At 43.6% G+C, this 81,229-nt stretch carries 71 protein-coding genes, 1 rRNA gene and 1 pseudogene; 18 read left to right on the plus strand and 55 right to left on the minus strand.

All coding sequences use genetic code 11. The features are described 5' to 3' along the window. Window positions 1-110: pseudogene (locus FTV25_RS09190) on the plus strand (IS5/IS1182 family transposase); the annotation flags it as partial. Window positions 111-281: 171 nt separating this feature from the next. Here the strand turns inward: FTV25_RS09190 and FTV25_RS09195 are convergent. Further along, entirely contained in the window at window positions 282-845 is a 564-nt protein-coding gene (locus FTV25_RS09195; RefSeq protein WP_180003017.1) for a hypothetical protein, read from the minus strand. A 449-nt stretch (window positions 846-1,294) separates the two neighbouring features. Here FTV25_RS09195 and FTV25_RS09200 point away from each other — a divergent pair, with 449 nt between their 5' ends. The 3 genes from FTV25_RS09200 to rluB are packed head-to-tail and all read left to right on the plus strand — an operon-like array spanning window position 1,295 to window position 3,762. Beyond that, a complete protein-coding gene (locus tag FTV25_RS09200; RefSeq protein WP_180003027.1) occupies window positions 1,295-2,089 on the plus strand; it encodes a ScpA family protein in 795 nt (264 codons plus the stop codon). Further along, complete coding sequence (gene scpB, locus FTV25_RS09205; protein ID WP_005234269.1) at window positions 2,086-2,676, plus strand: SMC-Scp complex subunit ScpB; 591 nt, start codon at window positions 2,086-2,088, stop codon at window positions 2,674-2,676. Before FTV25_RS09200 ends, scpB begins: the two co-directional genes overlap by 4 nt. Window positions 2,677-2,718: 42 nt before the next feature. Continuing rightward, window positions 2,719-3,762 carry a 23S rRNA pseudouridine(2605) synthase RluB gene (gene rluB, locus FTV25_RS09210; protein ID WP_004783318.1) on the plus strand — a complete coding sequence of 348 codons (1,044 nt, stop codon included), beginning with the start codon at window positions 2,719-2,721 and terminating at the stop codon, window positions 3,760-3,762. 200 nt (window positions 3,763-3,962) lie between these two features. Here the strand turns inward: rluB and FTV25_RS09215 are convergent, their stop codons facing one another. From FTV25_RS09215 to FTV25_RS09240, 6 genes are read right to left on the minus strand one after another with little or no spacing between them, the layout of a single operon-like run. After that, complete coding sequence (locus tag FTV25_RS09215; RefSeq protein ID WP_180003030.1) at window positions 3,963-5,690, minus strand: ABC transporter ATP-binding protein; 1,728 nt, start codon at window positions 5,688-5,690, stop codon at window positions 3,963-3,965. Between the two features lie 10 nt (window positions 5,691-5,700). Next, on the minus strand, window positions 5,701-6,849 hold the full coding sequence (locus FTV25_RS09220) for an ABC transporter permease (protein ID WP_180003032.1): 1,149 nt from the start codon (window positions 6,847-6,849) through the stop codon (window positions 5,701-5,703). Between the two features lie 7 nt (window positions 6,850-6,856). After that, on the minus strand, window positions 6,857-7,795 hold the full coding sequence (locus FTV25_RS09225) for an ABC transporter permease (protein WP_180003035.1): 939 nt from the start codon (window positions 7,793-7,795) through the stop codon (window positions 6,857-6,859). Between the two features lie 17 nt (window positions 7,796-7,812). After that, window positions 7,813-9,816, minus strand: a complete 2,004-nt coding sequence (locus FTV25_RS09230; protein ID WP_159123537.1) for a M3 family metallopeptidase — start codon at window positions 9,814-9,816, stop codon at window positions 7,813-7,815. A 19-nt stretch (window positions 9,817-9,835) separates the two neighbouring features. Further along, a complete protein-coding gene (locus FTV25_RS09235; protein ID WP_180003037.1) occupies window positions 9,836-11,638 on the minus strand; it encodes an ABC transporter substrate-binding protein in 1,803 nt (600 codons plus the stop codon). A gap of 22 nt (window positions 11,639-11,660) precedes the next feature. Next, window positions 11,661-13,418, minus strand: coding sequence for an ABC transporter substrate-binding protein (locus FTV25_RS09240; protein ID WP_180003039.1), 1,758 nt, complete (start codon window positions 13,416-13,418; stop codon window positions 11,661-11,663). A 741-nt stretch (window positions 13,419-14,159) separates the two neighbouring features. On the opposite strand from FTV25_RS09240, the gene FTV25_RS09245 reads away from it, so the two are divergent. From FTV25_RS09245 to FTV25_RS09265, 5 genes are all read left to right on the plus strand, one after another. After that, complete coding sequence (locus FTV25_RS09245; RefSeq protein ID WP_180003041.1) at window positions 14,160-16,826, plus strand: TonB-dependent receptor; 2,667 nt, start codon at window positions 14,160-14,162, stop codon at window positions 16,824-16,826. A 149-nt stretch (window positions 16,827-16,975) separates the two neighbouring features. Beyond that, window positions 16,976-17,677, plus strand: coding sequence for an energy transducer TonB (locus tag FTV25_RS09250; RefSeq protein WP_086044090.1), 702 nt, complete (start codon window positions 16,976-16,978; stop codon window positions 17,675-17,677). Window positions 17,678-17,713: 36 nt separating this feature from the next. Then, window positions 17,714-18,613 carry a MotA/TolQ/ExbB proton channel family protein gene (locus tag FTV25_RS09255; RefSeq protein WP_171065881.1) on the plus strand — a complete coding sequence of 300 codons (900 nt, stop codon included), beginning with the start codon at window positions 17,714-17,716 and terminating at the stop codon, window positions 18,611-18,613. Between the two features lie 16 nt (window positions 18,614-18,629). Then, window positions 18,630-19,055, plus strand: a complete 426-nt coding sequence (locus FTV25_RS09260) for a biopolymer transporter ExbD (RefSeq protein ID WP_180003043.1) — start codon at window positions 18,630-18,632, stop codon at window positions 19,053-19,055. Between the two features lie 20 nt (window positions 19,056-19,075). Beyond that, a complete protein-coding gene (locus FTV25_RS09265) occupies window positions 19,076-19,495 on the plus strand; it encodes a biopolymer transporter ExbD (protein ID WP_004783336.1) in 420 nt (139 codons plus the stop codon). 53 nt (window positions 19,496-19,548) lie between these two features. Here the strand turns inward: FTV25_RS09265 and bfr are convergent, their stop codons facing one another. Further along, window positions 19,549-20,013, minus strand: a complete 465-nt coding sequence (gene bfr / locus FTV25_RS09270; RefSeq protein ID WP_004783337.1) for a bacterioferritin — start codon at window positions 20,011-20,013, stop codon at window positions 19,549-19,551. A 338-nt stretch (window positions 20,014-20,351) separates the two neighbouring features. Here bfr and FTV25_RS09275 point away from each other — a divergent pair, with 338 nt between their 5' ends. Next, window positions 20,352-21,419 (plus strand): aldehyde reductase, encoded by a 1,068-nt coding sequence (locus FTV25_RS09275; RefSeq protein ID WP_034170652.1) that lies wholly within the window; start codon window positions 20,352-20,354, stop codon window positions 21,417-21,419. Between the two features lie 120 nt (window positions 21,420-21,539). On the opposite strand, the gene rlmF is transcribed toward FTV25_RS09275, so the two are convergent. From rlmF to FTV25_RS09305, 6 genes are all read right to left on the minus strand, one after another. After that, window positions 21,540-22,514, minus strand: coding sequence for a 23S rRNA (adenine(1618)-N(6))-methyltransferase RlmF (gene rlmF / locus FTV25_RS09280; protein ID WP_180003044.1), 975 nt, complete (start codon window positions 22,512-22,514; stop codon window positions 21,540-21,542). Window positions 22,515-22,736: 222 nt separating this feature from the next. Then, window positions 22,737-24,776, minus strand: a complete 2,040-nt coding sequence (ligA, locus tag FTV25_RS09285) for an NAD-dependent DNA ligase LigA (RefSeq protein WP_180003046.1) — start codon at window positions 24,774-24,776, stop codon at window positions 22,737-22,739. Window positions 24,777-24,872: 96 nt separating this feature from the next. Beyond that, window positions 24,873-25,868 (minus strand): cell division protein ZipA C-terminal FtsZ-binding domain-containing protein, encoded by a 996-nt coding sequence (locus tag FTV25_RS09290; protein WP_166136706.1) that lies wholly within the window; start codon window positions 25,866-25,868, stop codon window positions 24,873-24,875. Window position 25,869: 1 nt separating this feature from the next. After that, window positions 25,870-29,322, minus strand: coding sequence for a chromosome segregation protein SMC (gene smc / locus FTV25_RS09295; protein ID WP_180003103.1), 3,453 nt, complete (start codon window positions 29,320-29,322; stop codon window positions 25,870-25,872). Between the two features lie 11 nt (window positions 29,323-29,333). Continuing rightward, on the minus strand, window positions 29,334-30,029 hold the full coding sequence (locus FTV25_RS09300) for a GntR family transcriptional regulator (RefSeq protein ID WP_004783346.1): 696 nt from the start codon (window positions 30,027-30,029) through the stop codon (window positions 29,334-29,336). Window positions 30,030-30,223: 194 nt separating this feature from the next. Further along, window positions 30,224-31,027, minus strand: coding sequence for a sulfite exporter TauE/SafE family protein (locus tag FTV25_RS09305; RefSeq protein WP_004783347.1), 804 nt, complete (start codon window positions 31,025-31,027; stop codon window positions 30,224-30,226). Between the two features lie 27 nt (window positions 31,028-31,054). On the opposite strand from FTV25_RS09305, the gene FTV25_RS09310 reads away from it, so the two are divergent. Further along, window positions 31,055-31,810, plus strand: a complete 756-nt coding sequence (locus FTV25_RS09310; RefSeq protein ID WP_180003048.1) for a biotin--[acetyl-CoA-carboxylase] ligase — start codon at window positions 31,055-31,057, stop codon at window positions 31,808-31,810. 14 nt (window positions 31,811-31,824) lie between these two features. Next, window positions 31,825-32,565: a type III pantothenate kinase gene (locus FTV25_RS09315; protein ID WP_179992864.1), complete on the plus strand. Its 741-nt coding sequence runs from the start codon at window positions 31,825-31,827 to the stop codon at window positions 32,563-32,565. On the opposite strand, the gene FTV25_RS09320 is transcribed toward FTV25_RS09315, so the two are convergent. The 3 genes from FTV25_RS09320 to ffh form a co-directional block, all read right to left on the minus strand. Beyond that, window positions 32,519-33,124 (minus strand): alpha/beta hydrolase, encoded by a 606-nt coding sequence (locus FTV25_RS09320; protein ID WP_180003050.1) that lies wholly within the window; start codon window positions 33,122-33,124, stop codon window positions 32,519-32,521. The genes FTV25_RS09315 and FTV25_RS09320 overlap by 47 nt on opposite strands. 133 nt (window positions 33,125-33,257) lie before the next feature. After that, window positions 33,258-33,833, minus strand: a complete 576-nt coding sequence (locus FTV25_RS09325) for an alpha/beta hydrolase (protein ID WP_159123528.1) — start codon at window positions 33,831-33,833, stop codon at window positions 33,258-33,260. Between the two features lie 159 nt (window positions 33,834-33,992). Beyond that, on the minus strand, window positions 33,993-35,399 hold the full coding sequence (gene ffh / locus FTV25_RS09330; RefSeq protein WP_004783356.1) for a signal recognition particle protein: 1,407 nt from the start codon (window positions 35,397-35,399) through the stop codon (window positions 33,993-33,995). A 138-nt stretch (window positions 35,400-35,537) separates the two neighbouring features. Here ffh and FTV25_RS09335 point away from each other — a divergent pair, with 138 nt between their 5' ends. Further along, window positions 35,538-36,347, plus strand: a complete 810-nt coding sequence (locus FTV25_RS09335) for an inner membrane protein YpjD (RefSeq protein WP_004783358.1) — start codon at window positions 35,538-35,540, stop codon at window positions 36,345-36,347. A gap of 55 nt (window positions 36,348-36,402) precedes the next feature. Here the strand turns inward: FTV25_RS09335 and FTV25_RS09340 are convergent, their stop codons facing one another. The 11 genes from FTV25_RS09340 to paaA form a co-directional block, all read right to left on the minus strand. Then, window positions 36,403-37,182: a class I SAM-dependent methyltransferase gene (locus FTV25_RS09340; RefSeq protein WP_180003052.1), complete on the minus strand. Its 780-nt coding sequence runs from the start codon at window positions 37,180-37,182 to the stop codon at window positions 36,403-36,405. A gap of 141 nt (window positions 37,183-37,323) precedes the next feature. Next, window positions 37,324-37,923, minus strand: a complete 600-nt coding sequence (locus FTV25_RS09345; protein WP_179993128.1) for a gamma carbonic anhydrase family protein — start codon at window positions 37,921-37,923, stop codon at window positions 37,324-37,326. A gap of 42 nt (window positions 37,924-37,965) precedes the next feature. Beyond that, window positions 37,966-38,907: a phenylacetic acid degradation operon negative regulatory protein PaaX gene (paaX, locus tag FTV25_RS09350; protein WP_034701554.1), complete on the minus strand. Its 942-nt coding sequence runs from the start codon at window positions 38,905-38,907 to the stop codon at window positions 37,966-37,968. Between the two features lie 60 nt (window positions 38,908-38,967). After that, window positions 38,968-40,260 (minus strand): phenylacetate--CoA ligase PaaK, encoded by a 1,293-nt coding sequence (gene paaK, locus FTV25_RS09355; protein ID WP_180003054.1) that lies wholly within the window; start codon window positions 40,258-40,260, stop codon window positions 38,968-38,970. Between the two features lie 58 nt (window positions 40,261-40,318). Next, entirely contained in the window at window positions 40,319-41,530 is a 1,212-nt protein-coding gene (gene pcaF / locus FTV25_RS09360; protein WP_180003056.1) for a 3-oxoadipyl-CoA thiolase, read from the minus strand. A 441-nt stretch (window positions 41,531-41,971) separates the two neighbouring features. Beyond that, entirely contained in the window at window positions 41,972-42,763 is a 792-nt protein-coding gene (gene paaG / locus FTV25_RS09365) for a 2-(1,2-epoxy-1,2-dihydrophenyl)acetyl-CoA isomerase PaaG (protein ID WP_180003058.1), read from the minus strand. A gap of 64 nt (window positions 42,764-42,827) precedes the next feature. Next, window positions 42,828-43,886 (minus strand): 1,2-phenylacetyl-CoA epoxidase subunit PaaE, encoded by a 1,059-nt coding sequence (gene paaE, locus FTV25_RS09370; protein WP_180003060.1) that lies wholly within the window; start codon window positions 43,884-43,886, stop codon window positions 42,828-42,830. A gap of 65 nt (window positions 43,887-43,951) precedes the next feature. Further along, the gene (gene paaD, locus FTV25_RS09375) at window positions 43,952-44,452 is read right to left on the minus strand and encodes a 1,2-phenylacetyl-CoA epoxidase subunit PaaD (protein ID WP_180003062.1); all 501 of its coding nucleotides are present in this window, start codon (window positions 44,450-44,452) and stop codon (window positions 43,952-43,954) included. 28 nt (window positions 44,453-44,480) lie between these two features. Further along, on the minus strand, window positions 44,481-45,236 hold the full coding sequence (paaC, locus tag FTV25_RS09380) for a 1,2-phenylacetyl-CoA epoxidase subunit PaaC (RefSeq protein ID WP_004783372.1): 756 nt from the start codon (window positions 45,234-45,236) through the stop codon (window positions 44,481-44,483). Between the two features lie 16 nt (window positions 45,237-45,252). After that, window positions 45,253-45,540 (minus strand): 1,2-phenylacetyl-CoA epoxidase subunit PaaB, encoded by a 288-nt coding sequence (paaB, locus tag FTV25_RS09385; RefSeq protein WP_004783374.1) that lies wholly within the window; start codon window positions 45,538-45,540, stop codon window positions 45,253-45,255. 28 nt (window positions 45,541-45,568) lie between these two features. Then, entirely contained in the window at window positions 45,569-46,513 is a 945-nt protein-coding gene (paaA, locus tag FTV25_RS09390) for a 1,2-phenylacetyl-CoA epoxidase subunit PaaA (protein ID WP_180003064.1), read from the minus strand. A gap of 262 nt (window positions 46,514-46,775) precedes the next feature. On the opposite strand from paaA, the gene paaZ reads away from it, so the two are divergent. The 3 genes from paaZ to FTV25_RS09405 all read left to right on the plus strand — a co-directional run bounded on the left by paaZ (window position 46,776) and on the right by FTV25_RS09405 (window position 51,667). Continuing rightward, window positions 46,776-48,887, plus strand: a complete 2,112-nt coding sequence (gene paaZ, locus FTV25_RS09395) for a phenylacetic acid degradation bifunctional protein PaaZ (RefSeq protein ID WP_180003066.1) — start codon at window positions 46,776-46,778, stop codon at window positions 48,885-48,887. A gap of 206 nt (window positions 48,888-49,093) precedes the next feature. Next, window positions 49,094-50,533 (plus strand): MFS transporter, encoded by a 1,440-nt coding sequence (locus FTV25_RS09400; protein WP_004783378.1) that lies wholly within the window; start codon window positions 49,094-49,096, stop codon window positions 50,531-50,533. 198 nt (window positions 50,534-50,731) lie between these two features. Further along, a complete protein-coding gene (locus FTV25_RS09405) occupies window positions 50,732-51,667 on the plus strand; it encodes a tRNA-dihydrouridine synthase (RefSeq protein WP_180003069.1) in 936 nt (311 codons plus the stop codon). 19 nt (window positions 51,668-51,686) lie between these two features. Here the strand turns inward: FTV25_RS09405 and FTV25_RS09410 are convergent, their stop codons facing one another. The 13 genes from FTV25_RS09410 to FTV25_RS09470 form a co-directional block, all read right to left on the minus strand. After that, window positions 51,687-52,361 (minus strand): nuclease-related domain-containing protein, encoded by a 675-nt coding sequence (locus FTV25_RS09410; protein ID WP_180003071.1) that lies wholly within the window; start codon window positions 52,359-52,361, stop codon window positions 51,687-51,689. 33 nt (window positions 52,362-52,394) lie between these two features. Then, a complete protein-coding gene (locus FTV25_RS09415) occupies window positions 52,395-52,877 on the minus strand; it encodes a methylated-DNA--[protein]-cysteine S-methyltransferase (protein ID WP_034170626.1) in 483 nt (160 codons plus the stop codon). Window positions 52,878-52,946: 69 nt separating this feature from the next. Continuing rightward, complete coding sequence (gene sugE / locus FTV25_RS09420) at window positions 52,947-53,264, minus strand: quaternary ammonium compound efflux SMR transporter SugE (protein WP_034170625.1); 318 nt, start codon at window positions 53,262-53,264, stop codon at window positions 52,947-52,949. Between the two features lie 627 nt (window positions 53,265-53,891). Beyond that, complete coding sequence (gene rpe / locus FTV25_RS09425) at window positions 53,892-54,578, minus strand: ribulose-phosphate 3-epimerase (RefSeq protein WP_034170624.1); 687 nt, start codon at window positions 54,576-54,578, stop codon at window positions 53,892-53,894. A gap of 235 nt (window positions 54,579-54,813) precedes the next feature. Beyond that, a complete protein-coding gene (locus tag FTV25_RS09430) occupies window positions 54,814-55,953 on the minus strand; it encodes a M48 family metallopeptidase (RefSeq protein ID WP_180003073.1) in 1,140 nt (379 codons plus the stop codon). 11 nt (window positions 55,954-55,964) lie between these two features. After that, on the minus strand, window positions 55,965-57,011 hold the full coding sequence (locus tag FTV25_RS09435; protein WP_257218933.1) for a YjgN family protein: 1,047 nt from the start codon (window positions 57,009-57,011) through the stop codon (window positions 55,965-55,967). Window positions 57,012-57,171: 160 nt separating this feature from the next. After that, window positions 57,172-58,008 carry an S-formylglutathione hydrolase gene (fghA, locus tag FTV25_RS09440; RefSeq protein ID WP_180003077.1) on the minus strand — a complete coding sequence of 279 codons (837 nt, stop codon included), beginning with the start codon at window positions 58,006-58,008 and terminating at the stop codon, window positions 57,172-57,174. 39 nt (window positions 58,009-58,047) lie between these two features. Next, the gene (locus tag FTV25_RS09445; protein WP_180003079.1) at window positions 58,048-59,448 is read right to left on the minus strand and encodes a C13 family peptidase; all 1,401 of its coding nucleotides are present in this window, start codon (window positions 59,446-59,448) and stop codon (window positions 58,048-58,050) included. Between the two features lie 124 nt (window positions 59,449-59,572). Next, window positions 59,573-60,391 (minus strand): class I SAM-dependent methyltransferase, encoded by an 819-nt coding sequence (locus FTV25_RS09450; protein WP_180003082.1) that lies wholly within the window; start codon window positions 60,389-60,391, stop codon window positions 59,573-59,575. Beyond that, window positions 60,385-61,209: an undecaprenyl-diphosphate phosphatase gene (locus FTV25_RS09455; RefSeq protein WP_180003084.1), complete on the minus strand. Its 825-nt coding sequence runs from the start codon at window positions 61,207-61,209 to the stop codon at window positions 60,385-60,387. The genes FTV25_RS09450 and FTV25_RS09455 overlap by 7 nt, the downstream gene beginning before the upstream one ends. A gap of 16 nt (window positions 61,210-61,225) precedes the next feature. Then, a complete protein-coding gene (gene tsaB, locus FTV25_RS09460; RefSeq protein WP_034705728.1) occupies window positions 61,226-61,891 on the minus strand; it encodes a tRNA (adenosine(37)-N6)-threonylcarbamoyltransferase complex dimerization subunit type 1 TsaB in 666 nt (221 codons plus the stop codon). Window positions 61,892-62,031: 140 nt separating this feature from the next. Next, window positions 62,032-62,562 carry a gamma carbonic anhydrase family protein gene (locus tag FTV25_RS09465; protein ID WP_180003086.1) on the minus strand — a complete coding sequence of 177 codons (531 nt, stop codon included), beginning with the start codon at window positions 62,560-62,562 and terminating at the stop codon, window positions 62,032-62,034. Window positions 62,563-62,576: 14 nt separating this feature from the next. Beyond that, the gene (locus FTV25_RS09470) at window positions 62,577-63,191 is read right to left on the minus strand and encodes a CoA pyrophosphatase (protein WP_180003088.1); all 615 of its coding nucleotides are present in this window, start codon (window positions 63,189-63,191) and stop codon (window positions 62,577-62,579) included. A 123-nt stretch (window positions 63,192-63,314) separates the two neighbouring features. Here FTV25_RS09470 and FTV25_RS09475 point away from each other — a divergent pair, with 123 nt between their 5' ends. Further along, entirely contained in the window at window positions 63,315-63,863 is a 549-nt protein-coding gene (locus tag FTV25_RS09475; protein ID WP_166136775.1) for an NUDIX hydrolase, read from the plus strand. A 45-nt stretch (window positions 63,864-63,908) separates the two neighbouring features. Here the strand turns inward: FTV25_RS09475 and FTV25_RS09480 are convergent, their stop codons facing one another. The 6 genes from FTV25_RS09480 to FTV25_RS09505 form a co-directional block, all read right to left on the minus strand. Next, window positions 63,909-65,834: a hypothetical protein gene (locus FTV25_RS09480; RefSeq protein ID WP_180003090.1), complete on the minus strand. Its 1,926-nt coding sequence runs from the start codon at window positions 65,832-65,834 to the stop codon at window positions 63,909-63,911. A 21-nt stretch (window positions 65,835-65,855) separates the two neighbouring features. After that, entirely contained in the window at window positions 65,856-67,085 is a 1,230-nt protein-coding gene (filE, locus tag FTV25_RS09485) for a putative pilus assembly protein FilE (protein WP_180003092.1), read from the minus strand. Between the two features lie 7 nt (window positions 67,086-67,092). Then, window positions 67,093-68,757 carry an OmpP1/FadL family transporter gene (locus tag FTV25_RS09490; RefSeq protein ID WP_005234148.1) on the minus strand — a complete coding sequence of 555 codons (1,665 nt, stop codon included), beginning with the start codon at window positions 68,755-68,757 and terminating at the stop codon, window positions 67,093-67,095. A 12-nt stretch (window positions 68,758-68,769) separates the two neighbouring features. Further along, window positions 68,770-70,023 carry a hypothetical protein gene (locus tag FTV25_RS09495; protein WP_171505611.1) on the minus strand — a complete coding sequence of 418 codons (1,254 nt, stop codon included), beginning with the start codon at window positions 70,021-70,023 and terminating at the stop codon, window positions 68,770-68,772. A 38-nt stretch (window positions 70,024-70,061) separates the two neighbouring features. After that, entirely contained in the window at window positions 70,062-70,895 is an 834-nt protein-coding gene (locus FTV25_RS09500) for a C39 family peptidase (protein WP_180003094.1), read from the minus strand. A gap of 191 nt (window positions 70,896-71,086) precedes the next feature. After that, the gene (locus tag FTV25_RS09505) at window positions 71,087-72,154 is read right to left on the minus strand and encodes a DUF6160 family protein (protein WP_180003096.1); all 1,068 of its coding nucleotides are present in this window, start codon (window positions 72,152-72,154) and stop codon (window positions 71,087-71,089) included. 261 nt (window positions 72,155-72,415) lie between these two features. On the opposite strand from FTV25_RS09505, the gene FTV25_RS09510 reads away from it, so the two are divergent. Then, window positions 72,416-73,747, plus strand: a complete 1,332-nt coding sequence (locus FTV25_RS09510) for an anthranilate synthase component I family protein (RefSeq protein WP_180003098.1) — start codon at window positions 72,416-72,418, stop codon at window positions 73,745-73,747. Between the two features lie 99 nt (window positions 73,748-73,846). Here FTV25_RS09510 and hisC read toward each other — a convergent pair whose 3' ends face one another. From hisC to rrf, 8 genes are all read right to left on the minus strand, one after another. Further along, window positions 73,847-74,938, minus strand: coding sequence for a histidinol-phosphate transaminase (gene hisC, locus FTV25_RS09515; RefSeq protein ID WP_180003100.1), 1,092 nt, complete (start codon window positions 74,936-74,938; stop codon window positions 73,847-73,849). A gap of 118 nt (window positions 74,939-75,056) precedes the next feature. Continuing rightward, entirely contained in the window at window positions 75,057-76,358 is a 1,302-nt protein-coding gene (gene hisD / locus FTV25_RS09520) for a histidinol dehydrogenase (RefSeq protein WP_159124269.1), read from the minus strand. 187 nt (window positions 76,359-76,545) lie between these two features. After that, window positions 76,546-77,247: an ATP phosphoribosyltransferase gene (hisG, locus tag FTV25_RS09525; protein WP_005234128.1), complete on the minus strand. Its 702-nt coding sequence runs from the start codon at window positions 77,245-77,247 to the stop codon at window positions 76,546-76,548. Continuing rightward, the gene (gene murA / locus FTV25_RS09530) at window positions 77,247-78,503 is read right to left on the minus strand and encodes a UDP-N-acetylglucosamine 1-carboxyvinyltransferase (RefSeq protein WP_159124271.1); all 1,257 of its coding nucleotides are present in this window, start codon (window positions 78,501-78,503) and stop codon (window positions 77,247-77,249) included. The genes hisG and murA overlap by 1 nt, the downstream gene beginning before the upstream one ends. A gap of 7 nt (window positions 78,504-78,510) precedes the next feature. Then, window positions 78,511-78,762, minus strand: coding sequence for a BolA family iron metabolism protein IbaG (gene ibaG, locus FTV25_RS09535; protein ID WP_004783413.1), 252 nt, complete (start codon window positions 78,760-78,762; stop codon window positions 78,511-78,513). 135 nt (window positions 78,763-78,897) lie between these two features. Continuing rightward, entirely contained in the window at window positions 78,898-79,230 is a 333-nt protein-coding gene (gene hpf, locus FTV25_RS09540; RefSeq protein ID WP_004783414.1) for a ribosome hibernation-promoting factor, HPF/YfiA family, read from the minus strand. A gap of 185 nt (window positions 79,231-79,415) precedes the next feature. Further along, window positions 79,416-80,861: an RNA polymerase factor sigma-54 gene (locus tag FTV25_RS09545; protein WP_125279334.1), complete on the minus strand. Its 1,446-nt coding sequence runs from the start codon at window positions 80,859-80,861 to the stop codon at window positions 79,416-79,418. A 266-nt stretch (window positions 80,862-81,127) separates the two neighbouring features. Further along, window positions 81,128-81,229 (minus strand): 5S ribosomal RNA (rrf, locus tag FTV25_RS09550); the annotation flags it as partial.

An 81,229-nucleotide genomic window follows, 5' to 3' on the forward strand; every position in this document is an offset into this window, starting at 1 on the left:
TGAAAACCTTCAAAATCCTTGCTGAGCGTTATCGAAATAGAGGTAAAAGGCTTGGTTTGAGATTCAATTTAATCGCTGGAATCTACAACTTGGAACTGAGCAAAAAATGATTTATGAAAGAGGTCTATTGAATACTCATACTTTCTTGAGATCGCGATGGCAAGAAAACTTCTACAAGTTTATTCAACAAGCAATGTTTGTCTGGCAACTACCTGCCAACGTATCATCGAATATGTATTGCGAGAGCAGAATTAAAATAACCTTATCACGCATGCCAAGATTTAATAGCTCGCTGCACGCTCCTGAGCAGATGTACTGACCGCTGGTGCAACCGAAGGAACTTGATTATTCAAACTTGGCATTGGGGGTAACGGATCACCTTCTTTATAATGTTTTAACTGCAAGAAGTTTGGACATTCCGACAGTTTTTGCTGATGAGTTGCAAGTTCAGCACCAAACCTGTTTTTGACTGAAACATGAAAAGTGATTTGATCCTCTTCAAGCACATTCAATAACGCAGTCCGGGCTGTGGATTCCATAGTCCTAAAAGAATCAATAGAATTACAGCTCATGGTTTTGACCATTGCAGTAACACCGTCGGGTAAATCTTTGCCCGTATAAAGCGTATTACGCATATAGAAACGAATATGAGGATACTGGTCCAGTACGCTAAAATCCAGTTTCATGGCCTGCATCACTGGTTTGGCCTGCTCGACAAAGCTGGAAAAGCCGCCAGACTTCAGATTGGTACGCATTTCATTTTCAAGCTGCATGAGCTGATATTGAGGATAGCCCCAGAATACCCCTAAGCCGATGACGCCGATTAACACAAGTATGATTGGCATTTTTATAATTAACCTGATCTATGATTGTTATTTATCAATATTTTTTTGGCTATATTAGTTTATTTTTTAGGCGATAGATAACTGTTTTTTCTTATTTTTATCACATATTTCCTGATGAGCTTTAACTCAGTCACTATTTAATAGGTGTTGAGAATCTTTTAAAAATTTTCTATATGAAGTTACAGTTTCTTAAGCCACCCAGACTATATTGTATTTAATTTTAGCTAATATGCTGTTTAATATCAGACTTGTACATTTTACCCAATTAAAAAAATAAAATTTCTCCTAAAATAAATATGGTTTTTTTGCTTTTGAATGCATATCTATTTTATTTAACGACAATTTTCCAGTACAATGCCAACTACTAAATTATGTGCTTTTTCTCCTGACAAGAGCTCGGGGAATAAGCCATTTCATGCCTTTGAAAATTCGCGTGGCTTATAATTGTAATGACTCAAATGCCCCATAACGCTATGGAATCTGTTCCAAACATCCGGGTTCTGGATGAATGGCAAAATACGATTCCAGAGGATCTGTATATTCCTCCAGCAGCGTTTGAAATTCTGTTAGAACATTTTGAAGGCCCTCTCGACTTTTTAATCTACCTGATCCAGAAAAATGGTTTTGACCTGTTGCAGGTTGATATCGCGCCGATTGCCTCCCAATATCTGTCCTATATGGATGCGATGAAATCCCTGAATATTGAACTAACCGCGGATTATATGGTGATGGCTGCTTTACTGGCCGATCTCAAATCCCGTTTATTGCTGCCTAAACCGAAAAGCGTGGCTGCGGTTGAACAGGATCCGAAACAGGATCTGATTGAGCGTCTGGAAAATTATTTACGGATTAAGCAAGCTGCGGAACGTCTGGGTCAGATGACGATTCTGGAACGTGATACCTTTCAGACCAATGTTCACTTAGGCGAGTTTATCCAGCCGAATGAAGGTCATAGTGCTGATCTGCTACGTGATGCCTTGCTTTGTGTCTTTAACCGCCCTGAACCTGTCATTCATCAAGTGCAACAGGAGCCTGTTTTACTAGAAGAGCGGATTGCCTATATTGAAAGCCGTCTGGAATCTGGTGAAGTCTTATCTTTTGATAAATTACTCAAGCCAAGTCAGGGACGCATGGGTGTAGTCGTGACCTTTATGGCCGTGTTGGAACTCACCCGCCAGCAAAAAATTCAAATTATTGCCTCAGGTGTTGAGGCACCGCTCGCAATTCAAGGAGCACACGCATGAACACAGAACATAATATCTCCTTGTCTGCGGAAGATAATCTGCATGAAATTCTGATGCAGCTGGAAGCCATTATTTTTGCCAGTGACTCCCCAGTTTCCTTAGCTCGACTGAAAGAAGCATTTCAGGATCGCTATAGCAAGCAGGAGCTGCGCCAGTATTTACAACAGCTTTCCATGCTGATGCATGGCCGTTCTATTGAACTGGTTGAAACTGTGCAAGGTTACCGTTTTCAAGTGCGTGTAAAATATCGTAATATTATTGCACAGACCTGGCCCGAGCGACCGACACGCCTGTCACCTTCATTACTGGAGATGCTTGCGGTGATTGCTTATCATCAGCCAGTGACCCGAGCTGATATTGAACAAATTCGTGGTGTCACGAATAACAGTCAGATTTTGCGTACGCTGTTTGACTGGAACTGGATTAAAGAATCCGGCTTTCGTGAACTCCCTGGAAGACCTGCGTTGTTAGTGACAACGCCACAATTTTTAAATGCGTTTGGCTTAAATTCTTTAGGCCAATTGCCTCCCCTGCAGGATGCCAAGGAAGCTTTTATGGCGCTCGATGCGAATGCACCGAAGTCATAAATAGGTGAACTGTTGAATAATTATTTCTAAGGTTATGCTGTCATGAGTGAAAAGTTGCAAAAGGTGCTTGCACGTGTTGGTTTGGGTTCTCGCCGTTATATGGAAGAAGTCATTGCCGCAGGTCGTGTGAGTGTGAATGGGCAGATTGCCCAAGTGGGTGAACGAATCGAACCAGGTGATGAGCTTCGCATCGATGGTCGTAAAGTGCAGTTCCAGATCGAAGACGAAATCCGTCGTCGTGTCCTGATTTACTATAAGCCAGAAGGCGAAATCTGTTCACGTAATGATCCTGAACAGCGTCCAACAGTATTTGACAACCTGCCATCAATTCAAGGCGATCGCTGGGTAATGGTCGGCCGTCTGGATATTAACTCGACCGGTCTGTTACTGTTCACAAATGACGGTGAACTAGCGAATCGTTTAATGCACCCATCCAATGAAATCGAACGTGAATATGCGGTTCGTGTCATGGGTGAAGTGACTCCTCAACTAAAAAACAACATGCTGAAAGGCGTGGTGCTAGATGATGGTCCTGCGAAGTTTGAATCATTCTCTGAACTGGGTGGTGACGGGATCAACCGTTGGTATCAAGTTGTCGTGAAAGAAGGTCGTAACCGTGAGGTTCGTCGTATCTTTGAATCACAAGGCCTGAAAGTCAGCCGTTTATTACGTACCCGTTACGGTACCGTGATTCTGCCACGTGAACTTCGTACAGGTCGCTGGATTGAACTGGATAAACAGGATATCGATAACCTGACCAAATCAGTTGAGCTGAAACCGCGTCAAGGTACCGGCTTATTCGGCATGGCGAAACGTCGTAATGAGCGTATGCAGGAAAAACCAATGGCAGCGCGCCGTGGTGGTTACTTGCGTCAGCAACGCCGTGATACCGATGAGCAGCAGCCGCAATACAACAACCGTGAACGTCGCGATGATCAAGGCTTTGGTCGTCGTGAAAACCAGAATGGCACCCAGTTTGCACGTCGTGACAACCGTGAAGACAACCAGTTTGGCCGCCGCGAAAACCGTGAAGGTAATGCACCACGCGGTTTATATGGTGCGAATAAAGGCTTTAAAAAGTTCTAGGCTTTGAATAAGATAGAGTCACTTCGGTGGCTCTTTTTTTTGCAAGAACAATAATAATGACCTAATTTTATCTATCCCTAGTCTTCTCAATAGAACCCGATATAAAAGGCGGGTATCTCCCTTCTATTTCCTAAAAGTGAATTCTTGTCATAAAAAAATGCCCAGCAATGTGGACATTTTTTATTTCGTACTTTAGCAAGTTACTGCGGAATACCCTGAGGAATCGCACTTAACAGACGCTTGGTATAGTCGTGTTGCGGAGACTGATACAGATCATCTGAGTTGGCAATTTCCACCAGATCACCATGATTTAGCACCATGATCTGATCAGAAATATATTTCACCACTGACAAATCATGCGAAATAAAGATGTAACTCAGACCAAATTCATCCTGTAAATCCTGCAATAAGTTCAGTACCTGCGCCTGTACGGATACATCCAGTGCGGACACTGATTCATCACAGATCAAAATCTCAGGCTTTAAGGTCAGACAGCGTGCAATTGCAATCCGCTGACGCTGGCCACCTGAAAACTCATGTGGATAGCGATAGAAGGCCTGAGCCGGTAAGCTGACCCTTTCTAATAAATCAAGTGCCATCTGTTTACGTTCTGCATCATCCTTGCCAATATGATGAATCTGCATCGGCTCCATCAGGATTTGTCCCACGGTAAAACGCGGATTCAAAGAAGCATAAGGGTTCTGGAAAATGATCTGGATTTTACGCTGATAGGCCGTAAACTCTTTTTCAGTCATCGACAAGATATCTTTACCCTGAAACAACGCCTTGCCGCCTGTAGCTTGTTGCAGTCGCATCAGGAGCAAACCAATCGTGGTTTTACCAGAACCTGACTCCCCAACCAGCCCTAAGGTTTTGCCTTTAGCCAGCTGAAAAGACACGCCTTTCACAGCCTGAAATTCATCTTTTCCAAATAGGCCTTTACGGCTATAGAAGGATTTTTTCAGATCGCGTACATCCAGAATAATCTCTTCATTACCTTTTAGGCCACGAGAACGCTCCTGTTGTAGCGGAGTGTTCGTATGCAGGTCATGCGCCAGACTATCCTGTTTCATAAAGTCACTAATCACCGGCAAACGCAAAGGACGGTGCGACAGCTGTGGACGGCAATGCAACAAGGCTTGGGTATAAATATCCTGAGGATTGTTCAGGACTTCTGTCACCGAACCTTGCTCACGAATCTCGCCATAACGCATTACAATGACCTGATCCGCAATTTCACCAACTACCGCCAGGTCATGACTGATGAATAACATCGACATTTGACGGCGCTGACGCAAGGATTCAAGCAGGTCCAGAATCTGTTTCTGGATAGTCACATCTAATGCCGTCGTTGGTTCATCAGCAATCAAGAGTTTCGGTTCACAGGCAATAGCCATGGCAATCATCACCCGTTGCTGCTGTCCACCAGACAACTGGCTTGGATAAGCATCAATCTTGGTTTCCGGTGAAGGAATACCGACTTCCTGCAAAAGTTCCAGTGTTCTTTGACGGGCCTGCTTTTTATTCATGCCCAAATGCAGGCGTAGAATTTCAGAAATCTGCATGCCTACGGTAAACACCGGATTTAATGAGGACATCGGCTCCTGGAAGATCATGGCAATTTCTTTGCCACAGATCTGACGCATTTCACTCGACTTGAGTTTCAATAAGTCCCGACCTTCAAACAGGATCTGACTGTCTTCAGCGACCTTCGAGTTCTCAGGTGCTAATAGTCCCATCACTGCTAATGAAGTCACAGATTTACCACTTCCGGATTCACCGACTAACGCCACTGTAGTATTGGCCGGAATTTCAAATGAAATTCCTTTGACCGTTTCCACATACTGTTTATTTTCACCTTTAAAACTGACACGTAAGTTATCTACGCGAAGTAACGCGGGTGCTGTGCTTGGATTCATTTCAGACATCGCTGCGCTCCTATTTCAGTTTTGGATCTAATGCATCACGTAATGCATCAGTAAACATTGAGAAAGCTGTCACCAGTACCGCCATCGCCACCGATGCCGCAGTCAATTGCCACCATTTGCCTAAAATCAGCTCGCTTTGTGCTTCATTCAGCATACTTCCCCATGACACTACCCCAATCGGTACGCCAAAGCCCAGGAAGCTCAGAATCACTTCGGACTTAATAAAGGCCACTGCAAGAATGGACATTTGTACCAACGCAATATGGCTGACGTTCGGGAAAATATGCACGAAGATACGGCGTATATTGCTTACCCCAATGGCTTTCGCTGCCAGTACATATTCACGTGCAGTATGCTTCATATATTCCGCACGAACCAGGCGGAATACCCCGGTCCAGCCGGTCAGACCCAAAATCAGGATAATCGATAAAATCCCTTTTTGTTGCAGTACTGCTGCAATCGCTAACACCAGCAACAGATAAGGAATAGAAGTAAAGATATTGTAGAACCAGTTCAGCACATCATCGACCCAGCCACCGAAATAACCAGCAATCGCCCCCAGTACCGTACCAATCACCACCGCAACCAGCGCAGCAATCAGGCCAACCAAGATCGAAGTTTCTGCACCTTTAATGGTTTTCAGTAGTACATCCTGCCCCCATTTATCTGCACCAAAGAACAGACTTTGCTTTAATTCACTGCTCTGATCCAGTAACTGACCCCCTAATTCCTGATCAATGGCTTTCATATCTTCAGCCAGTGGATCGACTACACCATAATAATCAATCACACCTGCGCTCTGTTCAGCAGCAATTTCTGCTTCCAGTTCTGCAATCACATCTTTTAAAGGATCAACTGGATTAACTGGTACTACGGCAGATTCAGTACTTTGATCTTCACCTGCCGCTCCAGGCATAGACGGTGTATAGATAAAACTTGGGGGTGCATAACTCACCGCCACTTCCTTATTCCAGTCCTTGGCAATCACACCTGTCATGGAAAGCAGCAACATCAGCAGATAAAATAGCACCACAAATAGGGAGAACATCGCAATGCGGTCACGTTTCAGACGACGCAACGCCAGCTGCCATAATCCGGTTGAAGCAGACTCAGGCACTGCTGAAGCATGTTGCTCTTTTTTAAATATCGCACTCAGCATAATTCACCTACTTCAACTGTACACGTGGATCGACCCATTTATAGATCAGATCGGCAATCAGGTTAAATAACATGGTCGCAGCCGCAACATAGACCGTAATCGCTTTAATTACCGGAAAGTCAGAACGTTCAACTGCGATAATCACTTCACGGCCAATGCCTGGAATACCAAAGAAACGTTCAATCAGGAAAGCACCGATCAGTAAAGCCGGAAGTCCCGCCATGACATCGGTAATGATTGGAATTGATGCATTACGCAATACATGCACGCCCAGAATGCGGCTTTCGCCCAGACCTTTAGCACGTGCGGTACGGACATAGTCCTGATTGACTTCATCCAAGACAAAACTACGGTAGAGACGTAAAGTCGGTGCAATACTCACCACCAGCATGATTAATAATGGCAATAGTGCATATTTGAATAAGTTTTCAGTAAAGTTATCGCTCCAGCCCTGTACCGGGAACCAGCTCAGTTCATAAGCCAAGACGTACTGGAATACGATGATATAGACCAGAATACTGATCGACATACCGATGGTACACAGCATCATGATCATGCGGTCAGTCAGTGAACCGCGCACTGAAGCTACCCCAAGTGCCAAAATGATTGAAACAATCGTTTGCAGAATCGTCAGTGGAATCAGAATGGTCAGTGATGGCCCCAAACGCGTGGTAATAATCTGTGATACCGACTCACCGGTACTCCAGCTCACGCCATAATCAAAGGTCAAAATCTGCTGGATGAAAATCCACAGTTGTACGTAATAAGGCTGATCGACCCCGAGCTGCTGGCGGATATTTTCAATCTGCTCAGCATTGGCCATTTTACCGGCCAAGATATAGGCCGGATCTCCTCCGACCCAGTTAAATAACAGGAATATCAGCAGAATCACCCCCAGCATGGTGGGGATCATTTGCCAAATCCTTCGAATAATATATGCCAGCATCGCTTTCCTTCCTTGACTTAATGTCCTGAAATTTCATTAAAGAAAGCTTTGCTGTCCGGATCACGGCCCAGAAAATCCTTAACCATCTGATCGCCCGGCTTTTGTCCGCCTTGTGCTAGTACAGTCTCGCGATAGTGCATGCCGACTTTTGGATCCATCAGATGGTCACCATAAGCAGACAACATATCGAGTGCCAGCACTTCAGACCACATATAGCTGTAATAACCCGCCTGATAGCCACCCATCAAATGTCCGAACTGACCCGGGAATTGCTGACCTGGAACAGAGCCCAACGCAGTTTTACTTTCCATATCCTGCCAGAGTTTTAATGGATCAATACTTTTCGCATCTTTACCGTGCAGGGCCATGTCGTACTGAGCATATAAAGTCTGACGGGCATAATGCAGGCCGCGACCATAATTTTTCACATTCTTTAAGCGCTCGGTCATGGCTTCATCGACACGAGGACAAGCAGGTTCACAGTAATCCGCTACTTTAGATAAAGTCTCGAAACGGCGCGCCCACTCTTCATACATTTGCGAAGGTGCTTCAACAAAGTCACGCTCTACCGATGTACCTGACTGCTCGGTATAACGGGTCTTCGATAATATTCCGTGTAGCGCATGACCCATTTCATGTACAAAAGTCTCCAGCTCATTACTGTTCAGACCTTTACGGTTGAAGTTGGTCACCAAAACAGAGACCGGACGGCGATGATTTAAACGGCTGCCACCATAAACGCCCCAGACTGCAGCATGGCCATATTTGCCTTCACGTGGATATTTATCGACATAAAGTCCGCCCATAAACTCACCGGTGGCTTTGTCATGCACGGCATAGTATTCAACTTCATCGTGCCAGGCTTTGACTTTTACCGGCTTGAATTCAATCCCATATAAATCGGAAGATATGGCAAATAACCATTTTTGCGCCGCTTCAGTCGGGAAATAATCACGCAGTTTTTCCTGATCCACCTTATATTTGGCCTGACGCAGTTTTTCACTCCAGTAGCCTTGGCTCCAGCGCTCAATCTCTGCTTTTTCCAGCGGAATTTTTAAGGTTTCTGCCTTGAACTGACGTAATTCTTCAACATCCTGCTTTTCTAATGGCGCAACTTTGGCATAGACCTCATCCAGAAAACTATTGACTGCTTCTGGGGTTTTGGCCATGCGATCTTTTAAGGCAACATAAGCATAGCTGTCTTTATCGAATAGCTGGGCCAGTTCATAACGCAGATCAATAGCCTTTTTCATGTATTCGAGGTTTTTCTCAGTCCCTCGGCGGGTATAGGCAGTCTGATAACGTTTACGAGCTTCATCACTCTCTGCCAGCTCCATAAATGGCTGATATTCCGGATAGTCGAAGCCGAGCAGATAATTGCCCTTTTCATTTTTCTTTAAACCGGCGATATAGCTCTCAGGTAAACCTTTCAGCTCTGCAACAGTGAATTCAACTTTTTCAGGGTTATCACGTACATTCTTGGAATAGTCCTGCCCCAGTTTGGTACTTTCTTCAATAATTTCCTTCAGACGCTTCTGTTTCTCTGCGCTGAGTTGTACCCCCGTTTTTTCAAACTGATTCAGAATATCTTTCAGGAATTTTTCATCGACCGGATCTGTGGCTTTCAGTTTCTTGAACTGGGCATACAGTTTTGGACTCTGATACATGGAAGTCAGGTATTTACTGATTTTCAGCTCACAGTCATCTGCTGCCTGACGCAAGGCCGGATCAGGATCGACATTACTATATAAACCGATAGGTGAAACAAAATCACCAATCGATGCCTGCAATGTATCCCAAGCTGCCAGATAAGGACGGGCTTCAGCCTTATTTTTGATTTTCTGGCTTTCAAATTTCTGGATATCTTTTTGCATTTTATCCAGATTGGCATCGCACAATGCCGGAATTTCTGCAGCCTTGAATAAAGGCAAAAGCTGGGTTTGGGTCTCTGCCATGACGGTTTGAGATCCCCCGATCATCGCCAGACAGAGTGTGGTAAATTTCAAGTGTTTTAATGTCATCATCATCTCCAGCTTTTTCTTACTTTTTAGTATCAATATCGATATACATCCATTCTGTGGACAGAATCGGATGGGACTTGTGCCCAATAACATGAGGTTGCGCTAATGCATTACGGTAAGTGCTATACAGCATCATGGTGGGCATATTGACCTCCAGAATACGGGTCATTTTGCGATAAACCAGATCCCGTTCAGGACCCGGTGGCATGCTTTGACTTTGTTCATATAAACGGTCATATTCCGCATGCTTGAAGCAGGCATTATTGGTGACATTGACGTTTTTGCCATAGAACAGCTGCATGAAGTTATCTGCATCAGGATAGTCGGCAATCCATGCAGAGCTTTTAAACATGGTTTTACATTGCTTTTCCAGCTTAATGCCTTCAGCAAATGGCATGGCCTTACTGGCCAGTTTGATATGAATATTATCTAGGGTCTTTTTCCAGAATTCGCCCTGTTGCTGACCACGACTGGTATTGGCCGTAATCAGTTCAATCACCAGAGGTTTGCCTTCAGGAGTTCTCCGCCAGCCATCCGCACCGATCTTATAGTTATAGCGATCCAGCAACATGTTGGCTGCCTTGACCGAATATGGTGTACTGGTTTTATAAGCGGGTGAATAGCCTGCAACTCCTGGCGGAATAGGCATGTGCAGTTTTGCACCATCTCCTTTAAGGAGTACGCTAATCATATTTTCAACAGAAAAAGCCATTGCCATCGCACGACGTAAGGCAATTTTTTCTGGCGTAAAGCCACCTACTACCGGATCTTGCATATTCCAGTAATGGTAGTTAATCGATGGCTCCAACATGCGTGACAGCTTGATGCCTTGCTTGACCAGCTCAGGTTTTAACTTGTCACCATCCAATGCCTGCACGACCAGATCGCCGTCGATTTCCACCAGATCCAGTTCATTTTTCTTGAATGACAACATCCGTGATTGGGCTTCTTCAATGACACGCACATCAATGGTGCCGATTTGAGGCATTTTTTTGCCCTGCATCGCACTGACAATCGCCTGGTCTTCTGCACTATTGGCTTTATAATTCCAGACAAAACCACGGTAAGCCGGATTTGGCTTTAAGATAATGCGTGATCCCGGTGTCCAGCGACTAAGTACATAAGGCCCTGTACCGACCGGCTTACTCATCACCCAGCCAGCTTTGTCTTTATACTTTTCAATGACTTCGCGTGCAACTGCGGCAGCTGGACCGTGGGCCAGCAACATCGGAAAGTTCTGATCCGGATTATTCAGCTTGAGTACCAAGGTATAGCGATCTGGAGTCTGAATACCTTCAAATGGATTTTCATAGACTTTGCCATTTTTTTTCGCCATGGCTGTCCATGCTTCCAGCCCTTTGATCCGACCATCCAGCAACCAGCTATTTGGTGAATTAAGTTTTGGATCTAAGAGACGCTTTAGAGAATAGGCATAGTCGTAGGCGGTTAATTCACGTTTTTTACCGCCAAAGACCGGATCATCCGCAAAGTAAATGCCCTTTTTAACTTTAATGGTATAAGTCAAACCGTCTGCACTGACTTGAGGCATATCTACCGCAGTCAATGGCACCAGTTTCGCTGGGGAGGCCAGATAATCATAGGTATATAAGGTTTCGAAAATCGCCGAGTTAATCTTGGCCGAATAACGGTCATGGATATAACCGGGATCGAAACCGGTTTCAGCCGCGGGAAAGACCGTTTTTAAGACTTTATTCGGATTGGCGGGATTGGCAGCCCATGTGGGTGCAGCACCTGCCATCATTAAACTGGCCACTAAAACCCCACTGGCCAGCTTTTTTAAAGCATTTGTATTCACATTCATACTGGTTCTTAATCTTCTCAAGTTATTTTTTAACAGGTTCAATATCCAGATATTGCCAAACTGCCCTGGTCACCGGATGTGCCTTAAAGCCCTGTACCTGTGGGTGAATCAGCCAGTTGCGTACCCGGGTATTGTGCAAAATCCACGGATTATCTGCCTCCATCTGGCGGTTCATCTGCTCATAATATGGAGTACGTTGCTGAGGCGGCAGTTTCATCGCAGTTTGATACAGCGCGTCATAGGCTTTAGAGGTATAGCAGCTCAGGTTACCTTGCTGGGCATTTGGGCCATACAGCAACTGGGCAAAGTTTTCCCCTTCCGGATAATCTGCAATCCAGGCACCACCCCACATCATGTGTTTGCACTGGGTGGCTTCTTTTAAATTGTCGGCAAAGTTACTGACTTTAAATTCAACTTTTACTCCAATTGCATCCAGGTTCTTTTTCCATAGCTCCGCAGAAATAACGGAAGAGCTTGAACTGGTCGAGTTCATTTTCAAAACCAATGGTTTGCCATCAGGCAAGGTGCGGTAACCGTCGGCGCCTTTCTTGTAGCCAAAACGATCGAGCAGTTTATTGGCGAGTAATGGGTTATAGGCAATACTGCTTCTATAATTCGGGTTATATCCGCCCACGCCTTCAGGAAGAATCATTTCAGCTTTAACAGCATGCCCCTTATATAGCTGCTGGATGGCTTCTTTCTGGTTATAGGACAAGGCAATGGCACGGCGTAGTGCAATTTTTTCCAGTGAGTTCCCACCAATCACCGGATCACGCATATTCATGATGGTATAGGTGATTTCCGGTTCTTTATTCGGATAATGCAGGATGCCTTTTTTCTTGTATTCACTTTTCAGCTGCTTATTTTCCAGTGCCTGTTCAGCACCGCTCGCAGTCAGTTTGTCATAGTCTAATTGTCCAGATTTTAAAGCCAGCCAGCGCGACTGTTCTTCTTCAATAATGCTGATCTTGACCTTGCCGATTTGCGGCATCTGCTTGCCTTGCATGGCTTTGACAATCCGTTGATCCCACTCTGAACCATCCCCCTTAAAGTTCCAGACAAAACCGCGATAATTTGGATTAGCCGTCAGCTCAATACGGCTACGCGGCACATATTTGTGTAATTGGTATGCCCCTGTTCCGACTGGGTGCTGACCTACCCGATCGCCATAATGTTCGATGACTTCGCGTGCAGTGCCAGCAAAAGCGACATAGGCCAGAATGTAAGGAAAGTTCAGGTCTGAACGGGTCAGGGTAATTTGTAAGGTATATTTATCTAGGGCTTTTAAACCGGCAATCGGAGCATCATAGTTAAATTTGCCCGTTTTTTTGGCTTGTTGGATAACTTGATCCGCGCCAAGAATTTTGCCTTCGATAAAGGAAAAAGAAGGCGAATGATTTTTCGGATCCATCACCCTTTGCATGGAATAAATATAATCCCGAGCAACCAGTTCACGCTTCTTGCCCTGAAAGGCCGGATCCGGACTGAAATAAATTCCTGGCTTGATTTTAAAAGTATAAACTTTGCCATCCTGTTTAACCACGGGTAAAGACTCGGCGGTATTCGGAGCCAAAATTGCAGGCCGGGCCAGATAGTCATAACGCAACAAAGGCTCGAAAATGGCCTCAGCCACGCTACCACTATAAAAATTATAGGTTTTGACCATGTCGAAACCATCATCAGGTGCTTCGAAAGCCAGGTTTAAAACTTTATCCGGATGTGCAGATGATTTTGCTAAAGCCATCCCCCCTGATGTTACTGTCAGTGCTAAAACTGTCATCCTTAAAATTACTGATTTCAAATTCACACCTATTTTTGTTTATTTAAACCATTAAAATGATTAAGGTTTTTTAAAAGCATTTAATCTCTTCTGATTTGCTTCATGTTTTTTTATTTTTCAACATTCCGCCTATCTTATGAATCTAGCGTTTGAAAGCTAATTTCATGCCACTCTATACTTTAAGTAACAATTAAGTTCTTTTTACAACAAAAAATATATTTTTATTAATCATTTAAAATAATAATAATTTAGGCAATTACTTAGATACTATCTGCAGTATTTACTGCATTAATCCTACAATGACTTTCACTTTATTGCACAAAAATAATTCGCTAGTGGGTCATTTTATAGCACGTTTAAATTCAGCCATTCATAATCCAAAAAAATAAATCTATATTTTTTAATAACTAAGAATATGTCTAAAAATTAAACAACCACCCCTCATAACTCATATTCTACCTACATTAAAGAATCTAGAAATATCGATTAGTTCACATATTTTTCAATTAATGTTTGGAGTTAATCAATAAATACTGATTTGCAATATCATTTTTTCTTATTACTTCCAATACAGCTCATCTGTTTTCTCTGACGCACAAGTTCTCTCTTTCTAAGACCTTATAAATTAAGCATTTCTTAATATATTGAATATTTTTAGAAGAATTCTGACTAAGTTGGCACTTGCTTTGCTTAAAAAAAATACAGCATTATCTTCACACAACAAGAAAGGTGAACTTTACGATGAAAATAAACAAACTAGTCGGATCTATGGGGGCTCCAACAGTTAGCAAGACAATACTCAAGTTAAGTACGCTTACCTTAAGTATGATGTGCTTGTCTTTGGCACATGCAGCCGATGAACCAGAAAACTCTGCCGCTCAACCTACCAAGGTTCAAAAAGTGACAGTGACAGGTTCATCTATTAAAGGAGTAGCTGCACAAAGTGCATCTCCTATTACTGTGCTTAAAGTCGAAGATCTGGTGAATCAGGGGGTCACCACGGTTGAAGAAGCAATTAATAAAGTAAGTGCTAACCAAGCTGGTTTTGCTGTTTCTCAAAATATTGGTAAAAGTAATACTTCAGGCTCTTCTGCCAACCTGCGTGGGATTGGTACTGATAAGACCTTAGTTTTATTAAATGGGCGTCGTTTGGCTAACAGCCCATTTAGTACTTCTGAAGTTAACCTGAATATTATTCCGCTCGCGATGGTTGAGCGAATCGAGATTCTGCGTGATGGTGCTTCTGCAGTATATGGTGCAGATGCAATTGCCGGCGTAATTAACTTTATTATCAAAAAGGAATACCAAGGTTTCGGTATTTCTGGTGGACTGCAAGCACCTGAAGAAAAGAATGGCGACAAATATGATGTCTCTATTTTCGGTGGTTATGGTGATCTGGATGAACAAGGTTTCAACGTTTACGGTGTAGTCGATTATCGTACTTCTGACATGATCATGGCCAAAGATCGTAAAGTCAGCCGTCGTGGTGGTTTAATTCCAGAGTTAAACATGGCGATCGGTTCAAGTGCCGGCTTCCCTGCCAACCTTTTAGATTCAGGTGTAGGTGTAGTTAACCCTTATATCAATCAAAACTGTAATAATGCACCAAATATGTTTGTATCTGGTACACGTTGCTTGTTAAACACTCAAGCACTCATTGGTATTACTCCAGAAGAAGAAACTTTTTCAGCTCTAGGTAAAGGTACCTTCAAATTAACCGATTCATTAAATGCGGTTGCTGAATATATTTATACTGAAAGTAAAGTAAAAACCTCGATAGCACCTGATGTATGGGGAGGTAGTCTTTCTATTCCAAATACCAGCAAATATTATCCAGGCAACGGCATTACACCAGACATCGCTGGTCTGGTAGATCCAAGAGCAGCACTTTATTTACGTTCACAATCAGGTAACCGTGTTTCTCAATCAGAAAATGAATCAAACCGCTTTTTTGCAGGGATTGAAGGTGAAGTCTACGGTTGGGATGTAAATGGTGGCGTTACTTATGCCAAAAGTGAAGCAACTGATAATTTTGTCAGTGGTTACCTGAATCAAAGTTTGGTTCAAGCCGCACTTAATGATGGCACCTTAAACCCATTTGGTCCTCAGGCCGCTGCAGATGCTGGGAAATGGTCTACTTTTGATGTGGCAGGCCCAACAAATATGGCAAGTCTGGATTCTACCACTATAGATTTCACTGTCAGCCGTCCAATCTATGAACTACCTGCAGGTGAAGTTGGATTTGCCTTGGGTGGTAGCTACACCACTCAGGACTGGGAAGCCAAGGTGAATGCCGATCTTGTTCGCCAGGTTCCAGGTTCTGGTATTGATCCAAATAAACCGTCAAGTTCAGGTGACCGTGATATTACTGCGGTGTTTACTGAATTACATGTACCGATCTTGCCGACTCTAGAAGCTCAACTTGCGGCACGTTATGATGACTATAGTGACTTTGGTGATACTTTCAATCCAAAAGTATCCCTACGTTGGGAACCGGTTAAAGAGTTAATGTTCCGTAGTTCTTATAGTACTGGATTCCGCGCCCCAAGTATGTGGGAAATCAACTCTTTACAAAGTGAAACCAATACTAGCACTAACTTCAATAACCCACGTTTTTGTGATGCTAACGGTCAACCGACCAGCACCCAATTTGCAGACCAATGTGGTATGCAGTTCAAGCGTAAACAAGGTGGTAACCCAGACTTACAGCCAGAAGAATCAACCTCTTTTACAGCCGGATTCGTATATGAACCAATCAAGAATCTGGTATTCACCGCTGATTACTACAATATTGATATTGAAGGTTTAGTCAGCTCAGTTACTCCTAATGACATTTTTAATGACCTTGATCGCTATGGCAATCTGATCGTTTACGCTCCAGATGGTCGTATCCAGTATTTAAATACAACTCTACAAAATATGGGTGGATTAAAAACTGAAGGGATTGACCTCAGCCTGAACTACTTAAGCCCAATGACAGCAACAGGCCGTTTTGGTTTTGGGATTGATGGTACCTATGTCATCAAAATGGATGAGCAAGAAGAACCAAACGGTGAATGGGAAGGGCTCGTCGGCATCTATGATGATCCTGCAGTCGTCCGCTGGAGACATATTGCCAATATCAACTGGTCTTATGAAGACTGGAAAATGAGACTAGAACAACAATATATCCGTGGTTATGAAGACTTTTCTCAAGAACGTGATGTAAGTGCCTATACGCTTTATAACTTTGCAGGCACCTATAGCGGATTCAAGAATTTAGAGCTAACTGCAGGTATTCGCAACATGTTTGATGCAGAACCACCTGCTTCTGATGCAACTAACAATGCTCAATATGGCTATGACCCTCGTCACGGTGATCCAATGGGCCGTACCTACTTCCTACGTGGTACCTATAAATTCTTTTAATTAATTACTTCGCAAACACTGCTGCCAAGCGGTGTTTGCGGTTTTCCCCGTTTAATTTTAGCCAAACAAAAAATAATGCTGCCTGTAACTAAAAACAATTTTCTCATCAGTGCACTATTTCCTGTTTGTCTTAAATTCTAGGAGTCATGATGGGCACAAAGTTTGAAGACTTAGAAAAAAACTCCGCCAAAAAACTGACTGGTATTGGGGTCGTTGTTTTTTTGCATATCCTGGTTGGCCTAGTACTCATGGCTGGTATGGCAAAAGACATTATTAAACCGACAGAACAGCCGGTTGAACTAATGATTATTCAAGATATTAAGCCGCCTGAACCTGAGCCACCAAAAGAAACTCCACCTGAACCACCAAAAATCGTGGAAAAAGTGGCACAAGTGCCTGAGGTGAAACCGGTTGAAAAAGTAGTTCCTGTACAGAAAACACTTCCAACGCCAACCCAACCGACAACTGTTGCAGTACCTACTCCCGTTGCAGCGAGTCCTTCACCAAGTCCGGTAGCAGCACCGGCTCCAGTAGTCGCAGCCGCTCCAGCCCCAGCTCCTCCACCCGCTGGCGTAACTCGTGGTGTTTCACAAGGTGAAGCAGGATGTAAACGCCCAGACTATCCACGTGATGCACTGATGAATGAAGAGCAAGGTGAAGTCCTGATCTCTGTATATGTAAATACCTCCGGCAAAGTCCAGGATGCGAAGGTGAAAAAGTCGAGCGGTAGTCGTGCGCTGGATCGTGCAGCATCCAAGGCCTTCAGTTTATGTACTTTCAAGCCGGCAATGAAAAATGGCGAACCGCAAGAATCTTGGTATGACATTCCCTATGAATTTGTCCTTGACTAACAGATACAACAGATAAAGAAAAAAATCAGGAGATCCATGATGAAAAAATCACTAAAACCTTTAAAAAACATGACTGCTGCCGGTGTAATTGCCATGAGCACTTTATTACCTCTGCAAACAATTTTTGCAGAACAGTCCGCTACACCAAATACCAGTGCTGTCACTGAAACAGCGGTAACAACACCTGCAACAGCGGCCACACCAACCCCGCCCCCACTGCCTGATGAAGCTAGTGATGAAAAAGCTGGATACAATCCTTATGGCCTAGAAGCCATGTGGAAAGAAGGTGATATTGTTTCGAAAATCACTTTGTTTATTCTGGTTGTCATGTCGATCGGCACCTGGTACATCATGATCAGCAAATGCCTACAACAAGGCAAGATTCGCAAACAGGCTAAGCAAGCTGAAAATACTTTCTGGGAATCTTCTTCTCTGGATAATGCCACCGAGAACCTGGATGAAGCCAGCGTCTACCGTTTTATTGCGGAAAAAGGGATTAAGTCAACCAAAAATCATGGCGGTACATTACTTGAGCGTATTGACTTCAATACCTGGGTCACCATTTCAATTTCACGTGCAATCGACAAAATCCAGAACCATCTGAGTGGCGGTCTGGCCTTCCTTGCGACAGTCGGTTCTACCGCACCTTTCGTTGGACTTTTCGGTACGGTTTGGGGGATTTACCATGCACTGACTGCCATTGGTGTTTCAGGGCAAGCATCCATTGATAAAGTTGCCGGCCCGGTTGGTGAAGCACTAATCATGACTGCAATCGGTCTTGCGGTCGCGGTTCCTGCAGTACTTGGCTACAACTGGTTGACTCGCCGTAATAAAGCAGTGATGGAAGAAGTGCGTACTTTTGGTTCTGATTTACACGCAGTATTACTCAGCGGTGAAATTACAACCAATAATCCTGTTAATCGTGACGTGAAGTAAGAGTGAGACATCAGCCATGGGAATGATGGTCAATTCAAACGACAGTGATGATGAGGTAATTGGAACCATTAATACCACACCTTTGGTTGATATTATGCTGGTTCTGCTCATTATCTTCCTGATTACTGTACCGGTTGCCATTCATACCGTACCAGTCGATCTGCCAGAAGAAAGAAATGTACCGTATGAAACCAAGCCAGAAAATGTTCAGTTGGCTGTCAATAAAACTGGCGATATTTTCTGGAACGAAATTTATATCGCAGATAAAACAGTTTTACTGAGTCGTTTACAGGCAGAAGCCCAGAAACGTCCGCAGCCTGAAGTGCATATTCGCGGTGATCAAAGAACAGCTTTTGAAGCGATTGATCAGGTCATCAGTACTACCCAGCAAGCAGGTATTGGCAAGATTGCATTTGTCACGACCCCGCCCGCTTCACCTTAAGATTGAGGGAGAATCCAGTTATGGGAATGAATGTTGGCTCAAATCAGGATGATGATGTAATGCTGGACGTCAACATGACACCATTGATTGATGTCATGCTGGTCTTGCTGATTATGTTTATTATCACTATTCCATTGCCGAATAATTCGATTAATATCAACCTGCCGAATGGTACACCACCACCGACTGAGGAAAAACCGCCAGAGATTGTGAATTTGCGTCTCGATGCTCAAGGCCAGATCTTCTGGAATGATCAGCCGGTGGCCAATGCTCAAGCGCTGGAAGCCTTATTCAAGACCGTGGCGCAAAAAGCCGATCAGGATCAGATTAAAATCAAGGCTGATCGTGCAACTGAATACAAGCATATCGCGATGGTGATGGCTGCGGCTCAGCGTCTGGAAGTGAAAAAAATCGGAATTGTCAGTAACAACAATTCTTAAGTCTATAGAATCAAAAAACCCAGCATCTGCTGGGTTTTTTATTATTCAATATCTTACATTTGTGACTGGATATAGTTTTGTAGACCAATCAGCTCGATCAAACGTAACTGTTTTTCTAACCAGTAAGTATGATCTTCTTCCGTATCCGACATTTGCTGGCGCAGCATGTCACGGGTCACATAATCGCCCTTCTCTTCACAAAGTTTGACCCCTTGAGCCAGCTTTTCACGGACATGATACTCAAGCTTCAGGTCAGCTTTCAGGCAGGTCACCACATCTTCACCAACTTCGATGTCATCACGCTGCATATTCGGCGTACCTTCCAGGAACAGGACACGACGGATCAGGGCATCTGCATGCTGTGCTTCTTCCTGCATTTCATGATCGATGCGTTCAAAGATTTTAGTCAGACCCCAATCTTCATACATACGAGAGTGAATCAGGTATTGGTCACGAGCAGCCAGTTCGCCACCGATCAGCATATTTAAATAATCTACGACTTCTGGATTACCGCGCATTTGAATTACTCCCTGCTTTTATCATCTTATTATGGAGAAAAGATGTTTGTTTTGCAAAAGCAAAATTATGGTAAATATCTGATTTTTATATAATTAAAATGAGAAGCACTTGCATTTACGCTCTCTGTTCGGACAAATCCCATTTATAAAACAACATCTTGCATTTTTCATTCCGTTTTTATTCAATCCAGCAAGCTGGAATATTCAAACGTTAATTTTTGTAAATATTAATAAGCACTTATCTTGTTGCTTATTTTTATCTTGGACTCACCTGTTTGGCCTGGTTCATGCATAATTGTGCCTACGATGAAAGAAGTTAAAACAACAACGGTTTAAATATGACATTACAACATAGCACAGCACCTGTTCTGGTCACCGGCGCATCTGGCTATATCGCCAGTTGGGTGATCCAGAAACTTTTAAAACAAGGTTATACCGTACATGCCACTGTACGCGATCTGAATAAAACTCAGAGTTATACACACCTTGAACAAATTGCAGACAGCAGCCCGGGGACCTTAAAGCTGTTTGAAGCCAACCTGCTCAAGCCCGGTTCTTTTGATGCGGCCATGGAAGGTTGTGAAATTGTCTTTCATATGGCCTCGCCTTTTGTGGTCACCAATTATAAAGATGCTCTCAAAGACATTATTGAACCGGCAATTCTGGGTACGCAAAATGTGCTGAATAGCGTCAATAAAACTGAATCTGTCAAACGTGTGATTGTCACCTCAAGTATTGCCTCAACGTATGGCGATGCGATTGATATTTTGCAAACCGAGCACACCAGTTTTGATGAATCTCACTGGAATACCACCAGTTCAGAAACCCATCAGCCTTATCCATATTCCAAAGTCATGGCAGAACGCAAAGCTTGGGAAATGGCGGAAGCGCAGGATCGCTGGGACCTGATCTGTATCAATCCGGCACTGGTCTTTGGGGAGTCCTTAACGCCTAATACTCAATCAGGCAGTGTGGAAGTTCTGCAACAGTTTGCCAATGGCATGACCTTGCTGGGTGTTCCACCGATGTGGAATGGTGTGGTGGATGTTCAAGATGTTGCGGAAGCCCATATCCGTGCCGCCTTTAATCCGGAAGCGCATGGCCGTTATATTATCTGTAGTGAGACTTTGAGCCTGCTAGAAATGGGTAAAATCCTGCGTGAAGCATTTGGTCCAAAATTCCCGTTTCCGCGCAACCAGTTGCCAAAAACGGCCTTCAAGATTTTTGGTCCTCTGGCAGGCTTTAGCCGTAAATTTGTTGAACTCAATATGGGTTATCCAATTTTCTTTAATGCCCAAAAAAGTAAGGATGAACTCGGTCTGGAATATCGTCCAGTGAAAGAAAGCTTGGTCGAACATTTCCAGCAATTGCTGGATGATGGTGTGGTGAAGAAATATATTCCTTAATTGTACGAGCTCAAACCTGATCTGACAGTGACCGATTTTTTATGGTGTCTGTCAGATTAAATTTGAGCTACTACACCGACTTATGCGCCCACAAGCTCACTATTCCTGCATAAAAACAAGCTAAGCAGAAGTCCAACGCGCATTTTTCCACGCTTGCTGTTGCTTTGTATCTAGAAAAGTCCAAGCCACATAACGACTCTCTTTTTGCCCCTGCGTCATTTTAATAGTTTTTACATCCACTGCACCGCACTTACGCAAGGTATTTAACAGCATAGGCAATGTGGTTTTCTTAGAAACCAGTGTACTAAACCAAAGACATTGCTCAGCAAACTGTGTGCTCTCTTGTACCATCTGGCAAACAAAGCGTTCTTCTCCACCGTCACACCACAGCTCGTTCTTTTGTCCGCCAAAGTTTAACACCACCTTAGAGCGATCAACCGGTTTGCCAAGTTTGCGTAATTTTTGCGTTGCTGTGGCATTTGCCTCATCTTGCGAAGCATGAAATGGTGGGTTACACAGGGTCAAATCAAAACGATCTGAAGGTTTAATCACACCTTTGAAGATATTGCTCGGTGTCTTCTGCAATCGAATCTGAATCCCCTTCCTGAGATTCGGATTTGCCTCCACGATAAATTGAGCGCTTTTAACCGATGCCGAATGAATGTCTGAGCCGACAAATTTCCAACCATAACTACGATGCCCAATGATCGGATAAATACAGTTCGCCCCTACCCCAATATCTAATACGTGAACGGCGTGTCCTGTTGGAATCTGACCGTTATTATTGAGACTTAACAGGTCAGCCAAATAGTGAATATAGTCGGCTCTACCCGGAATCGGTGGGCAAAGATAATCTTGAGGAATATCCCAATATTGAATGCCGTAAAAATGCTTGAGCAATGCTTTATTGAGCATTTTCACAGCCAGTGGATCAGAAAAATTGACTGAAAGATCGTTATATTGATTCGGGCTGACAAAAGGCGCAAGTTCCGGACAAGTCTTGATCAGCTGAGGAAAATCATAACGACTGCGATGCAGATTTCGTGCATGTAATTGCGATTTTTGTTGCGGAAAAGATTTCTTTGCTTGCGCCATGTGTATGCCAATCATCAAAGGGAGAACAGAATCAATCAGGCAGGATCTATACCTGCAAATGAATCTATTGTACGTGAATTCAACTTACATTACCGAACCCGTCCTTGTATTTGTCTATCCTCCCCTCTCATTCACCTATAGTTTTGAACTAGCAATAAAAAAGACACCTTAAGATTCATCATCCTGGGTGTCTTTTTTATTTGAGTCATTGTTTAGAGCTAATTATTCTTCGATTTGCCCATGCTCCTTCATCAAAGCAATAAATTGCGCTTCATTGATCACGGGCACACCGAGTTTTTCTGCTTTATCGAGCTTAGAACCGGCTTTTTCACCCACCACCACGCATTTGGTCTTGCTAGAGACACTGCCACTGACCCGTGCACCTAAGGCCTGCAGTAATTGCGTCGCTTCATCACGTCCCATAGAGCTTAAAGTTCCAGTCACTACCCAGCTTTCGCCATTCAGTGGTTGGCGCGTTGGTGCAATTGGCGCATCCCAATGAATACCGGCAGCCAACAAGCGATCCAATACTTCCAGATTATGCGGTGCCTGGAAGAAATCAACAATCCACTCTGCTGTAATATCACCAACATCCGGTGTTTTCTTTAAAGCGTCTACATCAGCACTACGTAAAGCGTCGAGAGTCTGGAAAGTATTGGCCAGCATACGTGCTGTCGTTTCACCTACGCCACGAATCCCGAGCGCATAAATAAAAGCTGCCAATGTAGTTTTCTTGCTGTTCTCAATCGAATCAATGAGATTTTGAACGGACTTTTCACCCATTTTTTCGATTTGCAGTAATTGCTCACGATGCTCATGCAAGTGATAAATATCCGACACATCTTTCAAAAGATTGAGATGTAACAGTGACTCCACCCAGCGATCGCCCAAACCTTCGATATCCATGGCCTTACGTGAAACAAAGTGACGGATGGTCTCAATGCGCTGCGCTGCACAATACAGTTCACCTGAACAACGTGCCAAGGCCTCACCTTCCGGCATAACGACTGGAGAACCGCACACCGGACAATTCTCAGGTAAATGCACTTCTACCGCATTGGCAGGACGGAATTCTGGCCAGACTTTTTCTACCTTAGGAATCACGTCACCACTACGATAGACACTGACGGTATCCCCAATTCTTACATCCAGACGGTGAATTTCACCAATATTATGCAGCGTTACATTGGAAACGGTTACACCACCCACTGCAACCGGATTCAACCGTGCTACAGGCGTTAGAGTCCCGGTACGACCCACTTGCCAGTCAATATTTTCAACAGTGGTCAATGCAGCCACTGCTGGGAATTTATAAGCCGTTGCCCAACGTGGTTCACGGCTCAAGAAACCCAGTTTTTGTTGCTGTTTAAGGTCATTGACCTTAATGACCATACCATCGATTTCGACACTAAGCTTTGAACGTTCTTCAATGATCTGCTCGTAAACTTTTTGCACTTCCTGGATGCTACTGCAGATAAAATGGCGCTCACCAACAGCAAAGCCAAACTGCTGTAGCCATTCCAGACTGCCTGACATTGTGGTTTGACCATGATGAGGAACACACTGGGCAATTCCATAAGCATAAAAAGCCAAAGGTCGAGAAGCTGCAATATTCGGATCAAGCTGGCGTAAACTGCCGGCCGCGGCGTTACGTGGATTGGCAAAGGTTTTTTCACCTTTCGCTGCATTGGCCGCATTCAGGCGTTCAAAGCCGGATTTCGGCATTAGCACTTCGCCACGCACTTCCAGTAATTCTGGAATCACGCCATTCACTGGAGACAGGAATTTCGGCAGGTTACGGATGGTTTTGACATTCTGGGTAATATCTTCGCCAGTTTCCCCATCACCACGGGTAACACCACGAACCAGTACGCCATGTTCATACCAGAGGGAAATTGCCAGACCGTCAAATTTCAGCTCAACATCGTATTCAATCTTTTGATTGGGTAAGCGTTCTTCAATACGGCGCGCAAAAGCAAAAAGGTCATCCTGATTAAACACGTTGCCCAAAGACAGCATTGGCACCGCATGCGTTACGGTCAGAAATTTGGAAAGTGCCTGACCACCTACTTTGACTGTCGGTGTGTCTGGCTGCTGTAAATGTGGATATTGTTCTTCTAAAGCTTTGAGCTGATGAAAGAGCTGATCATATTCACTGTCTTCAATCGTAGGTTGATCCATCACATAATAAGCATGATTATGCTTGGCAATCAGTTGAATCAATTGACGCATTTGCGCAATGACAGTGGCATCTTGGGTCATAATTTCACCATAAAAAAGGGCGGAAAATCCGCCCTATACAATATTCAGCTTTTCGCTATTATAAAAATCGGATTCTGCAGATTCAATATTGGAATATTAAACTTCTGCAGTCTGTCCAGCACGATAATCAATCGCCTGATGACGCCAGAATTCACGTAATTGTGGGGTCATTTCCTGCTGGTTCTGATCATAAACCAGACCATCCACTTCACGCGCAATCAGACGTGAAATGCTGTCCATAGTATCGAAGGCATTCTGTACATCGCTATGCGGTAAAGCCAGGAAGAACGCCAGACCTTTCACTTCTTCAGTCGACAGAGTTTCTAAGTCAAAACCTTCCATACCGGTATCTGCCATACGTAATACTGAAAATAGCAGTTTCGAGCCATCTTCACTATAACGATGGAAACATGCCAGCTCACCATAACGCAGACCATATTTCAGTAAAACTTTTAAAGTTTTCTCGCCTGAAAGAGCTCGGCCTTGGGGATAAACATGCAATGAAATAATCGTTTCAGCATTAGCCAGCGAACATTCTTCATCCACAATTTTTTGCTCATGTAGATGTGCATCCAGAATACTGCTTTCATCATTGAAGTCAGAAATTTCAGCTTTCTCAATATTGCTATTCAGGCTAAATTCGGCGGCTTTAGGCTCTTTTGCTGTTTCTGCTACTTCTACTGTTTCAGGCTTGCTTTCTTGTTCAGCTGACGTAGTGTTTTCTTCTGTTTTGGCTGCTTCCTCTGCAACCACCTGTGTATCGAGCGGACTTGCTGCTTTGGTTTCGGGCTGGACGGTTTCAGTCAAAGTTGGCTCTACTTTGGCTGCTTCTTTTTGTTCTGCCACAGGTGCAATGTTGTCTACTGCTTCTTCATTCAGGCTCGGTTCAACACGTGTAGCTGCCGGACTTTCTGTTTTAGACAGTTGAGATCGTACATGCCTTGGAATAACCGGAGTCTGGCTGTCAGGATCAATATGAAGATCCGCATCCAGTGACGGTACAGCCTCCGCAGGTTTTTTCAAGATCAGTCTTATGCCGAATAGCATAATCACAATTGCAATAACAATCCCGATAATTGTGGTGATTTCCATGTTATACCTCCGCAGCTAAGCCGTATTCTTTTGCCTGTTCCAAATTTACTGTCACTAATTTTGAGGTTCCCGGTTCAGGCATGGTTACACCTAAAAGATCAGTCGCCATCATCATTGCAAGTTTGTTATGGGTAATATAAATAAATTGCACTTGTTCAGAAAGCTCTTTGACTAAATTACAAAAACGTCCCACATTGGCATCGTCCAGCGGTGCATCGACTTCGTCCAATACACAGAATGGTGCCGGATTTAAGCGGAAAATTGCAAAGACCAGTGCTAATGCGGTTAAAGCTTTTTCACCACCAGAAAGTAATGCCAGTGAACTGTTGCGCTTGCCCGGTGGGCGAGCCATCAGTTTTACACCCGATTGCCATCCATCTTCAAGACTTAAACTCGCCTCACCACCCTCAAATACTTTCGGGAACAGGTTTTGCAGCTCGGCATTGACCTGATCGAAAGTATTCATAAACAGCTTGCGGGTTTCCTGATCAATACTTTTCATTGCTGCCTGCAGCTGTTCAACGGTATTTTCCAGATCCTGAATCTGATGGTTGAGTTCATCATAGCGTTTCGAAACTTCTTCATACTCTTCAGAAGCTGCCAGATTCACTGCACCCAGTTTATCGAATTGAGCCTGTGCTTTTTCCAGTTTGGCCTGATGTACTTTTACATCAATATTCAGCCCTGAAACTACTTCACTATTCAGTTCTTTCAGTTGTTCTGAATAATGCTGTAAATCAGATTTGGCAGCTTGCCAAGCCAGACGTTTGGCTTCGAGTTCAGTACGCAATTGTTCATCTTGCTGCTGGAAAGTATGGCGCTGCTCAGTCAGGTGCTGCTGCTTGCTTTGGATCTGATTCAGCTCGATCTGCCAGTCTGCCCAGGTCTTTTGCAGTTTTTCCGTAATCAGAGCCTGTTCATTAAACTGGCTCTGTAAAGCTGGCAATTCCAGCTGTACCGGATCAACAAACTTTTTAGCCTGTTCTATTTGCGCAATAATCTGCTGATATTGTTCTTTTAAAAACAGCTGGTCTTTTTCCAGCAGTTCAGCCTGCTGCTGGCTTTGTACTGTTTGACGGCGCAGTACTTCTAATTCCTGCTGCGCCTGCTGAGTGACTAGCTGTGAGTCTTCAAGTTGAGCATTGAGTTCTTCCAACTGAAATTGCAAGGTCTTGTAATTGGGCAGTGCCTGTTCCAGTTTCAGATTCAGTGCATGCAGATCAATTTCCAGATCATCTTTCTGCATCGCATCTTCTTCCAGCTGCTCATCCAGTTGCTGTAACTGGTTCTGCAATTGCTGTTTCTGTACTGCAAAGGCCTGTGTCGCACTCTGGACTTTAGCAATATTCAGATCAAGCTGTTGTAACTGCTTTTGTGCCTGCTTCTGCTGCTCATTGATGCTCTGAATCTGGCTCTGTAAAGCTTTCACTTGAGCATTTAACTCAGGAAGCTGTTGCTCTAGATCTGCGAATTTCGGTTCAAGCTGAGCCAGTTGCTGCTCAATTTCATCCAGACGGATACGATGACTCAGTGCCCCTTGTCCCGCCTGACTGGCTTCATCATAATCCAGTGCAATCATCCAGTCGGGGCCGACATGATAGCCATCCAGACTTAAGATCGACTGGCCTGTTCTCAGCTGAGTTTGTAAACCAAGTGCCTGTTTAAAGTTCTCAGCTACGGCCACCTGTTGCCAGAGCGAATATTGAGGCGCTTCAATCCAGTCTGCTAAACAAGGGAGCCCATCAAGCTGAATATTATCCTGTGTCGTCTGAGCTTTGAGCTGGCGTGCACTATTTTCCAAAAAATGCTCAGTTTCTTCTAATACTTGCGCAGAAAGCCATTTCGCCAGGAACTTTTCAATCAGGCTGGCATGAGCTTTGGCCTGTGGATTCAGCTTCAACACCTGCATCAACTGCACCGCATCCGCTTTGGCGTTTGGATTGGCTTTGGTCAGTAACTGGCTCAGGTTTTTCCGTTCTGAATGCAGTACCTGAATTTCTGATTTCATCTGTATGAGCAATTGCTGCTGACCTGCCTGTTCTGCCTGTAGCTGCTCAAGCTCAGTTTTCAGTGTTTTGAGCTGAGTCTCAAAGCCAGTGATTTGCTGTTCAGTTTCAGCTCTATCAGCCTGATACTGTTCCAGCTCATCTTGCTGCGCCTGCTGCTGAATTTGTGCTGCCTGCTGTTGCAAGGTTTCTTTTTGCTGTTCAATCCGGACAATATTTTTAGCCAGCTGTTCACTTTGCGCCAGCATTTGCTGTTTACGTTGTTGCTGTTGCTCAACCTGGGTTTTAATTTGAGCAAACTGGGCAGCAATTTTGCCTTGCTGGGATTTCAGATCAGTCAGACCCTGGTTTTGTTCCTGACTTTGACCTTCCTGCTGCTGCAATTGTGCAGTCTGATCTTCGAGTTGTTGATGCAGGGTGTCCAGTTGCAATTCAATCAGCTGTAAACGTTCTTTGGTTTGTGCTTTTTGTTCTTCCAGCTTCACCAGACTGCTTGAGTTCTGCTGCAATAAGGACTGCTTTTGCTGCAGGGTCATTTCCAGTTCGCTGAGCTTTTTCTCAGCCTGTTGCCATTCAGTTTGTAGCGGTGTGGACTGTTGAATCAAGCGCTGGAACAGTTCACTGGTCGCTCCCAGATCATGCTCAACAGTAGTCAATTCAGAACGTACCAGCTTAAAATTCTCGCCCAGCGTATTCATCTGCACAGTATATTCTTCTTGCAGACGCTGGCTCTGCTCACACTGGAACGACAGGATTTCAATCTTGATGGTACGGATCTGGCCTTCCAGTTCCTTATATTGAATGGCAGTTTCTGACTGACGTTTCAAGGTTTTAAGCTGAGACTTGAGTTCAGAGGCAATATCTTCCAGACGCGACAGGTTCTGCGTCGTGTGATCCAGATGCAGCATGGTCTCGCGGCGACGTGCCTGATAACGGGAAACCCCGGCAGCTTCTTCAATAAAAACCCGCATTTCTTCCGGCTTGGCATCTACCAGACGGTTAATCATGCCCTGTTCAATAATTGCATAAGAACGCGGCCCCAGACCGGTTCCCAAGAAAATATCGGTAATATCACGACGTCGGCATTTAGTGCCATTCAGGAAATATTCAGACTTGCCATCACGGTTGACCTGACGACGCACTGCCAGCTCATTATAGGCATTATACGCACCGCCCAGCTTGCCATAAGTATTATCAAAACGCAGTTCTACACTGGCGATGCCCACCGGTTTGCGCTTGGCTGTTCCGGTAAAAATCACATCCTGCATGCTGCCACCACGTAGTTGGCGCGCACTGGACTCACCCATCACCCAGCGTATGGCATCAATCACATTTGATTTACCACAACCATTGGGTCCCACCACTGCAGTCCGGTTATCCTTGAAGTGTAAGGTAGTACTGTCAGCAAAAGATTTGAAGCCTGAAAGTTTTAAACTGCTTAAACGCATAGTGTCCTGATTTAACGTCGTGAGCGTCTGGCCCACGCGAGTTCAATTTGTTTCATCCGTATCAGAGATTCCAACACAAGGTTGCGCAAGTGTCGACAAAAATCTTCCATAAATAACGTCGCCTGATGGGATTTACGAATTAAAATCGCTTCCGTCACCAGTTTAAATAATTCAAAAGATTCCTGTAGCTCACGTCTTGAAATATTCAGGGTCAGAAAATAGCTACGGCGTAAAGATGGCAGCAGTTCCTGATAGTAGCGCATCAGGTAAAGATTACCGACCATCTCCTGTTGCTGGGCCATTCCCTGAAAGATCAAATCATAAAACTTTTCGATATGGCCTTGGCGGGTTTCGGCTTCCAATTGTTCTAATAATAGCTGAATGCGCTCTGCCTCATGACTGCGCCAGGTCTCTGCCATGCGATGTACCATCTGCCCCAGCAATAAAGAGGTCAGGTCAAACAGGGCACGAACCTGCATGGCCGACATTTCCGAAACAATGGCGCCACGACGCGGGAAGATTTCAATCAGCTGGGTACGTTCAAGCAAGAGCAAGGCTTCACGGACTGATCCCCGACTGACGTCAAGTTCCGATGCAATTCTGAGTTCCTGGATGCGTTCGCCTTCAACCAGTTCACCCCGGATAATCTGTTCACTGATATGCTTGGCAATCTGTTCAGACAAACTGTGTGCTTCTTGTTGTTGCATACTGTTCCTGTCTTATTTTTATTGATGCAAGTGCAGTCATTCTGGATGACTTTTCAGTTATTAAACGGCTTTTTTGCAGAAAATACTTTGACATTGTCAGACAATCTTGTGTCTATACAGCCAACCCAGTCAAAGAAAAAGGAGAATAGTGACCTATTCTCCTCAAAAAATTTAGCTGATAAAAAATGAGTAGTTCAGGCAGTAAAGCCTTGATAGATAAAATACAGACCAACTGTAGTCAATAAGGCCGCAAAACATTTTTTTAATAGAACTGGTGATAATAAATGCGCCACTTTTGCACCAAATTTTGCAGTGATAAAACTCATCACACTAATACCAATAAACGCATAAATATGAATATAACCAATCGTATTTGGTACTTCGACTTCAGCTTTCTGACCAAACCAGATGAAACCTAAGGCACCAGCCACTGCGATCGGCAAACCGCAGGCAGCAGAAGTGGCTACTGCTTTCTGGATGACGACACCACAACGATTCAGGAAAGGCACAGTCAAACTGCCGCCACCAATCCCGAATATGGCCGATGCCACGCCAATGCCACCACCCGCTGCCAACTGTAATGCGGCTGAAGGCAATTTCTGATTCGGATCAACCTGATAATGCGCGCCTCTAAACATTCTGAATGCAATCCAGACTGCAAAGAAGCCAATCAGCAATTGCAGGCCTTGGCCCGATAAATAATCTGCAATTCCAGCTCCCAAGAATGAGCCAATGACCAGGCCGGGTGCCAGATTACGCACTACATCCCATAACACTGCCCCTCTCTGATGATGTGCCATCACCGAACTGATTGAGGTCACAATAATTGTGGCCAGAGAAGTTCCGACTGCCATATGCATAATCACGCTTGGATCGTACTGGAGCTGGGTAAAAACAATGTACAGAATTGGCACGATAATCAGACCACCACCAACGCCAAACAGGCCTGCGGCAAATCCTGCAATTGCACCAATCAATAAATATATGATTAACTCCATAACGACATTTACCACGTTTAGATTCAAATGGATGTAGAAACTCGCGAACTGCAGCAACGTTTAAGTCAAGCAGGCCAACTCCCTGAAGTGTTGCTGATCAAGCCGATCACCACATCGACCAATGACGATGTCCGGGAACTGGCAACCAAAGGGGTACAACAGGTACTAGTGTGTAGCCGCGTGCAAACCCAGGGACGTGGACAGCGTCAACGTCAGTGGATTTCTCCTGAGGGGAACATCTATTTAAGCACATTGCTGCATACACAAAAAGCAATCGATGGTCGTCTGGCGCTGGAAATTGCATTAAATATCCTGCAAATGCCAAGTCTAAAAAGCCTGGACTTGCAGGTAAAATGGCCCAATGACCTGTACAGCCTGCAGGGGAAATGGGGCGGCATTCTGATTGAACCGATTTCGACCCAACAGGTCGTAGTCGGTGTCGGGATCAATGTCAGTCCACTCACGGAAATCGTTCCAGACCAGCAGGTGACTTCTCTGACTGAATTGGGACTACCACATGCTTCACGTGTAGATCTGATTGCCGAGTTGTATCTGGCTATTCAGCAAGCGGGGGAATGGTTTAATTATGGCAGTCAGAATCTGCCGGCACGGTTTAACCAATATGCTGCATTTTTCCAGCAAACAGTTGAATTTACCGATATTCAAGGCCAATATTCCGGAACTTTCCTCGGCATTCAGGACGATGGTGCGGTCATTATCGAAACGGATGCAGGTACGCAGACATTTTATCAGGGGCAACTCCGTCTTAAAAACGGTGGCTGAACAGGCATCATTCAATGAAAAAACTATGGTTGGATATCGGCAATACACGACTCAAGTACTGGATTACGGAGCAGAACCAGATCATTGAGCATGCCGCGGAAATGCATTTGCAATCCCCTGCTGACTTACTTCTTGGTCTGATTCAGCATTTTAAGAGTTTGGGCTTGCATCAGGTCGGGATTTCTTCCGTGCTGGACAAAGCAAATAATACCCGAATTCAATCGATTCTGACCTGCCTGAACATTCCTGTAGTTTTTGCCAAGGTACAGGCACGCTATGCCGGTTTGATCTGTGGCTATGATGATCCTTCCCAGCTTGGGATTGACCGCTGGTTGCAGGTGCTGGCCGTTGCCAAGTCGACCGAGCAAAATTACTGTGTCATCAGCTGCGGGACTGCCCTGACCATTGATCTAGCCCAAGGTCAGAAACATCTCGGCGGTTATATCCTGCCGAATCTGTATTTACAACGCGATTCCCTGATCCAGAATACCAAAGGCATTAAAATCCCGGATGCAGCTTTCGAGGAACTCAGTCCTGGGCGCAATACCATTGACGCCGTGCATCATGGCATTTTATTCGGTCTGCTCAGCACCATTGAAAAAGTACTGCAAGATTTTCCGGCGCAGCTGATCCTGACTGGTGGAGATGCTGCGCTGTTTGCCCAGCATCTCGAACGGTTTCAGCCTATTATTGAACCAGATTTATTGCTTAAAGGCCTGCAGCATTTTGCAGATCATTTGCCAAACACAGTTTGAGCAGCTCGAGCAACTTTGAAAAATCTGCATAGCCATCTAGCTTGTTAAAATGCCCTGCATTTTTGATTTCAAAAATCTGTGCATTCAGGCTATGGCCCAAACGCAACGAAATCGGTGCAGGCACATAAGGATCATTGCTGGAAAGCAGCATTACAAAGCGTTTGGCACCATGTGATAGATTGTTCAGATCTAACTTTACTGCCTGCACCATTTTGTTCAGTTCCGACCAGGCCACCAGTGGTGTATCAAAAGCTGCGACTAACATGAGTCCGCCAATTTTCAATTGCGTACGGCTATAGTGATCTTCGAGAAACTTTAGAGCACTTAAGCCACCCAAGCCATGCGCAACAATGAAACTATGCTCATCCAGAGGCGAAATCTGCAGTTTCAGGTTGTGCTGCCATTCTTCCAGATCAGGTTGAAAAGGATTGGCCAGCATGATCCGTTTGGCCTCGAACCCTGCGTCTTTGATCTGCCGACTCAACCACGGATACCAGTGGTCATTTGAGGTCGCCTGATAGTCAGGCACGATATAGACTTTCTTCGTTATATTTTTCATAGCATTGTACTTATTATATTGAGAGCAAAATGCTCCGACAAAAGTTAAGTTTTTAATTATTAGCGGATGAAATTCAATATTCCTTATTTAATTTCATCCTGTCATCATTGAACCGATCTGTTCATCATCCTCCCTATTCAGTGGAAGATTGAATCAGATAAGGCTGAATCACTCGCCAGACTTCCGGCAGTTCAGTACAACCCTGCGAATTAATGAAATGCCCTTGATGTTCGGCACAGACTACGATTGCATCCAGACTTTCCGCTTGCTCCAGACTGAAGTCAGGCTGAACCCGATCATCACCTTCCGAATAAATCACTACACGTTCATCAATCTGACGTTTTAGTAAATCAAAATCTACTTCAGCAGCGTCAATGAACGGATTAACTTCTTCCAGACGTCCCAGTCGGCCATTGAAACCGGCCACTAATACCAGTTGTTTGATTCTCTGATTTTTTAATTCGCGACTTAAATAATGTAATGCAGCCAGACATCCCAGACTATGCGCAATAAAAATACTGTTTTCGTCAATCCCGTCAATCTGTTCACGCATTTGCTGTTCCCAGACCTCCAGTTTTGGCGTAGTTGACGGGTCAAGTCTGAGTACTTTCAAGCTGACATGTTCCTGCTGGGCTTTTTCCTGAATCCATGGAAACCAGTTTTCTTCAGGACTTGCGGTATAGCCATGCACCACAATCACTTGAGTCATTAGATACATCCTTCTATATTATTTTATTTCGAATGTTTTCGAGTCTGCCTGATTTTTCTGGAAATTTGGGTAAGCAAATGTTGTTTTGTTTAAACCAGATATAAAAGAAAATACAGACAATAAAAAAGGCGCTATACGCGCCTTTCTTACTTAAAACATTTATTTTTTGTCGTTCCCGCCGAACAGTGGACCCATGCCACCGCCGCCACCAAACTGTTTTTGCAGACCGCTCAGTGATTTCATCATTTTTGCCATACCCGACGGATTGGCAAATTTCTTCATCATCTTCGCCATTTGCGCATGCTGTTTGATCAGCTTGTTGACTTCTGATACTTCCATACCACAACCTGCTGCAATACGCTTTTTACGGCTTGGATTCATCAGGTCAGGGTTACGACGTTCCTTGATGGTCATCGACTGGATAATCGCTTCCATTTTCTTCACTTGCTTTTCAGGATTCGCCTGCGCAATCGCATCTTGAATACCAGAATTGCTCATGCCTGGAAGTTTGTCCAGGAAGCCCATCATGCCGCCCATCTTGTTCATCTGCTCGAATTGCATCAGCATATCTTCAAAGTTGAAGCTACCGCCTTTCTGCAATTTCTTCGCCATTTTCTCGGCTTTTTCTTTGTCGATTTTGCGTTCAACTTCTTCGACCAAAGAAAGCACGTCACCCATGCCCAGAATACGCTGTGCCACACGTTCCGGATGGAATGGCTCAAGCGCATCCAGTTTTTCGCCCATACCGAGGAACTTGATTGGCTTGCCAGTAATCGCACGAACAGACAGTGCTGCACCACCGCGCGCATCACCATCAGTTTTAGTCAGGATCACACCCGTCAAAGGAAGTGCATCGTTAAATGCTTTGGCTGTATTTGCCGCATCCTGACCGGTCATGGCATCGACCACGAACAGGGTTTCAGTCGGATTAATCGCTGCATGCAGCTCTTTAATCTCTTCCATCATATCGTCATCGATATGCAGACGACCTGCAGTATCGACAATCAGTACATCGGCAAACTGGATTTTTGCCTGTTCAATTGCACGATTAACGATGCTGATCGGTTTTTCAGTAGCACTCGATTCAAGGAAAATCGCGCCAACTTCGCCAGCCACTGTCTGTAACTGCTTGATCGCAGCCGGACGATAAACGTCGGCAGACACCATAGCTACTTTTTTCTTTTGACGCTCTTGCAGGAAGCGCGCAAGTTTGGCTGCAGTCGTGGTTTTACCCGCACCCTGCAAACCGGCAAGCAGTACCACCACCGGTGGTTTTGCTGCAAGGTCAAGGCTTTCATTAGCCTCGCCCATCATTTTGGTCAATTCGTCATAGACGATTTTGACGAAGGCTTGCCCTGGTGATAACTGAGTCATCACTTCCTGGCCTAATGCTTCTTCCTTAACTTTCGCGATAAATTCACGAGTTACAGGTAACGCAACGTCGGCTTCAAGAAGTGCCATACGTACTTCACGTAACGTATCTTTAATATTGTCTTCGGTTAGCTGCCCTGAGCCAGTAACATTTCTTAAACTCTGCGTGAGTCGTTCTGTTAAGGTATCAAACATTGCAAAATCCGCTTAAAATAGCCAGTAGCAAAAAATTGTTTCTTAAAATAGAAAATTTATGCATAGAATGCTATAGGATACTGTAGTTCGCACTGAATTTATATAAATGAATATTCATCACCCTTAAAAAGGTTTGACATGCTTAGCCTACCCTTGGTTTACACGATCTTAGCATTAATCGCTTATACCTCCTCTTTTTGGTATCTGTTCATTCATTTAATGACTAAACGTACTCCAAATCAATGGTTTGTCGGCTTAACAGCTTTAGTTGGACTGGTACTGCATGCTTTGGTTTTATCAGGTGACATGTATACCCCGATGGGGATGAATTATGATGTATTTGCCTTACTTTCCTTTACGTCAGGGCTAATGCTGCTGCTAAGTATCATTTACAGTACCTATCGGCCGATTATTGCTTTAAACCTGATTGGTATCCCCGTCGCTGCAACCGGCCTAATTCTCGGTTTCAGTTTCACCCAGCCAGCGAAAGTCATTGCACAGAATTCTCTAGGCCTGGATATTCATATTATCTTGTCCCTATCCGCTTATGCTGTGTTATTGATGGCGACGATTCAGGCCGTCATTTTGCGGTTTCAGGATCGTGAACTGAAGAAAAAACAGAAACGTCGGGTTTGGGTGAATCTGTTGCCCTCCTATCAGGATATGGAATCTTTATTGTTCGATATGCTGATGACCGGTTTCATTTTACTGACACTGGCATTGGGTTTTGGCTTCTTTACCATCGATAATTTCTTTGCCCAGCATCTGGCCCATAAGACTGCCTTTAGCATTGTGTCCTGGCTGGTTTATGGTGCATTACTGATTGGCCACTGGAAATTTGGCTGGCGTGGTCAGAAAGCAGTTCGTTTTACCCTGCTTGGGTTTGGCCTGCTGGCGCTCGGTTTTATCGGCTCCAAATTTGTGCTGGAAATGCTGTTAAACAAATAAATTGATTTACCTCTACTTTATATTTTTAAAGCCCAGTTAAGACTGGGCTTTTTATTTAATTATCCTTTTCTTGATCTGGATTTATCCTTCCCACTCGTAGCGATAGCGGCCAACTCACTACCCGGGGCAATTCTGGGTCTTCCCATTCTGGCAATAAGGCATCTGCCAGTACATTCAGCGGATTATGTCCGAGTGCCTGGGTGGCTGCTTTTACGGCTGACCAAGTACTCATATAGCCTATCAGTTGGTAAAAGTTCCACTCGACTTGTAATACCGGCGGCTGTACAGAAATTTCCTGAAATGGAAATGGCAGATTTTTGTATCCTTCATCGACATGGCGACGTTCAGGTGCCCAATAGGGTGCGATCGTCACTTCATAAAAATGTCTGAAATAATGATTCAGATGTTCTTCATCAATGCTGAATACCCCATAACTAATAAGAGCCAGAATGGCATTGGATTTTGCAATACGGCGAACTTCCGCATAGAACTTGTCCAGATCCAGCCAATGGGCAGCCTGCGCGACTGAAATCAGATCTACACTCTGGTCAACACATGGGATTTCTTCGGCTAAGGCCTGATGATATTGAATTTTCGGATGAGGTTTGGCCTGTGCGATTTGTTCGCTACTCGCATCAATGGCAATGATCTGATCAAAATAATGCGCCAAAACCTCTGAAAACTGTCCTGAGCCACAGCCGACGTCTAAAGCCAATTTGGTACTCGTTGATAGCTTTGCCAGCATCTTCCCCAAAGTGTCCGGATAATGCGGGCGAAACAAGGCATAATCTTGGGACTGCTGGGAGAAATGGTCTTTAAATTCCCGCCTTTCCATCTGCACTTTCCTGACCTGTTTTCTAACAGCTTAACTCGATCCGGAAAGGCGACAATAGGAATTTGGTTTCATTTCCAATAATTTTTAAAACTAAAAAATTAGCGTATTTTAATTATCTAAATTTTTTAAAAATCAGCGAGTTTAACTATTTTGCTTGATTTGATAATCCGCTTTAAAGTTCTGATAACTACGTCGCTCTGCGGAATTTTCGGTTAAAGCTTTTACTTCCTGCATGGTATTCAAGCAACGTGCAGTGAGCTGGATATATTGCTCGGTGCCATGGCTTTTCCAGGCAATTTCTTTTTCCTCTAAGGGACGAACTACTTTCGCCGGACTGCCAAGTACCAGATTATTTGCTGGTACTTTGAATTTAGCCTTGACTGTACTGTTGGCCCCAACAATGACATTCTCCCCGATTTCGGCCTCATCCAGAATCACACTATTCATACCGATCAGGGCATTTTTTCGTACCACGCAGCCATGCAGAATGGCACCATGACCAACATGACCATATTCTTCAACCAAGGTCACACTGTCCGGAAATCCATGAATGGTACAGGAATCTTGGACATTGGCATTTTTCTGGATATGAATCCGGCCAAAATCGGCCCGCAGCGAAGCGAACGGACCAATATAAACTCCGGCTTCAATGATCACATCACCGATCAGCACAGCCGTAGGATGGATATAAGCTTCAGGGCTGACGACAGGAATCACCCCATCAATCGCATAACATGGCATAGACTCCTCCTTGAGCTATTACATTCATGATTTTTTAAAATATTAAAAAGTCAATTCCGGCTGCTTTAAGCCACCAAAACGTTTATAAAATTGTGGATGTGCAGGTGGCATAAGGCCTTCCGCTGTCCGGGCAGTCTCCAGGAAAAACTCATCTCCTGCTGCAAATACTGCCTGATATAGATTGGTACTTAAGTTACGTGCAATCAGTGACAACCAGTCTGTTGGTAACAGTTCAAATGGCAGATTCGGGTCTTTCAGTAAAATACGGCGATATTGATGGATCAGCAGAATACGAATCTGAAAGGCTTGTACTGGATCCAGTTCCTCTTCATTTTCCACCAGATAGAAAAATTCACGGAAATCACTAATAAATTTTTCATAACGCTGATGCAATTCAGGGATTGGCCAATTGGTTTCAACCATACGTTTAATGGTCGGATAAGATTCCTGCCAAAGCTGTAAAGTTTCAGCACGGAATACTACCACCTGATCAGTCATCTTGTTATTCAGTAAAAGGTTTTGCAGTTTCTGCTGATCACAACCCGGATAGGCCATGACATTGGTCGCGATATTGGCAAAGCCTAACCATTCCAGTTCTTTTTTTAGTATCTGTTTATTTTCCAATTCAACTGAACTGAGCAGAACCAGATCCCATTTCTGATCCCATTCATTATGCTGGAAGCTGTAAATCTTTTGGTCTGCGGTAATAAAACGCTGACGGCTGCTTTCGGTAATCCGGTAATAACTGGTGCGGCCAATCTTTTCTGAACTCAGCCAGCCATTTTGTACCAGACGGAATACAGCGGTACGCACAGAACGCTCATTGAAGCCAAATACATCCATCAGCTGAATCAGGCTGGCAAGACTAATGACTCCCCCACGGTGATAAATGCTGTCACCAAAAATCGTCATTACCAATGAGGTTCCACTGAGGGTCTCATTCTGAATGAAATCATCAATTACTTGTTTTAATTTCGGATTCATTATGTTCAATTTACCTTGTCAAAGCCGGATGACAGACCTGAGCCTGTCATCCAGATGTATTTAAGCGGACTTTCGGATATCAAACACCCGCTGAGCCTTACCTTCAGAACGTGGCAAGCTACCTTCCGGTAAAACTTCCACACTGACACTAATCCCGACCATGGTCTTGATTTGTACTTTCAGCTGATTTGCCAATTGGTGTGTCATATTTATAGCATTATCTTTACGCATTTCGGTACGAATATGCAATGTATCCAGGTGACCCTGTTTACAAATCTGAATCTGATAATTTGGAATAAGCTGCGGAATATGCAGGATTTGCTCTTCAATTTGTGATGGGAACACATTCACACCACGAATAATCATCATGTCATCACTGCGACCGACAATCTTATCCATACGACGCATGGTACGTGCTGTACCTGGCAATAAGCGTGTCAGATCACGGGTACGGTAACGAATCACCGGCATACCTTCTTTGGTGATGGTGGTAAATACCAGCTCACCCAGTTCACCATCAGATAATACTTCACCGGTTTCCGGATGGATAATTTCAGGATAGAAGTGATCTTCCCAGATGGTAGGTCCATCTTTGGATTCCAGACATTCCATCGCCACACCCGGTCCCATGACTTCGGACAGGCCGTAAATATCTAGCGCATCAATACCCAGACGTTCTTCAATTTCACGGCGCATTTCATTGGTCCATGGCTCTGCGCCAAAGATCCCGGTCTTGATGGAACAATCCTTGGCAGTCCCGAATTTTTTCTCCAGACATTCAATAATGTTCAGACAGTAAGATGGTGTGACCATTAAAGCTGTTGGCTTGAAATCATGAATCAATTGTGCCTGTTTGTCGGTCTGGCCACCTGACATTGGAATTACGGTGGCACCCAGACGTTCTACCCCATAATGTGCACCCAACCCGCCAGTAAATAGCCCGTATCCATAAGATACCTGAATCGTATCTTTACTGCTGAGTCCGGCTGCACGTAACGAGCGTGCCACAACATTGGACCAGGTGTTGATGTCATTCTGGGTATAACCGACTACAGTAGGCTGACCTGTGGTTCCTGAAGAAGCATGTACACGGACAATCTGCTCCTGAGGCACAGCAAACATGCCAAATGGATAGTTTTCGCGCAGATCCTGCTTGGTGGTAAAGGGGAATTTTGCCAGGTCTTCCAGTGATTTCAGATCATCCGGATGCACACCGGCTTCATCAAACTTTTTCTTGTAAACCGTACTGTTCTGATAGGCATGCTGCAGCATTTTTTTCATACGTTCCAATTGCAGGCTACGTAATTCATCTACTGAAGCGGTTTCAATCTGTTCCATTGCATTGTTATTCATATTCTTGCTCCTGCTGCAGTCATCCTGACTGCTGATGATTTCTCTTTTGATTCAGTCCTTAAGCCACATTTTCCAGAATCAGTGCGACTCCCTGTCCAACACCGACACACATGGTACAAAGGGCATATTTTCCTTGCTTGCGCTGTAATTCTTTCATGGCAGTAATCACGAGTCGTGTACCGCTCATTCCGAGTGGATGGCCAAGGGCAATAGCACCCCCGTTTGGATTGACTCGTGGATCATCATCCTGAAGGCCTAGCTCACGTAGCACTGCAAGTGCCTGTGCGGCAAAGGCTTCATTCAGTTCGATCACATCCATCTGTTCCAGACTTAAGTTTGTCTGTTTTAATACTTTCTGTATCGCTGGTACTGGTCCAATCCCCATATAGCGTGGCTCTACACCTGCACTGGCAATTCCTACCACCCGTACTAGCGGTTTCAGTCCATATTGTTCTGCGAAATATTTATTGCCCAGTAGCACACAGGCTGCACCGTCATTCACACCAGACGCATTACCCGCAGTTACCGAACCACCTTCCTTTCGAAATGGCGCTTTTAGAGAAGATAACTTTTCTAAAGTAGTATCGGCACGTGGATGTTCATCTTCAGCAATCACCCGAGTAGAACCCTTAGCGCCCTTGATTTCCACTGGCAGGATTTCTGCCTGAAAAATACCATTCTGCTGTGCCTGTGCAGTTTTTTGCTGGCTACGATAAGCAAACAGATCCTGATCTTCACGATTAATCTGATATTTTTCAGCCACATTTTCTGTTGTTTCCGGCATGCTATCTACGCCGAAACCTACCTTAAATTTTGGATTGATAAATCGCCAGCCAATGGTGGTGTCATAAATTTCAGGAGTACGGCTAAATGCTGTGATGGGCTTGGATTGTACAAATGGTGCACGGCTCATGGATTCTACCCCACCGGCGACTACAAATTGCGCTTCACCCGATTTAATTGCACGTGCTGCCAGACCGACAGCATCCAGACCGGAAGCACAGAGACGATTTACAGTAATCGCGGGTACACTTTCCGGCAGGCCCGCTAAAAGTGCTGCCATACGCGCGACATTACGATTATCTTCACCGGCCTGATTGGCACAGCCTAAAATCACTTCATCAACTTCTGCCCATGGCAGGTTGGGATGCTGCTGTTTTAAATACTGGATCGGCAAAGCAGCAAGGTCATCAGTACGAATACTGCTCAAACCACCTGCGTAACGACCAATTGGGGTACGAATACCGTCAAAAATATAAACATGTTCCATCGTTCTTGTTCCTTAGCTCGCCATACCTCAGTCTGTTGGCGATACTTGTTGCGCCTGTCCTAGCGCTGTCTGCTTAGTTCAATATATACTAGGTTGTATCACTCTTCACCAAAAATACGATACATATTTTTTAAGATTTGTAAATTTGTGTCATATTAAATTCTATTTACTCACCCGAATCATTTATCTGAATAAATAAAATAAAAACAAATTACATATCAATAGCTTGATTAGAAAAATATTACGTAAACCCATGTTTTCAGTTTTCATTTACTATCAGAGTAATACAACATATAACATAGGACCTAGCTAACCATCAGATCAAATAGGTATCACATTCATACCTATCGGGAATAATTCAACTCGACCAAGTGGCTAAGCGATAACTGAAAGGAAAAAATCCAACAACTTTGAGCCGAGTCAAATCCATCTCCGGCAGATTTAGCAGCCCTTATATTGTGGTGTGCGTTTTTGCATAAAGGCCTGAACGCCCTCACGATAATCATTAGAACGGCCCGCCAGACGTTGCAGATCCCGCTCCAGAATCAGTTGCTCATCCAGATTATTGTCTGCAGCGGCATGAATCGCTTTCTTGATCAGGGATAGACCATAAGTCGGCTGAGTCGCCAGATGTTCAGCCATTTTTTCAGCTTCTGCTTTTAACTGATCATCTTCAACTACCTGCCAGATCATGCCGAGTTGCAGTGCACGTTCAGCCGAGATTTTGTCACCCAGCATCGCCAGACCCATCGCTTGGGCACGGCCAACCAGGCGTGGTAGGAACCAGGTACCCCCTGAATCTGGCACCAGACCGAGACGGCAGAAGGCCTGAATAAATGAAGCAGATTTCGCTGCTACCACGATGTCACAAGCCAGAGCAATATTGGCACCTGCACCCGCTGCTACACCATTTACGGCACAGATCACCGGTTTTGGCATTTCAGTAATCAGTTTAATCAGCGGGTTGTAGTATTTTTCAATGGATAAACCTAAATCTGGAGCATCAGCATTTGGATCTACTACACGGTCGTTCAGGTCCTGACCAGCGCAGAAACCACGACCTTCTGCAGAAATCACCACTGCGCGAATTGCTGAATCTTGCACCCAGCGTTTTACGACAGAAGATACTTCCTGATGCATGGTTTCATTAAAACTGTTGAGCTGTTTAGGACGATTAAAAGTCAGGTAGCCCACTGCATTTTTTTCTTCAACAATAATTGTTTGGTAATCCATTACACACCTTTTAAGTTTCTATTTCGTTCATGCATTTATCTGCATGGTGCTTAATTTAAAATCTTTACTCGTCGAAACTGAGACGAACATTTCGAGTGGTTGGACGCGCCTGACAGCTCAGCACATAACCTTTCTGGATTTCTTCTTCTTCCAGGCTATAGTTGATTGCCATTTCCACTTCACCTTGCAGCACCTTACATTTACAGGTTGCGCATACCCCGCCCTTGCAGGCATATGGCAGATCTGCACCAGCACGTAAAGCCGCATCCAGAATGCTGTCATCCTGTTTGGACACTTCAATGATCAGCTCACGACCATCCAGAATGATGTTGACCTTTTCCTCGGTACGGCTTTCGATCTGCTGCGCAGAGGCTTTTGGTGCAGTACCGGTATTAAAGCGTTCGGTGTGAATTTTGCTGCGTTCGATCCCAAGGGTTGGCAATACGGTTTCTACCGCATTCATCATTTCTTCAGGACCACAAGCAAAGCAGTGATCAGTTTCTGCTGGAATCAGGCCCGCCTGGAACAACTGCTGCAATTTTTCTTCATCAATACGACCATTGAAAATCTCGCTGTCATTTAGCTCACGCGAGAAAATATTGATCAGTTGCAAACGCTCTTTAAAGCGGTCTTTCAGATCCATGATCTGTTCAGAGAACATGGTCTGTTTCCAGGAACGGTTACCATAAACCAGTGTAAAAGTGGCATCTTGTTGACGGCTCAACACTGCTTTGACAATAGACAAAATTGGTGTAATGCCACTACCTGCAGCAAAACCCAGATAATGTTTACCACCAGTCTTGGCCGCTTTCTGGAAAAACACACCTTGTGGTGGCATCACTTCCAGTACATCGCCCACTTTCAGGTTTTCATTCGCCCAAGTTGAAAACTGGCCTTGATCAATTTTCTTGATCGCAATACTCATGTCTTCATCACTATCGCTACAGATCGAATAGCAACGGCGCAATTCTTCCTGTTCTGTAAGATGACGGATGGTCAGGTGTTGGCCCGGCTGATATTGAAAACTATCGGCATGTTCTGGACTCAGTTCAAAAGCAATGCAAATTGCCTGTTCAGTCTGAGGCTGAATAGATTTAATGGTTAACGGAATAAACTGGCTCATTTCAAAATCCTTCTTAAGCTGTGGCGATCTCACGCTTTATTGTTATGGCTTGTGCGCTTAAGCCCTTAAATACATTTAAAATAGTCAAACGGCTCCAGGCATTCCTGACATTTGTACAGCGCCTTGCAAGCGGTTGAACTGAATTCACTGAGTAATCGGGTGTGGTGGCTATGACAATGTGGACACTGGATACCATCACTAAGTGCGACATGGGTACCGCAGCTATTCGATTCGCCTTTAGGTGGAGCAATACCGTATTGCTGCAATTTATGTTTACCTTCCTCACTCATCCAGTCAGTGGTCCATGCTTCTGACAGATCGACCACGACTTTGACCGGCGTCAGCTCATGTGCTGCAAATGCCTGGGTGATTTCCGCCTTGAGCAGATCGGTTGCCGGACAGCCACTATAAGTGGGGGTCAATCGAACCACGATTTCATCCTGTGGGTTGATCTCCACTCCACGAATCATGCCCAGGTCAAGGACTGACAGGACTGGAATTTCCGGATCGGAAACCTGTGCCAGGACCTCCCAGCATTGATCTTCTACATGTCTAATCAAGTTCATGCCACTCACTCCCTGTGATGTGCTGGATTTACCAGTTCATGCCTGGATAGCTGCGCTGCATATATTGCAGTTCCGCCAGTACATAACCCAGATGTTCGGTATGTAGTCCCTGCTTGGCGCCACTACGGTAAGCACCACTTTCTGGCAAGCTCAGTTCAAAACGTTGCAACTCAGCAGATATGCTTTCCAACCATTTCGGTTTCAGCAGTTCCACATCCGGAATCAGGTGAGCATCAACCAGCTGACGTTCATCTGCAGTCAGGCTGAACAACTCTTCGGTAAAACGCCATAGCTGATTCAGACCATTCTGGATTTTTTCATGAGCTTCTGCTGTACCTAAGCTCAGGCGTTCCATCCATGAGGTTGAAAAACGCAAATGGTATTTCACTTCTTTCAGCGACTTGATGGCGAATGAGGAAATCTCTTCATTCCTGCTATTGCTCAGGGCTGCAAACAGCAAAGCATGGTAATGATCCATCAACCACTGACGTACGATAGTTTGACCGAAGTCATTATTTGGCTGTTCGCATAGCAGTAAGTTACGGTATTCTCGCTCGGTACGGAAATAGGCCAGTTTATCTTCATCACGACCTTGCCCTTCAATTTCACCGGCTAGACTCAACGCGGTACGTGCCTGACCCAGCAGGTCCAAACCGATATTTGCCAATGCAATATCCAGCTCCAGCTCCGGTGCGTGACCGCACCACTCTGCCAGACGGTGTGAAAGGATGAGCTGGCTGTCGCCAACATGCAGTAAAAATTGTGCCAATACCTGATTCGTCATTGCTCTTTCCTCCACCTTACATGTGTTCGATGCCATCTGGAATGTGATAGAAGGTCGGATGACGGTAGACCTTGTTCAATGAAGGATCAAAAAACTCCGATTTTTCATCTGGTTGAGATGAGGTAATCAGTTCAGATTTCACGACCCAGATACTTACACCTTCATTGCGACGGGTATAGACGTCACGGGCATTTTGCAGGGCAATTTCATCATCAGGGGCGCGCAGGCTGCCGACATGACGGTGGCTCAGACCCTGTTTGCTGCGAATAAATACTTCGTATAAAGACCAGTTATTCTTGTTCATTTGCATATCCTTGTGCTATTCCGTTGCCTTAAGCGATTTTTCGTTGATCTGACTGCTGCTGTTGCTTGCTGGCATAAACTGCTGCTGATTCACGTACCCATTTGCCCTCTTCCCAAGCCTTGCGGCGTGCTTCGATACGTTCGTGGTTGCATGGACCTTTGCCTGCCAGCACATCGAAGAACTCATCCCAGTTCACCTGACCAAATTCATAGTGGCCAGTTTCTTCATTGAATTTCAGGTCTGGGTCCGGCACAGTCAGGTCAAGCTGCAATACTTGCGGCACAGTGTTGTCGACAAATTTCTGACGCAATGCATCATTACTGAATAATTTGATTTTCCACTGCATGCTTTGCGCACTGTTTGGAGAATTGTCATCACTTGGACCAAACATCATCAGTGCCGGCCACCAGAAACGGTTCACTGCATCCTGTGCCATCTGTTTCTGTTCTGGTGTACCTTCTGCCAGTTGCATCATGGCTTCAAAACCTTGACGCTGATGGAAACTTTCTTCTTTACAGATACGCACCATGGCACGTGCATAAGGACCATAAGAAGTACGACACAGCGCCACCTGGTTGACGATTGCCGCCCCATCCACCAGCCAGCCAATCGCAGCAACATCTGCCCAGGTCAGGGTTGGATAGTTAAAAATGGATGAATATTTCATGCGGCCAGCAATCAGCTTTTCCATCATGTCATCACGGTCTGCACCTAGCGTTTCTGCTGCACTGTAGAGGTATAGGCCATGCCCGGCTTCATCTTGTACTTTAGCCAGCAATACCGCTTTACGTTTCAAAGTCGGTGCGCGGGTAATCCAGTTACCTTCTGGCAGCATGCCAATCACTTCTGAATGTCCGTGCTGACCAATCTGGCGGATCAGGGTCTTTCTATAGGCATCCGGCATCCAGTCCTTCGCTTCAATAGAAATGTCCTGCTCTATCTTCTGATCGAATGTTTGTTGTTGCTTATTCATGTTTGTCTCACTTATCCCAAGTGCTGATACAATCAAATTAAAACGATACAAATATAAAATCAATACTATTTTTTAAGTATCATATATTTTTTAAAAGCATTTTCTATTAAGCTATTGTTTTTATTGTTTTTGAATTTTTAATTACATGAAAGTTACTTTTTTGTTTGCGGATTATGATTGACATTTAAGCTTTTTGATTGCAATTTATGAAACATCAAAAGTAAAAATAAACTCAACAACGTATCATAAATGGAGTTATACAATGTTGGAACTGGACAGCACTACCCAGAGTACGGATCTTCAGGACGACACACAGGCGCATTACGCAGCTAAAGTTAAAGTATTGAGTTCACTGGTTTTAGGTGGTGAACATAGCGCACAAAATGACTTGCGTACGGTCTATCACGCCATTAGCGGTGAAGCGATTTATCAGGTCAGCAGTCACGGCATCGACATGCATAACGTAGTGCAATATGCCAAACAGAAAGGTGCTGCCATTGCCCACTGGACCTTCCACCAGCGTGCCAACGCCCTGAAACAGGTGGCACAAAATTTACTGGAACGTAAGGAAGATTATTACCGCCTGGCAGCCGCAACTGGCTGTACCCGCAAAGATGCCTGGATTGATATTGAAGGTGGGATTGGCACCCTGTTTGCCTATTCAAGTCTGGTTCGCCGTGAACTCAGCGATGAAACGGCACTGGTTGAAGATGCCTGGATTCCATTATCCAAACAGGGCAGCTTTGGTGCCAAACATATTCTGAGCCCGAAAGCCGGTGTAGCAGTGCATATCAATGCATTTAACTTCCCGATCTGGGGTATGCTGGAAAAAATTGCACCTACTCTACTAGCCGGTGTGCCATGTATTGTGAAGCCGGCAACAGAAGGCGCAGAACTGACACATGCAGTCGTTAAAGACATTTTAGCCAGTAATTTACTGCCAGAAGGTGCTCTGCAGCTGATCTGCGGGCAGACTTACGACCTGTTTGATCACCTGAATGCACAGGATACGGTAACCTTCACAGGTTCGGCTGCTACCGGCCAGAAACTGCGTGCGCATCCACACCTGAATGCCCACTCCATTCCATTCAGCATGGAAGCCGATTCGGTGAACAGCGCCATCCTGACCCAGCAAGCCAACGATGAAACCATTGACCTGTTTGTGCGTGAAGTCTTCCGTGAAATGACAACCAAGACCGGACAAAAATGTACTGCAATTCGTCGTGCCTTTGTGCCAGCAGCATTGCTCGATACCGTACAGCAACGCCTGACTGAAAAACTACAGAAAGTAGTCATCGGTGATCCTGCACAGGACGGCGTAACCATGGGTGCTCTGGCCAGCGTTAAACAGAAGCATGATGTTGCTGCCAAGGTAGAACAGCTGGCACAGGAAGCTGAAATCATCATAGGTAGCCACCTGCGCCAGGACTTTGCCATCCAGGTCGCACATCCGGAAAAATCTGCTTTCTATCCACCAACAGTATTGTTATGTAAAGATCCGGTACAGGCCCAACAGATTCATAATATCGAAGCCTTTGGCCCAGTGGTTACATTGATGCCCTATAGTGACCTACCACAACTGGCAACATTAGTAGCTCGTGGTGAAGGCAGTCTGGTCGCTTCAATCGTGCGTAACCATGATGAAAATATTGAACAGCTACTCAGCAAGATCGCGCCTTGGCATGGTCGTGTGCATATTCTGGATCGTGAAAGCGCTAAGGAAAGTACCGGTCATGGTTCACCACTGCCATTGTTAGTGCATGGTGGTCCGGGGCGTGCTGGCGGTGGTGAGGAACTCGGTGGTCTGCGTGCAGTGAAACACTATATGCAGCGTACTGCTATTCAAGGCTCACCAAATGTGCTGACTCAGGTCGGTCATAGCTGGACCGCGGGTGCGGAGGTATTTGAAGACCGCGTGCATCCATTCAAGAAATCCTTTGATGAACTGCGGATCGGTGAACGCCTGCTGACTGCACGCCGTACCATTACTGAAGCTGATATTGTCAACTTTGGTGGTTTAAGTGGAGATTACTTCTATGCACATATGGATAAGATTGCGGCTGCGGAATCCTTGTTCGGTGAACGCGTCGCACATGGTTACTTCATTGTCTCTGCCGCTGCCGGCTTGTTTGTTGATGCTGCTCCAGGTCCAGTTATTGCCAACTATGGCATGGACAACCTGCGCTTCGTAGAACCGGTGAAAATTGGTGATACCATTCAGGTAGAACTGACCTGCAAGCAGAAAACCCCAAAACCGCTGCGTGATGAGCAGAGACCGCATGGTGTCGTGGTCTGGGACATCAAGGTGAAAAACCAGCGCAATGAACTGGTCGCGACCTATGACATCCTAACTCTCGTAGAAAAAGCTGCTTAACAAATATTTTCAGACACTTAAAGTAAGAAGGGAATCTATTTGATTCCCTTTTTTATTGATTTAAAAATAATTGTATCTTTTTAATCCAGACATATTGACGGCTGTGCAAATTACTCCTAGATTAGATTAATTGATACACATTAAAAATAAAAATAATTAAATTTGTATCAAATAAACCAATCACTATAACTTGCACAGGATGTTGCATGATGAATGAAAAAACATTGGTCATAGACAAGGTTGACAATGACGTCCAACCACTCGATTCTCATCTAAAAATTACTACGCCTATCCCTGAACAGGTGGCTACAGAAATTCCACCAGCAACTCCGGAACGTAGCAGCTATCAATGGTATGTGGTAATCATCTGTATGGTGGCCTACATTCTGTCTTTCGTAGACCGTCAGATTTTATCCCTGATGATTGAGCCGATTAAGGCCGACTTGATGCTCAGTGATACCCAGTTCAGCCTATTGCAGGGGCTGGCCTTTTCGCTGTTTTATGCCTTTATGGGCGTACCGATCGCCGCACTGGCCGACAAGAAATCACGTGTGAAAATTATTTCGGTTGGGATCGCTTTCTGGAGTCTGGCCACTGCAGCCTGTGGCCTCAGTAAAAACTTTATCCAGATGTTCCTGGCTCGCCTTAGTGTCGGTGCAGGTGAAGCAGCCCTATCTCCTGCTTTTTACTCAATCGTGGCGGATCTGTTTCCTAAACATAAACTAGGCCGTGCGCTGGGTGTTTATGCCATTGGTGCTTTTATCGGTTCAGGACTGGCTTTCCTGATCGGCGGTTATGTCATCGGTCTGCTCAAGGATGTTAGTTTCGTTACTTTACCGGTAATTGGTGAGATCAAGACTTGGCAACTGACCTTTATGATTGTCGGTTTACCGGGTGTATTGCTGGCGCTGCTCATGATTTTGACCGTACGGGAACCCGAGCGTAAAGGCCTCAAAATGGATGCGAATGGTGTCGCCGTTAAAGCATCTTTTAAGAATTCCATCGGTTTTATTAAAACCCATAAAAAGACTTTCTTCTGTCATTTTATTGGCTTCTCTTTCTATACTATGATGCTGTATTCCCTGCTCGGCTGGGCACCGGCCTACTACATGCGTCACTTTGGCCTGGATGCAAGCCAGACCGGATATATCCTTGGAAGTATTATTCTTGTCGCAAATACTTCAGGCGCCCTATTCTGTGGCTGGCTCATCGACTTCTTTTCTAAACGTGGCTATAGCGATGCAGCAATCCGTGCCGGTGCAATTGGCTGTGCTGCCCTGATCATTCCAAGCGTGCTGTTTACCCAAGTCGACAATATGCAGCTTTCATTCGCACTGATCTTTGTGGCGATGTTCTTCTCCACCTTCCCGATTCCAGCATCAGCCGCTGCTACCCAGATGCTGACACCGAACCAGTTGCGCTCTCAGGTATCAGCCAAATTCCTGTTGATTTCTAACCTGATTGCACTCGGTGTGGGTACAACTGCTGTGGCGCTGATTACAGACCGATATTATGAAAATACCTTAATGGTGGGTAATTCGATTTCTATCGTCAATGCTGTAGCTGGTGTAATCGGTGTATTCCTGCTGTATAAAGGCTGTCAGTATTATCGTGAAAGTATGAAAGTCGAAAAACTAATCGATTAAGACAATATTAGATTTTTAAGATTTAAATCCAAACCTTAAATCAGTCGATTTAAGGTTTTTTTATTTCGATAGCAAAAGATCAATAGATACTCATTCACACTCAATCTTTTTCTGCAATTCATATGAAAATTAAACTGCCTGGACATTCCCACCAAAAAGCCGTATAACACCGTTTTTCGAATTAACAGGTGTTGACCATTGAAACTTGTTCTTGCACCCATGGAAGGCTTAACTGACCCGATTATGCGCGATGTACTGACATCCGTCGGGAGCTTCGACTGGTGTGTAACCGAGTTTATTCGTGTCACGGATTCGGTGCTGCCAGATCATATCTATCACACCTACTGCCCTGAACTGTTAAATGAGGGCAAAACTGCTGCCGGTACGCCGGTGCATGTACAGTTTCTGGGAAATAATCCGGAAATGCTGGCAGCCAATGCAGTGAAAGTCGCTGCCATGGGCGCGCCTGCAATTGATATGAATTTTGGCTGTCCAGCCAAAACCGTGAATCGTCATCGTGGTGGTTCAGTGCTGTTAGATGAACCTGAAGTCGTCTATGAACTGGTCAAAGCTGTTCGTGATGCAGTGCCCGCGCATATTCCAGTTTCGGCGAAAATGCGTCTGGGTTATATGGATCGCAACTTCATGATGGAAAATGCGCATGCCATTGAAGATGCTGGGGCGGCCTGGGTCACTGTCCATGCACGGACCAAGGCCGATGGCTATACTCCGCCAGCCTTCTGGGACCAACTGCAACCAATTCGTGAAGCCTTAAAGATTAATGTGATTGCCAATGGTGAAATCTGGACCAATGCCGATGCCAAGCAATGTCAGCTAGAATCAGGCTGTGAAGACCTGATGATTGGCCGTGGTGCGGTCACTACACCTGATCTGACCCAATGTATTCGCCAGAATTCTGATGAGCCGCTCATCACCTGGAATGAACTACTGAAACTGCAAATCCGTTTCCTGAATGGTTCCTATAAAAAGGAAATGAATATGGTCGGCCGTTATAAGCAATGGCTGGGTATGATGTCCAAGCATTATCCTGAGGCCAAAACACTTTGGGATGAGGTCAAACGGATTAAACAGCTGGTTGAAATTACTGAAAAGCTAAAAGCCTCGAAAAATTAAGAAAAAGCCTTTGAATGATTCAAAGGCTTTTTTGTTCGGATTCTCGCCTGTTTAAATTTGCAACATGTTCACGGTTGGTTTTCCAGGATTTTTCTAGTACTTCCTTCTCCAAGCGAATCTGGATACGTTTAATCTTGGTATCAGAAATAACTCGCTGATTAAAGCTTTTTACATAATCTGTCCAACCTGCGCCTCGAAATACATAATTTGGCATTGGGGTTTTGAATACCGCATCTGGCATAAATACAATCACAGAATGCAGCTGGTCTGGCTCAATAATATCAGCCAGCACCTGCTCCAGAACTTTGATGTGCTTATAATTCTGATGAATCGGATTTTGAAATTTATAGCTATTTTTATAAAGTTTTTGCGTCCAGGTCTTTTGTCGCTCGCCACCAAAGATCCAGCCTTTATAGTTTTTGGTTTCAATCACAAACAGGCCATAAGGACTTAATAAGAGATGATCAATTTGTGTTGTGCTCCCTTCTCCATCAGGAAGAGTCAAATCGTTTAATAACCGATACTCAAGGTCTTTCAGATAAAGTTTGACATGCGTGGCAACAGCGAATTCTCCCAGCTTTCCTTTTAAAAATGGTTTAAATAACTTAAAAACGATCAAACCAATAAAAAGTAGAAGAACCCACCATAAACTCGACCAGAGTTGGCCTAAGATTTGTGTTGCGAACTGATCCATATTTTAATTTTCATTAATTTTATGATTTTGATCTTAATGGGTTCGCTCAATATTTAACAGAATTTCTTTTTTATCCAGACCGCCTGCAAAGCCTACCAGCTTACCGCTACTGCCAATCACCCGATGACAAGGTGCAATAATCGAGATCGGATTTTTACCATTGGCAGCGCCCACGGCGCGCACTGCTTTAACATTACCGACCTGTTCAGCGATTTCCCGGTAACTTCGGGTCTGTCCATAAGGAATATTCAGCAAAGCCTGCCAGACTTTTTTTTGAAAATCAGTACCGGCAAAATCTAAAGGCAGTTCAAAAACATTGCGCTGACCGGCAAAATATTCCTGAAGCTGACGCCGAGCTTCTATCAATACAGGATGCTGTGGATCTTCAACCAGAGTTGCCAACCTGACCCGATTCGGTTTTTCACAATCCCAGAGTACAGCTACCAGCGCCGTTTCATTGGCGACCAGCTGCAACTGCCCTACAGGCGAGTCCATATAAATATAACTGAGTTGCATGGCCCTACTCCTACAGAATCAAGCTTGCCAGTTTTTATTTTACTCGAAATCAGAACTGCTCAACAGCTCTTAGGAGGAGGATAATTTCATCAAAACAAGTCCGGAGATAATCAGCACCGCAGCGAGCATACGCATAGCAGAAGCAGGTTCACCTAAAACTATAACACCGACCAGAAATGAGCCGACTGCGCCAATGCCCGTCCAGATGGTATAGGCAGTTCCTAGAGGCAAAGTACGCATGGCATAGGCCAGTAATACAAAACTGAGCACCATAAAAACAATCGTAAAAATACTCGGTGTGAGTTTAGTAAAACCCTCTGAGAGCTTCATGGAATAGGCCCAGACAATCTCAAATAGTCCAGCGAATACAAGTATAATCCAGGCCATATTGCCTTCCTCCTAATTAACAGAGTCAGGCCGTCCTGACGATTTTTCTTGTTGAATTTTATAAATTTAATCAACAAGGGAGGTCGTTCCCCCTAAAAAAATAAACATCTTATAAAACAGATGACAAAACCAAACTGCCGTTTACAAAATTTGACTGAATGAGAATTAACTTAACCATGTCTTACTCAAATGCTCAGGACAACTTGAAGATTTCAGCCTATCTTAAGGAACGCCAACATGGGACATCGTGTTATGGCATTACAGAGACTTGAGTAAGAAAAACAAACAAGGAATAAGTCCATATTATTAAGTTATGCACATGAATTAAATTTAAAAATAGCATGGAGATCTTACACAATGAAACACAAAACTAAGACCTATTGATCACTTTTTGTTTGGCTTGATTATTAACCTTTGATGAATAAACGACCACTAAAATCAAGGGCTGACATATGTAAAAAGAACTCCAATTGAGTTCTTTTTATACAAATTTTGTCTAAGATACAATCAATCAGGCTACAAACGATTACAAAATATGCAACATATCCATATGGTTATCAACATAGATATCTACACACTTATCCATAAAGTTATCCACAGATTTATGCACCTTAAACATTTTAGAGATTAAAGCTGGATTTGACCGACTTTAGCCAGCTCACTACGCATTTCATCAATCACAGCTTTATAATCCGGCTTGCCAAAAATCGCTGAACCGGCCACAAACATATCTGCACCAGCTTCTGCAATTTCACGAATATTTGCTGGTCCCACACCGCCATCTACTTCTAAGCGGATATCACGACCTGAAGCATCAATGATCTTGCGCGCCTGACGTAATTTATCCAAAGTCATTGGAATGAATTTCTGTCCACCAAAGCCAGGGTTCACACTCATTAGCAATACCTGATCAACCTTATCCAGTACATAATCCAGATAATGCAATGGTGTCGCTGGATTAAATACCAGACCGGCTTTAGCACCACCCGATTTGATCAATTGTAAAGAACGGTCAATATGATCAGATGCTTCCGGATGAAACGTAATAATATCTGCACCTGCTTCCAGAAAGTCACCAATCATGCGATCTACAGGTTTCACCATGAGATGCACATCAATAGGTGCCTGAATACCATATTTTTTCAATGCCTTACATACCCCTGCACCAAAGGTTAAATTGGGTACATAGTGATTATCCATGACATCGAAATGCACAACGTCTGCACCGGCCTGAAGTACATTTTCAACTTCTTCACCTAAACGGGCAAAGTCGGCAGACAAAATAGAAGGTGCAATTAAATAAGGCTTGGACATGAAAGGACCTGGCTAACTGAAATTGGATTTTTCTCATTATACCAAATCCAGTCCTGCTACTGTGACTTGGATGTTATGTAACGCTGGACAGTATTTATGCTTAATATCACTTGGCCTAGATGAAAATGATTGATTAAGACAGGAAAACTCGCATATCCATCAATAAAAAATCGAGGCTAAACACGCCTCGATCCTCAGGATATAGAGATATGAATTTTTATACTCAATATTAGAGCTAAACAGGTTGGCTCATTTTTTCTTCGAATGCATGAATCCGTTCAATTCTTTTATCCAGTTCGGGATGCGATTCCAGATATTTTTTGAGTTTTCCAATCAAACGCAACCATTTCAGCTCAGACTCAGTAATTTGCCGTTCTTTTCCATCAATATTCAAAGTAAAGTTTTTTATTTTTATCGTTTTATTCTGCTCTGCCAAGATTCTAGCGTTTTCAACCCGCTGCAAAAAGTTCGACAAATGGATACTGGAGATCTGCTGTTGATGTAAATGTTGCATGGCATAATCATCCGCAGCAAGTTCAAGTGCCTGTGAATATCCCGCATCGGCGAATACCGCTATAGATGCCGCCACCACATCACTTAAATCTCCTGTTACCAAGGCAAATAGTCCTGCTGCACCCAGGTTGGAAATCACTTTTTGCATGCTATGTTTTTGTACCAGATGACCTTGTTCATGCGCCAGTACTGCAAGAACTTCTTCATCTGCACCGCTAAGCTTGACCAGTTCATCGGTGACAATAATGGTATTGTTCGGAATCGCAGCTGCATTAAGTCCCATGGTTTCACCGCCTTGACGGAAAATAATCTTAGCGGGTTTCCCTACTGCAATTTTTTGTTCATACAATTTTTTTAGACGTGCTTGATGCTCTGCGGAGAGCTTGGATGACTCAGTTTGCTCAATTAATTTCTGCTCAGTTTGCTTTCCTACCTCGATCAAGGTCTGTTCCGGAAGTAATTGAGCGAGCTGCTGGGCCGTATATGGAATTCCCCATTTAAGAATAAAAATTACCGCACATATCACGATAATCATCGAGAAGAAAATCAGGAGTGGAGAACGTTCAAATTTCCATATGGCATGATAGATTTCTTTGGATTTAATCTTCAGCCAATGCGGTGCTTTGGTCAAAAATTCAATCCGACGATCTTCAGGTAATTCGATAATCGGTTTACGTCTCCCGACCCCGCCAATATACGCCATATCAGGATAACTAAAATAAAAGTCATCCTCGCTCACTTGCTTGGGTGTTTCTTCACTAAGCTTTAGGGCAATCCCGCGTTGCTGATCAGGGACAATCCATGCACGCTGGGCTTCGACCAAAACCCCATCATAAAATCTGACTTCAACAGGTCGCTTCATCCTACTTGCCTCTATAACGATGCATCGAAATCAAAGATATCCAGTACTTCATTGGCTATAGCATTTGGATCACGCTGCAAGATATTTTTTAGATTAGTTTCGTCCTCTGCTAGATAGAGTTCTAGGTTAGCCAGTTGATATTCATATAAACGGATGCTCGCCCAAGGGGTCATGAGTCCCAAACTGAGTGCACGCACTATCCAGTTACTGAGTACAATCCAGCTATAGCGCCATGTCGTTACCCGGGTTTTAAAATAGCTTTGACCAAGCTCTACATGATTCCAGGTATACATATATAAGCGTGCAGAGATCATCGGCCAGACCAAGGCCAGGCAAAACAGATAGCTCAACACAACACCTAAGGTAAACAGGGTTGTACCGATCAAATCGACCCAGTAAACGATTGCTGCGATCCATGCGATACCAATTAGCAGACACAGACATAAGGGAACATAGACTGCTGACATAAATTTAGACCATTTGATCCCCAAGCTGAACTGAAGTTGGCCGATCGATAAATGATTAAAGCAGTAACGTTTGTATAGCCAGATCACCACTGGACTGAAAAGAAACAGGGTGAAAATATTGACCAATATCGCGAGCCATAAAACCCTATAGGCTTCCCGATTGCTTCCACTAAAATGAAACCGGACATTGCCATATTTACTATTCCGGGCCTTAAATTTCAGGGTCATCCGAATTAACCAAGGTAGAGAGATCGCAGCAATCAGAAATAATGAACTGGTGACAAGAATGGAGTAATTGGTCAAGATCACTGTCACCACATACAACTCCAATGCCAATAGACGACCTAGCAGAATTCGGCTTGGCATGGCGATGAAGTCAAAGCGATGTTTTAACAATTGGGTATTACCGTAGAAATAGCGGATACGGCGTGCCTTTGCCCAAGGGCTATACAAAGTAAGCGTAATGATGGTTAACATCAGATTCACCATCCAGATTCCAAAATATTCAGTGGCACTGCCATGAAATCGGAAGCTGTGTTTTTCTAGTGGAGGTGATGGTTGGTCAATCTCTGGTTCAGGCTTATTGTGCATCGTGTTCTTAACTGCAACTGGTTCTACCTGATTTTTGAATAGCAACTTATATGCCATTTTTATTATATTTATTTGATATTCATATAAAAAACTCCAGAAACATGACCTATTTTTGGAGTTTCATTGTACTTTTAAGTTTGCTGCGCTTTTGTTGCTTGGCTTATGGATTTAATTGTACGGCATGGAATTGTAAATGGTCATCTACAAAGCTTTGAATAAAATAGTAACCATGATCATAACCTTGATGTTCACGTAAGGTTAATTTCTGGTTCACGGCATCACAAGCTTGCTGAAATAACGCCGGATTCAGCTGGCTATAGAACTGGTCAGAAAAGCCCTGATCAATCAGGATATCGCTAAACAGCGCACCTTTTTCCTGAACCAGCGCAGTTGCATCATGCTTCAACCATTCTTTGCGGTTTTCGCCCAGATAATTTGAGAATGCTTTTTCACCCCATGGACATTGGCTTGGTGCACAAATCGGTGCAAATGCCGAAACTGAACAGAATTTTTCCGGATATTTAAAAGCCAAAGTTAAAGCGCCATGTCCACCCATGGAATGACCGAAAATCCCGATCTTATCTGCCTGAACTACGAACTCTTCACACACCAGTTCATACAACTCATCGACGATAAAGCTTTCCATCTGATAATGTTCAGCCCACGGTGCTTGAGTGGCATTGATATAAAAGCCAGCGCCTTGCCCGATATCCCAGTGATCCCCTTTGGCAACATCGTCTCCACGCGGTGAAGTGTCTGGTGTAATCAGAATCAGGCCAAGCTGGGCCGCCAGACGCTGGGCATGTGCCTTGATTGCAAAAGTTTCTTCAGTACAGGTCAGGCCAGCTAAATAGAACAAAGCCGGGCAATTTTGGCCTTCCAGAGCTTGTGGCGGCAGGAAGATTCCAAATCTGGTTGGTTTTTTTAATACTTTAGACTCAAAGCTATAAATCCGCTGTTCACCCTCAAAGCTTCGATTATTCTGTACCAGTTCCATCATCATTCCTTTTTCTATTTTCTAAAGTTGTAGATTGGTTTATGGAGTCAAAGCGACAGACGGAGATGCTGAAGTGGTCGTCGCTGGAGGGAAAAGACGCTGTTCCAGTTGTGGCAACATCAATTCCATGTTTTTGCCAATCACCCATTGTGGTTCTGACGGTTCAAATCCTTGAGCTGCTTCCCATTTAGCCACTGTAGTCTTGGCCTGCTCAAAAGAGGCTTTCAGGCTGTTATTTTCACGCATGGCCTCATCAAAAAAAGCTCGACCGAAATAAGTATAGTCAGCTTCGTTCGAACAACCGAAAGACTGACGGTCAGCAGCAGAAGCAGTAATGATCAAGGTATTATCATTCTGCAAAGCCGAAGCAAAACTTCCTGAAAAACAGGCAGAAATAACAATCACTCGCCAACGCACACCTGAGGCATCCAGAGTATCACGCAACCATTTTGGATCGACTGATGCCAGGTCTAGCGGTGCATTTTCCATTTCAAATTCATTTGGCAAGCCATGTGAGGTCATGTACAAGAATAGCACATCACTTTCGCGGTTCATCTGCTGGCCAATACGGCGCAAGGCCAATTCCATACTGGTTTTGGAAGCAAGTGGAATTTCAGTTCGCGTTGCCGGATGATTGACTAGCATAATCGAACGGCCAAAAGTGCCAAAACGGGTATCAAACTGCTTTTTAATCCGCTCTATTTCTGAATAGAACACATCCTGATAACTCGCGCCAGCCACACCCATAAAGTACCAGTGCGACTGTGCAAATTCACCATATTCAATTGCATCTAACGCCTTGTTCAGCAAGATCGGCTGAGCATAGAAAGCATCTTCAGCAAAACTTGGTGGAATTTCTTCAACTTTCCAGATTGGCTGATCTTTCACCGAAATCTGCCACACCACCAAAGTAAACAGGGTAGCCAGCATAATCAGTGCCCGTTCCCACCACGGCCATTTTAATTCACGTGAAATCACCCAGACCACAGCCAGACTTTGCCAGACAAATAGCATGACAAACAGGGTCGGAATATAAGCGTAGAAAATATAAGGTAGATAATCCAGATCACCCAGATACTGGATCAGGCTCTGGAACAGCATAATATGCGTATCCAGCACCAACCAGAGCAGTGCTGGCACCAGCATTAGACGAGGATTATTCACTCGTTGGGACAAGAAAATCCCGACAATCAAGGCAATAAAGGGCCAAAGCGCATAACTGATCAGACCTTGAGAGTTGAAATCTCCCATGCGTCCAGAACTGAGCCAGCTAAACAGGCTGTTAGCACAGCCGCCCAAAACACCCCAGAATACCAGTTGCAGAATAGAGGGACGCACCAGTTGTAGCGAACGCCGAGATCCCAAAAATAACCACATCCCGGCAATTTGGTTGCTTTTAAAATCGTGCCAAAAATTGATGGAGGGTTTAAAGTCGATCATATGATTTCAGGGAGATGAGTGGCTCGCTAATGTGCCCAATAAGTTTATGCTTGATATAAGTTTTATCAATGCCAATTTTTAAATATATAACAAATCCTTGATCTATTTTGAAGCAATTCTCATATTAAGTAACCAGTTCATGCTGAAAATAGGCATCAAAACGGCAAGCATCACCAGACCATTGATGATTTGGCTCTTTTCCAGCTAAAAATACAGCCAGACGAGGACGTTTAACCACCACCCGCTTGCCAATTTTTTGTGCCAACTCTAAGAGATTATCTCCCAGATCCATTTCACCATCTTCAGGTAAAAGCAGATGTAATAACTGCATTTGTTTTTTCACCTGCGCCTGCTTTTTTGGTGCCTGCTGGTTCTGGTCGCGTTGTGGAAACATCGGGTCCAGATAAACCACATCGACAACCGCATTCTGCTCAGCCTGTGATTTCAGATAATCTGCAGAATCCGAAAAAACCAGATGAATCCGGTTAACCACTGGACTTAGAAAAGCATTATTTTGGGCTCGACTATGACTGTCTTCAAGCAGGGTAAATAAAATAGGATGTCGTTCGACCAAGGTCACCTGAGCACCCAAATGTGCCATCAACAGACTGTCATGACCTAGACCAGCCGTTGCATCAATAAGAGTCGGCTTTTCTCCGAGGTTACAAGCACGAGCAATCATTTCCGATTTTAAAGAGGCACGTTTTAAGCGCCCTACTTCTGCTTGCCAATCTGGTTGCATTTTCATGCCATTGGCACAGAGCCATAGGCCGTCAGCATCAACACACAGTGCCAGTTCGGGATGTAAACGCAAGAAACGTGCATTCAGCTTTTCAATGATCTGAATACTAACCTCTACACCACGAGAAGAAAGCACAGCCTCGAAGTGCTGTGCTTTCTCTTGATACTCAGATTCGGTATATAAGCGAATCGTGCTTACCATAGTCTCCAACCTGTAAAGGCAAATAATAAAATCAGTAAACCTGAGGCAATACGATACCAGGCAAAAATCATGAAATCACGTTTTGCCACATAGGCTACCAGAGCACGGATTAATAAAAGCGCCGAGATGAACGATACGATGATACCGACTGCCAGAACTGTCCAGTCTTCTGTGGTACTGTAAACATCATAACTTTGATAAAGATCGAGCAGGCCTGCCCCGATAATGACCGGAATCCCCAAGAAGAATGAAAATTCAGTTGCAGCCTTACGTGATACGCCCAGGAACATCGCCCCGATAATGGTCGCACCTGAACGTGAAGTTCCCGGTATTAGGGATAAGACCTGAATCAGACCAATCCAGATCGCATCTTTTACGGTCAGATCTTCAACTTCCTGTGCACGCACCTTAGGTGGATTCTTTTCAATCCAGATAATGATCAGACCACCAACGATCAAGCCAATGGCAATCGCAATATTATTGAATAGCAGCTCTTTTACGGTTTGCCCTAGGGTCAGGCCAATCAGCACAATGGGAATAGAGGCCAGAATCAAGCCAATCCCTAAACGGCGTCCTTGCGGTTCACCACTTACGATCCCGGTTGCTGCACCCCAAAGCCGTGCCCAATATTCATAAATAACCGCGGCAATTGCCCCCATCTGAATTGCGACGACAAAAACATCGCTTTTTTCTTTGGTCCAGAAATTCATTAATTCTGAAGCCAAAATCAGATGCCCAGTACTGGAAATAGGCAAAAACTCGGTAATACCTTCAACAATACCCATAATTGCTGCTTTCAGCAGCAGTAAAAGATCCATGCTTAATCCTGATTAATTATGCTTTGCCTTGTTCTGGAATTTTTTTCCATGCGTTATCACGTAAATATACCGGAAGTGCCAATTCTGCACTGACCCAATTTTCTGTTTTCGCTGCTGCACGCGCAATCACAGCAATATCCTGCGCTGTTGCACTGACATTTTTATATTCAGATGCTGTTTCTTGAACTAGATTGGCACCTGAACCCACCACAGTAAATTTGACTGCCTCGGCACCTTGTTCATAACTCAAAAGCTGTTCTTCATCAACAGCCTGCATAATCCCTTGAGCATCTAACTGATAACTGGCCACGTAGACTTCATTCATCCGTGCATCCAGTACTGCAGTTACTGCAGTTAAACCATGCAAACGATATGCCGCTTGTGCCAAAGCTTGTAAAGTCGATACCGGAATTACAGGCAGATCATTTGACCAAGCCAAAGCTTGGGTCACAGCCGCATTGATACGAACACCACTAAACGATCCCGGGCCACGGCTAAAGGCAATCGCTGTCAAATCAGACACAGCCCAGCCCAGATCATTGAGGCCTTGTTCAATCATTGGAAGAATGGTTTGCGTTTGTGCCTTGGCGCGCGCATCAAGCTGAAAAAATAGTTCTTGAGTATCATCGATCACAGAGACGGAACACTGCTCATTGGCAGTCTCCAATGCCAGCACTTTCATGCACAACCTTAATTCAGAGAATATAAAAAACGTCGAATATAATACTCCACTCATATCTTCTAGGCGAGATTTTCCCAAGCCAGATACAAAAATGCTTAGAAAATTCTAGGCTTAACTGACGACATTATTCAGATAACAGCCTAAAGCTGTACCTCTTCCAGGTCCTGAAATTTCTGGAAATGCTCAGCATAGTGCATGGCACTCATTTTCAGTTTCTGAATACTGGCTTCATCTAAAGTTTTCACGACTTTGCCTGGTGAGCCCATTACCACCGAATTATCAGGAATCACCTTCCCTTCTGGAATCAGAGCATTGGCACCAATAATACAATTCTTGCCAATCACGGCATGATTCAAGATCACTGCCTGAATTCCAATCAGGCTATTATCGCCAATGGTACAGCCATGCAGCATGGCTTGATGACCAATGGTCACATAATTTCCGATGTTCATTTCAATCCCAGCATCGGTATGTAGCACCGCATTTTCCTGAACATTGGTGAAGTCACCTAAACGGATTTTACTGTTATCGGCACGAATAACGGCGCCAAACCAGACACTCACCTGCTTACCTAATTCAACCTGTCCAATGACCGTCGCTGTAGGTGCCACCCAACCATCCCATGGCTGATGCGTTACTTTTGGTGAATGTCCCTGAAATTGATATAACATGGCTGAAATCCTGTTCAACGGTTAAAAAATTTTGAGCGTTTAAACGCAGGTGAATTAAGTAAAAATGGCCAGTCTTTTTTATAGTCAAGCCCGTACTGAAATAATGAAATTAGCATACGTGCGGTCAGTCCCCAGACAATCTCATTTTCCACCCGCATACTTGGGAAATATAGGGACTGCTGGGCAAAACGTACTTCATAAGGCATCGGCTGGGCTTCCAGCAAGTGCTGCAAAGAAGCAAAGAAAATCCGGTCAATTTCTGTCGGTTGTGGAATGAGTTGAATCGTAGGAGGAATTAAACCCACCACAGGTTTGACCAGCATTCCGTTACGAGCCTTTTGCATCGGAAGATCCCCGATCAGATGCACATCAAATGGATTAAGTGCCGTTTCCTCATACGCCTCTCTCAAAGCCACTACAATATTACTGGTATCTTGCGGGTCGCGTTTACCCCCTGGAAAAGAGACTTCCCCTGCATGATTATTCATATAAGCTGAACGGCGTGTCAGCAAAACTTTGGGATCAGCTTCATCTGTGATCGCAATTAATACAGCAGCCTGTGCAGTTTGAATCCGTTTGGAAAATCGTAAATGTTTCTGCAAGCGTTGTATTACTCCCAGCTCATCCATTCATTCAGCTCCCTATGCGACTATAATTTCATCATAGCTGATTTTTGATTTGGCGGGATAGAAATGATGCCAAATTTTGATTTTTCAGTTATCCTGACCTTACTGTTATCATTGATGATGAATATGAACTTCTGTGTGAACTGTGGACATAAAACAACAGAGAAAATTCCTTTAGGCGATCAGAAGGTTCGCAAGGTTTGTACTACATGCGGATATATTCATTACATTAATCCAAAAGTGATTTGCGGTGCATTGGTGCTCTGGGAAGATAAAGTCCTGCTCTGCCGCCGTGCAATTGAACCACGTTATGGACTGTGGACTTTACCTGCCGGTTATATGGAACTGTTTGAAACCATGGAACAGGGCGCAGCACGTGAAACCCGTGAAGAAGCCGAAGCTGAAGTAGATATTGAACAGCTGTACTGCATGTACAATATTCCGCGGATTGGCCAGATTTATGTCCTGTTTAAATCTCAACTGATTGATGGAAAATTTGGTGCAGGTGAAGAAACCATTGAAGCACGTTTATTTGATGAAGATGAAATTCCCTGGAGTGAACTGGCTTTCCCGAGTGTAGAACATACACTCCGTCATTATTTTGAAGACCGTAAAACCAATAACTTCCCGATGCATCTTGAGACCTTGGGAACTCGTTTGGATCACACAGGTTAAAATGTCTTTTTATAAAAAAGCCCATCATTTGATGGGCTTTTTTCATTATTTGGTTTTGATGCTATAACAATCCGCTAATTTAAATGAAACACTTCCGCCACTTAGCTTGGCCAGATTGGTCTCTTCTGTCGTTTCATCAGTATTATTGTTGTTATAGACTTTCTGGAAGCTGGCATAAGTATTTGCCCAGCCTACACTTTCTCCAGCTGAGTTGGTAAAGCCCACACGACTGGTTCCATTCAATACATTAGATAAATTGAGTAATGCCCCACCAATCACAATCTTATCATCTGTATTGGTTGAAGCCTGAATAGTGGAGTTCATACCTACCAAGGCACCATTTAATGAACCAAATACAGGATCAGCGAAGACCAGTCGCATAGATACTGTTTTTTCATCTATAAATGCACGGCCTAAGGTACCGAGACGATATTGTTGAACGCCGTTATTGTCTTTAAGTCCAGCCGGTAAGATATCTCCCTGGCAACCATTAATGCTATCAGTTGCAAGATTGCTCGCGGACTGCATATTGGTACGCACATCACCATTACTATCAATCACAACACCCACTGTAACAGGGCTAATTGAGTTTTCGCTAAATTTAAACTCCATGTTGCCATACATTGGGAAAATATATTCTTCACCTGGCTCTACATTTTCAGCTGTTCTAAAGACTTGACGATCCAGATAGCTGATCGGGAAAATTTTATAAAGATCAATTGAGCCACTATAGTTGTCATCATCGGCATTAAAACGCCATAAGCCAAGACTGGCACGATCAGCATCGCTGAGTTCAGTCTTACCTGTGGCCATCTTATAAAATGCTTCTTTACCGGCAATCACATAATCGCTCAGCAAACGACCTTGGTAAATTTCTAATGGATTGCTGTTGTTAGCCACATTCATTTTATATGGTGCATTTGATGAAAGCATTCTCGTTGCAGGGCTAATCCAACTGGTTTGCGGTACTGCCGTAATTTGCTGTGGTTTGACCTTACGGATCAATTCCGCATTAATGCCACCCAAAGATCCCAGATTATTGGAGCCCAGTTTTAATTGGGTATCGCGCCACTGTAGTCCACTGCCGAAGGTATAACCCTGGCGGTCTGTAATCAGGATAAAATGTCCAAATAAATATTTAGTCGTTTTATCTTTAATGTCACATACAGATTTATTACAACCCGCCAGACCATCAGAACCAGTCAAGTTACTGCTAATAATGCCTGAAGTTGAGAACAGAGAAAATTCCGGTTGATATACTGCTGCGCTGGCAATATTGGCCAATTTTTTTACGACTTCAAAGGCCTGATCATCACTAATTTGGCTAATATCAATAAAAGGTTTAAGGGTTTCTGCCAAATTTGCATCTGTCAGGCTGATATCTTTATTAATTTTGCCCAGATTCTTTCGCATATCCTCTGTGATATACAAGGGCTGTACATCCGTCGGATTATAGATACGACCTTTTTCCAGTGCCAAGGTCTGCCAGATTTTGACCAGTTTCATCGCCACCTGTACGGTTGGATCTGTCTGTTCGATTCTGGCAATATTACGACCAGTAATTCCCTTGGCAATATCAAGTACACTTAGTCGAGGTAATTGACTCGATGTACTGAGGTTCATATATTCAGAAAGCTTCACAGTACCCAATTTGATTTTGGTATCACTAAAACTTTTCAGATAAAATTCAATACTATCTGCTTTTTGACAAGTACCTGACGCCACCCCATCATTTTGGTCAAATAAAGTAATAAAGGTATTTTCTTTATCACCACTACAATTAAAATTAAGACCATCAATTGGATATTCAAGCCCCCATTCCAGACAATTCGTTGCAGTAGCAGAGCATGAACCGTTCGTGGTGGCTTCATCATTTTGTTCTGGTATGACATTCGCACTTTCACCTCCGCATCCGCTGAGGGCGGCAAATAAAGCAGTGAAAGCAAATGGATATAATATTTTATTTTTCATCTTATTCTACTCGAATCGTCCTTATCGAATGGCGACTAGTTTTAGTTGTCCATAATTTGTCAGCATCTTGTCTTCAACATCTATGGCTGAAGCGAGTGGGGTCATTAATACATATTGGCTTTGCGCAGGAATCTGAATAATTCCCTGTATCTTCTCATGTTGAATAATATTGGCTTGTGCTTCCTGATTTTTAAAACCGCCCGCCCCTTCTAAAACACAGCCTCGTTCATCCAGAAATACAACAAATGGCCAGTAATAGGCAGGATTATTCTGACGGGAAGCATAAGACTGAATCTGAATATTTTTAATATCAGATTTTAGCTTCACAATTTCATAATCAAACTCATCTGATTTCAGCGGTGCCCGTGGCCACAGATTAATGGATTTACCTGCACTAATCTCTTTCGCATTCTTAACTTTTTTATCTTTAAAACACTGCTTACCTAAGCTTTCTACAGATTCAGGCTGAGAAATACGGTAGTAGGTTTGGGCCAGTACGACTGGACCAGAATCTACAGCAGGTTGTTGAAACAAGGATTTTATAATCGACTGTCCAACTCCTTTTTCACGCTCAATCGTCTGTACACGTGTTGACCCAATATTTTTATCAACTATCCCTTCAGGCATACTATAGAAACGTTTTTTACCTTCCAGATTAAATTCTTTATTTTCCAGATATTCACTATCCACATATTCCACCCCTTCAACCTGACTGAAACCCTGTTTTTGAACAGGATCAGGTACTGCCTGAATGACAGGTTCAGGGGGTTGAAGCTGTGTCACTGGTGGTAAGTGCTGCGGTAATCTAGACTCAACGTGTTTAGTTGGTTGTACTGGTTGTACTGGTTGTACTGGTTGTACTGGTTGTACTGGTTGTACTGGTTGTACTGGTTGTACTGGTTGTACTGGTTGTACTGGTTGTACTGGTTGTACTGGTTGTACTGGTTGTACTGGTTGTACAACCATATTATTTTTTTGCTCACCTGTTGTCACACTTTTTTCCACCGCCTTTGGCTCGGATTTTTTCAGATCCTGTGCAGTAGATGTAACGGGCGTAGTCAATTTTTTCGGAGTAGTGGCCGCTTGGTTTTTTGTTGTTTCTTTCTGCTCATTATTTTGACGTGGCACAACTAATGGTCGCCCATCGGGCCCAATGATCGTAATAAACTCTCTGGCATTTGTATAAAAAGACCATGGTACCAGACTTAATGCCAGTACCATTTTTATCCCTAAGTTCCCTGTTCTGATCATTTCTTCCTTACCAACGGGTGCGATAGTTCAAACCTAAAATTGTGATCTTGGTATCTGTTTTGACATTCAAGCCTGCATATGGATTCAGTAACAGGTTATTTACCCCGGTCTGGTTCGCTAGGCTACTGGTATTTGCTGGAATATTATCTTTACTGCGTAAGAAACCAATAGATAGATCCAGATCCGTATCTGCGTCAAAACGGTAACCCACTCCTAAACCAAATAGCTGTGCACCATTAATCGGTACCATAGTATTGCGTTTATCTTTTGGAATGGCACTGGTACGTGGTTCATAGCCAGCACGAAGTTTCAGTCGGTCAGTTGCTGAATACTCTACTCCGATCCCGAAGTTCCATGGCGACTCAAACCTAAGCGGTAATGCAAGTGAAGAATCCGTTACATTGGCAGATAACAGTTTGGCAATCTTCAAGGCAGACAGGGTACGGTCGAACTCAAACTTGAATTGGTCCCAAGCAGCATAATCTGTCCAGCCAATATCAAAATTGACTTGTAGATCTGGCATTACCTTATATTTGATCCCCGCCTGGAAGTGAGCTGGATATTCGAAATCCATGGAAACCAGACCTGATTCACTCGAAGGGATATAATTTGGAAAACCAAGAATTGCAGCCAAAATCTGGCCAGTTGGAGAGGTCATCAGACCTTTAATCATTTCCTGTGGCGCTTTGGCATTATCGATATGATATTTACCTTTTAAGCGCATTTTGGCCGCACTCTGGTAAACCATACCAAAACTGAAATCTTCAGTAGGCTCCCATAGAACACCCAGGTTATAGCTTGGACTTAAATTTTGTTCTAATGAAAGTTGCATTTGGCCAAATTTACCAAATGGGTTCATTCCTTCATCAGCATTACAGATCCCGAGCAACAAGATGTCAGTAATGATGTCAGAATTTTCTTTAAATGGTGTACATACGACTTCATCAATCATACGCAACATGCCAATCAGCTCATTGGGAAAACGTAAATCTGTTTTCATGGCAATGGCTTGATAAGACATCCCGATTGAAGCACCAATCGAAAGCTGGTCGTTGACTTCATAACCAATTGATGGAGATAAATATGTAATCCGCTCCAGAGCAACCTGTTGTCCCATAAAATTGGCAGGATTACCATCTTCATGACCAAAACCTGCAACTAGCGGTGCATAAACGGCAGTTGCATAAGTTGCTTTAGAGCCTGGTGGTTTATAAGAGACCCCCATGGTAGGTGCTGCCATCGGGAGGCCTTCACCCAAATCCACCATTTTTTTCAAAATTGGTACGTAGAGACTGACATACTCTACATCACCCTTCACTGGGCCCTTAAAATCTGTACATAAATCAGAAGACACTTCAGGTCCATCATTACAGACCATTGGATCATCTGAATAACCAAAAACGTTATATCCAGCAGGAACCGTAAATTCACGCTGAATATCAAAGTTCGCAACAATAATTTGCTGTTCGGTTTGTAAGCCTTCAATTTTAGCCAATGCAGCCGGGTTAAAGTGAATTGCATTCACTCCTGGCGGATCTGCAGTAACTGCGTTCCCCATAGACAATGCACGCAGGTCAACAGAAAGGTTGGTCCCTAATTGTGCAAAGGTATAACTTGAACAGCCCGCAAGAATAATTCCTGTTAATAACGGGCTAAGTCGAATGTTTTTCATACGACACCCCTATTAACTGAATTTCTTACCGAAACCTAAAATATCAAGTGGGAATGAAAGTCCCAGTGAAACATCTGGTGCATCTTCGGTCAGCCCTAATCCGACCGTACCATTTACAATGGTTTCTGGGGATACACGCACCCCTAAAGAAATCGCAAAAGTAGAACTAGTCTGATCAGCGGCTGAATAGCTTTCACCCGTGTGATACTTAAATTCTGCACCAGTATTAAAGCTTTGCTGATAAGACATGGTCATGGAAACGTCATAGTTAAATGAATAAGCAAAACCGAAAGCGAAACCACCACTAATTCCTGGTTCAAATTCTTCAATAATGCGTGTACCACGACGCTGATCTAAGCCAGATTCCTTAAACCCATAATTTGCAGAAACAGAGGCAAATAGTACCACTGGATCAATATATTTACGTGTACTCGCCCCCACACCGGCTGAGTAATATCCCTTGCCTGCAGCCAGATCTTTTGCTGCATTAATTTCATATGGGCTATCACCTGTTTTAGTCGATAAATTAGCAAATAAAATAAGTGGTAAACGACCTGCTTTTAAAGGGAATGGCTCCCAACGTGCACCTAAACTAATATCCCCTAATCCTGCTGTAGAGGTATCTTTTAATAGATCTGTTTTAGCGACTAAAGGTAAAGAAGCTGTTAAGGTCAGGTTATCTTTCACCCCATACTGAAAAGTGAAAGTATTGGTCAGGCTATGTGTTGCATTTTCCTGAACACGGAGTTGATACAACTGGCCCTGTGCCATTTCCATATCGAGTTGTGTATCTCGATAATAGGTATAATCGATATCATAATAGGATGAAATCTCACCTTGTTTAATAAGTGAGTATTGACGCTCATTTGAAGTAAATACTTCTTCTAGACTCGCTTCCTGAGTAGCATCTCCTTCTTTTTTCTGTAAGGCTTGAGATGCATCTACTGCTTGAGTGGCTGGAGCTTCAACAGGTGCAGCTGTTTCAACAACAGCTTCTTCCTGAACTGTTTCATATCCTCCCAGTTCAGGCTCTGCTACAGCTTCCTCCTGAACTGTTTCATACCCCCCAAGTTCAGGTTCTTCTACAGCCTGAGTTGCTGCTGGTTCAGGCTGAATATCAACGGATGCGGCAGTCTCGACTACTTCTTCCTCAACCGTTTCATACTCACCCAGTTCAGGCTCATCCGCAGCCCATGCCACTCCCATGACCATCTGAATGCTGAGCGCCAAGAATGTCTTGTTCATCCATTTACTGTTCATATCCATTTCACCATTTTTAATTTTTCTATAGCCATCTTTTCGTTTTATTTATTCTTGTAATAAAGTCTGAGAAAATTATATTGATATTCCCCAAATTTTTCTGAATCTACATTACGGTTACGATCCATACGGATAGTCGATGCTTTATCGGCAATTTTATCCATATAGAACTGTGGATACTGCATATCAACTAAAGCATAACGGTTAATGGTTGCATCTTCGACATGACGCATATCCGACTCTTTTAATGCCAAAAAGTTTTTTCGATATTGTTCAGGGACATTAATTAAATATAAAGTATTGTTTTCCCAAATTTCCTTAAATCGCTGTTCATCAAAACTGATATTACCTAGCGCAGGATCTGCAACATACACCCGTCCATTTTTATAAGCTTTGTACACGACAAAATGTTTAAATCCTGCATAGGAAATAGGAACAATGGCGGGTTGCCCCTGTTTAACCAGATCTTCAAATTCTCCGCGATAGCCGCCACTTTCCAGACCTAAGGCAGCAACAAAACGCTTCATATCAAGAAGGGAAAAGCTACGACGTTCGATGATTTTATCCGTTTCACCAAATTTCATTAGGCCATTCATGACTTGCTGCTCATCCAGCCGAGTACCTACATAGCCATTTAATAAAGTCGTAAGTGCTGCTGAACCACAACTATAATCATAAGCCTGACGCACAATCCCCTGAAACTGGTCTAACAGTGCAGGTTTGACTTCCACATGTTCGCGGTGCATACGTACGAAAGAATCATTTCTTGAATCAAGAACTTCAGTATAGTGAACAGCGCCTGGAGGCTGTTTTTTAATATCCAGAGCTTCTTTGGCAGCGTAATACATCAATGCCGAGCCCAACGCAATCTCTAACATATTCTTTTACTTTTCTTATCATTGGCATGATGTGCCTAATTTTTCTTTTTATAGAGTATTCTACTCTACTTCCCTGTAACTAGAAAGATACCTTCTTTTTCAAAAAAATACAGTCTTTTTTTATTTTTTTAGATAGATGTTGTAGTCATAAAAAAAAGCGCGTGTAAACACGCGCTTTTTTAAGGTAAAAATTAGTGACCAGAAATGGTAATAATTGCACCTTTTGCATATTGGCCAGGTGCCGGGCTAAAGTAAGTTTGCAGACCTTGAATTTCCATATCACCAATTGATGCTGCATTTTGGCTACCTAGGTGAATACCTTTCACATAGTTATCATGTGCACCACTTGTACTCGTAATACGAATGAAACCATCGTTTGCACTTGATTCGCCAAATACACTGATGCTTTGGTTCAATGTCAAATCTTTAGAGTTAGCATCTGTCAACTTAATGCTTTCAATGAAGATTTCACCTGGGCCTGAGGTGGTTACACCTGCAGCAACTTGTCCACCAGTCGTTGAATTATCAAGAATACCCAAATCTGTAATTGTTAAGCCGCCAATCATTGTTGCATTCAACTTAATCATTGCACCCTGTGGAGCAGCACCTAATTGAATATTGGCAGACATTGGACCTGTTTTAAGTGATAGGCCAGATAAAATCGCATTTTCCTTACCAGCACCACCACGGCGAATACTAGTAGCTGAAGCTAAACCACTTTCATAATCTGTAAGAGATGAAGCTGATCCCACAACCCCAATTTCACCGATGTTAATATCTAAACCAGATACTTCAGCGGCAATGTTGATGAACGGGTTACCAGCACCAGCATCTGAGTCAATGGTTAAATCTGCAAGGTTACGTGAAGCTAGTAAATACGCACCATTGTTATCGTAGTTTGCACCAATCACGATACCATTAGCTGTTGTTTTACCTTTACCATTCGCTTTGATATAGATCGCACCTGCTTCACCAGTACCCCCCACAATACCCTTAGCAGCCGTTCCAGGGCGAACAATATTTCCTTCGCCATCATAAATTGCAATAACGCCCGCTGTTGCAGTAGAGTCCTCAGCTAAACCATCATTATCATGGATAAATAGTTTTTCAATTTCAATTTTTGAAATACCGATACCGATTTTCAAACCGTCCTGACCTGTAGTCGCGCTTAGAGATGCATCGTCCAGTGATTGCATCGCCATTGCGTTTGCACTAAAAGCAACTGAAGCAGCTAAAGCCAATTTTGTGAATTTTTTCATTGTTTACTCTCCCAAGAGTACTATTTTTTTTGGTTGTGAATCACTCAGTGCTGACGTTGTGTTTTTTATTTTCTGACAACGCAAAGCATCTTTCCTTGAGTAATTTTGCTCGCCCACTTAAATTAACGTCGAGTCATATTTTGATCAACTGTTGTTGGTCGCAATATTGAGCTTACCGACAAACGGTATTTGATGATTTAGAAATATTTTTTCCTATTCTTGATATAAAATACCGGGTCATATCGGAATATGCGCTACTGAATGAACGAAGCTCCTTACCATTGTCCTTTAAGTTTTGCATCTCTTCAGCTTAAAGATCTATTGCATGCATTAAGCCCCTTAGATCACCTGATATATTTAAATAATAATGGGCAGCCTTTTATTGCCTGCTGTGCACAGAAATATTTTATGGTGCAAGATGGACAACCTCAGTCATTTAAGAGAGTGGATATCGAACAATATCAGGCTAATATAGCTAAACTCATCTTAGAGCTTGAGCAAACTCCAGATATTCAAGCGAATGAATTTTCTGGGGGTTATGTTGGGTTTATTGGCTATGATTACGCTGCTCAACAGCACATCCAATACCCGGAGCGAGCTCAACCTGGCTTATTTATCGGTCAATTTGATTCTTATATCAAGTTCGAAGCTGATCAATGGGTATTTTATAGTCATGATCCGCAAGCAGCAGATATTTTCAATCATCTTCAAAATCTATTAAATCAAGCCTCCATAGCGCCTAAGTTTCAATTAAAAACCCTTTGCAGCCCACGTTGGGACAAATCTCGCTATGCACAGACATTCCAGGATATTCAGGATTATATTCTAGCCGGTGATTGTTACCAGATTAACTTGACCCAGGAATTTACAGCACTGGCTGAAGGTTCATTATTAGAAACTGCACATGCTTTCTGGACATTAACCAATGCGCCATATGCGGGCTATCTTCGTATTGGTGATTTTGAATTATTGAGCTGTTCACCTGAACTGTTTATTGATTTTGAAGCACATCGAAAAATTGTCACCAAACCGATTAAAGGTACCATGCCACGTTTTGCCGATCCGGTGCTTGATGAACAATCCAAACAACGCTTAAAAGACTCAAAGAAGGATCAGGCTGAAAATGTCATGATTGTAGATTTACTACGCAATGACCTCAGTGTTTATGCAGAAACAGGTTCAGTCAAGACACCTAAACTATTCAATATTGAATCATTTAATCAGGTACATCATATGGTTAGCGAAGTCGAAGCGACCTTAAAAGAAGGTGTACATCCTTTTGAGGTATTGCTGTATGCACTTCCAGGTGGATCAATTACCGGTGCACCAAAGATTCGTGCCATGCAAATTATTGAAGAGTTAGAAGGTGCTCCACGTGGAGCGTATTGTGGTTCATTAGGTTATTTTAATTTTGATGGAACAGGAAGCTGGAATATTCTGATTCGCTCGATTCAGAAATATCAAGATGAGGTTTCACTTTGGGCTGGTGGCGGAATTACGATTTCTTCTGACTGTGATGCAGAATATCAGGAGTGTTTTGATAAAGTCGAGGCCATGCTGGATTTACTCAATACCTGGTATAAACCCGAATAAATAAAAAGCGGCTCAACCGAGTCGCATTTTTAATCCCTCCTAACCTCCCTTTAAAAAGGGAGGAATAGAGTTGTTCTTTATTAAATAGGAGGTTGGGGATTACGCCAAAATATCGGTTTTCAATGTATCCACTAAACGCTGATTTTGCTCATCTGTACCAATGGTAATACGTAAAAATTGATTGATACGAGGTTTATTAAAATAACGTACGATAATGCCGCGTTCCCGTAATTCAGCTGCTAACTCACCTGCATCTTTTGATGGTAGTGAAGCAAAAATAAAGTTCGCACTTGATGGCAAGACTTTGAAACCGAGCTCATTCAACTGATTAACCAGTTTTTCACGACTGGCAATCACTTTAGCATTTTGTGCTTCAAAGTATTCCTGATCTTCGAATGAAGCCACTGCAGCCGCAATCGCAAAACGATCCATTGGATAAGAGTTAAAGCTGTTTTTTACCGCTTCAAGCGCCGCAATCAGATGAGGTTGCGCAATCGCGAAACCAACACGTAGGCCAGCTAAAGAGCGGGATTTTGAAGTCGTTTGGCATACGACTAGATTCTCATATTTCTCAATCAAACTTACTGCTGATTCAGCGCCAAAATCTACATAGGCTTCATCAATGACGACTACTGAATCTGGATTCGCCTGCAGAATTTCTTCAATAGCAGACAAACTAAGCGCAATACTGGTTGGCGCATTCGGATTGGTGATAATAATGCCGCCATTTGGCTGTTTATAATCATCTACCACAATTTCAAAATTTTCATTGAGTGGCAAGATTTTGGTTTTGACACCAAAGAACTGGCTATAAACCGGATAGAAGCTATAGGTAATATCTGGATAAAGCAGTGGCTGTTCCTGAATAAAGAAGGCTTTAAAAATATGTGCCAAGACTTCATCAGAACCATTGCCTACAAAGACATTTTCAACAGTAACATTTTGCTGTTTAGCTATGGCATATTTTAATTCAGATGCATCTGGATCTGGATAAAGACGTAAAACATCTGCGCCATTGGCTAAAACTTTTTGCACCGCTTCCACGACTTTCGGTGATGGTGGATATGGATTTTCATTGGTATTTAATTTTAAAAGGTTTTGAATTTTGGGCTGTTCGCCTGGAACGTAAGGCTCTAGCTCACGGACTTCAGGGCTCCAAAAACGCATTTGCTCTATGGTGATATTCGACATTTTCTATTCTCAAATTCCCTCTCCTTTTAGGAGAAGGTTAGGGAGAGGTTAAATAATTCCCCTTACCTAACCTCTCCCGAAGGGAGAGAAATATCTTTTATTCAATATAAGTATTTAATTACTGATAGCGATAACGTGCTGAGCGTGCATGCGCATCCAGATTTTCCTGCTGTGCCAGAACATCTGCAGTTTTCGCAAGGGTTTTCACACCATCTTCAGAACACATAATCAGGCTTGAACGTTTCTGGAAATCATACACACCCAATGGTGATGAGAAACGTGCTGTACCAGATGTTGGTAATACATGGTTTGGACCTGCACAATAGTCACCAATCGCTTCAGGCGTATAACGTCCCATGAAGATCGCACCGGCATGACGGATCTCTTCAGCCATTTGCTGTGCTTCATCCAGACACAGCATTAAATGTTCAGGTGCCACCTGGTTAATTAGCTCAATACCTTCAGCATGGTCTTTCACAAGAACTAGTGCACCACGATTGGCAATTGAAGTGCGGGCAATTTCTGCTTTTGGTAGAGCTAGCAAATGCTCTTCAATTGCTTGTTCTACTTCATTGAGAAGCTGTTCATCAGGCGTAATAAATACAGCTTGAGCAACAGTGTCATGCTCAGCTTGAGATAACAAATCCATCGCTAGCCATTTGGCATTGTTCTGCCCTTCTGCATAAACCAGAATTTCTGAAGGACCAGCAATCATGTCGATACCGACCTGACCAAATACGGCACGTTTTGCCGCGGCCACAAAACGGTTACCCGGACCAGTGATTTTATCTACACGTGGAATGGTTTCTGTACCATAGGCCAATGCCGCAACCGCTTGTGCGCCACCAATGGTAAATACACGGTGTACGCCAGCCAGATAGGCAGCAGCCAAGACCAATGGATTCAGTTCACCATTTGGAGCAGGCACCACCATAACAATTTCACCTACACCTGCCACATGTGCAGGAACAGCATTCATTAACACTGAAGATGGATATGAAGCCAAGCCACCTGGTACATAGATCCCTACGCGATCCAATGGCGTCACTTTCTGACCCAAGGTATTACCTAGAGCATCGACATACGTCCAACCATCCTGTTTTTGTGCCTGATGGAATTCGCGAATACGGTTTGCAGCCAATTCTAAGGCTTCACGCACTTCAGTCGTTAAGCCTTCGAAAGCTGCTTTAAGTTGCTCTTGAGTCAGTTCTAAATCTGAAAATTGATGCGCTGGATGTCGATCGAACTGCTGAGTCAATTTAAGAACATGAGCATCACCATGCTGACGTACGTCAGCAATAATTTGGTCTACAGTTTTTAAAAGTTCAGGATCATTCACGGTTTCAAAAGCCAACAAGTCAGCAAACGCTTGCTTGAAGTTTTGATCTTGTGTCGATAAACGTCGCATCAATTTACCCATAAGGTTTGAATTCGAAGGCTTTAGTTTACCTGTTTTCAAAGACTTTGTCGGTAGCTAGAACAGACTTGTGCTATGAGTTTTATTGGAAATAGCTTTTGATAAAATTGATGAAAGCATTGAGCTTCTTATATTTATAATCAGCAATAAAAAACCGCCCAAAGTGGACGGTCTTTAATACAGCGTAAATTTAAGCTTTTTTCGCCTGTTCGCGTGCTTCAACCGCTTGTTCAAGCTGGGCAAGAATTGGATTCAGCAATGCTTGCTTACGTTTAAAGCTGGCTTTGTTCACAATCAGACGTGAAGAGACTTTGCAGATTTCTTCAAGTGGCTCAAGACCATTGGCACGCAGTGTATTGCCTGTATCGACCACGTCAACAATGTAATCACCTAAACCCACCAATGGTGCAAGTTCCATTGAACCATAAAGCTTGATCACATCAACCTGTTCACCGAGGCTCGCGTAGTATTGACGGGTCAGATTCACGTATTTAGTCGCAATTTTTAAACGGCCTTTCGGACGCTCCATGCCGACTTTACCTGCTGTCATCAATTTGCAGTTGGCAATTTTAAGATCTAATGGTTCATAGACATTTTGCGCGCCATGTTCCATCAACACATCTTTACCTGCTACACCGATATCTGCCGCACCATTCTCAACATAAGTCGGCACATCAGAGGCACGTAAAATCAGGATACGCACCTGTTTATGCGTGGTTGGAAAAATCAGCTTACGTGATTTATCCGGATCTTCCAGCAGGTTAATCCCTGCTGTTTCAAGCAGAGGTAAAGTTTCTTTTAAGATACGGCCCTTGCTTAATGCTAACGTTAAACCATGATCAAAATTGCCCATTACGTCAAAGTTTGGATCATCGTTTCTCATATCACTCATTAACTTACTCGCTTAATTTGGGCACCTAAACCTTGTAACTTTGCTTCGACATCTTCATAACCGCGGTCAATATGATAAATACGGTCAATCAATGTTTCTCCTTCGGCTGCAAGTGCTGCAAGAACTAAAGAGAATGAAGCACGTAAATCTGTTGCCATCACAGGTGCTGCAGAAAGTTTTTCTACACCCGTTACGACAGCATCATTACCTTCGACCTGAATATTGGCTCCCATACGGGCCAATTCAGGAACATGCATAAAACGGTTTTCAAAAATCGTTTCAGAAATTGTGGCAAATCCACGGCCAATGGCATTGACTGCCATTAACTGGGCTTGCATATCTGTTGGGAAATCTGGATGTGGCAAGGTACGGAAGCTCACTGCTTTCGGACGTTTACCCATCATATCCAGTTCAATCCAGTCATCACCACGAGTGACTTCTGCGCCCATTTCCTCAAACTTATCCAGTACAGCTTCCATTAAAGCCGGATCTGTATGCGTGGTTTTAACACGTCCACCAGTAATGGCTGCAGCAGCCAAGTAAGAACCGGTTTCAATACGGTCGGCAACCACTGCATATTCACAGCCATGCAGGCTTTCTACACCGGTTACCACTAGCGTATCGGTATCCAAACCTTCAATCTTCGCACCCATCTTGATCAGCATTTGGGCAAGATCGGTAATTTCAGGTTCGCGCGCCGCATTACGAATCGTAGTCACACCATCCGCCAATACTGCAGCCATCAGAATATTTTCAGTACCACCCACAGTCACCATATCAAAGACAACTTCACCGCCTTTCAGACGACCATCGACTTTAGCATGGACATAGCCGGCCTCAACCTCAATCTCGGCACCTAAAGCTTCTAGTGCTTTCAAATGCTGATCGACTGGACGAGAACCAATCGCACATCCACCTGGCAGGGATACTTTTGCACTACCGTAGCGCGCCAATAGAGGACCAAGCACCAAAATAGAAGCACGCATGGTTTTTACGAGTTCATAAGGTGCAAACTGGTTATCCAAAGTAGAGGTATCTGCAATAACTGTATCGCCTTCATAACTAATCGTGATCCCAAGACCTGCGATCAGCTTTACCAAGGTATTTACATCTTTTAGATTTGGAACATTTTTAAGTGTGATTGGCGTATCAGCAAGAATCATTGCTGCTAATAATGGAAGCGCTGCATTTTTTGCACCAGAAATACGCACTTCACCGTCGAGCTTAATACCGCCCTGAATTAAGAATTTATCCATTAATTGATTAAGCTCCAAATAAGCTTGCTTTACGCCATTCTTCTTTGGTCAATGCACGAATGGTTACAGCATGCACTGCACCACTGGCAATATGGGAATTGAGAGGAGCATAAACAGCTTGTTGACGTGCAACCGGACGTTTACCTTCAAACTGATCATCCACAATACGGAGATCGAATTTTCCGCCCTGACCACTCACAGCAACATCCGCCTCAGGAAAAGCGGCTTTTAAAATTTCAGCGAGCTGTTCATTATTCATCACAAGACCTCTTATAGGACTAAGGGTGTAAAACGAGTCATTTTACTATAAATGTAAAAAATAATTCATTAGTCACATACATTATATATATAAAAAAAGAGGCTTTTAAAAACCTCTTTTTCCCCATTTGGTCGCTTAAATGGCTAAACTCTGATGATTCAGCTGCATTTCGCGATATCGGTCAATCTGTTTTTTTAATTTTTCCGTCAAAATTTTAATCGAGGTATACATGTCATCAGCATTGGCATGGGCAAAAAACTCAATACCCGGTAAACGGACAATCGCTTCTGCGATATGGTTACTACTGCCTCTTTTTGAGCGCTTATCAATCTGATGATCTTTGGAAAGCTTAACCTGCATGCTGTTCACCTGATCCAGATGTTTGGTCATCTGTGAAAATTTCGTTTTTATAGTTTCTTCAATCGCTGGCGTAATTGATAAATGATGTCCACGAATTGTTATTTGCATAGTTCTATCCCTCACCTTCGTTAGGATCAGAAGAGTCACAGTTAAAAATGAAAAGAATACAATAACTTGCTCAAGCAAAATCGTGATTTAAAGCATTTATTCAGATCATTTTTACCATGCCTCAAAAGAAAAAAAGATTCATTACGATGTCATAATGAATCTCTAGAATAATCAAATTTCAAAAACTAGATCAAGACTTTTCGCTCAGAAGAGGAAGGAATATGTAACGATTCACGATATTTCGCGACCGTACGTCGTGCCACATCAATCCCCTCTTCTTTCAAAAGATTGGCAATTGCATTGTCAGATAAAGGCTTACGTGCATTTTCTTCAGCAATCATTTTCTTAATTTTGGCACGGATTGCAGTAGATGAAGCCTCACCACCCGAAGTCGTTCCCACATGACTCGAGAAGAAGTATTTCAGTTCGAATAATCCACGTGGGGTCAGCATATATTTGTTAGTCGTTACACGAGATACAGTTGATTCATGTAGTTCCACTTCTTCAGCAATATCACGTAAAACCAGAGGCTTCATACCTTCAGGGCCAATTTCTAAAAAACTTTTCTGATGTTCAACAATACAGGTGGCTACTTTCAATAAAGTTTTATGACGTTCATCAATGCTTTTAATAAAGTTTTTTGCTTCCAACATCTGATTACGAAGATATTGATTATCTTCGCTTTGATCAGCACGACGAATCATATTGGTATAAAAAGAATTTAGTCTTAACTTTGGCATCACATCAGGATTTAACGTCACCTGCCAGCAGTCATTCTTTTTCATTACCACGACATCCGGGATCTGATAATCAGATTCCTTACTTTCAAACTCCAGTCCAGGATATGGCTTAAGAGTTTTCAGCAAATCAACTGCACAGCGTAATTGTTCCTGATTTAAGCCAGTTTGCTTAATGAGTTTTGGTAATTCATTGGTAATCAGCAGCTCATAATGTTGCAGCAATTTAACCGCATCATTACGACAAGGGGTATTAACTGGCAGGCTATCCAACTGAATCAATAAACACTCAGCTAGGTTTCTGGAACCCACCCCAATCGGATCAAGACGCTGAATATGCTTGAGAACAACGAGTACTTCATCCTCTTCGATTTCTTCCTCATAATCCATGGAAGATAAAAGATGCTGTACTGATGCAGTAATTTCAGAAATTTCTGCATCCAGAAAACCCTTTTCATCTAGAGAATCAATAATGCAGTATGCAATCAGCTGATCAATGCGAGAAAAGTGCAGCAGATTAATCTGCTCGAGCATATATTCTTGTAAGCTTTGCTGGCTTTGACGGTTATCTTCACGCTCTTCGAACTCTGCCGCACCCAGACTTGTAGGTTGATGGGTATAGACATCATCCCAGTCGGTATCTACAGGTAGATCGTCCGGAAGATGGTCTGCATTAAGTTCATTAGTTAAATCCTTTTGACTCGCATCAACAGTAGAAAGACTTTCAACACTGATTTGCTCTTCAACTTTTTCTAACAAAGGATTACTATCAAGTTGTAGCTGGATTTCTTGCTCTAATTCCAGACTGGATAATTGTAATAAGCGGATTGCTTGTTGTAACTGTGGAGTTAATGACAGCGAGTTGGCAATTCGTAATCCCACTGATAGTTTCATATGACCCCCTAATAAAAATCTCGTTTTATAAGCAATTTTCATGCCGTTTTAACTTTTATAACATAGTTTGATAAAAAAACACACAAAACTATAATGATTTCATGAACTTTAACGTCATTCTTATATAATTTTTTAAGCATTATTAATCACTTATTTTTATTAAACAGTAATTAATCTATTTGTAAATTAATATAATTTGACTTAATTTTTTAAACCCCACGCATAAAAAAAGCCCCCTGCATGAGCAGAGGGCTTTTGGAATAATGAGCTGGCGATGACTTACTCTCACATGGGAGACCCCACACTACCATCAGCGCTAAGAGGTTTCACTTCTGAGTTCGGGAAGGGATCAGGTGGTTCACTCTTGC

Source organism: Acinetobacter sp. YH12249 (assembly GCF_013417475.1).
Classification (GTDB): Bacteria; Pseudomonadota; Gammaproteobacteria; order Pseudomonadales; family Moraxellaceae; genus Acinetobacter.

Bases quoted from the DNA above. Each gene is read 5' to 3' on its own strand.
- fghA (WP_180003077.1), bottom strand. From the start codon at position 58,008: ATGGAACTGGTACAGAATAATCGAAGCTTTGAGGGTGAACAGCGGATT.
- FTV25_RS09220 (WP_180003032.1), bottom strand. From the start codon at position 6,849: ATGCTGAGTGCGATATTTAAAAAAGAGCAACATGCTTCAGCAGTGCCT.
- paaD (WP_180003062.1), bottom strand. From the start codon at position 44,452: ATGAACTTGATTAGACATGTAGAAGATCAATGCTGGGAGGTCCTGGCA.
- paaZ (WP_180003066.1), top strand. From the start codon at position 46,776: ATGTTGGAACTGGACAGCACTACCCAGAGTACGGATCTTCAGGACGAC.
- FTV25_RS09545 (WP_125279334.1), bottom strand. From the start codon at position 80,861: ATGAAACTATCAGTGGGATTACGAATTGCCAACTCGCTGTCATTAACT.
- FTV25_RS09335 (WP_004783358.1), top strand. From the start codon at position 35,538: ATGCTTAGCCTACCCTTGGTTTACACGATCTTAGCATTAATCGCTTAT.
- scpB (WP_005234269.1), top strand. From the start codon at position 2,086: ATGAACACAGAACATAATATCTCCTTGTCTGCGGAAGATAATCTGCAT.
- hisG (WP_005234128.1), bottom strand. From the start codon at position 77,247: ATGAGTGATATGAGAAACGATGATCCAAACTTTGACGTAATGGGCAAT.
- FTV25_RS09455 (WP_180003084.1), bottom strand. From the start codon at position 61,209: ATGGATCTTTTACTGCTGCTGAAAGCAGCAATTATGGGTATTGTTGAA.
- FTV25_RS09435 (WP_257218933.1), bottom strand. From the start codon at position 57,011: ATGCACAATAAGCCTGAACCAGAGATTGACCAACCATCACCTCCACTA.
- paaK (WP_180003054.1), bottom strand. From the start codon at position 40,260: ATGAATAACAATGCAATGGAACAGATTGAAACCGCTTCAGTAGATGAA.
- rpe (WP_034170624.1), bottom strand. From the start codon at position 54,578: ATGTCCAAGCCTTATTTAATTGCACCTTCTATTTTGTCTGCCGACTTT.
- FTV25_RS09410 (WP_180003071.1), bottom strand. From the start codon at position 52,361: ATGGATCAGTTCGCAACACAAATCTTAGGCCAACTCTGGTCGAGTTTA.
- FTV25_RS09250 (WP_086044090.1), top strand. From the start codon at position 16,976: ATGGGCACAAAGTTTGAAGACTTAGAAAAAAACTCCGCCAAAAAACTG.
- smc (WP_180003103.1), bottom strand. From the start codon at position 29,322: ATGCGTTTAAGCAGTTTAAAACTTTCAGGCTTCAAATCTTTTGCTGAC.
- FTV25_RS09235 (WP_180003037.1), bottom strand. From the start codon at position 11,638: ATGAATGTGAATACAAATGCTTTAAAAAAGCTGGCCAGTGGGGTTTTA.
- hisC (WP_180003100.1), bottom strand. From the start codon at position 74,938: ATGTCGAATATCACCATAGAGCAAATGCGTTTTTGGAGCCCTGAAGTC.
- paaX (WP_034701554.1), bottom strand. From the start codon at position 38,907: ATGAATCCGAAATTAAAACAAGTAATTGATGATTTCATTCAGAATGAG.
- ibaG (WP_004783413.1), bottom strand. From the start codon at position 78,762: ATGAATAATGAACAGCTCGCTGAAATTTTAAAAGCCGCTTTTCCTGAG.
- FTV25_RS09500 (WP_180003094.1), bottom strand. From the start codon at position 70,895: ATGTTAGAGATTGCGTTGGGCTCGGCATTGATGTATTACGCTGCCAAA.
- pcaF (WP_180003056.1), bottom strand. From the start codon at position 41,530: ATGGAACATGTTTATATTTTTGACGGTATTCGTACCCCAATTGGTCGT.
- FTV25_RS09430 (WP_180003073.1), bottom strand. From the start codon at position 55,953: ATGAAGCGACCTGTTGAAGTCAGATTTTATGATGGGGTTTTGGTCGAA.
- FTV25_RS09230 (WP_159123537.1), bottom strand. From the start codon at position 9,816: ATGACATTAAAACACTTGAAATTTACCACACTCTGTCTGGCGATGATC.
- FTV25_RS09290 (WP_166136706.1), bottom strand. From the start codon at position 25,868: ATGGAAATCACCACAATTATCGGGATTGTTATTGCAATTGTGATTATG.
- FTV25_RS09315 (WP_179992864.1), top strand. From the start codon at position 31,825: ATGAAAAAACTATGGTTGGATATCGGCAATACACGACTCAAGTACTGG.
- paaG (WP_180003058.1), bottom strand. From the start codon at position 42,763: ATGGATTACCAAACAATTATTGTTGAAGAAAAAAATGCAGTGGGCTAC.
- tsaB (WP_034705728.1), bottom strand. From the start codon at position 61,891: ATGAAAGTGCTGGCATTGGAGACTGCCAATGAGCAGTGTTCCGTCTCT.
- FTV25_RS09495 (WP_171505611.1), bottom strand. From the start codon at position 70,023: ATGGATATGAACAGTAAATGGATGAACAAGACATTCTTGGCGCTCAGC.
- FTV25_RS09445 (WP_180003079.1), bottom strand. From the start codon at position 59,448: ATGATCGACTTTAAACCCTCCATCAATTTTTGGCACGATTTTAAAAGC.
- FTV25_RS09305 (WP_004783347.1), bottom strand. From the start codon at position 31,027: ATGGAGTTAATCATATATTTATTGATTGGTGCAATTGCAGGATTTGCC.
- FTV25_RS09480 (WP_180003090.1), bottom strand. From the start codon at position 65,834: ATGAAAAATAAAATATTATATCCATTTGCTTTCACTGCTTTATTTGCC.
- bfr (WP_004783337.1), bottom strand. From the start codon at position 20,013: ATGCGCGGTAATCCAGAAGTCGTAGATTATTTAAATATGCTGATCGGT.
- rlmF (WP_180003044.1), bottom strand. From the start codon at position 22,514: ATGGCGCAAGCAAAGAAATCTTTTCCGCAACAAAAATCGCAATTACAT.
- FTV25_RS09415 (WP_034170626.1), bottom strand. From the start codon at position 52,877: ATGCAACTCAGTTATATTTATATGGACTCGCCTGTAGGGCAGTTGCAG.
- hisD (WP_159124269.1), bottom strand. From the start codon at position 76,358: ATGGGTAAATTGATGCGACGTTTATCGACACAAGATCAAAACTTCAAG.
- FTV25_RS09475 (WP_166136775.1), top strand. From the start codon at position 63,315: ATGAACTTCTGTGTGAACTGTGGACATAAAACAACAGAGAAAATTCCT.
- FTV25_RS09260 (WP_180003043.1), top strand. From the start codon at position 18,630: ATGGGAATGATGGTCAATTCAAACGACAGTGATGATGAGGTAATTGGA.
- FTV25_RS09450 (WP_180003082.1), bottom strand. From the start codon at position 60,391: ATGGTAAGCACGATTCGCTTATATACCGAATCTGAGTATCAAGAGAAA.
- FTV25_RS09340 (WP_180003052.1), bottom strand. From the start codon at position 37,182: ATGGAAAGGCGGGAATTTAAAGACCATTTCTCCCAGCAGTCCCAAGAT.
- FTV25_RS09505 (WP_180003096.1), bottom strand. From the start codon at position 72,154: ATGAAAAAATTCACAAAATTGGCTTTAGCTGCTTCAGTTGCTTTTAGT.
- FTV25_RS09510 (WP_180003098.1), top strand. From the start codon at position 72,416: ATGAACGAAGCTCCTTACCATTGTCCTTTAAGTTTTGCATCTCTTCAG.
- FTV25_RS09255 (WP_171065881.1), top strand. From the start codon at position 17,714: ATGATGAAAAAATCACTAAAACCTTTAAAAAACATGACTGCTGCCGGT.
- ligA (WP_180003046.1), bottom strand. From the start codon at position 24,776: ATGACCCAAGATGCCACTGTCATTGCGCAAATGCGTCAATTGATTCAA.
- hpf (WP_004783414.1), bottom strand. From the start codon at position 79,230: ATGCAAATAACAATTCGTGGACATCATTTATCAATTACGCCAGCGATT.
- FTV25_RS09470 (WP_180003088.1), bottom strand. From the start codon at position 63,191: ATGGATGAGCTGGGAGTAATACAACGCTTGCAGAAACATTTACGATTT.
- FTV25_RS09225 (WP_180003035.1), bottom strand. From the start codon at position 7,795: ATGCTGGCATATATTATTCGAAGGATTTGGCAAATGATCCCCACCATG.
- FTV25_RS09465 (WP_180003086.1), bottom strand. From the start codon at position 62,562: ATGTTATATCAATTTCAGGGACATTCACCAAAAGTAACGCATCAGCCA.
- FTV25_RS09275 (WP_034170652.1), top strand. From the start codon at position 20,352: ATGACATTACAACATAGCACAGCACCTGTTCTGGTCACCGGCGCATCT.
- sugE (WP_034170625.1), bottom strand. From the start codon at position 53,264: ATGGCCTGGATTATACTTGTATTCGCTGGACTATTTGAGATTGTCTGG.
- paaE (WP_180003060.1), bottom strand. From the start codon at position 43,886: ATGAGCCAGTTTATTCCGTTAACCATTAAATCTATTCAGCCTCAGACT.
- FTV25_RS09300 (WP_004783346.1), bottom strand. From the start codon at position 30,029: ATGCAACAACAAGAAGCACACAGTTTGTCTGAACAGATTGCCAAGCAT.
- FTV25_RS09310 (WP_180003048.1), top strand. From the start codon at position 31,055: ATGGATGTAGAAACTCGCGAACTGCAGCAACGTTTAAGTCAAGCAGGC.
- FTV25_RS09490 (WP_005234148.1), bottom strand. From the start codon at position 68,757: ATGAAAAACATTCGACTTAGCCCGTTATTAACAGGAATTATTCTTGCG.
- FTV25_RS09200 (WP_180003027.1), top strand. From the start codon at position 1,295: ATGACTCAAATGCCCCATAACGCTATGGAATCTGTTCCAAACATCCGG.
- FTV25_RS09320 (WP_180003050.1), bottom strand. From the start codon at position 33,124: ATGAAAAATATAACGAAGAAAGTCTATATCGTGCCTGACTATCAGGCG.
- ffh (WP_004783356.1), bottom strand. From the start codon at position 35,399: ATGTTTGATACCTTAACAGAACGACTCACGCAGAGTTTAAGAAATGTT.
- paaC (WP_004783372.1), bottom strand. From the start codon at position 45,236: ATGACGAATCAGGTATTGGCACAATTTTTACTGCATGTTGGCGACAGC.
- FTV25_RS09215 (WP_180003030.1), bottom strand. From the start codon at position 5,690: ATGTCTGAAATGAATCCAAGCACAGCACCCGCGTTACTTCGCGTAGAT.
- rluB (WP_004783318.1), top strand. From the start codon at position 2,719: ATGAGTGAAAAGTTGCAAAAGGTGCTTGCACGTGTTGGTTTGGGTTCT.
- FTV25_RS09195 (WP_180003017.1), bottom strand. From the start codon at position 845: ATGCCAATCATACTTGTGTTAATCGGCGTCATCGGCTTAGGGGTATTC.
- FTV25_RS09400 (WP_004783378.1), top strand. From the start codon at position 49,094: ATGATGAATGAAAAAACATTGGTCATAGACAAGGTTGACAATGACGTC.
- FTV25_RS09245 (WP_180003041.1), top strand. From the start codon at position 14,160: ATGAAAATAAACAAACTAGTCGGATCTATGGGGGCTCCAACAGTTAGC.
- FTV25_RS09265 (WP_004783336.1), top strand. From the start codon at position 19,076: ATGGGAATGAATGTTGGCTCAAATCAGGATGATGATGTAATGCTGGAC.
- murA (WP_159124271.1), bottom strand. From the start codon at position 78,503: ATGGATAAATTCTTAATTCAGGGCGGTATTAAGCTCGACGGTGAAGTG.
- paaB (WP_004783374.1), bottom strand. From the start codon at position 45,540: ATGAACAAGAATAACTGGTCTTTATACGAAGTATTTATTCGCAGCAAA.
- paaA (WP_180003064.1), bottom strand. From the start codon at position 46,513: ATGAATAAGCAACAACAAACATTCGATCAGAAGATAGAGCAGGACATT.
- FTV25_RS09325 (WP_159123528.1), bottom strand. From the start codon at position 33,833: ATGACTCAAGTGATTGTGGTGCATGGCTATACCGCAAGTCCTGAAGAA.
- FTV25_RS09240 (WP_180003039.1), bottom strand. From the start codon at position 13,418: ATGACAGTTTTAGCACTGACAGTAACATCAGGGGGGATGGCTTTAGCA.
- filE (WP_180003092.1), bottom strand. From the start codon at position 67,085: ATGATCAGAACAGGGAACTTAGGGATAAAAATGGTACTGGCATTAAGT.
- FTV25_RS09345 (WP_179993128.1), bottom strand. From the start codon at position 37,923: ATGCCATGTTATGCGATTGATGGGGTGATTCCTGTCGTCAGCCCTGAA.